The sequence below is a fragment of the Streptomyces radiopugnans genome, assembly GCF_900110735.1.
Taxonomy (GTDB): Bacteria; Actinomycetota; Actinomycetes; order Streptomycetales; family Streptomycetaceae; genus Streptomyces; species Streptomyces radiopugnans.
Genome location: NZ_FOET01000004.1, coordinates 1 through 115,343, shown reverse-complemented (window position 1 = coordinate 115,343; position 115,343 = coordinate 1). Strand labels below are relative to the sequence as shown.

Here is a 115,343-nt window from a genome sequence, read left to right as displayed (position 1 = left end):
GGCGCCCCCGGAGCACGCTCATCTCCCGGCACAGCGCCCGGCACAGCGACTCGGCGTCCGTGGGCACCTCCAGTCCGGGATCGCGGCTGAGGCCGTCCATGAGCCGGCGGGCGAGTCCGTCCATGGCCTTCCGGGTGCTCCTGCCGATGCCCCTGTGTCCTCTGCCCTCCTTCATCATCGCCCGGGCTCCGAGTCCGCGACGAAGTCGGCGACGAACCTGGCGATGGCCTCCCGCTGGGCACGGGTGAGGGCACGCCCGCCGCCGCGGGCGGCGATCGCCCTGGTGCCGTGCTCCCCGACGAGAGCGGTCAGGGGGTCGGGCTCCCCCCTGACCGGATCCGACTCCAGCCGGCCCACGACCGGCCGGAGTTCACGGGTCAGCGCGTCGCGGGGGGAGTCGGTGAAGAACGTCAGCGGCACCCCGAAGTAGTCGGCCAGCGCGGCGAGGTGCGGCACGTTGGGGCACTTCTCGCCATGGAGGAGACTGCGAGCCCAGACACCGGTCACCCCCAGGCCGGCCGCCACCTCGCCGACGATGTCGGCCGGCCGCCTTCCGCTCTCCCTCAGACGCCGCTCGTACAGGAAGTTCACCCGCCGGGGTGCGATCTCCCCCACCTTGCGCTCCCGCACCCTTCCGCCCCTCAGCAGGGTGCGGATCTCCCTCGTGCCGAGGCCGGTGGCGGCGGACAGCTCACCGAGGTCCAGGACGTCGTCGCGGGTGAGCCCTCTGTCCTCGGACAGAGCGTCCAGTCGCTCCAGGACCTCGTCCAGGGAGTCGTGAGAGGCCTCGGCCACCGTGCCCTCCGAACGGTCGTCACCTGATGATAGGTCGAGACTACGGCCTGTGCCGTGGGCAGGGCCATTCCGTGGAACGACCGTTGCCGGACGGATAACTTCCGTTGGCTCCGCGCCGCCGCGGCCACGGGCCCGCGGACGCTCCGTCAGCCCGGCGCGAGCACCGGTCCGTCCGCGCCGCGGTGGGCGGTGAGGGTGACCCCGCTGCGGTCGCACCGCACGGACTGCCTGCCCGGGGTGTTCGACAGCACGGTGACACCGGGGGTGCGAGCCCGCTCGGCGGTGGACGCCCGGTCCGCGCCGGGCAGCACCAGACACGCGTAGGCGGCGCCGTCCGGACGCGGCCCGTGGTCGAAGCCGATGTGGAACACCCATGCCGACAGCCGCTCGGGGGAGCCGGTCGCGGTGACGTCCGCCCAGCTGCCGGTGCGGTGTTCCACCCGCGAGCACAGCGAGCCGTGACCGGACAGCGGCACATAGCCGGTGCGGCCGTGGTGCACCCAGCGTGGCCCGTCCGGGTGGGAGGCGACGACCGGCGGGCCCTCCGCGAGCCGCTGGTCGACGGTGGTCAGCACCCGGTGCCCCGCCGACGGGGCGGTGATGCCGGTGCCGAGCGCGACGAAGAGGTCGTCGAAGCAGAACCAGGCCTTCCAGCCGTCCGTGAAGCGGTCCGTGCCCGCCAGCCGCATCACGGCGATGCCGTGCCGGCCGTCCGACCAGACACCGGTGTCCGGCGAGGCGCCGCGCTCACCGTCGGGACGGGGGGACAGGGCCGCCGGATCGGGGCACTGCTCGGCCGTGACGCCCGGGAGCCGGGCCCAGTCCCACAGAGGCAGAACGGCGCGGTAACCGTCCTCGGAACCACCGCCGACCCGGATCGCGGCCACGCCGTCACCCAGGTGCCGGCCCCGCAGGTTCTCTCCGTTGAGGCTTTCGGTGGGGACGGTGCGGGTGGAGGACATACGCACCGACACCGACCAGGCGGGCCGGCGGTGCACCAGGTAGTCCGAGCGGGGGTAGGCGCGGCAGCCGACCGGACCGGCCGCTCCGGCGGGAGAGCCGCCTGCCCGCACCGCGGCCAGACGCGCGTCGAACGCTGCCAGCTCCTCCAGCCGGGGCGCGCCGGCGGCCGACAGCCTGCGGATCACGGTGCGCAGTGCGCCGCCCGCCCGGTGCGCCTCGGCACGGGTGATCTCGCGGCCCATGGCGGTGAAGTCGAAGCCGTCCCCGTGCACCGCCCACTGCTGGCCGTCCAGGAGGAAGTCGGTGAACAGGCCGACCTCACGCGCGCCGAAGGCCCACGGGGTGCCGTGCACCGCGTGGATCCACAGGGACAGGTCGGCCGTCAGGGAGGCGCCGTAGCCGCCGGAGTACAGCTGCGGTCCGTGCTGGTGGAAGCTGAAGTCCTCTTGAATGCCCTCGCCGTCGGTCGTCCGCAGCACCGCCGACATACGGCGGACGGCCGAAGCGGTCAGCTCGCCGTCGCCCAGCAGGAGGCCGCGGCGCAGCACGATCCCCTGGGCCCAGACGAGGTTCTGCCCGGTCATCTCCACCGGACCCGCGCGATCGGCGAGCCACCGCCCCCAGCGGGCGCGCTGCCGGGAGCCCAGCCGGTCGGCCAGTGCCAGGAGGATGTCACCGACCAGGCACGGCACGCCGATCTCGTTGTACCACCAGTTGCCGCTGCGGGGGTCGGCGCGGTACCACGCCTCCAGGGCGTTCAGGGCGGCGGCCCGGTGCTCCGGCGAGGGCGAGAGCGCCAGTGCCAGGGTCCGCGGCAGATGGTCCAGCGGTGGGAAGTCCGAGCCGTCCGCGCGGTGGGCGTAGTCGACGTCCGGCCAGGTGGCGTCGGGGGCGAGCGAGCCGGCGAGCGCCTCGGCCGCCTCCGGAGCGGCGCCTGCGCCGGTGCCGGTGCCGGCGAGTTCTCGCAGCAGACGGGTCCGGACGGTCTCCACGGGATCCATTCCGTCACGATGCCCTGCCGCCGCGGGGCGGGGAAAAGGGTTTTCGGTTCGGGAGCCGCCCGTCCGGATCCGGGAGCACCGGTCCGGACGGGCGGCGGGGTGTGCCGTTATCCGGCGTAGGTCTCGTACTCGGCGACCCTGGGCGTGCCGGACGAGCCGGTGATCTCGAAGGTGATCTTGCGCAGGGAGGTCTGGGGGAAGGTGATGACGCCCGCCCCGCTGCCGGAGGTCAGAACGGCGCCGGTGTCGTGGTTGACGACCCGCCAGGACCTGATGCTGCCCTCGGAGCCCGCCGCCTCCCGGATGTTGATCTTGGAGACCGTGGTGGCCGAGCCCCACTTGATCGAGACGGAACCGGTCGAGCCGCTCGGCGACCAGTAGGTGCTCATGTCACCGTCCCGCACGTTGCCGTAGCTCGTCCCGTCGGCCTTGCCGGAGCCGTCGGAGCCGGCCCCGATGCTGAGGTTGGTCCCGCCGGGCTGGGTCGGCGTCGGCGCGGGGTCGGTCGGGGTCGGGGTCGGCGTGGGGTCGGTCGGCGTCGGGGTCGGGGTCGGCGCAGGTGTCTGCGGCGAGCAGCTGCCGTCGGACACCTTCAGGCCCTTGCCCGCCCCCGCCGTCTGGCTCACGACGCTCGGCACGCAGTCGGCGCGGTCGAGGCTGTAGGAGTAGGGGATGCCGACGGTGGTGTTGGACTGCGGGTCCGGCCCGGCCGGGTTGTTGTCGCCGCTGCGGCTGGACCAGGTCACGTTGTCGAAGATGTTGCCGCTGACCTGCCAGTAGCCGGCCGCGTCGGTGTAGAAGGTGCCCAGGACGTCCTTGGAGTCCTCGAAGTAGTTGTTGTCCACCTTGGCGCGTGCTCCGGCGCGGGAGTTGATGCCGGACTTGCCGATGCCCACGTAGTGGTTGTTGTAGATGTGGGCCGTGCCGCCGCGCAGCAGGGGGGTGCGGGAGTCGATGTTCTGGTACAGGTTGTGGTGGTAGGTGATGAAGCTGTTGGAGAGGTCGCTCTCGCTGGACCCGACGAGGCCGCCGCGGCCGGAGTTCCGCAGGATGCTGTAGGACAGGGTCACGTACTTGGTGTCGTCCTTCATGTCGAAGAGGCCGTCGAAGCCCTCCGACTCCCCGCCCGACGCCTCCAGGGTGACGTGGTCGACCCAGACGTTGCGGACGCCGCTCTCCATGCCGATGGCGTCACCGCCGTTGGATGTGGGCGAGCCCGACTTCTTGACGTTCTTGACCGTCACGTTCTGGATGATGATGTTGCTGGCCTCGCGGATGTGGATGCCCAGCTGGTCGAAGACGGCTCCACTGCCGACTCCGACGATCGTGACGTTGCTGATCTGCTTGAGCTCGATCCTGTCGTCGGCGGTGTTGCAGCTGCCGCCCGACACCTTGCTGGTGTTGCCGTGGTTGATGGTCCCCTCGACCTGGATGGTGATCGGGGTGCTGCTGCCGGCCCGGTTGCACAGGGCCTGGTGGATCGCGGTTCCCGTGGTGGCCCGGACCGTCTGCCCGCCCTCGCCGCCGGTGGTCCCGCCGTTCTGGGTCGCGTAGCCGGTTGCGCCGCCGGGCGCCGCCGATGCCTCGGGCATCGACAGGACCACGCCCGTCGCGGCCGCGAGTGCCATCGTGGCCAGCCCCGCGTAGAGCCGCAGTGCGACTGTCCGTCTCATTCCGCCTCCCATGTCGTCTTCGAGTGCTCGATACCGCTACTGAATGTCATGCCCATGTCATAAAGATGCCGAAGGTCGCCGCCGGTCCGGCGGTTCGCCGTGGTCTTGAAGTCCCCGGGGTGGTCGGCGGTGGCCACGGGGTCGCCGCGGCCGTGCTCCCGTCCGCTTCGCCGTCCGGCGGTGCGGCCGCCTAAGCCGGCGGCGTGGTCGGCCATTACGGGAGGTCGTCGCCGTCGAAGCCGGGGCAGGTGGCGCGATACGTCTTCATCAGGCGTATGCCCTTTCATTCCGTGGCGCGTCGACATTCCCGGTGGAACCCCCGTGCCGGATCGAAGGCGCTCATGTGCGAGGTCGTGACGGGTGTCGGGGTGGTCGTCCCCGCCGGAGTGGTCCTCGCGGATGGAGAAAGCGCTTTCTTTCGGTGAGGATAGGGTGGCGTCTGTCGGAAAGGCAAGGCTCCGTATGGTTGCGGAATACACTCTTCCGTCTCATGCTGCGGCTGCCGCTCGCGACCACTGCCGGTCTCCGGGCCCGAGGCGCCGTACGCGGCGGGCCCCGCGGGCATGGTGCCGTCATCCGCCTTCCGGGCAGCGGGGCCCGGCACTCGGCCGCGCACCGGGCTCGGAGACCGGACCCGACGGCCTGTCTCGGCGCGGGTGAGGGATCACCGCGAGGCGGTGGGGGCGGCCATGCCGTCATGCTGCCACGCGGCTGCCGCGTACCCCTTCCGGAAAGCGGGACTTGACCCGCTCGTTCCGGACGGGAGGTGTCCCGCGAGCGGGTATCGGCGCGGAACCCGCGGGTGGTGACGGCATGTCAGCGGCGGGACGCGGCCAAAGGACCGTGGCATCCGGCGCGGGACCGCCCGGGCGCGGACCGACGGGATCCGGCGGGACCGGGGAGGCCGGCGCGACCGGTTCCGGGCCAGGGGTGGCGGTGCCGCGGGGCCGCACCCCGTTCAGGCGGAGCCGCACCCCGTTCAGAGGGAGGCGCCCGGCAGGGGGCCGCCGTCCGGTAGGCCCGCGCCGGTAAGGAGCCCGGCCGGCACGGCAGGGCCGAGGCGCACCGCCGGCCGTGCGGCGCGAGGCGCGCGCCCCCGGCGCCCGGCGGGACGTACGGGTGGCGGGGCGGGACCGTGGGGGACCGGCCGCGGGAGAGCCCACCGGCGGTGGAGGACGTCGTCCGGATCCCGCCGGGCGGGCTTCCGGCAAGCGTGCGGCGGGGCGGGGCGCCTCACGCCCCGCCCCGCCGCACGACCCTCAGACTCCGGCCGCCCGCCGCAGGCTCAGGGGCCGCATGTCCGTCCACACGCGGTCGATGTGGTCCAGGCACTGCTGCCTGGTTCCGCCGGTGCCCTCGGCGGACCACCCCGCGGGCAGCTCGCGGTCCGCCCGCCAGATGGAGTACTGCTCCTCGTGGTTGCGGACGACCAGGTAGCCGGCCTCGTGGCTGTCGCTCATCGCGTCACGTCCTCTCGCACTCGCTCGGTCCACGGGCACAGCGTGCCCGGACCCGCCGGGCCGCCACAGGGACGAACGCGCGGCGGTGTCCGCACGCGTCGCCGCCGGTTCTTCTCTGGTGCCCCCGCGGTGCGCCCCGGCAGTGTGCTGGACGGCCGGACAGGGCCGAACCCTCCCGAGCCCGCCGAACCCCCTGGAAGGAGCTCCGCCATGTCGGACGTCCCGGAGAACGTGCGTCTCCCCGCCGGGGGATGGCGGCTGTGGGAGCACTTCGCGCTGCGCGGCCCCGGATTCCCCGCCGAGGGGGTGCTGCGGCTGGCGCCGCCCGGACTGGCCCTGGCGGCCGACAAGTTCGGCCCCGGCCAGGACCGCGGCGGCCCGGAGTGGGAGGCCTTCACCGAGGCCTTCTCCGCCGCCGCCGTGCACACCGCCGAACTGCTCCAGCGGATCGCCGCCACGCCCCGCTTCAGAGCGGCGGTGGCCTGGCAGAACCCGGCCGTGCTGCGCACCGGCATCGCGCCGTTCCTGAACTGGACGCCGACCGCGGCCGGGCGCACCAGCATGCCGCGCCAGCGCGAGGAGCTGGTGGCGCACTACTGGCAGCGCTTCTGCGTCAAGAACGACACCATCGGCTTCTTCGGCCCCGTCGGCTGGGGCCGCTGGGACCTGTCGGCACGGGGCGTCACCGTCGACCCCGGCGAGGGGTTCCTGGCCGGCTCGCGGGTGTACTTCGCCAGCTGGGCCGTCGACGCACTGGCCAGGTCGCTCGGGGAGGACCCGGCCCTGATGGCGTGGATACCCCCGTGCCGGGTGTCGTTCGTACGCGTCGCCGACGGGGCCGTGCGGCTGCCGGGCCGGCCGCCCCAGCGGCTCACCGGGACCGAGCGCACCGTACTGGGCCTGTGCGACGGCAGGCGGACGGTCGCCGAGATCGCCGCGGAGGCGGGGATCGGCCGGCAGGAGGCGGCCGACACCGTGCGCCTGCTCGCCGGGAAGCGGTGGGTGCACTGGCGGCTGGACGTGCCATCGAGCACCCACCCGGAGCGTGCGCTGCGCGCCGTGCTCGAGCGCGTCGGGGACCGGCGGGCGCGCGAGCGGGCCCTGGAGAAGCTGGCCGTGCTGGAGCGTGGACGCGACGCGGTGCAGGCCGCGGGGACGGACGCCGACGCGCTCACCGCCGCCATCGGAGCCCTGGAGGCCGACTTCGCCGCGCTGACCGCCACCGCCGCCCAGCGCGCCAAGGGCGAGCGGACCGCGCCCTGCCGGGGCCTGGTCTACTCCGACGCCCGGCGTGCGGCCACCGCCACCGCCGGTGCGGCCCTGCTGGCGGAACTGGCGCCGCTGGAGCTGTGCCTGACCGCGGCGCGCTGGATGACCAACCGCTTCGCCGAGGCCGTCGGCGCCCGTATCCGCGGGGTGTACGACCGGCTGAGGGCGCAGGCGGCGGACGGCGGGACCGGCGGGACCGGGGGAGTGGTGGACCTGGGCACGCTGTGGCTGGAGTGCCTGCCCTCGCCGCATCCGAAGGCGGCCGACGACATCGCCGCGATCCAGGCCGAGCTGCGGGCGAAGTGGGCCCGTGTCCTGGACGTGCCGCAGGGCGCGCGCCGGGTGCGGCTGGCCGGCGACGACATCGCCGCGCGGGTGCGCGAGGAGTTCGGCGAGCCGGGCGCGGGGTGGTCGCTGGCCCGCTACGTCAGTCCCGACGTACTGATCCTGGCCGAGGACCGCGAGGCGGTCGAGCGCGGGGACTTCGAACTGGTCCTGGGCGAGATGCACTGCGCCCTCAACACGATGGGCGCCTCGCTCTTCGTGCACCAGCACCCCGACCCGGCCGAACTGGTGGCCGAGACCACGCGCGACTTCCCCGGGCCGAGACTGCTGCCGATGCTGGCCAAGGAGCTGCCGCTGAAGTGGTCCGCGCGCAGCAGGCCCTCCCTGGAACGGCCCGAGGACTACTGCGTGGCCCTGGTCGACCAGACCGGCGACCCGCACCGGCCGCGCACGGTCCTCGGCGCCGACGTCGCGGTCGAGGAGCGCGGCGGCCGGCTGGTCGCCGTACTGCCGGACGGCGCCGAGTTCCCCCTCCTGGACGTCTTCGCCAACACCCTCACCCAGCGCGTGATGGACCGCTTCACCCTGCGTCCCGAGGGGGACCACACCCCGCGGATCACCGTCGACAGGATGGTCGTGGCCCGCGAGACGTGGACCTTCCCGGTGGCCTCCCTCGCCTTCGCCGAGGAGAAGACCGAGGCCGGGCGCTTCGTACGGGCCAGGCAGTGGCGGCGCGAACACGACCTGCCGCGCTTCGTGTTCGTGGTCTCCCCGGCCGAACCCCGTCCGTTCTACGTCGACTTCGACAGCCCGGTCTACGTGACCATCCTGGCCAAGGCGCTGCGCCGGCTGGCCCGCAAGGATCCCGGGGCCCGGGTGAGGGTGAGCGAGATGCTGCCCACCCCCGAGCAGGCCTGGCTGACCGACGACGAGGGCAACACCTACACCTCCGAACTGCGCTTCGTCGCCGTCGACCGCACGGTCACCGACCCGGCGGCCGGCCGAGTGGGCGAGGAGGAGGCGTGATGCGCACCTTCGTCGACGACATCGCCGAGCACGCCGCCCGCGCCCCCCGCCGGATCGCGCTCACCACCCCCGGCGGTGATCTGACCTACACCGAACTCGTTCACCGCATCGACGCGCTGGCCTCCGTCCTGCTGGAGCGGGGCGCCGGTGCGGAGACGGTCTGCGCGGTGGCAGTGCCGCGCGGCGCGGACGCCGTGGTGGCCGTGGCCGCCGCCGTGCGCTGCGGGGCGGCCTTCCTCACCCTCGACGTCGAACAGCCCCCCGCACGGCTGGCCGCGCTCGTCCGCAGCGGTGGCGCCGACCTGCTGCTGACCACCTCCGGCCTGGCCCGCCGCCTCGACCTGCCCGTGCCCGGCCGGCCGGTGCTGACGGACCGCCCCGACGCCGCCGCTGCCGCCCCCGCTTCTGCCGCCGCCCGGGTGGCCCCGCCCGATCCCCGCGCGCTCGCCTACGTCAGCCACACCTCCGGAACCACCGGCGAGCCCGCCGCCGTGCTGGTCGAGCACGGGAGCCTGGACTCCTATCTGCGCTTCGTCGCCCGCGACTACGGGCTGGGACCCGCAACCGTGGCGCTCCAGATCGCGCCGCCGGGCTACGACGCCTCCATCCGCGACACCTTCGCGCCGCTGCTGGCCGGCGGCCGGCTGGTCCTGCTGCCCCGCGCGGAGCTGCTGCGGCCCGAGTCGTTCGGCGCCGCCGTACGGGCCCACTCGGTGACCGCGCTGCTGAGCGTGACCCCCTCCTTCCTGACCTTCCTGGCCGGGAGGCCCGACGCGCGGCGGTTGTTCGCCGGGCTCGAACTGGTCGTCTCCAGCGGCGAGTCGCTGCGGCCGTTCCTCACCGCCGGCGGGCGCGACCTGATCCGGGGCGCCCTGGTCAACCAGTACGGCCCGACGGAGTGCACCATGACCTCCACCCGCCACGTCGTGCCCGCCGAGCCCGACACCGCCGCCGACATCGTGGGCACGCCCATCGACGGCGTCGTGGTGCGGCTGCTCGACGACGCTCTGGAGCCGGTGCCCCAGGGGAGCGTGGGGGAGGTGTGCATCGGCGGCGTCGGCGTGGCCCGCGGTTACCGCGGCCTGCCCGCCCGCACCGCCGAACGCTTCGTCCCCGACCCCTTCGGCCCGCCCGGCGCCCGGCTGTACCGCACCGGAGACCTGGCCGAGGCGGGCCCCGGCGGACTGCGCTACCTCGGCCGGAACGACCGCCAGGTCAAGATCCGCGGTCACCGCGTCGACCCCGCCGAGGTCGAGGGCGCCCTGCTGGCCCATGCCCGGGTGGCGCAGGCGGTGGTCACCGCCGGCACCGACGACCTCGGACGCGGCCATCTCATCGCCCACGTCACGGGCGATCTGGCGGACGTCACCGACGCGGCGCTGCGCGTGCACCTGGGGCGCACCCTGCCGCCGCACCTGATGCCCCGCCGGTTCGTACGGCTCGACGAGATGCCCACCACCCGCGGCGGCAAGGCCGACCGCCGCACCCTGGCGGGCGCGGGGACGGCCGGGGAGCCGGTCGCGGGGACGGTCGCGGGAGCCCGTGCGGGAGGCACCCTGTGACCACCGCCGTCGAACCGGGCCCCGTCGACCTGCACCTCGCCGCCCGCCGTATCGCCGCGCACGTCCTGCGCACCCCGCTGCTGCGGATACCGGCCGCGGCGCCGGAGCTGCTGCTGAAGGCCGAACACCTCCAGCGCGGCGGCTCGTTCAAGATGCGCGGGGCCGCCAACGCAGTCCTCGCGCTGAAGGCCCGCCACATCGTCACCGGTTCCTCCGGCAACCACGGGATCGCGCTGGCCGGGCTCGCCGCGGAGCTGGGCATCCGGTTGACCGTGGTGCTCGCGGCAGGCGCGAACCAGGCCAAGGCCGCCCTGATCCGCACCCTGGGCGCCGACACGATCGGTGTGGCGGGAGGGGTCGGCGAACGGGACGCGGCGGCCCGCGCGCTGGCCGCGGAGACCGGCGCGGTGTTCGTGCCCTCCTCCGACCATCCGCTCGTTGTCGCGGGCCAGGGCACGGTCGGGGCCGAGATCCTCGCCGACGCGCCCGACGCCGGCGCCGTCTACGTCCCCACCGGCGGCGGCGGACTGCTGGCCGGGGTCTGCCTGGCCGCCCGGGACCACCCGGTACGGGTGGTCGGCGTCGAACCCGCCACCATGCCCCGCTACGCCCGCTCCCTGGCGGCCGGCCGGCCGCTGTGCCTGCCCTCCCGCGACACCGTCGCCGACGGGCTGCGCTGCCAGCGGCCGGGCACGGTGCCCTATCCGATCGTCCGTGACCGCGTCGACGACATGGTCACGGTGTCCGACACCGACGTCCTGGCCGCGATGGACCTGCTGCACCGCTGCGGGATCAGGGCCGAGCCCAGCGGAGCCGTCGCACTGGCCGGCGCGCTGCGCGAGCGCGGGCGCGGCAGGTCCGTCGCCGGATCCGTCGCCGTCGTCTCCGGCGGCAACACCACCGCGGCCCTGAGGGCCGCCACCGCCCGACACCACCTGGAGGAGATCCCATGACCGCCACCGACCACGCCGACACCGACACCAGCACCGCCACCGCCGACGCCACCGCCACCGTCGATCTGCTGGTCGCCGTCTACCGGGAGACCCTCGGCACGGCCGGCCTCGACCGCGACAGCGACTTCTACGAGGTCGGCGGCGACTCCCTGACCGCCTTCCAGATCACCGGCAGGATCCAGGAGGCCCTGGGGGTGGAGGTGCCGGTCTCGCTCGTCTTCGCCTACCCCACGCCCGCCGACCTCGCCTCCGTCGTCGACTCCGACTTCGTCCGGGTGTGAGGAGCAGACCGTGACCGACACCCGTCTGCCCGGCGGACGCTGGCGGCTGTGGGAGCAGTTCGCGCTGCGCGGCCCGGGGTTCCCCGCCGAGGGGGTGCTGCGGCTGGCACCGCCCGGACTGGCCGCCGCCGCCGACAAGTTCGCCCCCGGCGAGCGACCGGCCGGTGAGCGGTGGGACGACTTCGCCCGCCTGTACGCCGACGCCGCCGTGGAGACCGCCCACATCCTCCAGGACATCGCCCGCACCCCCGCCTTCCGCGAGGCCGTGGCCTGGCAGAACCGGCCGGTGCTCGACTCGGGCCTCAAACCGTTCCTGAACTGGACGCCGACCGCGGCCGGGCGCACCAGCATGCCGCGCCAGCGCGAGGAGCTGGTGGCGCACTACTGGCAGCGCTTCTGCGTCAAGAACGACACCATCGGCTTCTTCGGCCCCGTCGGCTGGGGCCGCTGGGACCCGCGCACCGACGGGGTGGAGGTGGACGCCGGCCGCGGTCTGGTCGCCGACTCCGAGGTCTACTGGGCCGGCTGGGCCGTCGACGCCCTCGCCTCGACGATCGGCGCCGACCCCGCGCTGCGGGAGTGGACGGCCCCCCGGCGCGTCCCGTTCGTCCGCCTGGACGGCGCCCGGGTCACGGTGCCGGGCCGGCCGCCGCAGACCGTCGACGAGGCGACCGCCGCCGTCCTGGCGCGGTGCGACGGCGTGCGGACCGCGCGGGAGATCGCCGCCGCCCTGCCCCGCACCGACGTGCCCGCCGTGCTGGAGGACCTGGTGGCGCGGCGCTGGGCGGTGTGGCGCCTGGAGGTGCCCGCCGGCACCCACCCCGAACGCTCCCTGCGGGCCTGGCTGGAACGGGTGGGCGACGCGCAGGCGCGAAGGCGCGGACTGGACGCGCTGGAGGCCCTGGAGCGGCGCCGCGCCCGGGTACGGGACGCGAGGGGCGCGGACGCGCTGGTGACCGCCCTGACCGAGCTGGAGGAGGAGTTCACCGCACTGACCGAGACCGCCGCCGTGCGGGAGAAGTCGGCCGGGACGGCACCGTGCCGCGCCCTGGTCTACTCCGACTGCCGGCGTGCCGCCACCGCACGCCTCGGCCCCGCCGTGCGCGACGCCCTCGCTCCGCTGGAGCCGCTGCTGACCAGCGCCGGCTGGCTCACCGCCCGGCTGGCCGACGCGGTGATGGACCGGGCGAAGGAGGTCTACCGCGGCCTGGCCGCGCGCGGGCCGGTCGACCTGGCCGCGTTCTGGTTCGCCTGCATGCCCGTCCTGCACGGTGACGCCCGTACGGCGGCGCCCGGGCTCCAGCGCGACTTCCAGGACCGCTGGGAGGGGATCCTGGCGCCCCCGCCGGGAGCCCGCCGGGTGCGGCTGTCGCTGGAGGACGTCGCGGGACCGGTGCGCGAGCGGTTCGGCGGGCCGGGCGGCGGCTGGACGGCGGCCCGCTACATCAGCCCCGACATCATGATCGCCGCCGAGGGGGCGGAGGCCGTCGCACGCGGCGACTTCGAACTCGTCCTGGGGGAACTGCACCTGGCGGCCAACACCCTGGGCGCCTCGCTCTTCGTCCACCAGCACCCCGACCCCGGCGAACTGACCGCGCTCACCGACCGCGACCATCCCGGTCCGCGCCTGATGCCGCTGCTGCCCAAGGAACACCGCTCCCGCCTGTCGGCCCGCATCCGGCACGCCCTGGTCCGGCCGCGGGACCACCAGGTGGCCCTGCTCGACTTCACCGCCGACCCCGCCCGGCCGCGCACCGTGAACAGCGCGGACGTCACGGTGCGCGAGCGGGAGGACGGGGAACTGGCGGTCGTCCTGCCCGACGGCGCCGAGTTCGCGGCCGTGGACGTGTTCTCGCACGTCCTGACCACCCTGGCGATGGATCTGTTCCAGGTCCTGCCCGAGGCCGCCCACTCGCCGCGGATCACGGTCGACCGGCTCGTGGTGGCCAGGGAGACCTGGCGGATCCCCGCGGGCTCGACGGACTTCGCCGCCGAGAAGGACGAGGCACGCAGATTCGTGCGGGCCCGCCAGTGGCGGGAGGAGACCGGTCTGCCGCGTTTCGTGTTCGTCGCCTCCCCGGCCGAACCCCGCCCGTTCTACGTCGACTTCGACAGCCCGGTCTACGTGACCGTCCTGGCCAAGGCGCTGCGCCGGCTGGCCCGCAGGGACCCGGACGGGCAGGTCGTCGTCACCGAGATGCTGCCCACCCCCGAGCAGACCTGGCTGACCGACGACGAGGGCCGCTCCTACACCTCCGAACTGCGCTTCGTCGCCGTGGCCGACACGGGGGAGGTGTAGCACCGGCCCCGGCCCCGCCCCCTGCTCCGAGCCCCCGGGCGCGCGGCGGTCCCTCCGGCTCCACCCGGAGGGGCCGCCGCGCGCCCGTGTCCGCGCGAAGGGACGGACGCGCAGGCCGCACTGCGCACGGGGCTGCGCCTTCTTCCCTGTCGGCAGGCCTCCCGGCGGCGGCAGTCTTCGGGAAAACACCGCATGGAGGCCACAGTGACAACAGGAGCCGCCCCCCACGGGGCGAGGCACGGTGACGACGACCGCACGGCATCCTTCGCTCAGCGGCGGCTGTGGTTCCTGGACCAGCTCGCCGAAGACTCCTCCGACTCCCTGCTCCCCCTGGCGCTGCGCATCCGCGGTCCGCTCGACGTGCCGGCGCTGGAGAGGGCGCTGACGGGCGTCGTGGACCGGCACGAGGTGCTGCGCACCCGGTTCGCCGCCGTCGACGGTGAGCCCGTCCCCCGGGTGGACGGCCCGGGCGGCGCGGTGCTGGAGCGGACCGAGGCCGGCAGCGCCGAGGAACTGTTCGCCCGCGAGCTGGGCCGTCCGCTGGACCTGGCGACGCAGCACCCGATGCGCGCGGTCCTCGCCCGTCTGGCACCCGACGACCACCTGCTGCTCCTGGTGGTGCACCACATCGCCGTCGACGGCTGGTCGTGGGACGTGCTGCTGCGCGAGCTGGCCGCGGGCTACCGGGGCGAGGCCGTGGCCCCGCCGGCCCTGCGGTACGCCGACTTCGCCCGTGCCCAGGCCGAACGGCTGAGCGGCCCGCGCATGGAACGCCTGCTCGGCTACTGGCGCGACCGGCTGCGCGGCACCGCCCCCCTGGACCTGCCGACCGACCGGCCGCGCCCCCGGTTCTGGGACGGTTCCGGCGACGTCGTCCGCTTCACCCTGCCCGCCGACCTGGTGGCCGACGTCGACAGGGTCGCCCGCGAGCACCGCGCGACCCGCTACATGCTGCTGCTCGCCGTCTACCAGGCACTGCTGGCCCGCTGCACGGGCCGTACCGACATCGCGGTGTGCACCACGATGGCCGACCGCGGCCACGCGGGAACGGCGGAGCTGATCGGCCCGTTCGTCAACACCGTCGTCCTGCGCACCGACCTGTCCGGCGAACCCGCCTTCGGCGCCCTCCTGGAGCGGGTCCGCACCGGCGTCCTGAAGGACCTCTCGCACGCCGACGCGCCCTTCGACCACGTGGTACGCGCGGTGGGCGGCGAACGCGACCTGTCCCGCCACCCGCTGGCCCAGGCGTCGTTCACCCTGCTCAACACCGCCCAGCGGCCCGTCGTCCTGCCGGGACTGGAGGCGGAGCTGGTGGCGCCGCCGCTCACCGGCACCACGATGGACGTCTTCCTCGACCTCAGCCTGCGCGCGGACGGCGGCATCGCAGCCCGGCTGCAGTACGCCACCGCCCTGTTCGACGCCGGGACCATGCACCGGTTCGCCTCCGCCTACACCGGGCTGCTGCGCGCGGTCCTGGACGACCCGCGGACCCCGGTGGGGGAACTCGCCCGGCGCCTGGAGCCCCTGCGGGGCGAGTCCCCGCACGGCGGGCCCCTGCCGGACGGTCCCGCGCCGCACGCGGCGGGCGTCCGGCCCGAGGCGCGTTGGAGCACCGCCCCCGACCGCCCGGCCGGTCCCGCGCCCGCCGTGGCCGCGGCGGGCGAGCCGGGTGCGCCGGCGCTGGTGTGCGGGCGGCGGTCGGTGACCTACGGCGAGCTCGACGGGCTGACCGGCGGGCTGGCGGCGGCGCTGGCCGCCGCGGGGGTGGGCCGGGGGAGCGCGGTGGGGGTCCTGCTGCGGCGCGGGATCGGGTCGGTGGTGGCGATGCTGGCGGTGTGGCGGGCCGGCGGGGTGTACGTGCCGCTGGACCCCGACCTGCCGCCCGAGCGGCTGCGGTTCATGGTCGCCGAGGCCGAGGTGGGCTGCGTCGTCGCCGACGCGGCGACCGCGAGGACGGCCGCCGGACTGGAAGCGGTCGCCGTACGTGCCGACACCGCCGGCTTCGACCCCGGCGGCCCCCGCCGCACCCCCGGTCCGCACGACCTGGCGCATGTCATCTTCACCTCCGGTTCCACCGGCCGGCCCAAGGCCGTCGGCGTGGAGCACCAGGCCCTGGCCGCCCATGTCGCCGCCGCCCGCGACCGCTACGGCATCACCGCCGGGGACCGGGTGCTGGCCTTCGCCTCCTTCTCCTTCGATGCCTCCCTGGACCAGGTGCTGCCCGCGCTGACGTGCGGCGCGCAGGTGATCGTCCGCCCCGACGAGCCGTGGCTGCCGACCCAGGTGCCCGAGGTGGTCGAGCGGCACGGCGTCACCGTCGTGAACCTCCCGCCCACCTACTGGACCGAGCTGGCGTTCTCCCTCGACCGCCGTGCCGCCGCGAGACTGGCCGGCCTGCGGCTGCTGATCCTGGGCGGGGAGTCCGTACCGGCCGAGGCGCTGGCCGCCTGGCGGGCCGCGGCGCCCCACGTGCGGGTCTGCAACGCCTACGGACCGACCGAGACGACCGTCACCTCCACCACGTACGAGGTCACCGGGCCGGTCGGCGGCCGGGTGCCGATCGGCCGCCCGCTGGGCTCGCGCCGGGTGTACGTGGTGGACGCGCACGACCGGCCCGTGGACGTCGGCGTCCCCGGCGAACTGCTCATCGGCGGGCCGGAGCTGGCGCGCGGCTACCTGGGACGGCCGGCGCTGACCGCGGAGCGGTTCGTGCCCGATCCCTTCGTCCCCGGCGGCGGCCGGCTCTACCGCACCGGCGACATCGTCCGGTGGCTGCCCTCGGGCGACCTGGAGTTCCTCGGCAGGAGCGACGACCAGGTCAAGATCCGCGGCTTCCGCGTCGAGCTCGGCGAGGTCGAGGCGGCCCTGCGCGAGTGCCCCGGGGTGGCCGCCGCCGCCGTGCGGCCCGACACCGGGACCGGCCAGACCCTGATCGGCTACGTCGTGACCGGCGGCACCGGCGGCACCGGCGGCACCGGCGGCACCGTCGAGCCGGCCGCGCTGCGGTCCTGGTGCGCCGAGCGGCTGCCGCACTACGCGGTGCCCTCCGACTTCGTGCTCCTCGACGCGCTCCCCGTGAACGCCTCGGGCAAGCTCGACCGCGCCGCGCTGCCCGACGCCCGCCCCGACCGCGCCACCGGCCGCGTCGCCCACACCCCGCCCCGCGACGAGAGCGAGCGGATCATCGCGGCCGTCTGGGCGGACGTCCTCGGCGTCGAACGGGTCGGCATCGACGACGGCTTCTTCGACCTGGGCGGGCACTCCCTGCTCGCCACGATGGCGGTCTCCCGCGTCGCCGAGCGCCTGGGCCGCGACATCGAGCTGCGCACCCTGTTCGAGAACCCCCGCATCCGCGAGTTCGGCCCGGCCGTGGCCGCCGCGCGCCGGGCCGCCGGGACCGCGGTCACCCCCGTGGACCGCTCCGGCCCGCTGCCGATGTCCTTCGCCCAGGAGCGGCTGTGGTTCCTGGACCGCACCTCCGAGGCGGGCGACGAGTACGTCCTGTGGTTCTCCTGGCGTCTGCGCGGCGGCCTGGACCGCGACGCCTGGCAGGCCGCGCTGGACGACATGACGGCCCGGCACGAGGTGCTGCGCACCGCCCTGGTCGAGGTGGACGGCCGCCCCGCACAGCAGGTCTGCGACCCGACGGGCGTACCGCTGGAGTGGCGGCACGCCCCGGACGGCGAGGACGAGGCGGCCCGGCTGGAAGCGGTGCGGGAGCAGGCCCACGCGCTCGCCACCCGCCGCTTCGACCTGGACCGCCCGCCGATGCTGCGCGCCGGGGTGTGGGAGCTGGGACCGCGCGACCACGTCGCCGTCCTCGCCTTCCACCACGTGGCCACCGACGGCTGGTCCAAGGACGTCTTCACCGAGGAGCTGGCGGCCTGCTACCGGGCGCGCCTGGCGGGCCGGGCCCCGACGCTGCCCGAACCACCCGTGCAGTACGGCGACTTCGCGGTGTGGCAGCGCGAGCGGGCCGGAGACGGGACGCTGGAGGGCCGGCTGGACTACTGGGAGGAGGAGCTGAAGGACCTCCCGGTGCTGCGGCTGCCCACCGACCGCCCCCGCCCCACGGCCTGGTCGGGCCGTGGCGGTGCGGTCGAGGTGGGACTGCCGTCCGAACTGGCCGCCCGGCTGGACGTCTTCGCCCGCGAGCAGGGGGCGACGCGCTTCATGGTCCTCCTGGCCGCGGTGCAGACGGTGCTGGCCCGCTGGTCCGGGCAGGACGACGTCCCCGTGGGCACCCCCGTCGCCGGCCGCGGCCGGACGGAGCTGGAGCGGCTGGTCGGGTTCTTCGTCAACACCGTCGTCCTGCGCGGCGACCTGTCCGGCTCCCCCACCTTCGCCGAACTGCTCGGAAGGGTCCGGGCGACCGTGCTGGGCGCCTTCGACCACCAGGACGTGCCCTTCGAGAAGCTGGTGGAGCGGCTGCGGCCCGAGCGCGACCTGTCCCGCAACCCGCTGTTCCAGGTGATGGTCGACGTCCAGGAGAGCCCCGCGGCGGGGCCGGACATCGAGGGGCTGGAGGCGAACGGATTCGACCTGCCGTGGGCGTCGGCCAAGTTCGACCTGACCACCACCTTCCTCCTCTATCCCGACCGGTTCGCCCTCAACGTCGAGTACGCGGCCGACCTCTTCGACGCCGCCACCGCCACCCGGCTGGCCGAGCACGTGGGACGGGTGCTGGCCGCCGTCACGGCCGACCCGGACGTCCCCGTCCACCGGGTGGACCTGCTGTCGCCCGCCGAACGCGCACACCTGGTCGCCACCGCGGGGGCGGACCGGCCCGCCCCCGGGCCCGAGGCGTTCACCGCCGTGGCCGCGGCGGGCGAGCCGGGTGCGCCGGCGCTGGTGTGCGGGCGGCGGTCGGTGACCTACGGCGAGCTCGACGGGCTGACCGGCGGGCTGGCGGCGGCGCTGGCCGCCGCGGGAGTGGGCCGGGGGAGCGCCGTGGGCGTCTGCGTACGGCGCGGGATCGGGTCGGTGGTGGCGATGCTGGCGGTGTGGCGGGCCGGCGGGGTGTACGTACCGCTCGACCCCCGCCTCCCCGCCGAGCGGCTGCGGTTCATGGTCGCCGAGGCCGAGGTGGGATGCGTGGTGGGCGACGCGTCCACCGCGGAAGCGCTCGCCGCGCTCGCGGTCCCCGTCGTACCGGCCGACGAGGTGCGCCCCGACCCCGGCGCGCCCCGCCATACGCCTGACCCGCACGATCTGGCCTACACCATCTTCACCTCCGGTTCCACCGGCCGGCCCAAGGCCGTCGGCGTGGAGCACCACGCCCTGGCCGCCCATGTCGCCGCAGCCCGCGAGCTGTTCGCGATCACCGCCCGGGACCGGGTGCTGACCTTCGCCTCCTTCTCCTTCGACGCCTCGCTGGAGCAGATCCTGCCCGCGCTCGGGGCGGGCGCGACCGTGGTCGTCCGCCCCGACGAGGTGTGGTCGGTGGAGGAACTGGCCGAACGGGTGCGCGCCGAGGGGATCACCGTCATGGAACTCACCCCCTCCTACTGGGAGGAGGTGGTCGCCCGGCTGGAGACGGTCGCCGGCGACCTGGCGAGCCTGCGCCTGCTGGTCACCGGGGGAGAGGAGCTGCCCTCGGGGCCGCTGGAGCGGTGGTTCGCCCACCTGCCCGGCGTTCCCGTCGTCAACACCTACGGGCCCACCGAGTCGGTCGTCTCCGCCACGGCCCACCCGGTCACCGCACCGGTCGGCGGTCGGGTGCCGATCGGCCGCCCGCTGGGCTCGCGCCGGGCCTACGTGGTGGACCCTCACGGCAACCTCGCCCCGCTCGGCGTCCCCGGCGAACTGCTGGTCGGCGGGCCGGAGCTGGCGCGCGGCTATCTGGGACGGCCGGCGCTGACCGCGGAGCGGTTCGTGCCCGACTCCTTCGTCCCCGGCGGCGGCCGGCTCTACCGCACCGGCGACATGGTGCGCCGACTGCCCTCGGGCGACCTGGAGTTCACCGGCAGGAGCGACGACCAGGTCAAGATCCGCGGCTTCCGCGTCGAACCGGGCGAGACCGAGGCCGTGCTGCGCCGCCACCCCGGCGTCCACTCGGCCGCCGTCGTGGTCCGCGAGCTGCGCGGCGAACGCTCCCTGGTGGGCTATGCCGCAGGCCGGGGCCTCACCGCCGAGTCCCTGGCCGCCCACTGCCGCGCCCATCTGCCCGCCTACCAGGTCCCGGCCGCCTTCGCCGTACTCGACGCGCTACCGCTGACCGTGCAGGGCAAGCTCGACACCGCCGCCCTGCCCGAGCCCGAACCCCCCGCCCCCGCCGAGTTCACACCGCCGAGGACCCCCACCGAGACGGTGACGGCGCAGATCTGGGCCGAGGTGCTGGGGGTGCCCCGGGTCGGCGTGCACGACGACTTCTTCGCACTGGGCGGGCACTCGCTGCGCGCCGTGGCCGCCGCCTCCCGCCTGCGGGCCGCCTTCGACTGCCCCCTCCAGGTCCGCGACCTGTTCGAGCACCCCACCGTCGAGCTGCTCGCCGCCGAGGTGGAGCGGCAGCTCGTCGAACTGATCTCCGCGATGAGCGACGACGAGATCGACCTGTCCCTGACGGTGGACCACCAAGACTGAGATTGGACGGAACGCGCCATGACCACTTCGGAGATCCAGCCCGAGATCCGGCCCGACGCCCGGACCGGGGCCCGTCCCGAGTCCCGGCCCCGGACAGCGCGCGCCGCACTCTCGCCGGCCGCCCGGCGGCTGCTGGAGCAGCGGCTGCGCGGGCTGGCCGGCACCGCCCCGGCCGCCATACCCCGGCTCTCCCCGCGCCCCGACCGCGCGCCCCTGTCCGCCGCGCAGCAGCGCCTGTACTTCCTCGACCAGCTCGACCCCGGCGCCGCCACCTATCTGATGCCCGCCGCCTGGCGGCTGACCGGTCCGGTGGACACCGCCGCGCTCGGCGGGGCCGTCCGCGACCTCGTCGCCCGCCACGAGCAGCTGCGGGTGACCTTCCCCGCCCACGACGGCGTCCCGCACCAGCGCGTCCACCCCGCGGGCCGGTCGCGTCTGGAGACGGCGGACCTGGCGGCCCTGTCCGGACGGACCCTGGAGGAGGCCGTACGCGAGCTGGCGATGCGCCCCTTCGACCTGGCCGCCGAGACGCCCTTCCGGGCCACCCTGCTCAGGGCCGCCGAAGACGACCACGTCCTGATCCTCGCCATGCACCACATCGTCTCCGACGGCTGGTCGCTGGAGATCCTGGTGCGCGACCTGCGCGAGCTGTACCGCGCCAGGACCGGGGGCGGCCCGGCCGGGCTGCCCGAACTGCCGATCGACTACACCGACTACGCCGTCTGGCAGCGCGGCGCCGACGAGGCCGCCGACCTCGGCTACTGGCGCGCCCGGCTGGCCGGTCTGACCCCGCTGGAGCTGCCCACCGACCACCCGCGCACCGACACCCCCCGCCACACCGGCGCCGTGCACACCACTGAACTGCCCGGAAGGCTGTCGGCGGCGCTGACCGAGCTGGCACGGCGCACCGACACCACCTCGTACATGGCGGTGATGGCGGCGTTCCAGGCGGCACTGGCCCTGCACAGCGGCCAGGACGACATCGCCATCGGCACGGTCGTCGCCAACCGGGAGCGGCCCGAGACCGAGCAGCTGGCCGGGTTCTTCGTCAACACCCTCGTCATGCGCGCCGACCTCTCCGACGACCCCACCCCGGCACGGCTGCTGGCCCGGACCAGGGAGAGCGTCCTGGGCGCCCTGTCCCACCAGGGCCTGCCGTTCGAGCGGGTCGTCGACGAGCTGAGCCCGGAGCGCGACCTGTCCCGCAATCCGCTGTTCCAGGTGCTGTTCACCCAGGCCCCGGCGGGGCAGGGCGCCTTCGCCCTCGGCGGTGCCACGGGCACGCCCTTCCGCATCGACCACACCACCGCCAAGTTCGACCTCGCCCTGGAGCTGCGCGAGGACGGCGACCGCCGGGAGCTGGTCTTCGTCTACCGTCCCGACCTGTTCGAGCGGGAGTCCGTGGCCCGGCTGGCCGCGCACACCACCGCACTGCTGCGCGCCTTCACCGAGACCCCCGACGCCCCGCTGAGCACCGTCGATCCGCTCACCGGCGCCGAGCGCGCCGCCCTGCTCGGCTCCGGCGGCCCGGCCGGTCCCGTACGGCGGGGCGGGCCCGCGCCGCGCACCGCGCCCGAGCGCCTGGCCGAGCACGTCGCGCGCACCCCGGACGCGTCGGCCGTCGTCGGCGGCGACCGGACGCTGACCTACGCGCGGCTGGACGCCGCGGCCTCCGCCCTGGCCCGCCGGCTGCGCGCGGCCGGCGTCGGACGCGAGTCGCTGGTCGGTGTCTGCCTGGACCGCTCGGCCGACCTGGCCGTGGCACTGCTCGGGGTGTGGCGGGCGGGTGCGGCCTATCTGCCGCTGGATCCCTCCCATCCGCGCGCCCGCCGAGAGTTCACCCTCACCGACGCCGGCGTCTCCTTCGTCGTCGCCGACGACACCGGCCGCGCGGCGGTCCAGGGACTGCCGGTCGATGTGATACCCCTCGCCGAAGCCGAAGCCGGTACCGCTGCATCTGCCGCCGCCGGGCCGGCCGCCGACGCCGGTGACGTCCGCCCCGCGCCGGAGGACCTCGCCTACGTCATCTACACCTCCGGCTCCACCGGCCGCCCCAAGGGCGTGGAGGTCACCCACGCCAACCTCGCCTGGCTGCTCGGCGCCGCCGACCACCACTTCGACTTCGGCCCGAGCGACGTGTGGACCCTGGCCCACTCACCGGCCTTCGACTTCTCCGTGTGGGAACTGTGGGGGCCGCTCACCAGCGGCGGCCGCGTCGTGGTGCTCACCGAGGAGCAGGTCCGCGACCCCGCCGCGGTCCTGGCCGTCCTGCGCGACCGGAAGGTCACCGTCCTCAACCAGACGCCCGCCGCCTTCAAGGGACTGCGCGCCCACCTGGCCCACAGCGGGCAGGACTTCACCGGCCTCGCGCTGCGCACCGTCGTCTTCGGCGGCGACGCCCTCGACGTGCGCGACTACCGCGACTGGTTCGACACCCCCGCCGACCGCCGGCCCGCGCTGGTGAACATGTACGGCATCACCGAGACCACCGTGCACGTCACCCACCGGACGCTGACCGCCGACGACGTCCACGCCCCGGCGCGGTCGCCGATCGGCCGGCCGCTGACCGGCCAGCACGGCTACGTGCTGGACCGGTACGGGCGCCTGGTGCCGCAGGGCACGGTCGGCGAGCTGTACGTCGCCGGCGGCGGCGTCGCGCGCGGCTACCGCAACCGTCCCGAACTGACCGCCGAACGCTTCCCCACAGACCCCTTCGGCCCGCCCGGCACCCGGATGTACCGCACCGGCGACCTGGTACGCGTCCTGCCCGACGGGCAGCTGGCCTACGTCGGCCGCGCCGACCACCAGGTCAAGATCCGCGGCTACCGCATCGAACCCGGCGAGATCGAGACCGCCCTGCGGGCCCTGTCCGGAGTGACCGACGCCGCGGTGGTGGCCCGCCCCGGACCGCACGGCGGCGCCCGCCTGGTCGCCCACGTCGTCATGACCGAGGGCCGCCCGCTGGACGCGGCGGCGCTGCGCGAGAGGCTGCGCCTGACCCTGCCCGACTACATGGTGCCGGCGCTGTTCGTACGCCACCCCCGGCTGCCGATCACCGCCAACGGCAAGGTCGACCGCGCCGCCCTGACGGCGGCCGCGGACGAGGGGGCACCGGCCCCGGCCGGGTACGTCCCGCCCTCCGGCGCGACCGAGGTGACCCTGGCCCGCATCTGGGCGGAGGTCCTGGGCGTCGAACGCGTCGGCCGCACGGCCGGCTTCTTCGACCTGGGAGGCGACTCCATCCTGGCCCTGCGGGTGATCGGCCTGGCCCGCTCGGCGGGCCTCGCCCTGACCGTGGCCGACCTCTTCCGGGCCCGCACCCTGGCCGACCTCGCCCGCCGCGCCGGCAGGGCCGGCCGGGCGCCCGCCCCCGTCGAGCCGTTCTCCCAGCTGGACGCGGCCGACGCGGCCCGGCTGCCCGACGGGCTGGAGGACGCCTACCCGCTGACCATGCTCCAGGCCGGCATGCTCCACGAGATGCTCGCCGACCCGCGGCGCGGCGCGTACCACAACGTCACCGACCTGAAGATCACCGTTCCGGAGGGCTTCGACCTCGGCGCCTTCCAGGCCGCCGTGGACACCGTGGTGCGCGGCCACGGCATCCTGCGCTCCTCCATCGACCTGACCTCCTACCGCGAACCCCTCCAACTGGTGCACCGCACCGCAAAGCTTCCGGTCGGCTACACCGATCTGCGCACACTGTCCCGCCAGGAGCAGCGCGCCGCCGTACGCCGGTTCGTGGCCGAGGAGTTCGAGCGCCGCTTCGACCTGACCGCCGCGCCGCTGGTCCGCATCCACCTGCACCACACGGGCGACCACGAACTGCGGCTGGTCCTCACCGACTGCCATGTCGTCCTGGACGGCTGGAGCCTGACCTCCCTGGTGGCGGACCTGCTCGACCTGCACCGGCGCGCGGTGGCCGAGGGCCGGCGCCCCGAACTGCCGCCCGCGCCCGCCTTCGCCGAGTACGTGGCCCTGGAACGGGCCGCGCTGCACGGCGAGGAGGCGCTGGAGTACTGGCGCTCGGCGCTGGCCGGACTCCGCCCCGTCCGCTTCCCCCGGCGCGGCGACGGCGGCGGGCACGGGGAGCGGCCCGTCCACGAGGTGCGGCGCTCCTGGGCGGCACTGGCCGAGCCGATCGGGCGGCTGGCCCAGGCGGCCGGAGTGCCCCGGCGCACCGTCCTGATCACCGCCTTCCACCACACCATGAGCCTGTTCGCCGAACGGGACGAGGCCGCCGAGGGACACTCGATCGGCCTGGTCACCAACGGCCGGCCCGAGGTGCCCGGCGCGGACCGGATGCGGGGGCTGTTCCTCAACACCGTGCCCTTCGGCGTCGAACGTCCGCGGGGGAGCTGGCTGGAGTACCTGCGCGCGGTGTTCGCCGCCGAACAGGAGATGCTGCCCCACCGCCGGATGCCGCTGGCGAGGATGGCGCAGCTGCGGCCCGGGGAGCCGAACCCGGTCGAGGCGGTCTTCAACTACGTCAACTTCCACCGGCTCTCCCACGACACCTGGGACGAGTCCCTGGAGATCGCCAGGACCATGTTCCCGCTGCTGGTCAACGCGAGCGTGAACGGCTTCACCCTCGACGCCGACTCCGAGCACGTCGCACCGGCCACCGCCGAGCAGCTCGCCGACGTGCTGTGCGAGCGGATCGAGACGATGATCGCCGACCCGCACGCCCCGGTGACCCGCCCGGCGCTGACCGGAGCCGCCCGCGACAGGGCCCTGAAGGAGTGGGGAAGCGGACCGGACCGGGACAACGGCCCCCTGATGTTCCACGAACTGGTCGCCGCGCACGCCCGGCGGACCCCGGACGCGGTCGCCGTCGTCCACGGCGGGCAGGAGGTCACCTACGGCGAACTGGACGCGGACGCGGCCCGGATCGCAGCCCGGCTGCACGCGCTGGGCGTCGGACCCGAGACGGTCGTCGGCATCTGCGTCGACCGGGGCCCGGACATGGTGCGCGCCGCCCTCGGCGTCCTGCGGGCCGGAGGCGCGTTCCTCCCCCTGGACCCCCAGCACCCCACCGCACGACTGGAGTTCATGGCCTCCGACAGCGGCATGCGGGTGCTGCTGACCCAGACCGCGCTCGCCTCGGCGGTGCCCTTCGACGGCCCGGTCCTGGCCCTGGACGAGCCCGGGGCCCTGGACGGACCCGCCGCCCCGCGGACGCCGCCGGGCGGCGGGGTGAGCGCCGGCAACCTGGCGTACATCATCTACACCTCCGGCTCCACCGGCACCCCCAAGGGCGTCGCGATCCCCCACGACGGCCTGATCAACATGCTGGAAGGGCAGCGCGACCTGATCCGCCCGACCCCCGGCGACCGGATCCTCCAGTTCGCCTCCTTCGGCTTCGACGCCTCCGTCCTGGAACTCACCTGGTCGCTGGCGAACGGCGGACGGCTGGTCACCGCGCCCCGGGAGGCGCTGCGTCCGGGCCCCGACCTGGCCCGCACCCTGCTCACCCACCGCGTCACCGGCGCCATGCTGCCGCCCAGCGCCCTGGCGGTCCTGGGCGAGGACCGCTTCCCCGAGCTGAGGGTGCTCCAGGTGGCCGGGGAGGCGTGCCCCGCCGAACTGGCCGACACCTGGTCGCGCGGGCGCCGCTTCCACAACGTCTACGGCCTGACCGAGACATCGGTGTGGTCCGTCGCCGCCGAACTGGGGCCCGAAGCGGGACGCCCGCCGATCGGCGCCCCGATGCGCAACACCAGCGCCCGGGTGCTCGACGAGGACATGCAGCCCGTGCCCACCGGAGTGCCCGGCGAGATCCACCTGGGCGGTCGGGCCGTCGGCCGCTGCTACCTGAACCGGCCCGCGCTGACCGCCGCCACCTTCGTCCCCGACCCGTACGGCCCGCCCGGCTCCCGCACCTGCCGCACCGGCGACCTGGGCACGCACCGGCCCGACGGCGCTCTGGAGTGGCTGGGCCGCCGCGACACCCAGGTCAAGCTGCGCGGCTTCCGGATCGAGCTGGGCGAGGTCGAGCACGCCCTGCGCGCGCTGCCCGAGGTGCGGCAGGCGGTGGTGCTGCACCGCACCGACCTGCCGGGCGAGCCGGCGCTGGTCGCCTACCTGGTCCTGCGCGACGGCGCCGAAGCCTCCGCCGGGGAACTGGCGAGGGCGTTGCGCGCCGGCATGCCCGCCTACATGGTGCCCGCCCGTTTCGTCTTCCTCGACGAGATGCCCGTCAACCGCAGCGGGAAGATCGACAAACGGGCGCTGCCGCTGCCGTCGGCCGAACGCGCCGAGAGCGGCGCCGACTACGTCGCGCCCGCCACCGACGCCGAGAGGCTGCTGGCCGAGGTGTGGCGCGAGGTACTGGGCCTGTCCCTGATCGGAGTGCACGACGACTTCTTCCGCATCGGCGGCAGCTCGCTGTCCACCGTGCGGGTGGCCGCCCTGGCCGCCGAGCGCGGTCTGCCGGTCTCGGTGCGCGACCTGATCGAGCGGCCCACCCTCGCCCAACTCGCCGTTCGCGCCGAGGAGTCGGCCGGGAAGACGGGCGCGGTGGCCGCCGCCGTCCGCTCCGAGGTCACGCTCCGGGAGGGCGGGGGAGCCCCGCTGTGGTGCGTGCACCCCACCGGCGGCAGCGCCGCGTGGTTCGTCCCGCTCGCCCGCCACCTGCCGCCGGGCCGCCCGGTGCGCGCCTTCCAGGCCCGCGGCCTGCTGGGAGGCGTGGACCCCGGCACGGTGGGCGGCATCGCGGCCAACTACGTCGCCGAGATCGCAGGCCACGGCGGGCGCGGCCCCCACGACCTGCTGGGCTGGTCCATGGGCGCCAACATCGCCCTGGAGATGGCCACCCAGCTCCACGAGGCCGGCCACACCGTCGAACCCCTGGTGCTGATCGAGCCCTACCTGCCCAACCCGGCGGCGCGCGACCGGCTCGCCGGAGTCGGCCGGGACATGCGCCGTGCGCTGCGGATGCGCGACCGCCTCCGCGCCCTGCCGCCGTCGCCCGAGCGCGAGAAGGCGGCGGCCGAACTCACCGCACTGCTGCTGGGCGCGGGGATGAGCCCCGGCGAGGCCGCCCTGGTCGACAAGGCGCCGATCGAGGTGTGGCACTCGCTGCTCACCGCCCTGGCCGGCTACCGGGTGCGCCCCTACCCGGGCCATGTCCACCTCGTGGTCGGAACCCTGGCCGCCGGGCTGCCCGACGGCGAGCCCATGCCCGGCCTCGACGTCGACTACCGCGCCTACGTGGCCCGTTGGCGCGAGGTGGCCCTGGGCGGCCTGACCGTCCACGTCGCCGAGGGAGACCACATGTCCATGCTCGCCGAGCCGCTGGTCGCGGGCATCGCGGACCTGCTCGGCACGATCGGTACGGAGGCCCGGAGATGACTCCCACCGCGACCACCACGGCGGCATCCACCACCCCCGCCACCCCCGCCGCCACGACCGCGACCACCGCGTCCGGCCCGGCCCCGGCGGCCCGCTTCACCGAGCGGTACCTGCTCGACCCCGCCGTCAACGCCGACCCCTACGGCTACCTCAACGCCCTGCGCGACCACGCCCCGGTCCACTGGAGCCCCATGCACCGGGCCTGGCTGGTCACCGGCCACGAGCAGGTCATGCGCTGCCTGCGCGACCCGGCGGTCTCCGCCGACCGGGTCCGCCCCCTGATGGACGCGGTCCCGCAGGGCGCCCGCGACGACGCCGAGCGCGCCTTCGCGATCCTCTCGCGCTGGATGGTCTTCAACGACCCGCCGCAGCACCGCCGGCTGCGCCAGGTCTTCCAGGAGCAGTTCGCCGCCCGCGCCGTCGCCCGCTACGGCGCCTTCACCGAGCGGGCGACCCGCGCGATGCTCAACCGCCGCGCTGCCCCCGGCCGGAGCGGCGACATCGCCGCGGACATCGCCAGACCGCTGCCCGCCCTGGTCTTCGCCCGCTGGCTGGGCGTCCCCCAGGCGCACGCCCCCTCCTTCTGGTACTGGAACGCCCGCGTGGGCGACCTCGTCCTGGGCGCGGCCCAGGAGGAACGCGAGTACCGCACCTCGCTGCAGTCGCTGGTCAGCCTGGAGGACTACCTCGCCGGGCTGGTCGCCGAGCGCCGCGCCGAGCCGAAGGACGACCTGATCAGCTCCGTCCTGGCCGGCGGCCGGATCGGCGACGGCGTCAGCGAGGAGGAGTTCGTCGGGATGCTCACCCAGATGGCGTTCGCCGGGGGCGAGACCACGAGCAACCTCATCGCCAACACCCTGCTGGCCCTGCTCCGCCGCCCGGACCAGCTCCGGGCGGTGCGCGAGGAGCCGGAACTGGTCGCCGCGGCCGTCGAGGAGACCCTGCGCCTGGACGGGCCCTCGAAGATGTCGATCAGGACCGCCGCCCGCGACACCGGGCTGGACGGCCACACCCTCCGCGCCGGCGACCGGATCTTCCTGGTCACCGCCGCCGCCAACCGCGACCCCGCCCGCTTCCCGGACCCGGACGCCTTCGACCTGCGGCGCACCGGCGGCACCCACCTGGGCTTCGGCTTCGGCGCCCACTTCTGCATCGGCGCGGCGCTCGCCCGGCTGGTGGCCTGCGCGGTCGTCGGTGTCCTCGTCCGCGACTACCCGGAGCTGCGCCTGGACGGGACGCGGCACACCTGGCAGCTCTCGCTGCTCAACCGCAGCCTGACCGCCCTGCCCGTCCGCTACTGACACGTCCGCACCCCACCGGCCCTCCCCGGACCGCCCTCACCCGGCGGTCCGGGGAGGGCCCGACGAAAGGCAGAGGTCCCACGATGGCGACCACCCTCACGGGCGCCGGCCCACGGCTGTGGGCCCCCGCCCGGCAGCGCTCCTTCCGCCTGCTGTGGCTGGGCCAGTCCCTGTCGCTGCTCGGCGACGGATTCAGCTACATCGCGTTCTCCTGGATGACCCTCACCCTGACCGGCTCCACCCTCGCGCTCGGCTACGTGCTGACCTTCCAGGCGGTGCCCCGGGCCCTGCTGACCCTGGTGGGCGGCTCACTCGGCGACACCTGGTCGCCCAGAGCCCTGATGGTCTGCTCGAGCTGGGCCAGAGCCGTCCTGATGGCGGCGGTCGGACTGGGCGGCCTGACCGGCACGCTCCAGCTGTGGATGCTGTGCGCGGCCGCCGCGGCCTTCGGCGCGGTCGACGCCTTCTTCCAGCCCGCCCGGGTCTCGATCCTGCCCTCGGTGGTGGACAAGGAGACGCTCACCTCCGCCAACGCCCTGCTCGGCGCGGGCGCCCGGGTCTCCGCCGTGCTGGGCCCGGCCACCGGCGGCCTCGTGGTCGCCCTCTCCCAGGCCCCCGTCGCCTTCCTCGTCGACGCGGTGTGCTTCGCGCTGTGCGGGCTGTGCGTCGCCCGCATCCGCACCGCCCCCCGCGAGAAGGAGGAGGCCGGCCCGGACGCCGGTGCCACCTCGGACTCCGGTGCCCCCGCGCCGGAGCCCGGCGCCGGGGAGACGCTGGCCGCCCGGATACGGGCAGGGGTGCGCTACGCGTGGCGGGACCCGCGCATCCGCACCATGCTGGTCGTCGACACGGCCGTCAACTTCTGCTACGCCGGGCCGTTCACCATCGGCTTCGCCACCCTGGCCAGGACCTCCCTGGAGGGCGGCTCGGCGACCCTGGGCGTGCTCAACGGGGCGCTGGCGGGAGGAGCCATCCTGGGGACCCTCGCGGGCGGAGCCGTCGGGGGCCGGCCCCGGGTGGGCCTGCTGATCGCGGGGCTGGCCGGATGGCTGGCCGCGGGCATGGCCCTGCTCGGCATCCTGGACCACCCGGCGGCGGCGGTCGCGACGGTGCTGGTGATGGGGTTCGCCATCGGCTTCCAGGGGGTCTTCGGACTGAGCTGGATCCAGCGGAACATCCCGCAGTCGGTCCTCGGCCGGGTGATCTCGGTCGACATGGTCCTCGGGTACGCCGTCGCGCCCGTCTCGCTGATCGCCTGCGGCGCCCTGGCCCAGGCGGGCACCGGCGTGATGTTCGCCGGCGTCGCCCTGGTCCTGGCGCTGACCGCGCTGGGCGTGCTCGCGTCCGGCGCCGTGCGCGCGATGCGGTGACCGGAGCGCCCTGGCGGGCCGGACCGGAGGAGGCGGCCGGAGGAGGCGGCCGGGGCGGGGCGGCCGGGGCAGGCGCTGCCGGGGTCGGAGGGGCCGGTTCGGAGGAGCCGGGTCAGAAGGAGGCCGAGAGGGCGCACAGAGCGGCCCGGTTGGACCGGCCGGTCTTGGCGATGAGGCTGGCGATGTGCTTCTCGACGGTGCGCGGCGAGATGTAGAGGTGGTCGGCGATGTCCTTGTTGCCCAGCCGCTCGGCCAGCAGCACGAACACCTCGTACTCGCGGACCGTCACGCCCAGGGCCCGAAGCTCCTCGGGGATGCGGCTGGTCCCGCTGCGGTGCTGGTGGACGGGGGCGCCCAGACGCCGCAGCGCCGCACGGCAGGCGTTGGCGACGGCGGGCACGCCGTTCTGGTGGAAGTGGTGCTCGGCGCGGCGCAGCCAGGCCACCGGCTCGCCCCACCCGTTCTCGTGGGCCGCCTCGGCCACGAGCCGCATGCCCAGGTGGAGGGCGGTGGGATAAGGCTCGGCGGCGCGCAGCGCCTCGGCGGCTGCGGCCGACGCCTCCTCCGTCCGGCCCTCCCGGCCCAGCAGCACGGCGTCGGCCAGGAGGACGAACTGCCGGTTCCACCGCAGACGGCCGGGCGCGGTGGCGGCGGCCTCCTCCTGCCCGGGGCGGCCGACGTCCCCCGCCAGCACGTCCAGCAGCAGCCCGACACCGCTGCGCCCGCTGAGGTAGTAGGTGCTGGGGTTGTCGCGCTCCAGCTCGCGGACGGCCCGCAGTTCGCGCCGGGCCAACTCCCCGTCCTCTTCCAGCAGCGCGCAGAACGTCCTTGCCAGGCCGACGGTGAGCGGTTCCTCCTGGGAGCCTGCGCCGTCCCACTCGGCGAACGCGGCCAGCGCCTCTTCCATCGCCGCTCTCTCGCCCCGGTGGGCCGCCAGGGCCCCCTTGGCCATCAGCACGTAGCGGACGGCCGGGGCCAGCCGCAGGCGCCGCACGACGGCCAGGCACTCCTCGGCGGCGTCCCGCGCGGCGCCGAACTCCCCGCGCAGCACGGAGTCCAGGATGAGGATGCCGTCGATGGTGTAGACGATGGTGGCCGACCCCAGCCGCAGCGCCTCGTTCCGGGCGGCGGTCAGGCCGGCGGTGTCCCCGTCGGACAGCCAGGCGTTGCCGCCGATCCGGGTCAGCGCGTACATGCGCCGCAGCGGGAGGCCGTGCCGTTCCGCCGTGGTCAGGGCGCGTTCCAGCATGGCCTGGGACTCGGTGGGGTCGCGCTCGCGGGCCACGGTGGCCAGCAGCTCCCACCCCTGGCAGGCGACCGTGGGCAGGCCGTGCCGCTGCGCGGCCTCCACCGCCGAGCGGGCCAGCTTCTCGGCCTGGTGGGTGCGGTCCGTGCCCGGTGTGTCCAGGGCGAGGTAGGCCGCGGCCACGTCGACGGACGCGGCGGCGGCCTCGTCGGGTGCGGGGCCCAGGACGGCACGGGCTTGTGCGATCTGCCGGTTGCCGTCGGCCCAGCGGCCCGCGGTGTGGGCCACCTTGGCGAGCCGGGTGTGCAGCGCGGCCAGCCGCGGCGCGCTCAGGCCGGCCCCGCCCAGGGCGTGCAGCTGGTCGGCCAGGTCGAAGGCGCGGGCGAAGTCGCCCGCCTCGGCGAGCGCGGGCAGCAGGCACTCCAGGACCTCGGCCCGGCGCAGGGTGTCCCGGGTGTCCGACAGCAGCCGTTCGGCCCGGTCGAGCAGGGTGACGGCGGAACCGATCGCGCCGTCGGCCAGCGCCCGCCGCCCCGCCTCCGCGAACAGGCGTCCCGCCTCGGCCCGGTCGCCCGCCTGGGAGCGCAGCTCGGCGACCAGCGGGCACCACTGGCCGGCCAGCTCCGGGTGGAGTTCCGAGGCCGCGTCCGCGGCCCGCCGCGCCAGCTCGGCCCGCCTGTCGGGGGTGAGCTGGGTGAGCAGCGCCTCCACGGTCAGCGGGTGGCGGAAGGCGTACCAGTCGGGGGAGGGCTCGTCGGGGACGACGAGCTGGGCCGCCACCCCGGCGTGCAGATGGCCGAGCAGGCCCCGGTCGTCGATGCCGGTCATCCGCTGGAGCACCGTCAGGGGGAAGCGCCGCCCGACCACGGCCGCCGCGGACAGCAGGGTCAGCCCCTGGGGCCCCAGCCGGTCGATGCGCCGCAGGATGCCCCGCGCGAGGGCGGTGGGCACGTCGCCGCGCGGATCGCCCACGACCCGCCAGCCGTCGCCGCCCCGCACCAGCGCCCCGGCGCCGATCATGGACTGCAGCAGTTCCTCGACCAGGAAGGGACTTCCGGCGCTGTCGTCCCACAGGCGCTCCAGGGCCGCCGCCGGCACCCGGTCGGGTTCGGTGCCGAGCTGGGCGGCGACCATGTCCCGGACCTGGGACCGGCTGAGCGCGGGCAGTTCGAGGACGGTGCCCGTGCCGCGTCTGCGGGCCGAGGACGCCAGGTCCAGCGCGTCGCAGAACTCGGTGCGTATGGTGGCCAGGAGCAGCACGGGCGTGTACTCCAGGTTGTCCACCAGGTACTCGACCACCGCGAGGGTCTCCGGGTCGGCGTCGTGCAGGTCCTCCAGCAGCAGGAGCTGGCCCCGGTCCTTTCCGGCGGCTATGAGCAGCCGCAGCACCGCCTCGCCGAGGATGACCATCGAACTGCTCTCGTGGTCACCGGTGTTCCAGTCCGGCACGAGCCGCCCGAGCACCGGCCGGTAGGGGCCGAGGGCGGAGTCGTCCACCGGTTCGCCGCCGCGGAACAGGGACATCAGGGCCTCGGTCAGCGGCCGGAACGGCACGGTGGGTCCCGTCGTGCTGCTGCGGCCGCGAAGCACGCGCATCCCGGACTCGAAGGCCATGCCCACGGCCTCCGCCGCGAGCCGGGACTTGCCGATGCCCGCCTCCCCGGTCAGGAAGACGACACCGCCGCGCCGGTCCCGCGCGTCGGACAACGCCTCTTCCAGATCGCGTAGTTGGGGGTCACGCCCAACCACATACGGCGTATGCGAACGCATGAACGCAGATGCTAGTTCATACGTGCTGGTGGCGGCAGACCACGCGGCGCACATCCTGCCGCACGCCGCGTGACGCACCGGTGCGGGCCCGCCGGGGGAGCGGACCCGCAACCGGGGCGGTCTCGTCAGTGCGGGGCCGAGACGGAGGTGTCCATCGAACTGAGGGTGACCACGATGCCGCTGGTCAGCACCATGCCGGCCAGCGCGCGGGTACGGGCGCACGCTCTGTTCCGCCCCGACAGGCTGATCCGGCCCGCCGCGTCCTGCTCGCGGCCGTCCTGCTCCCGGTCCGGGTGGGCGGCGAGGTCGGCGTCGGAGGAGAGCGGCGACTGGGCGTCGACGGACGGCTTGTTCATGGGGACGGTCTCCTTCTGGTCGCTGTGCACGGGCTGACGCGGAACGAGGTGAAGCCGGCGGGTCACGGGGCGGTGTGCGGACGGCCCTGAGCCCCGGGGGAGTGGTCGAGCAGGAGGACGGAGGGGACCGTCTCCGGGAAACCCAGCCTGAGCAGCGCGTATCCGATGCCGGACAGGCCGGTGAGCAGACCGGGGGACGGTACGTGGTCGGGGGTGCCGCAGCGGTGGCCCTGCTGCTCGATGAGGCCGAGGACCTCCCCGGCGCGGTGGCCGAGCGCTTCCTTGGCGCCGGCGTGGTGCCGTCCGGCGAGCACGGCCAGTGCCTCCAGACGGCCCAGGGTGCCGTGGCGCAGACTCAGGTCGCCGGTGCGCGCCGGGCCGGCCAGCAGTTCCACACAGCGGTCGAGGACCTCGTCGGGGGCCGCCGGGCCGGCGGTGCCCAGCGCGTCGGCGGCGGACGACGCCACGCCGGCCAGCCCCGAGTGCCAGGACAGGTCGCGGGCCCCGCCGCCTTCGCCGGCCGAGGCCTCCAGGGCCGACCGCAGCAGACCGGCCCCGGCGCGGGCGTAGGGCAGGGGTGCGGCCGCCCCGGCTTCCGGCAGTGCGGCGGCGTACCGCAGCAGGGCCCAGCCGATGCCGGCGTCACCGTGGGCGAAGCCCGGCCCTCCGGCCCGGTCCTCCCCGGCCTGTTCCTCCGCGGTCAGGGTGAGCAGCCGGTCCGCGACGCGCCGGGCCAGCCCGGCCGCCTGGGGAGCGCCGGCCACCCGGTGCGCCAGGACGGCGGCGGGCAGCGCTCCGGCGAGGCCGCCGGCGAGCGAGGCGTGGCCGGGAAGGGCCGGACCGGAGGGCCGGGCGTCCACGGCGTGCCCGAGGGCGGTCAGGGCGGCGGGCAGACAGTCGCCGACACCGTCGAGCAGGGCGGTCAGCCGCACCAGCGTGTAGACGATGCCGCCGAGCCCCTCGAGGGCGCCCGGACCGGCCGCGGCGCTCAGCTCGGGGTCCGCCGCCAGCGCCGCCAGCAGGGGCGGCAGCGGCCGTACGGCCTCCCGGGCCAGTGCCGTGTACCGGTCGGCTCCGGCGAGCGAGCCGATCTGGGCCAGGAAGAGGGCGACTCCGCAGTACCCCTGGGCCAGTGAGCCGCCCATCGGCAGCACCGCCCAGTGCGCGCCGGTGACCTGCTCCAGACCCAGCCAGTTGGCCCGGCCGCCGCCGCGGACCGCACGGGCCGCGATCTCGTCGGCGATCCCGCACGCGGCGGTCAGCAGCCGGGACGGCTCGGGCACCACGGCCGGGGCCGGACGTACGGCCAGCGCCGAACGCGGCCCGCGCAGCGGCGCGTTGGCACCGGTGACGGCGAGCGCCGCCGAGATGACCCACTCCTGGTCGTAGCGGTCCACCTCGCTCATCGCGGCGATCTTCTCCCGGACGGTCGCCAGGGCCGCGGCGGGCAGCACCCGGTCCAGACGCGCCCCGTGCGACGTCCACACCGCCGTGCGGTCCGGCCGGTGGAAGAACAGCGGTACGTCACCGCGCCACAGGTCGTCGATCTCGTACTCGATCAGCCGCTGCCGGGCCGGGTCGCAGACCGACTCCGTCCACAGCACCGCGAACACCGCTTCCCGGGCCAGCGCGTCACCCAGCAGATCGGGGTGGGTGGACTCCTCCAGGAGGGTCGCGTAGAGCCGGGTGGAGCGCACGATCAGCCGGGCGGGGCAGTGCGCCCAGCGGGTCAGCGGGCCCTGGGCGCCCAGGAGTTCGTCCCGGTGCCCGGCGATCGCGTCGTACCCGATCCGGAACCCCTCCAGCAGCGCGGCCCGGTGGTCGGCCCGTCCGGCGCCCCCGCCGGGCGGCAGCGGCTGGTTCTGGCCCGCGGGGCTCTCCACCGGGCCGCGCACCACGCGCATCCCGTCCGTCCCCGCGTCCTCCCAGCGCAGCCCGTCGCCGGGGTACGTGCCGGCTCCGTCCCGGCCGAGGACGGAGATGTCCAGCGCGCCGTCCTCCCCGATCAGCAGGTGCGGCAGCAGGCAGGTGCGGTGCACCGACGCGTACAGGGCCCGCGCGGCGGGGTCGTGCCCCGCGGTCTCCGCCTGCGGCAGCCCGGAGTGGAGGAGGGTCTCGGCGTCCACCGGGACCGGCTGGTCGCCGCAGGCGATGACGTTCTCGTAGTGCATGTCCGCGCCGTCCACCGCGTACAGCAGGGCCAGCAGCGCGCCCTGCCGGCGGTAGAACCGGTCGGCTTCGGTGACCGAGGCGCACCACCGGTGCTCGACGAACTCCAGCCAGCCGTATCCCTCGCCGCGCACCGACCGGGGGGTGCGCAGGCCCAGGCCGGGCACCTTGCCGTTGAGCCAGTCCGCCGCCTCGTCCAGCAGGGAGTGCTGGTCCAGGGGGCGGGGCTTGTAGACGACGGCGGCGCCGGAGGCGAAGTGCAGCAGTGCCACGGAGCGGCCGCCCTGGTGGGCGTCACCGCGGCCGAGGTCCATCCGCACCAGGGGACCGGGATCGGTGCCCGCGAAGAGCTCGGACACCAGGACGGAGTAGTCGGCACCGAACCTGTCGAGCAACTCGGCCATGGCGTCGGCGGCGTCCACGCAGCTCTGGCCGAGCATCCGGGCCAGGACCGGGTAGCGGGTGAACAGCCGGGCCAGCCCCCGCCGGGTGCCCAGCTCCGAGGCGAAGGAGGCGAAGCGGTCCCGCGGGGTCGCCCCCGGGAGCCGTCCCGCGACGCGGGCCCGGTGCAACTCCCTCACCAGCGTCCGGCCGGCCTGACGGGTGATCCGGTCCCCGAGCCGTTCCTCGAACGCCGCCCGCACCGGGGAGCGTTCGGCCGCGGACCGGCCGGTGCGGGCGGCCACCCGGGACCAGGCGAGCGAGAGCAGGGGGCGCAGCGCGGGCAGGAACACCGCGGGCCCCTCCGTGCCGAAGCCGGCCGAGCCGTCCGGCTCCACGGGGGCCGCGGTGACCGCGCGCTCGATGTAGCCGGCCCACTCCGGTTCCGCGGCCCGTGCTCCCAGCCGCTCGGGAAGCTCGTCCCCGAGGGCGTGTGCGAGGCCGGCGTCCAGGCCCAGGTCCGCCAGCCGGGCGGCGAATCCCGCGTCGTCCCCCACGGCCCACGGCGCCCGGCGGCCCCGGCCGTCCGCGGCCCGCCCGCCCGCCGGCGGCCCCGGGGCGGCGAGCCGCTCGCGCAGGGTCAGCCCCCGTGCCCACCACCAGCGCGGCAGGGACGTGGTCCGGGTTTCTCGCAGAGCGGCGGAATCAGTCACAGGACCAACGTCCCAGAGCCTCGGAACCCCCACATGGGGGCAGCGCCCCCATATTCTTCGCGGCCGCCCCCACCGGGCCCGGTCCCAGGGCCGCGGGGCGCGCCGCCGCCCCTCCCGGCCCCGTCCGCGAACCCCGCCGGGCCCCGCCGCCCGGGGCCCGGCGGTACCGGTTGCGCACGGTGGGCGGGCACCGGAGGCAAAGGTGGGGGACAGGACCCGATGCCGCTCCCGCCGCACCGGAGCAGCCTGTTGTGCACTGCCCCTGCTCGCCCGCCCGCCGCGGACCCGGCGGGCGGATGACCTTCGGAGGATCCGGTGGGAGAACCCGTACCTGTCAGCGTCGTCGCACTCGACCCGGTGCTGGAGGCCGGCACCGTGAGCGCCCTGTCCCTGTGCCCGGAGGTCTCCGTGGCGGTGCCGGGGGAGGAGCCGCGGGTCGTGGTCATGACCGTCGACCGGTTCGCCCGTGCCGAGCTGGACGTGCTGCGCACCGTCCGCGACACCCGGGCCCGGCCCGCGGTGGTCCTGGTCGCCGGTGACCTCGACCGGGGCGAGGCCCTGCACGCCCTCGCCTCCGGCGCCCGCTGCCTGCTGCGCCGCCGGGAGGCCGACGCGCCCCGGCTGGCACGCGCCGTCCTCGCCGCGGTCCGGGGCGACTGCACCCTTCCTCCTGACCTGCTCGACAGTTTGCTGGACCGTTCCGCCGACGGCGGCCTGTCCTCCGGCGGGGCATCGGCCCCCTGGGCCGCCGCGGGCCTGTCGGACCGGGAGCGCTCGGTGCTGCGCATGGTCGCCGACGGCCACGAGACCGGCGAGATCGCCCGGTGCCTGGCCTACTCGCAGCGCACGGTGACGACCATCGTGCACGACATCACGCAGAGGTTCCGGGTCCGCAACCGCGCCCACGCGGTCGCCTACGCGCTGCGGGCGGGCCTGCTGTGAGCGTCGCGCGCGCGGCCGCCGGGCCGCGGACGACGACGATGCCCGCGCCGCTGTGCCGTGTGGGCGGAGAAGCTCACGGAGGGGACGCTGTGAGCGTCGCGCGCGCGGCCGCCGGGCCGCGGACGACGACGATGCCCGCGCCGCTGTGCCGTGTGGGCGGAGAAGCTCACGGGAGAACACTGTGAGCGCCGCCGCCCGGCTCGTGACCAGGACGGCCGGCCTGCGGGTCCATGTCGTCGCCGCCCGCAGGGGCCCGGCCCCGGCCCGGCTCACCGCGATGCTGCACCAGGCCGGTGTCGCCCTCGCGCCGCCGACCGAGGCGTCCGCCCGGGACACCGTGGTGGTGGCCGTCGCCGCGACCGTGGAGGACGCCCTGGCCGCCGCTCCGCCGACCGCCCACCGGCTGCTGACCGTGTGCGACACCGTCTCGCCCACCGCGCTGCGCCGTGCCATCGGCGCGGGCGCCCTGGCCGTCCTGCGTTCGGCCGACCTCACCCCCGACCAGCTCCTCGCCGCCGTGCACGACGCCCACCACGGGATCGGCCGCATCCCCTACACGGCCCTCGTGCAGCTGCTCGGCGGGGCCGACGGGCAGCGGCGGGGAGGAGCGCCGCCCGCTCCTCCCGCCCTCACCGCGCGCCAGACGGCGGTGCTCGGCCTGATGGCCGAGGGGCACGGCAACGCGGTCATCGCCCGCAAGCTGTCCTGCTCCGAGCACACCGTCAAGAACGTCATCTACGAGCTGATGGCCCGTCTGCAGGTCCGCAACCGTGCCCACGCGGTCGCCCACGCGGTGCGGCACGGGCTGGTCTGACCGCTGGGCCTTCCGCCCGATCCGGGTGCGTCACCGCAGGCCGGGCCCGTTCTCCGCGTACGAGCCCCGTTCCCCGCGCACGAGGGCCGTTTCAGCGGGGGACGGGGGGCAGGCGGCGGGGCTGGAGGCGCTCCTCGACGGCCGTGTCCCCCTGGCGGGTGACGAGGTAGGCGCTCTTGCCGGGTGCTTCCGCGACGGCCTCGGCCAGTTCGGTGCCGCGGTAGACCAGGCCCACCCCGTCGTCGGTGCAGTGGGTGGTGGGCAGGGTGCCGTCGGCGACCAGGCGGTGTACCAGGGGACGGCGGCCGGGGTCGGTGTCGTAGTGCACGCCGTTGCCGTAGGGCAGCAGGCCCAGGGCGTTGGTGACCGGTCGCAGTTCGGGGCCGAAGGAGTCGGTGGTGCCGCCCCGGAACCAGCAGATCGATCCGGCGCTGACGCCGCTGAGGACGACGCCGGCCTGCCAGGCCCGGCGCAGGATGCGGTCGAGCCCGTGGACGCGCCAGACCGCCAGCAGGTTGGCCACCGAGCCGCCCATGACCCAGACGACGTCCTGCTCCAGGACCGTGCCCTCGACGTCGTCGTGGTTGGGCATGGGGAACAGGTGCAGGGGGGTCAGGTCGAACCCGGCGACGCGGGCGGCCTCGGTCATGCGCGCGGTGAAGTGCTCGGCGTCGCCGATGGCGGTGCCGATGTAGAGGACGCGGGGGCGACGGCCGTGAGCGCCGGAGAGTTCCACGGCGTGGTGGACCAGGGAGTCGAAGGCGACCACGGTCCGGCCTCCGGGCCGGTGTCCGCCGGAGGTGGCGACGATGGTGGGCTCCGGAGCGCTCATGGCCCGCGATCCTAACAACCGCCCCCGGCCCCGGTGCGGGCCCCGGAGGGGGCCGGTGGCCGGAACCCGTCCCGCGCCGCGGACGCGTGAGGCGGCCGGGGGATCTTTTCGAAGGCGTGAACTGCGTCTCACCCGGGCGGCCCGCGCTTGCCTATGCAACAAGTTGCATATCAGGATCGCGGTATGGCGCTCGAACACGCGATCCTCGTCTCCCTCCTGGAGAAGCCGGGCTCCGGCTATGAGCTGGCCCGTCGGTTCGAGCGGTCCATCGGGTACTTCTGGACCGCCACCCACCAGCAGATCTACCGCGTCCTCAAGCGCATGGAGGCCGACGGCTGGGTCGATGTGCGCGACGTGCGGCAGCAGAGCCGGCCGGACAAGAAGGAGTACTCCGTCTCGGCCTCCGGCCTGTCCGCCCTGACCGGATGGCTTCACGAGCCGGTCCAGCCGGAGAGCGTCCGGCACGAACTGGCCGTGAAGGTCCGCGGAGCGGCCTTCGGCGACCCGGCCGCCCTGATCGACGAGGTCGAGCGGCATCAGCGGATGCACCGGGACCGGCTCGCGCACTACCTGGCGGGAGAACGGCGGGATTTCGGCGGGAGCGGCACCGCCGGGGAGCCCGGTGCCGAAGCGTTCGGTCCCGGAGACCCCGATGCCGGACGGGAGCTCCGGCACGCGGTCCTCCGGGGAGGGATCGCCTACGAGCGGATGATGATCGCCTGGCTCGACGACGTGCTCGCCACCCTCCACCGGCTCGCCTCCCGCCGGCGCACCGGCCCCGCCTCCGACCCAGCCTCCTGATTCCCGCACCCAGAACCGGAAAGAGCACCCATGGCCGACCCGCTGCTGTTCAACCCCCGCACCTACGATCCGGAGCACTTCGACCCCGAGACCCGCAGGCTGCTGCGCGCCACCGTCGACTGGTTCGAGTCCCGCGGCAAGCGCAGGCTGATCGAGGACTACCGCACCCGCGCCTGGCTTGCGGACTTCCTCTCCTTCGCCGCCCGGGAAGGGCTGTTCGCGACCTTCCTCACCCCCGCCTCCGAGAACGGCGGCCGGCAGGACGCGCGCTGGGACACCGCGCGGATCGCCGCGCTCAACGAGATCCTCGGGTTCTACGGCCTGGACTACTGGTACGCCTGGCAGGTCACCATCCTCGGTCTCGGGCCGGTCTGGCAGAGCGGCAACGCCGCGGCCCGCGCCCGCGCCGCCGAACTGCTCTCGCAGGGCGAGGTGTTCGCGTTCGGCCTGTCGGAGAAGGCCCACGGCGCCGACATCTACTCCACCGACATGCTGCTGGAGCCCGACGGCGAGGGCGGCTTCAGGGCGAACGGTTCCAAGTACTACATCGGCAACGGGAACGCCGCCGGCCTCGTCTCCGTCTTCGGCCGCCGCACCGATGTCGAGGGCGCGGACGGCTATGTCTTCTTCGCGGCCGACAGCCGCCACCCGGCCTACCACGTCGTGAAGAACGTCGTCGACTCGTCGAAGTACGTCAGCGAGTTCCGCCTCGAGGACTACCCGGTCGGTCCCCGGGACGTCCTGCACACCGGACGGGCCGCCTTCGACGCCGCGCTCAACACCGTCAACATCGGCAAGTTCAACCTCTGCACCGCCTCGGTCGGCATCTGCGAGCACGCGATGTACGAGGCGGTCACCCACGCCCGCAACCGGATCCTCTACGGCCGCCCCGTCACAGCCTTCCCGCACGTACGGCGGGCGCTGACGGACGCGTACGTCCGCCTGGCGGGAATGAAGCTGTTCAGCGACCGCGCCGCCGACTACTTCCGCTCCGCGGGCCCCGACGACCGCCGTTACCTGCTCTTCAACCCGATGACGAAGATGAAGGTGACCACCGAGGGCGAGAAGGTCGTCGACCTGATGTGGGACGTCATCGCGGCCAAGGGCTTCGAGAAGGACACCTACTTCGCCCAGGCCGCCGTCGAGATCCGGAGCCTGCCGAAGCTGGAGGGCACGGTCCACGTCAATCTCGCGCTGATCCTCAAGTTCATGCGCAACCACCTGCTGGACCCGGCCGCGTACGAGCCCGTGCCCACCCGCCTCGACGCCGCCGACGACGCCTTCCTCTTCCGGCAGGGACCGGCCCGGGGCCTGGGCTCCGTCCGCTTCCACGACTGGCGTCCCGCCTTCGACGCCTACGCCCACCTGCCCAACATCGGCCGCTTCCGCGAGCAGGCGGACGCCCTGTGCGAGTTCGTCGCCACCGGCGCCCCCGACGAGGAGCAGAGCCGCGACCTCGATCTCCTCCTCGCCGTCGGCCGGCTGTTCGCCCTGGTCGTGCACGGCCAGCTGATCCTGGAGCAGGCCGGACTGACGGGTCTGGACGAGGACGTGCTCGACGAGCTGTTCGCCGTCCTCGTCCGCGACTTCTCCGCGCACGCGGTCGAGCTGCACGGCAAGGACTCCGCGACGCCGCGGCAGCAGGCCTGGGCCCTGGACGCGGTCCGGCGCCCCGTCGCCGACGACGCCCGCTCGGCGCGTGTGTGGGAGCGGGTCGAGGCCCTCTCCGGGGCTTACGAGATGGCTCCGTGAGCAGTACGGAGACGTGATCCGCGCCCCGGGCGGACGGCGCCCTGCCGCCCGCCCGGGGCGCGGGGGCCTCACCGCGGGGGCCGGCCCCCTCGGTCACGCGCGCCCGCCTCCGCGCACGGCTTCGTCCGCGTCTACCTCGGCGTCATCGGCGTCATCGGCATCCCCGGGCTCCCAGCGCAGCAGATCTCCCGGCTGGCACTCGAGCACCTCGCAGAGCGCGGCAAGCGTGGTGAAGCGCACGGCCTTGGCGCGGCCGTTCTTGAGCACCGCCAGATTGGCGGGCGTGATCCCGATACGGCTCGCGAGTTCGCCCACGGACATCTTCCGTCTGGCCAGCATCACGTCGATGTCGACGGCGATCGGCATCAGATCACCTCCTCCAGCTCGGCCCGCATCCGCGCCGCCTCGACGTCGCGCGCCACGGCCTGGGCGAGCAGCATCCGCAGCACGAGTACGACGAGCGCCACTCCGAAGACCGCCAGGGAGACCCCGCCCAGCAGGAGAACGACGCCCGGCGCCACGGCTTCCCCCGGCGCGAGGACCACGCCGAGGGCGAACACCAGGAGTGCGGCCGCGACGAAGGCACCGATCACGATGTGCACGTGGCGGAAGGCGGCGTGGGAGAACACGGTCCCGCGCCGCACCATCGTCACCAGCCGCCATACGCAGACCAGGACGACCTGGACCGTCACGATGCCCAGGACCGTGATCACGAGGAACGGAGCGCGCAGGTGCGCGAATTCCGGGTCGAGCCCCTCCAGATCGGCGGCCAGCAGCGGCACCATCACCGCCTGCACGAACACCGAGCCGGCGAGCAGAGCCGCGAGCACGGCACGCAGTGCAAGCACCGTCAGTCTTCCCATCACATCTCCCTCTATCGAGCAGCGATGGAAAGCTATCGAAAAACGATAGCTTGAGCAAGGGGGTGCCCTATCCGCAGAGTGGCGCCGGCTCCTCCGGAGTGCCGCGCGGGCGGCGGACGGTGGGCAGCGGGGGAGGCGCAGATCACACAGGGCCGTGTCGCGGTCGTCGGCTCGGCGCCCTCCGTGCCGCCCTTCGCGGCGGCCCGGACGAAGGAGTGTCCCGCGGTCATCCGGTCGCCGGCTTCGGCGGCTGTGCGCCCCTCCCCCGGATGCATGCGGGAACCCTGCGGCGCCGCCCGGTGGAGAGCGCCCCGAGCCGGAGGCGGGCCGGGGTGGTGGGACCCGCCGTGCCGGTGCGCCGCCGTCGGCGGCCGGAAAGCGGCTTGTGCGGGCCGGGAAGAGGTCGGCGCCTCAAGGGTCAGAGCCTCGAACGCGCTCCCTCAGAGGCAAAGGCTTTTGCCTAATACCTATAGGCTGTTGCATAATTCCTTCAGTCCCATGAAAGGAAGACCATGGCGAGGGCAGGGCTGACCAGGGAGCGTCTGGTCCGGGCGGGAGCGGAGCTGGCCGACGAGGTCGGCTTCGAGCATGTGACCGTCTCGGAGCTCGCCAGGCGATTCGACGTCAAGGTCGCGAGCCTGTACTCGCACCTGAGGAACTCCCGGGAGCTCAAGACCGGGATCGCCCTGCTGGCTCTGGAGGAACTCGCCGACCGGGCCGCCGACGCCCTGGCCGGGCGGGCCGGCAAGGACGCACTGGACGCCTTCGCCAACGTCTACCGCGACTACGCCCGGGAGCATCCCGGCCGCTACACCGCGGCGCGGCTGCGGCTCGACCCGGACACGGCGGCCGCGAGCGCCGGAGGCAGACACGCGCAGATGATGCGGGCGATCCTGCGCGGCTACGACCTGGCGGAACCGGAGCAGACGCACGCCGTCCGGCTGCTGGGCAGCGTCTTCCACGGTTACGTCAGCCTGGAGGCGGCCGGCGGCTTCAGCCACAGCGCCCCCGACGCGCAGGAGAGCTGGGCCTGGATCCTGGACCGCCTCGACGCCCTGCTGCGGGGCCGGCCCGCCGGCTGAACACCCGCCGTCAGACCCTCACAGGGCCGCCGATGCGCGGCCGCGGGACGCCCCGTGCGGGCGCACCCGAAGATCTGGACACCTCGACCGACAGGCTGGGCCATGGACACCGGACACGAGTGGATCACCACACCCGTCACCGCGGACCTCCTGCGCGGCGCCCTCGATCTGGAGCGCACCGCGCACGGCGTGCTGCCGCACCGGCTGCCCGCATGGGCCCGGGCCCAGTGCGCCGACGGGCAACTGGCCACGGCCGAGTCCCAGCCCTCCGGCGTCCGGCTGGCCCTCCGCACCCGGGCCACCGCCGTCGAGCTGGACGTGCTGCCCACCAAGCGGGTCTACACCGGCGCCCCGCCCCGCCCCGACGGCGTCTACGACCTGCTCGTGGACGGCCGCCCGGCCGGGCGGGCCAGTGTTGCCGGCGGCAGCACCCTGACCATCGACATGGCCACCGGGACCGCCGAGCACCGGCCCGGCCCGGTCGGCACGATCCGCTTCAGCGGCCTGCCCGGCAGGGCCAAGGACGTCGAGATCTGGCTCCCGCACAACGAGACCACCGAACTGGTCGCCCTGCGCGCCGACGCCCCCGTCGAGCCCGCACCGGACCGGGGCCGCGCGGTGTGGCTGCACCACGGCAGTTCCATCAGCCACGGCTCGGACGCCGCGAGCCCGACCACCACCTGGCCCGCGCTCGCCGCCGCCCGCGCCGGTGTGGAACTGGTCAACCTGGGCTTCGGCGGCGGCGCCCTGCTCGACCCGTTCACCGCCCGCACCCTGCGCGACACCCCCGCCGACCTGATCAGCATCAAGATCGGCATCAATCTGGTCAACAACGACCTGATGCGCCTGCGGGCCTTCGCCCCCGCCGTCCACGGCTTCCTCGACACCATCCGCGAGGGCCGCCCCACCACACCGCTGCTGGTCGTCTCGCCCATCTGGTGCCCCATCCACGAGGACACCCCCGGCCCCAGCGTCCCGGACCTCGACGCCCTCGGCGCCGGACGGCTGAGCTTCCGGGCCGCGGGCGATCCCGCGGAGCGCGCGCAGGGGAAGCTGACCCTGGGCGTCATACGGGACGAGCTGGCCCGGATCGTGGAGCAGCGGGCGGCCGAGGACCCGAACCTGCACCACCTCGACGGCCGCGACCTCTACGGCGAGGCCGACTCCGCCGAACTGCCGCTGCCCGACCGGCTCCACCCCGACGCCGCCGCCCACCGCCGCATCGGCGAACGCTTCGCGGAGCTGGCCTTCACCACCGGGGGCCCCTTCGCGCACCACAGCGCCGGGAAGCCCGGCACACCGGATACCGCCCCCGGCCGCGGCGCCGGCTCCGCCAGGCCGTGACCGACGCGGTCGCGGCCCGGCAGGGCCGGACGCGGGCCTCGCCCGGCACCGCAAAGTGAGCACCGGCGTACACCCGGCAGACCACCGTGCCCTCGCCCGGCCACCCGAAGAAACCGGCCACCCGTCAGTCCGCCGGGCCCGGGACCCGCACGGTCCCGGCCCTCGCGACGGGGGGGGAGCCACGGCGAGCCCGCCGCCCCGTCACCCGGCGGCTTCCGGGGTCAGCGCCACTCCGCCTCCAGCAGGGCCCGCGCCGCCCGCACCACGGCGGCGTTGTCCGCGGCGGGCGAGCCGTCCGGCAGGTTCAGGACGTCCTCCAGACCGATCCGGGTGTCCAGGCCCAGCCGGGCCGCCAGCCGCAGCACGGGCCAGGCACCGCCGTCCTCCCCGTGGAGCAGGACCGGCGCGGACAGATCCCCGGGCAGCTCCGCCAGCAGGGCCGAGGCGGTGCCGGACGCCGTCGCCGGATCGGTGTCGGTGACCTCGGCGAGCACCCGCAGCACCCGGCCCGCCAGCGGCGAGGCGTGAAAGCGCCGGGCCCCGTCCGTCCCCGACCAGATGCCCGCCTCCACCCCGATGCCGCGCTCCAGCAGCGCGCCGGCCACCTCCTCGGCGCCTTCCTCGTGCCAGTTCACCGAGGCGTGGTCGGGCCGCACCGGCCAGGAGCGGACGAGTGCGGCGCGCCGGACGGGATCCGGGGCGGCCCACGCGCCGGTGGTGACCCCGATCCGCACCCGGGCCGGTACGGCCCGGCGCACCGCCGTGACCGCCCGCGCCACCGCCGACGGCTCCAGAGTGTCCGCGCCTTCGGCGTCCTTGGGATGGAGGTGGACGTCCTCCGCTCCGGCGGCCACCGCGCGAGCGGCCTCGGCCGCCAGCTCCGCGGGGGACAGGGGAAGGGAAGGGCACTCGGCGCGGGTCCGCGCTCCGTTCGGGCACACCTGCAGCATGCCGACGACTATGCCGGACGCGGCGCGCGGCCGTCCGGACCCTGCCTTACCCGGCCGGGTTCCGGCACCGGCGGCCCCGCCGCCCGGCGGGGCGGGCCCACCGCCGATATTCGCTTGCGCGCCCCCGCCGCCCGGGCCAGCCTCGCCTGGTACCCGGCGAAGGCGGAGAAGATGACCACGCGGACCCACCCCCTCGACCATGAACTCGTCGACACCGCGGCCCGAGTGGCCCGCACCCGCTGCCGGGGCGACAACCACACCGTGGCCGCCGCGGCCCGCGCCCGCGACGGCCGGATCGTCACCGCGGTGAACGCCTGCCACTTCACCGGAGGACCGTGTGCCGAACTGGTCCTCGTCGGCGCGGCAGCCGCCCAGGGGGTCTACGAGCTGGACACCATCGTCGCCGTGGGCGACCGCGACCGGGGGGTGGTCCCTCCGTGCGGCCGGTGCCGCCAGGCCCTTCTCGACTACTTCCCGGCCCTGAAGGTCATCGTCGGCGCCGGCGACCGCCTCCGGACCGTTCCCGTCGCCGATCTGCTGCCCGAGAGCTACGTATGGGCCGACCACCAGCTCGACGCCGGGTAGCACCGTGCCGCTCGGCACGGCCCGTTCCCGCCGGTGGCGCCCGGAGGCCGCTGTACGGCACCGGCTCACATGTCGTACCGCGTGGCCAGCAGCGCGAACACGGCCACCAGGAGCACCGTGCACAGGAAGCCGGTGATCCAGGCCACCGCGAGCCGATCAGGCCTGACCGTGGTGCCGGGGTTCCGCTGCTGGGCGATGTAGTCCCTGAGTACCCGGGCACGGACCGGGAAGAGGGCGATCGGGACGGAGGCGAACGCGACGCTGTACAGGAACAGGAGCTCCGGTGCCGGTTCTGGCCGGAGCAGGTTGATCGCCAGGACGGTGGCGGCGAACACGGGAGTCACGAGGTAGAACGCCTGCCTCCTCCGCCTGCTCTGCCGTTCCCACGCGCTTCGTGGTTCACCCGGGAGCCTCATGCCGTGGACCAGAGCTCGCACGCCGATCATGAAGAACGCCGTCGCCGCGAGCGCGATCAGCCACCAACCGGACTCGGGGACCGAGAACAGCATCCTCTCCAACCAATCCTTGATCACACGGCGGCTGCCCGCCCGACGGACGACGCGGCCCCGCCGTGTCGCCGTATCCGTTCCGTCCGGCCCGTCCTCACTCCGCCGCACATCCGTGCGGCGTCCGCGGCCAGGGGCATCGTCGCACTTGCCCACGCCGGAGCTCATTGCCGGAACCGGGCAGCCTTCTCAGCTCGGCGTTGCCGCCCCCGGACTCGGCAGGCCGCCCGTCCGCGCAACCGGTCCGCGACCGGTGGAAGGTAAATGCGTCGACAACGCCCCTCCGCGCCCGGCAAAGTGGCCGCCCGTGACGAGCAGTGAGCTGTGGACCCGTGAGACCGCCGAGCGCTACGACGCCGGGGAGGCCGAGATGTCCTCGGCCGCCGTTCTCGGACCGACCCTCGCCTTCCTCGCCGAACTCGCCGGCGACGGCCGGGCGCTGGAGTTCGCCATCGGAACCGGGCGGGTGGGCGTTCCGCTCCGGGAACGCGGCGTGCCGGTGGCGGGCGTCGAACTGTCCGAGCACATGGCGGCCGTCCTGCGGCGCAAGATCGACGAGGACACGCTGCCGGTCGTCATCGGGGACATGGCCACGACCGTCGTCCCCGGCGAGTTCGCACTGGTCTACCTCGTCTACAACACCATCACGAACCTGCTCACGCAGGACGAGCAGGTCGAGTGCTTTCGCAACGCCGCACGCCATCTGAGGCCCGGCGGCCGGTTCGTCATCGAGCTGGGCGTGCCGCAGCTGCGGTTCCTTCCGCCCGGCCAGGTCGCGGTGCCGTTCGACGTCTCCGAGCGGCATCTCGGCTTCGACACCTTCGACCTGGTGGAGCAAATTCTCGTCTCGCACCACTTCACCCACGACGGCGACGACGGCCGCTACCGCCGCGCCACCTCCCGGCACCGGTACGCCTGGCCCGCCGAGCTCGACCTGATGGCACGGATCGCGGGGCTGGAGCTGGAGCGGCGCGTCGCGGACTGGGACGGGGCGCCGTTCACCCAGGACTCCGCGAAGCACATCTCCGTGTGGCGCAAGCCGGCCTGAGGCAGTCCACCGCCCGGCCCGGCCACCGGTCGGGGCGGTGGTGCGGGCGCGGCCGGAACGGGCCCCGTGATCACAGGCCCGCGACCACAGGCCCGCGATCACGGCCCCGCGACCGCAGGCGGAGGCGGGCTCGGCGCTGCGGCTCCACATGGACGCGGAGAGCCGGTGCGGTGGGCTTCGGACTTCGGCGGCGCCCCATCTTCGTCACCGTCTCGCCCGGGCCGCCGCCTGGCCGTCGACGGGGATGCCCAGCCGGCCGGCCACGGCGGTGAGAGTTGCTCCCAGGGGAAGCGCGACCCGGGTGAGGGCATGCCCGTCGCCCCGGGTCGGATCCCGGTTGACGATCAGCACCGGCTTCCCTTCCCGGGCCGCCTGGCGGACGAACCGGAGCCCGGACATCACCGTCAGTGACGATCCCAGGACCAGTAGCGAGGACGCCTCACCGACCAGCCTGCGGCAGTGCTCGACCCGCGGGGGCGGAACGGCTTCGCCGAAGAACACCACGTCCGGTTTGAGGACGCCGCCGCAGACCGCGCAGGGCACCACGCGGAAGTCCCCGACCTGTTCGTCGGTGAGATCGGCGTCACCGTCCGGGTTGATTCCCGCGGCCACCGGCTCGAATCCCGCGTTGGCCTCCTCCAGCCGCCGGGCGAGTTCACGGCGCGGGCTGGAGGCGCCGCAGGAGAGGCAGACGACCCGGGACAGGCTTCCGTGGAGTTCCACGACGCCCTCGCTGCCGGCGGCCTGGTGCAGGCCGTCGACGTTCTGGGTGATCACGCCCGAGAGCAGGCCGCGCCGCCCGAACGCGGCCACGGCCCGGTGCCCGGCGTTGGGGAGGGCACGGCCGAAGGTGCGCCAGCCCAGGTGACTGCGCGCCCAGTACCGGCGCCGGGCCCGGGCGCAGGCGGTGAAGTCCTGGTAGGTCATCGGGGTGTGCCGGCTCAGGCTCCCGCCCACGCCCCGGTAGTCGGGGATGCCCGACTCCGTGGAGATGCCCGCCCCGCTGAGCACCAGCACACCACCGGCGCTCAGCGCATCGGCGACCGGTTTCGGGTCCGTGGTGCCCGGCGGCAGGTCCTCGGTGGGGGTCCAGCTCAGGGTGGGGCGCATGCGCATGCCGCCAGGGTACGGAACGGGCCGCGGCCAGTCGTTCCCACCGACCGGCGGGACGGCCCGCCGTGCCGCGGCGTTCCGGGCTCAGCCGGCCAGCGAGCCGGCGAAGATCTGCCAGGCCAGCAGTGACTTCGCCACGAGGCTGAGGACCAGGTAGGCCTTCTCGCCGTACGCGTAGTCGGACCACCGTCCGACTTCGCGGTACTGGAGCCACTGGTTGAGGCCGAAGCTGAAGAAGAGGGCGGCCTGGACGAGAACGATCCCGTACACGAAGCCGGGGACGGTCCCGGCCGCGACGATGTTGTACGCGATCGAGATCCACGGCGTCACGCCGACCAGCGTTCCGAACCAGAACGGGAGCATCGTGGTCGCCGCCCGTCCCGGCGGGTTCATCATCTCCTCGACCCAGCCGAAGAGGATCATCCCGACGTTGGCGCCGGCGACGGTGATGACGGCGTTGACGCTGGTGATGCCCGAGTAGAACCCGATGAGGAGCACCATCAGGGTCGCGCTCAGCGCGTACTCCAGCCACCGGAACCGGTTGATGCCGCGCCTGAGGTCGCGTTCGTAGGTGCCGCGGAACACCGTCGCCGTCAGCAGGTGGTCCAGTGCCGCCAGGGCGAGGAAGACGGCGACCGCCCAGCCGATCGGCACGTCGAACAGCGCTTCGGGAGCGGGCGCTTCCGTTCCGGGCGGCCCCTCGGGGACGGAGGAGGTGACGGTGATCGAGAAGTCTCCGGCGAGGAGGACGATTGCCGCGGCCTGCACCAGGTGCAGCAGTGTGAGCCCCAGGTTCCATGCGCGGAGCCCGGCAAGGCGTTCGGGGGTGACCCCCGCGGCCACCGGTGTGCCGTCCTGTCTCCTCACGGTTCCTCCCGGGTCCGACGCCGCCGCACGTCTGCATGGTCGTACCGGCCGGGCGGGGACCGCGGCAGTCGCGGCGCCGCCCCGCCGGAAGTCACCGGAGTGGCCCAGGCCTCGGCCCGCGGACCGGGCAGGCGCGTGCCGGGGAGTGTTCACCGGGCGGGAGCCCGCCGGGACCCCGAAGTGCTCTTCCCCGCACTTCCCGGGCCCGGTCGTCGGCATCCCGTCAGTCGCCGGCCCTGCCCCGGCTGATCCGCGAGCCGGGTCTGCCGACCACCGCCGACCACCGCCGACCAGCACTGCGCCGCCCTGCGCGACGCCCTGCCCCGGATGCGTGGCCGACCGGCCGCCCGCCACCTCGCCGACCGGCACGGCATGTTCCGCACCGCCGAGCCCGGCACCCGACGGCCGCGGCGGCACCCCGCGCCGTCGCCGGGCGCGGCCCGCGGTTCCGCGCTCAGGCGGCCGGCGCGTGGTGGGCCAGCACCAGGTGCGGGTCCGCCTGGCCCGGGGTGGGCGCCGGGTCGGCGTGCACCAGGGCGGCGTTCAGCTTCGGCACCGCGTGCAGCAGCGCGTGCTCGGCCTCCACGGCGACCTGGTGGGCCTGACGCACGCAGAGGCCCCCGTCGACGACGATGGCGACCTCGGCGCGCAGCCGGTGGCCGATCCAGCGCAGCCGCAACTCACTCACCCCGCGCACACCGCCGGTACCCAGCAGGGCCTTCTCCGCGGCGTCGACCAGGCCGGGGTCGACGGCGTCCATGAGCCGGTGGAACACCTCCCGGGCCGCGTCGCGCAGTACCAGCAGGATCGCCGAGGTGATCGCCAGGCCCACGATCGGGTCGGCCGGTCGCCAGCCCAGTGCCGCGCCGCCCGCGCCGAGCAGCACCGCGAGCGAGGTGAAGCCGTCGGTGCGGGCGTGCAGGCCGTCGGCGACCAGGGCGGCCGACCCGATCTGCCGGCCGACGCGGATGCGGTAGCGGGCCACCCACTCGTTGCCGGCGAAACCGGTGACCGCGGCGGCGGCCACGGCCGGGATGTGCCGCATCTCCCGGGGATCGGCCAGCCGGTCGATCGCGGTCCACGCGGCCAGTGCGGCGGAGGCCGCGATGGCCAGCACGATGACGATGCCGGCCAGGTCCTCGGCCCGGCCGTAGCCGTAGGTGAAGCGGCGGGTCGCCGCCCGGCGTCCGAGCAGGAAGGCGATCCCCAGCGGCACCGCGGTCAGCGCGTCGGCGAAGTTGTGCACGGTGTCGCCGAGCAGGGCCACCGACCCCGACATCGCCACCACGGCCGACTGGACCAGGGCGGTGGCGCCCAGCACGGCCAGGGAGACCCACAGCGCGCGCAGCCCGCGCGCCGAGGACTCCAGCGCGCGGTCGGTCTTGTCGGCCGACTCGTGCGAGTGAGGGGTGAACAGGTGCGCCAACCGGTGGCGTGCCCGGGGCCACCGGCCGTCCGGCCCGTGAGTGTGGCGATGCCCGCCGTGCTCCTGCCCGTGCCTGTGCTCCTGCCCGTGCCCGTGCCGGTGGGCGGAGCCGTGGCCGTGAGTGTGCTCAGTCCCCTCCATGGGGCCTACCGTGGCACACGGAACCCATTGCGGCTACTGCCGACATACAGGCTGTGACCAGGTGCGACACACTCGCAGCTGCGCTCTGGAAGCCCTTGCGGACAAGGGGCGGTGTCACAGGTCACCGGCAGGATCACGGCCATGACCGACACCTCCTCGGCGATCGCCGGCTACTGGAACGCGGCCGAACCCTCCTTCGACGACGAACCCGACCACGGCCTGCGCGCCGGGCGCACCCGCCGGGCCTGGGCCCGCCGGCTCCGGGCGTGGGCGCCTCCCGCCCCCGCCGAGGTCCTGGACGTGGGCTGCGGCACCGGATCGCTGTCCCTGCTGCTGGCCGAGGCCGGACACCGGGTCACCGGCGTGGACCTCGCACCGGCCATGATCGGACAAGCCCGCGCCAAACTGGCGGCCGCCGGGCACGCGGCGACGTTCACGGTCGGCGACGCCGCAGCGCCGCCCACCGGGGAGCGGACCTTCGGCATGGTCCTGGCCCGCCACCTGCTGTGGATCCTGCCCGATCCGCACACCGCGCTGCGCCGGTGGACCGGCCGCCTGCGCCCCGGCGGCCGTCTGGTCCTCGTCGAAGGACGCTGGCGGGAATCCGGGCGGAGCGACACCCCCTACGTCGCCGGAGCCGGGACACTGCCCCGGCACGGCGGCATCGGCGCCGACGACCTGGCCGGCGCCCTGCGCCCCCTCGTCGCCGATCCGCGCGTCGAACATCTCGGCAACGACCCCGACCTGTGGGGCCGCACGGTGGACGACGAGCGGTACGCGCTGGTCGCCCGCGTGTGACGAACGGCCCGCCCGCGCCCCGGCCCGCGGGGACGGCCCGGGAACCCGTCCGGGGATTCCCGGGGGTTCCCGTGTCAGGGCAGGTCCAGGGCCCAGGTCTGCAGGACGTAGGGCCGCCCCTTCTCCTCGCCCTCGATCAGCGGCACGTCGAGGAGGCTGAAGCCCGCCTTGGTCGCCACGGCGACGCTGGCGGCGTTCTCCGCCTCCAGTTCCAGGATCACGCGTTCCGCACCCAGTCGCTCGAAGGCGTACGCGGCCATCACCCGCACCGCCCGCGCGGCCAGTCCCCGGCCGCGGTGCGCCGGGCCGACCGCGTAGCCGATCTCCGTGCCCTCGGGAGCGCGCCGCAGCATCACCTCGCCCAGCGGCGCACGGCCGTCGACGGTGATGGCGAGCAGGACGGCCGTGCCCTCCGCCCGCAGTCGCCGGGCCCGGTCCAGCCGCGTACGGGCGGCCGCTTCGTCGAAGGGCGAGGCGATCGGCGTCCAGTACGCGATGTCGGGGTGGTCGAACAGGTCCGGCATCGCGGCCAGGTCCGCTTCCGTCCAGTCCCGCAGGACGAGCCCTTCTCCCGCGAGTTCGATCCGGTCGGGAAAGGGCGACGTGGTGCTGCTCATGGCGGAGGACCTCCCTGGCCTGCTCAGGACGAGGCAGCATAACCAGGGGCGGACACCGGCTCACCGGAGTTTCCGGGGGTGCCTGCCGAGCCGGCACGGAGCGCGGCGCCGGGGTCGGGTCGGGGTCGAACCCCCTGACCCGCCCGCCGGGGCGCGGGGGCGCCGGATCAGCCTCTCCGGAAGAACTCCACCTCCGCCAGGGCCAGATGACGGTCCGTGGTGAGATCGACGGCCGAGCGCAGGACCAGACGTACCGTCTTCACGTCGCCGATCCCGACGTGGAACGTCTGGGGGCCCGGTTTGTCGCCGAGGGTGAGTTCCTCGTGGTGCCTCGTGCCGTCCTGCCTCGTCACCTCCAGGTCCAGGCGGAGCGCGCGTGCCTGGCGGGCGTACTCCTGGGGGGAGGTGGACGCGCCGTTGGTGATGATCAGATCGACCAGCCGGAACGGCGTGCGGAACGTGTAGGTCACCCGGGCGCCCGGTGCGGGTGCGCCCCAGTAGCGGTTGCTCAGCCCGTCCGTGGTGTTCGCCGCCGGGTGCCGGGGGACCTCGGCGCTCGCCCCTATGTCCACCGGGGTCACGGGCCTGGGTCTGCTCATCTTGTCCCGGGCGTCCTCGAACACGGCGCGTCCGGCCGGCAGCAGCAGGAGTCCGCCCGCGCACAGGGCCGCCACCACGGCCAGGATCACCAGGAACCGCACCGCCCGGCCCGATCCCGCCCGCACCCGGCGGCGGAGCGGCCACACGGTCCGCCACCACGGCAGCGGGGCGGGCCCGGCGGCGGGGTTCAGCACGGCCGCGCAGCGCCGGCAGAACCGGCGGTCAGGCGGGTTGGGCGTGCCGCAGGAGGGGCAGGGCGTCCCCGCCACCTCGTCCGGCACCGCCGCGGGGCGTACGACGGGGCGCGGGGCCACCGGCTTCGCCGGGCGTACGGGCTGTACGGGCTCCGGCGCCGGCGCCGGAGCCCCGGGGACGGGGGTTTCCCCGGCGCGGGCAGGGCCGGGGCCGGTCCGCGGGGGAGGGCTCGTGCTCTCCTCCCGGCCGTGCCCGGGGCCGGCGTCGTCGTCGGAGCGTGAGCCCGCAGCGCGCGCAGAGCCCGTTCCCATCGCCTCGTCGCGGTCGCGGCCCGCCGGCCGGGTGCGCGGCGGTGAGGTGCGCAGGGGCGCGGCGGACGCGGGCCGGTCCGCGGGCGGTGCGGGGTCCGGATCGGGTTCCGGATCGGGTTCCGGATCGGGGTCCGGATCCGGAGCAGGGCCCGGCGGGGCCGAGGGCTCCGGGCGTGTGCCCGGGTCCGGCGGGGTGTGCGACCAGCCCAGGTACGTACCGCAGTTGCCGCAGAAGTCGTCGTCCGGGCCGTTGGACGTCCCGCACGCGGGGCACGCGCGCACGACGTCACCTCCCCTCGTCGGTGGGCGGACCGGGCAGGACCTCCACCCGGCAGACGGTGTGCACCGGGCACATGGCCCGGACGATCGCGCGGACCCGGTCCGGGTCCACCCGCGCTCCGGGGCCCGGCCACACCCGGACCAGGGGCTCGGAGGAGGGTTTCGGCGGAAGGTCGGCGCCGGCGGTGCGCGACCACGCCGCTCCGCCGTCCCCGGTCACCTCGGCGTGCACGCCGAGCGCCAGCCGCAGGCCCTCGACCAGGCCGCGCCGGGTGCCGCGCCACCGGTGCAGCTCCACCGCGCGGGCGACCGCCTCCCGGCGCGCCGCCAGGGGCCACCGCGGGTCGTCGGCGGCGCCCACCCACGACGCCAGCCAGGCCAGGAAGTCGGCCGGGGCCACCCGGGGGTCGAAGTAGGAGGGCAGGTTGTCGAGGGTCGCGAAGACCGGTGCGAGGACGGTGTCGAGACCGGCGGTGAACCGCTGCGCGAGGTCGTCGTCGGCGTACAGGGCGGGCAGTTGCCCGCCGATCGGGTACCTGCTCGGCAGCCCGGGCACGGCGGCTCGGCTCATCCCCGTGCCTCCGGTCCGGCGGCCGTGACGGCCACCTGGTGCTGGTGGGAGAAGACCAGCGCGCCCGCGGCCACGTCGATGCGGTCCGCCGGCGCGCCGCGCCGCCCGGTGACCGGGTCGGCGGGGAACAGCCGGATGTCCTCCACCAGCGCGTCGCCGCAGGCGCGTTGCAGCACGCCGAAGACCTCCCCGTACTGCACCGGCCGCCCGAACGGCCACCCGGTGCCGTCGGGGCCGCCGTGCAGCGGGTCGAGGTACCGGAACAGCGCGGCGAGCGCCGCGTCGCGCACCCGGTCGGCCTCGTCCGGCGCCGCCGCGAGCCTGGCCACCACGGTGACGCCCTGGTAGACCGGCGGCTCCACGACGAGGCGGGTGCCGATCAGACGCCGTTCGTCCAGGCTCGCGGTGATCGCCCGGAGCACCTGGTCGGAGGGGATGAGCTGCTCGAAGCGGAGCCGGCCGTCCTCGTCGGCGACGGCGTCCGGGACCACCAGGACCCGTACCGCGCCCGCGTCGCCGCCCGCGGGCAGGCAGCGGACCCGGCGCACCGAGGGCGCCGCGAGGCGGCTGACGACCTCGTAGTCCTCGGCGGTCACGGCGCGCTCCTGCGTCCGCAGCACCTCCGGCGCCCGCAGCCTGGCGTTGGCGACGGTCTCGCCGGCGACGCCGCCGCGCGCCGCCTCCCGGTTGACGACCCGCGCGACGTACGGGACGGAACTGCGCAGCACGCGGATCGCGCCGCGGGCGACGTTGCCCGCCGGACCACCGCCGGTGCGGTAGCGGGCCACCCGCACCCGGGCGCCCTTGGGCGGCACGGCGCCGCACTGCCGCAGCGTGCCGTCCGGCTCGCGCAGCACCGGGGGGAAGCCGAACTCGCCGGTGGTGGCGTCCACGCGGACGTGCCGGTCACCGGGCCCGGAGCGGCCGAAGTGCTCCACCACCTCCCAGCGCTGCCACCCCTCGGCCGAGGAGACCTCCACCACGGGGGGCTCGCCGTCGAGGAGGACCGGTGGGCGGTCGAGCCGGAACGTCTGCCCGGCGACCCCCTCGGAGACGCCCAGCGGCACGTCGGTCACGGTCTCGGCGTGCTCGACGGACATGGTGCCGCCCACGGTGAACACCGCCGCCTCGCGCACCGTCGGGGACTGCGAGTAGAACGGCTGCCCCGGCTCCGCCTCGGTGACGCGGCAGCGCAGCCAGCCGGCCCGCGTCCCGCCGATCACCGACGCCGTGTGCCCGGCCGGCACGTACACGATGACCTCGCCGGGCCGGTTCAGCCCGCCGGTGGTGTCCTCGCCGGTCTCGCACACCCGCCAGCCGCCGCCGTCCCACGCCTCCCACACCAGCGGGGGCTGGCGCGGGTCCACGCCGACACCTTCCACACGGCTGTCCAGGCGCACCGCGACGATGCAGCGCGGCACCGCCGCCGGCAGGCCGAACAGCAGCGCGTCGCCCGGCTCCGGCGCCGCCTGGAAGCAGAGCACGTCGCGGCCCTCGGCGAGCGCCCCGGTGCGGTCGGTCTGCTCACCGTTGCGGGGTGCGGTCACCAGGCGCGTCAACTCGCTGGGAACGACGCGCAGTTCGTCCGTGGTCGCGAACACCACGGCGTCCCCGGTCTCGCCGGTCTCCCCGGTCTCGCCCGGCGCGGCGGGCGCGGCGGTCACCTCCGTGCCCGCGGGCAGCACCACCGTGTCGGGCTGCGGCGCCGACAGGTGGAAGTCGACCTCGGCCACGGCCGCGGCCGGTGGGAACAGGCGGATGCCAAGCAGGTCCAGGAACGCGGTGTAGTTCTTGTCCGGAACCCGGTTCAGCCGGTACAGCAACTGGTCCACGAGGTAGGCGAACGTCTCGATCAGGGTGACGCCCGGGTCGGAGACGTTGTGGTCGGTCCACTCCGGGGCGCGCTGCTGCACGTACCGCTTGGCCTCGTCGACCAGTTGCTGGAACCGCCGGTCGTCCAGGTTGGGGGAGGGCAGGGCCATCAGTCGGCGCCCCGTTCCCCGGCCCCCTCCTCGGAGGGGATCGTGTAGAAGGGAAAGACCAGGTTGCGCCGGTCGTTGGTGGAACGCACGGTGTAGTGCACGTCGATGTAGAGGGTGCCGGCCTCCACGGCGTCGAAGGCGACCACCACCTCCTCCACCGCGATGCGCGGCTCCCAGCGCTCCAGGGCCTCGCGCACCTGCTGCGCGACGCGTCCGGCGGTGGCGCCGTCGCCGGGGGCGAAGACGTGGTCGTGGATGCCGCAGCCGAACTCGGGGCGCATGGGGCGCTCGCCGGGCGCGGTGCCGAGCACCAGGCGGATCGCCTCCTCGATCTCCCGCTCCCTGTCGACCATGCCGATCCCGCCGGTCGGCCCGACCCGCAGCGGGAACGCCCAGCCGCGGCCGATGAACCGCTCGCTCATCACGCGCCTCCGATCAGGACGTTCGCGGCGCCGGTCAGGACGGTCGCGCCGCACGCGCTCCGGTCGCGTGCCCGCGCGGCGGGCAGGCCGCCGATGAGGACGGCGCCCGCGACGGCCGCCGCCGGGCCGGGCGTGATCACGTTGGCCGGTCCCAGGGCCGCGTGCTGGGGGACGGGGCAGACGGTCAGGCTGCCCGTGACGGCTGCGGGACGGCCGCCGATCAGCACGCGCGCCACCGCCGTGGCGGCGCCGGGCGGCGGGGTGGTGACCCGGCCGCCGTGGTCGGTCGGGTCACCGGTACGGGCTGCGGCTGGCATGCGGTGCTCCTCGGGATGTCGGGGACAGCGGGCAGATGCGGGGGGCGGCGGGCGGGGTCAGTTGATCCGGATGAGCCTGGCCTTGAGGACGCCGAGCAGACCGCCGTCGACGGTGACGTCCGAGCTGCCGGTGACGCTCACCGAACGGCCGCCGATCCGCACTCCGACCCGGCCGTCGATGTTCACGTTCCGGCCCGACACGCTCACGTCGCCCCGTCCCGCGTCCAGGGTGATGCCCCGGCCGTCGAGCAGGACGGAGGTGAGGGGCTGCCGGCCCCTGGCGTACACCGTCAGCTCGATCCGGTCCCGCCGGTCGTCGAGGAACACCTCGAGGCGCTCGTCGCCGGTGGTGAGCCGCACCCCGGACGGGCCCGGGGCGCGTGCGTCCAGCAGCTCCACCCGGTGTCCCGAACGCGACACCACGGAGCGGCGGTTGACCCTCCCGCTGGTCGGGTCGACCAGCGGCACGTCGTGGGGCGAGGGCTTGTCCACGCCGTTGTAGAGCCCGCCGATGACGTACGGGCTGTCCAGCAGGCCCTGCTCGAAGCCGACCAGGACCTCGTCGTTGACCTCCGGGCTGACCACGCCTCCGCCGCCCCTGCCGCCCCACTGCACGGTGCGCACCCAGTCGGTGACGTAGGTGTCGTCCAGCCAGGGGAACTTCAGCCGCACTCCGCCGCGTTCGGCGCCGTCCGGCTCGCGCACGTCCGTCACCACGCCGATCGCCAGGCCCGGCATGCGCGGGCCGCGGGACGGCGCGTTGGCGCCGGTCACCAGGCCGGTCAGGGAGCGGTCCGGGCTGGCGCCGACCCACACCGTCGTCCGGTACCCGCCGTGCGGCTCCAGGACGTGCTGCACCGCCGTGGCCGTGTAGCGGCCCGAGAACGCCTGCCCGACGTTGCCGAGCGCCACGGGTCTGCCCGCCCGCAGCCGGGGGTTGCCCTCGGCCACCGCCTCCAGCTCGGCGAAGCCCGCGCCGACCCGGGCCGCCGTGGCGTCCGCGACCGCGGTCGTCTCGGCCTGGGTGCGGTACGGGGTGTCGGTGACGGCCAGTTTCGCCGACGTGCCGAACCGGGCGGCGGACGCCGGGCTCAGGCCCGGGACCGCCGTGTCGCTGTCCACCGACGGCTGCCGGGCCACCAGCGGCCGCTTCGTGGTGACGTCCCAGCCGCGCACCTCCACCGACGACGCCCCGTCCGCCGCCGACAGCGAGGCCCGCAGCGCCAGCAGGTTCCGGCCGTACTCCAGCACCATCGGGTTCCGCGTGGCCGGCGTCGACGGCGCGGGCGCGCCGGACGCCTTCCGCGGCCTGGTGAACTGGAGCAGCCCCTGGTCGTCGACGCGTACCTGCGCGCCGCTCTCCGCCGCCAGGAACTGCAGGAACTCCCAGTCGGACACGTTCGCCTGGGAGAGCTGCCGGTAGGTGACCGGCGCGGTCTGCACGGTTCCGCAGGCCAGCCCGGCCCCGGCGGCCACCTTGCGGACGATCGCCGCGGCCGTCATGTTCCGGTAGGCCACCACCTTCCGGCCCCGCTGGAGGCGGTGCGCCCTGGAGTAGGCGCGCACCACCGTGAACGAGCCCGTGCGGTCGCGGTCCACCTCCAGGGCCGTCACCTCGCCGTCGAACAGCCGCTCGCGCGCCTGCCCGGACACGGTCACCACCGACACCCGCAGCGGGGTGCCGATGGTGATGCCGGTCGCCTTCAGGAACTCGTGGTCGGGGTCGCGGAAGGTGAGCACCGCCGCGTCGGGCAGGCCCACGTTCTCGTCCACCACGCAGCTCACGAGCTGGGCGGCCCAGACGGGCGGGAGTTCGGCCGGAGTCTCCACGATGGGGTCCGCCGCGAACGACCGGCCGCCCCGCGCCTCGGATGTGGTCACCGCTCCTCCTCACCGCCCGCGTCCCGCAGTCCCGGCACCACCAGTTCGGTGCCGGGCGCGAGCGCCATCGGGTCGTCGATTCCGTTCGCCTCCGCGATGACCCGCCAGGCCGTCGCGTCGCCGTACTCCCGCCAGGCCAGCAGGGCCAGGCTGTCGCCCGCCACCACGGTGTGCGTGCTGCGGGCGGTGCGCGCGCCGGACGTCGGGTTCTGGCCCGGCGGGTCGACGCTCGCCTCCTCGATCGACAGCGCGCAGGTGGCCCGCAGCGGCCTGCCGTCCACGTCGAACAGCGTGTACGTCACCGACAGGCTGGAGAGCACCCCGTCGAACGAGGTCGTCCGCGCTGTGCCCCACTCGAACCGCACCCACGGGCTGGCCGGCTTCCTGCGGCCCAGGCTGGCCGGGGTCGGCACGCACGCCTTCATCAGCTTCTCCACCGCCTGCTCCACGGAGTCGTCGTGGGTGGCGGTGGCGTCCAGGAACACCTCCAGGCTCAGCGTGCGCGGGCCGCTGCCGACGAACTCCGGCAGCGCCGACTGGCCCGCCATCCGCGACGGGGAGCGGCGCCACTCGGTGGTCTTGCGCAGCTCCAGGGTGGAGGGGTTGAACTGGAGGTCCAGCCGCGCGATCGTTCCGCCGGGCTTCGCGCCGACCGAGGCGGGGGGCTCCTTCAGGGTCAGCTGGGCCCTGGCCCGGCTCGAGCGGACCGCTGGGGACATGCCGGGACTTCCTTTCCGGGGACGGAGACGGGGGTGGCGGGCGGAGGGACGGGGCCGGGTCAGGAGGGGCGCAGCCCCTCGTGGGCGATCTCCAGGGTCTCCACCGCGGCCTGGGAGCTGGAGGGGTCGAAGGACGGGCCCTGCCAGCGCACCGGGACGATCCCGAACACCTGCCAGCCGATGATCCGGGTCAGGTCCGGCTTCAGCGCCACGATCTCGCCGTCCTTGGGCTCCACCCGCCGCAGCGTCTGGTCGAGCCAGCGGCCGATCTTCGCCGTGTCGGCGGTGACCGGCCGGGTGAGCGTGATGTTCGACCAGGTCACGCGGCCGGGCAGGTGCCAGGTGAAGCCGTTGTTGCCGCCCTCGGCGTAGGTCTCCATCTCGACCTCGGCGCCCATGCCGGAGCAGGTGTGGAAGGCGCCCAGGTCGTTGCCGCCGATCGCGAGCCGGAAGAACACGCTCGTCGCGAAGATGCTGTCCGTCATCCGTCCGTCATCCGTTCCTTGCCTTCGGGCCCTCAGCGGCGTCCGTCGTGGGGGCGGCCCATGCGCTCCCGGCCGCGCCGCAGCTCGGTGCGGAGCAGCCGTGCCACCGGGTCGAGCAGGCGGCGCGCCAGGTCGTCCAGGTCCAGGCCGGGGTCCTGCGGTGTTCCGGCGTGCCCGGCCGCGTCCACATCGGAGGCGGCCGACGCAGGCGACCAGGACGGCGCGGAGGCCGGTCGGGGCCGACCGCGCGTCCGCGCCGCTCCGGCCGGTGCGCCCGCGGCGGCGCCACCGGTGCCGGTGGCCGCGCGCTGCACCGGGGCCGCCGCCCGGCCGGTCCCGCCCGCCGCGGGCCGGGGGCCCGGCGGAGCGGCCCTCCACCGGACCACGGGGACGGCCCCCGCCGGTTCCGGCGGGGCTGCCGGGCCGGACGTGGACACCGGAAGTGCGGGCGCCGACGTCTGAGGGGCGGCCACCGGAAGGGACCGCGCCGGCGGGGCGGCGGCCTCCGCGGGCGCCTCCGGGCGGGGCGGCGCGGGCCGGACGACCGGGACGCGCTGGACGGCGTCCGGGGAGCCGGCCCCCCGCGCGCCCGCCGGGGTGGCCGCGGGCGGAACCGGTGCCGGCCGCGCGGCCGACACCCCGAGGCCGTCCTGGCCGGCCACCGGTGCGGCGGGCCGCCGCACCGCCACCACGGGACGGCCGCCCGAACGGGACGGGGCGGGCGGAGCCACTCCTTCCGGGATCCGGGTGTTCAGGGAGAGCCGGCGCGCGGCGAGCAGCGAGAGGATGCGGGGCTCCTGCGGGGCGGAACGCCCCCCGGAGCGGGTCACGGGGAGGGGGCGCGGGCCGTCCGCGCCGGAGGTTCGGGCGATCTCCGCGCCCCCGGTTCCTCCGGCCGCGGCCCGGGCGACGACGACCGGGACCCGGGCGGCGGGGCTGTGGGGCCGCGGCCCGCCGGGACCCGGCCCGCCGGGCACCGTGCCGTGGCGTCGCGCGCTTCCCGCCGGGTCCGCCGCTCCCGCGGTGCCCGGCGTGTCCGACGTGCCCGGTCTGCCAGTCGCGCTCGAACCGCCCGGCGCGCCCGCGGCGTTCTCGAGTGCCGGGCGGTGGGGCGGGGCGGCCGGGGACGGCGCCACCAGCGGTGTGGCGGGCCCGTCCCCGTGGAGCGCGGGGCCGGGCTCCACGGGGGCGGCGGTGGAGGAGTGGCCCGCGAGGCGGCGCTGTACATCGCCCGTCCCCAGCAGCGGCGCGTCCGCTCCGCCTCCCCCCGGCGCACGGGGCGCGGGCGCGGTACGCGGTGCGGCCCCGGCAGGCGTCCGGCCGCCCTCCGCCGCGGGCGGCACCGGGGCGGCGCCGGCCGTCCGCTCCCGGTGTGGGTCGTCCGAGCCGGACGCCGCGCGGGAGGCGCGGGCGCCGGGCGCGGTGGAACCGGGCAGGCCGGCGCTCGGCGGCAGCGCGGGCAGCGGCTCGCCCAGGCCGCCGCGCGCGCGGGCACCGGTGCGTTTGCCGGGGCCGGGGGATCGGCGCGGTACGCCGGCCGGTGCGGCGGGGCCCTGCGGTACGTCGCGGGCCGCTTCCTTCGCGCCGCCGTCGTACGGGTCCGGGGTGCTGGCCGCGCCCTCCGCGCGGCGCTGGACGACGGGCAGCGCCGGACCGGGTGCGGGTCCGGTGCCGGGCGCGGTACGCGGGGCGGGCCCTTCCGCCAACGGCGTGGCCGTGGAGGGCAGTTCGCCCAGCGGAGCGCCGAGGGGCGCGCGGCTCCGCCCGGGCGCGGCGGTGCGTTGCGCGGGGGCTGTGGGGCCCGCCTTCGTCCCGGCCGGTGCGGCCGTGGCGGGTGCGGGGCCGGGTGCGCCGGACGCGGTGCGATCGCCGGGCGCAGGGGTGGCGGGCCGCAGCGCGGGGACGCGGCGCACGGGCCCGGCCGGGTACCGGGCGGTGGTCAGGCTCGGCCCCACGGGGCGGAGCCCGACCGCCGGGCCGGAGGGCGTACGTTCCCCGGAACCGGCCGGCGGCCGGGACGCGCGCCCGGATTCCGCCCCCGGCGGGCCGGACCGTGCCCTTGGCGCGGGCCCGCCGGGAGCGGACCGGGCCATGGATCCGTCGGCTGCCGGGCCCGGGACCACCGACACACGCCGTACCAGCGGAATCTGCGGAGCAGCCGGCCGGGGGCCGGTGCCGGCGGGGGCCACGACCGGGCCGGTGCCCGGCCGCACGGCCCGCTGGAGGGGGGAGGAGGGCGGGGAGAGCGCGGCGGGGGAGTCCGCGGACACCGGACCGCGGTTCCGAGGAGTGCCGCCCGGACCGCCGGCGCCCTCGGCACCGCCGCCGTGCCGCGCCGCCGCGGGCTCCCGCCCCGCGCCCGCGTGCGCCGCTCCGGAACCCGATCCGGACCGGCCGCGGGAAGACCGCGCACCCGAGGACGCCGAGCCGGACGGGGCCGGAGCGCCCGGTGCCGCGCCGCCCGGGGGCGCGGTGTCCGGGGCCGTGGTGCCCGGCGTACCCTCCTGCGGGCCGTCCGCCTCCTGCGGGCCGTCCGCCTCCGGCGGACGCAGCGTCCGGAGCAGCAGCGGACCCCCGCCGGTGTGGACGGGCCGCGGGGCGGCCGGACCGGTGACGCCGTGCACCAGGCCGGTCGGGGCCGTGGGCAGCAGGGCGTGGCCCAGGCCGGTGTCGAACGACGGGTTCCGCCAGGCGGCCAGGCCCGCGCGGAAGGCGAGGCCGTCGCTGACGCCGAGCGGGGCGCGCGCCAGGGTGAGCTCCGGCGCAGCGGTGCGCTGCCACCCCCCGTCCCAGTCGCCGGGCACGGAGGGACCCGGAACGCCGGGCTCGCTCCGGCCCGGCCCCTCGCCGGACCGGCCGTCCGCTCCGGCACCGGGCCGCCCCGTACGCCGCGGACGGTGCGCGGCGCCCGGCCCGGCGGCCCGGCGGCGCAGCCTGTCCCGCCATGCCATGTACTCAACCGCCTTCGTTCACGCGGGTGTTGATACGGGCGATCTCGGCCACCCACTGCCGGCGCTCACCGTGGGTCAGGCCGAGGATCTCCTCGCGCCGCCAGTGGAAGTGGTAGGCGATGTACGCGATCTCCTCCAGGAGCCGGGGGAGGGCGTACGTCACGATTCCCCCAGGCGCCCACCCGAGAGGTCGACCTCGAAACCGCCCTCGCAGTGGGGGCAGGTCACCGCCGCACGGGTGTGGCCCTCGCTGTTGACGCGGCGGTAGAAGTCCTGGAGGAAGGCGACGTCGGTGGCGTACATCCGCTCCACGATCCCGGCGTGCACGTCGGTGATCGTGCCGATCCGGGTGATCACCTGGCTCAGCAGCACCACGCTCAGGTACGCGGGGTTCTCCTTGACCCGCAGGTCGATCTGGGGCCGCAGCTCGTCGCGGGCGGTGGCCAGGCGCATCGCGCCGTGGCGGTGCACCGTGCCCGCCTCGTCGACGTACCCGCGCGGCAGCTCGAACTCGAACTCGGTGCGCAGCCCGTGGTCCTCCCGGGGGGCAGGGGCGGGGGGCGCCGCCGCCTGCTCCGTCGCCGGGGCGGGCGCCGTCACCTGGAGGATCTCCTCCAGGTTGCCCGCCGTCACCGTACGGCGTCTCATTCGACGATGATCTCCTCGAACACGATCGTGACGGACTCGGTGGCCGGGGACGACTCGCCCGCCTTCAGGGACGGGCCCTCCCACCTGGAGGCCCAGCCCTGCATCAGCTGGATGCGGCGGACCGTGGTGCCCTCGGAGTCCTTGATCTCGATGGTGAGGTTCTGCCGCGCGGCGTTCACGGCGCCGTTGTTCAGGGTCTCCTTGATCCAGTTGGTGAACTCGCTGCTCTGGTCGAGCCCGCGGGTGATCGTGATCTCGCCCGCCTGGCGGGCGCCGGGCTGCTTGCGGATGATCTGCTTGCCCTCCGCGCTGACCTGCTTGACCTCGACCACCTCCTCCTCGACGGTCAGCCCGCTGATCTCCTGGACCGACTCGACCAGGTAGCCCCCGAGCTGCACGCCGAAGACATGGGTGGAAAGAGCGTCGCCCACTGCCATGACTGTTCGTCACCTTTCCTTGCGGACCCTGGGGTCACTCGTCGATGAGGCTGGTGCTGTCGGAGAACTGGGCCAGCCGGAACACCACGAACTCCGCGGGCTTGACCGGTGAGACGCCGATCTCGCAGACCACCCGGCCCTGGTCGATGGACTCCTGCGGGTTGTTGTCGCGGTCGCACTTGACGTAGAACGCCTCCTCGGCCGTACGGCCGAACAGCGCGCCCCGGCGCCATTCCTCGGTGAGGAACGCGGTGACGTTGCGCCGGATGCTCGACCACAGCCGGTCGTCGTTCGGCTCGAAGACCACCCACTGGGTGCCCAGGAGGATCGACTCCTCCAGGTAGTTGAACAGACGACGCACGTTCAGGTAGCGCCAGGCCGGGTCGGAGGAGAGGGTGCGGGCGCCCCACACCCTCACGCCCCGGCCCGGGAAGGCCCGTACGCAGTTCACACCGATCGGGTTCAGCAGGTCCTGCTCGCCCTTGCTGAGCCGGAACTCCAGGTCCACCGCGCCGCGGACCACCTCGTTGGCGGGCGCCTTGTGCACACCGCGCTCGGCGTCGCTGCGCGCCCACACGCCGGCGATGTGGCCGCTGGGCGGGACGGTGGTGTTGCGTCCGGTGGCCGGATCGAAGACCCGCACCCACGGGTAGTAGAGGGTGGCGTACCGGGAGTCGTAGCCCGCCTCGTCGTTGCGCCAGGAGCGCACCTGCTGGGCGGAGAGCCCGGGCGGGGTGTCCAGGACGGCCACCCGGTCGCCCATCTGCTCGCAGTGCGCGATCACGGCGAGCTGCACGGTGCGCACGCCCTCGGCGTCGATGTCGCCGCGCCGGTGGGCGCTCATCAGGTCCGGCACCGCGACCATGGTGATCTCGTCGATGGTCTCCAGGCCGCCGAATCCGGTGCGGGCCGCGGCGTCGCCGACGTACTCGGACGCGTCGAGGCGGGACACCTCGCCGGAGCCGGGCGCGGCGGGCGCGTCCGGGGGGCCGGGCAGTACCACGGTCTGGTTGGCGGGCCTGCTCTGGCCGGCGCCCTGCTGCTCGGTGACCTCGATCAGCTTGGAGGCGCGGGCCTGGTTGACCAGGTACCCCTTGACGTTCCTGCGGCTGGAGGCCTCGTACGTCTCCGCCACCTGGTCGCCCTGGCGGACCAGGACCTTGAAGCGGTCCTGCGGCGGGTTCTCGCCGTCCGCGTCGGCGACCTCCACCGACACACCCGAGACGCCCGGCCGGGCCGCGACCAGGAAACCGCCGAGCTCCACCGGCTCCGCCGCCCCGCCCTCCCCGCGGCCGCCGCCGGCCGCGGGGGCGGAGGCGTCCTCGGCGGAGCCGCCGATCCGCACGACGTACGCGGCGCCGCCGCCGTTGGCGAAGTACCCGTAGACCGCGTGGGCCAGATAGGCGTCCTCGGTGAAGCCGCCGAAGATCTGGGTGTACTGATCCCAGCCGGTGACCAGCGTCGGCGTGTGGAACGGGCCGCTCCGGGCGAACCCGACGAACGCGGCGACGGCGGTGCCGACCCCTTCGATCGGGCGGGCACCGGACTGCACCTCCTCCACGTACACACCCGGGGTGAGGTACGTCGGCATGCTCGCTCCTTAGCGTCCTTGCGGGTCGGTCACCTGTGTCCAGGCCGAGTCTTCGCCACGGCTCCGGCCCGGCGACAGGGACCCGCGGACCTGGTCGGGGGCAAGAGCGCTGCCTTTCCGGGCTCCCCGCGCCGACCGCCCGGCCGTCGCCCACTCCTGCCCTCGCGCTGCCCGTGCGGGCATGGACACCCCGCCCGTCCGCGCGGTCCACTGGGGCCGCAGCAGGCGTGCGCCGACGAGGAGGCAGCAGGTGCAGAGGTCCAGGCAGCGCACCGAGTGGAGCGAGGACCGGCAGCCGGCACGCGACCGGGCCGCCGCCCGGCGGGAGGAGTCCGGAGGCGCCGCCGTACCGCCCCCGCTCACCGCCGACGCGCTGCGCGCGGCGCAGCGCGGCGCGGGCAACGCCGCGGTGACCGGCATGATCGCCCGCCGCGCCCGCACCGCACCCGCCCCGGAACAGCCGGACGTCGAGGTGCGCGAGGTCCTGCGCTCGGCCGGCAAACCGCTCGCCGCGCCGGTACGCCAGGAGATGGAGGCCAGGCTCGGCACCGACTTCTCCGACGTGCGGTTGCACACCGGGGCCGCCGCCGCCCGCTCGGCCCGCGCCATCGGGGCACGCGCCTACACCTCCGGCAGCCATGTCGTCATCGGCGACGGCGGCGGCGACAAGCACACCCTCGCCCACGAGCTCACTCACGTCGTCCAGCAGCGCCAGGGCCCGGTCTCCGGTACCGACAACGGGGCGGGACTGAGAATCTCCGACCCCTCGGACCGGTTCGAGCGCGAGGCCGAGACGAACGCCACCCGCGCGCTCGCGGGCCCGGTGCCGTCCGCCGAACACGCCTCGGAAGACCCGGTGGGGCCGTACCACGCCGCTGGTGGGTCCGTGCTGCAGCGCCGTGTCGTCGAGCTCAAGAAGGGCCCACCGGACGCGGCGGAGACGCGGCTTTTTGAAGAGTTCTCCGCCGCCGTGGACAGGGCGGTCCAGTGGGCCTACAACTATGTCACCACTGCGCCCCAGTTGGGTCCGCTCGCCGACTACGACGGCCACACGAAGCACTGGGTCGACGTCTGGCAGGACTTCCACGCCAACGGCAGGAGCGGCGGCATCTCCAAGGAATTCGGCTACGCGATCGAATCCGTCGCCCATGCCCACCTGAAAGGCGCGGGAAGGCCCTCTCTCCCCGCAGAGACGCACTTCGGCACGCAGGTGACGTTCGGCTCCACCCGGCCGGACTACGTCCTGTACATGCGGGGGAACCCCATCGGGGCCGTGGACATCACCGCCGAGGCCAGCATCGGTCACGTCCGGGACAAGACCGGCTGGGACGCATTGTTCCCGCAGTTCGGCGAGTCCCTCTACACCTCGCTCGACGCCACCGTCATCGCCGCCATGAAACTGGCCCACGGCAACGCCGCACCCCTCACGCAGCAGCAGGCCGACCAGCTGAAGCAGCAGGCCGCGGCGAACCGCGCCATGTGGGAGGAGAACTGGCGGCTGATGGCCACCTCCTTCAAGGAGGACATGCGGAACGAGGGCATCGTGGACGACATGGGCAGGGTGAAGGGCGGCGGCGATCCGGTCGTCCGCGAAGGACAGCGGCGCGGCGCGGTCTTCTCCTGGATGACCGAGAACCTGGGTGTGGACCGGGCCGCCGCCGAGCGCAACGCCACGGTCATGCTGCTCAAGTTCAACCCGAGTTGGCCCGGCTCGTTCTCCTGCAACGACTCCACGGCGAGCGTGTCCCGTGGTGAGGCGTTCCTGACCTCGGTGTTCCCGGAGTGGGAACGGTCGAGGTCCTGACACCGCGCGGAGGAAGGCCCCGGCAGCTCCACCCCGGTCCGCCTGATGCCCCGACTCCACACGGCCGGTGGTGCGCGGAGCACCGCCGGACGGCCGTGCGGGCAAGCCGGGAACGCGAGGAGGGGACTCCGGCCGGCCGCCCCGCCTCGGCCCCGGCGAGCGGCGCCCCGCCCTTCGGAGGACGCTTCCGACCCGTCGATGACGTACGGGCCGTGCTGCGGCACCGCACGAATGTGGCCTTCCTCGCCCGGGCGGCGGACGGCGCGGCGGGCGGTGCCGTGTGCGGCGCCGTACCGCCGCATCGGGCTCGCTCGGGGCCCGGCGGCCGGAGGCGGGTTCCCACGCCGTCGATGTCCGCGGCGATCCCGGCGGCGATCCGCCGGTGCGGCGGTGGCTCCGCCGGCCACGGCCCGCCCCTCACGCGTCGGCGGCCTCCGCCAGCCACGGCCCGAACTCGCCCGCCAGGACCAGCCGTCCCAGCTTGCGGTACTCCTGCGCGACCGCTCTGACCACCTGCCGCATCGTCAGCGGCCCGCCGGCCTCCGCCGCGAGGTAGGCGGCCGTCACCGCGCAGGCCCGGATCGAGCCGCCGGCCATCTCGAAGCGGTCCGCGCAGAAGGCGAGGTCCAGATCTCCGGCCCGGGGCAGCCTCCCGCCCAGGCACCGCTGCCACAGGGCCAGGCGCTGCCCGGCGTCGGGGACGGGGAAGTCGGCCACCACGTCCAGGCGGCGGGTGAACGCCTCGTCCAGGTTGGCCCGCAGGTTGGTGGTGAGCACCGCGATCCCGTCGAACGACTCCATGCGCTGGAGCAGGTAGGCCGACTCGATGTTGGCGTGCCGGTCGTGCGCGTCCCTCACCTCCGAGCGCTTGCCGAAGATCGCGTCGGCCTCGTCGAAGAGCAGCACCGCGTTGACCGCCGACGCCTCGGTGAAGATCCGCTCCAGGTTCTTCTCGGTCTCCCCGACGTACTTGTCGACGACCGTGGACAGGTCCACCACGTACAGGTCCATGCCCAGGTCCGCCGCGACGACCTCGGCGGACATGGTCTTGCCGGTGCCCGACTCGCCGGCGAACAGCGCGATCACACCGCGCCCCCGGCCGCCGCCGGGCCGCATCCCCCACTGCCCGAGCACCTGCTCGCGGTGGCGGGCGCGCAGCGCGAGTTCGCGCAGCCGCCGGTGGGTGGCCGGCGGGAGCACCAGGTCGTCCCAGCCGACGGCCGGTTCGATCCGGCGGGCGAGCCGGTCGAGTCCCGCGCCGTTCTGGGCCCGCACGGCGGCCCGCAGGTCGTCGGGGCCCACCGGGCGGCCCTCCAGGGCGGCCGTGCGGGTCGCCACGTCGGCGGCGCGGCGCAGCTGCCCGGAGTCCAGCCGGTGCGCGGCGACAGCCCGGGCGAGCGCCTCGGCGCCCCCGGCCGTGGAGTCGGCCGTGGAACCGGCCACGGGGCCGCCGCCGGCGGCCCGTTCCAGGGCGTGCCGCCAGCGCTCGGCCTGCCGCTCGGGGGAGGGCGCGGGCACGGTCACGGTGACGGGGGTGTCGGCCGCCCACGCCGGGTCCCAGCCGGTGGTGCCGTGTGTCAGCAGGGGGATCCCCCGCAGGGCCGCGCACAGCGCCCCCAGCGCGCGGGTCCGTTCCGCGGGATCGGCGGGCAGCGCCTCCAACGGGCCGACGACGACCCCGGCACCGGTCAGGCGGGCTTCGAGCGCGGCCACCCGGGCGAGGTGCGGTACGTCGCAGGGGCGCCGGGCGAGTGCCGCCGCGTCCAGGGCGAGCGCGCGCAGCCCGGCCGCGCGCAGGGCGGTGACGGCCAGACCCGTTGCGTCGCCGCCCAGGCCGCGCAGGTGGACGAGGCCGACCCCGGCCCGGGCCGCGGCCGCCACCCGGCGTGCCCGGGCCGCCTCGGCGGCCGGGTCCTCGTGCACCTCGCCGAGCAGCCCGGCGAGCCGGGCGTCGGGCCGGGTGTCCCCCAGCAGGTGTGCGGTGACCCGGTCGGGCACGGTCAGGACGCGGGACAGCGGCGGCCGCTCCGGCTCGGTGACCTCCACCAGCCCGCCCTCGACCAGCGGAGCTCCGGGGGCGAGCCGGAAGCGGGCGGGCGCCGCCGCGGCGAGCCCGCACAGCTCCAGGGCGAGCCCGACGGTGGGGCGGCGGCGCGTCAGGTCGTCGTTGAGGTAGCCGTAGAGCCGCTCGAACCGCGCGTCCAGATCGGGTGCCACCGCGACCAGCAGCAGGTCCAGGTCCAGCGGGGACAGGCCGAAGCGACGGGAGAGGCCGTCCAGGACGGAACCGGCAGGCGGGTGCCAGGGGCCGCGGGGCGGCAGGTCGAGGCCGCCCGGCTCGTGGAGGAGGCGGGCCGCCGCCTCGGGGGTGAGGTACTGGCCCCGGTAGGGGTCGTCGGGGTCGGGATCGGCGGCGCGGCGGGACGCCACCGCGTGCCGCACCCGCTCCTCGACGGCGCGGAGCCGCGTCCACACGTACTCCACACCGTCGGCGCCGTCGGGGACGGCCTCGGCGCCGGGCGGCCCGGGGGCGGCCAGGGAAGCTGCTCCGGCGACGGATCCGGCAACGGATCCGGCGGTGGTCTCGGCGGTGGGGCCCGCGGTGTGCGTCACGGCCGGCGGTCCCCCCTGCGCCGCCGCCGGGCGGGGGCGGGCGGCCGCTCGCGCGGACCGGCGAAGCCCTCCGGTCCCGGATCGCCCACCTCCGTGTAGCGCAGCCGGCGTCCCGCCGCATCCCCGTCCCCGTGCCGGGGGGCGGAGCGCACGGCGAGCCCTTCGGTGACCGGTGGCGCGACGGCCTCGCTCACCCCGGCGAGCGGCGCCCTCACCAGCACTCCGAGCGACGCCTTCAGCTCCCCGCCGAGCGCCGACCACACGTCCGAGGCGGCCGGCGCGTCGAGCCCGGCCCCGGCGGTGTCCAGACCGACGGTCAGGCCGAGTTCGGCGAGCGTGCCGGTGAGCAGCCGCGCGGGCAGGGTGTCGGTGGCCACCAGGCAGGCGAGCACCTGCGAGAGCAGCCGGTGCTCGTCCTGCGGGCGGCTCGCCCACGCCGTGACCAGATACGTCAGTTCGAACCAGCGCGGCGGGGTGCGCCGCGCCACGAGCCGCCCGTTCTCGTCGTACACCTCCCCGGCGCCGCTGCCGCGCCGGGTGGCGTCCTCGCGGATGTCGTACAGGAAGACGCAGACCGTCGGGGCGCTGCGGCGCGCCGCCCAGTCCCGGGTGGGGGCGTCGAAGACGATCTCGACGCCCGACGCCTCCAGCCCGGACTCGCCCAGCAGGCGGCGCAGCCCCTCGTCGACCTCGTGGATCACCGGCGGGCCACCGCGTCGGGCGGCTGCACACTGCCGCTGACCACCAGGAAGTCGGTCTTCACCGCCGAGAACCCGGGGCCTGTGGCGGTGATGGTGCGCGGTCCGCTCTGGTCCTTGGCGAGGACGAGCAGCTGGCCGATGAACGTGCCGTCGGGTTCCGGCACGGTCGGCGCCGCCGCCGCGGTGATGCCCGGCTTCCAGGTGAACCGCACCGGCACCCCCGGCGGGAAGTCCCTGCCCCGCACCGAGGTGACGAAGCCGGGCTTGCCGATCTCCGGCACCGCGACGATGCGCGGCCGGAGGATGCGCAGCCGCTGCCGGGCGGTGTTGTCGCGCCGGTCGGCGTCCGTCCCGGTGGTGGTGAGCTCGCCGGTGACGCGGCCGGTCAGCGCCTTGTCGGGACTGAGGACGACCCGGACGACGGTGCTCGCGCCCGGGGCCAGGTCCGGCAGAGCACACACCCAGGAGCGGTCGCAGCCTGGTGGCGGCCCGTTGTGCGGGACGCCCCGGGGCAGGCCGATGCGCAGCCGCAGCCCGGTCGCCAGGGCGTTGCGGCCGTTGCGGACGGTGTACGTCACCACGACGCGCCCGCCGACGTAGCCGGGGTTCGGCTGGGCCGTGACGCGCACACCGGGCCCGGCCTCGGGCTCGTCCGGTGCCGGGGGCGCGGCGGGCGGCGGGCCGGCGGGCGGGGAGGGAACGGGTGGGGAAGGGGCGGGCGGGGGATCGGTGGGCGGGGCCTCGCGCACCGGCACCACGGTCCGGCCCGCGTTGTCGCCGGGCCGCGGGTCCAGGACGGAGCCGGTGACCGACCAGTCCACCGGCGCCTCGCCGGGGACGGTCCCGGTGAGGGTGACGTCCACCGGGACGGTGGTGCCGGGCGGCACCACGCCGATGTCGCACTGGAGGGACGCGGCGTCGCAGACGCCCCCCGGCCGGCTCAGCCGGGTGATCCGCACGCCGGGCGGCGGCGCGACGGTCAGCCTGGTGCCGGGGGAGGCGGCGGGGCCGTTGTTCACGACGTCGACGCGGACCGTGGCGGAACGGCCCACTGTGACCTCGGGCACGGTGCCGGGCGCGCGGACCGCGAGGTCCACGGACTGCTGGACGGCGGGTTCCTTCTGCCGGCCCGGCAGACCGGCGGTGAGCGGGGTGAGACGGCCGGACGCGATGTCCACCAGGTGCAGCTTCTCGGGGCTGTTGGCCGGGAGGGCGGCGCGCGAGCTGAGCACCAGCCCCTTGCCGTCGGCCGTCCAGGCGGCGTCGCGCGGCTGGAACGGGCCGGTGGCCGAGGTGTCCGGCAGCTCCCGGTGGCAGGCGCCGGGGAGATCGCGGGCGGCGCCGGGCAGCAGCACCCGGCAGTTCCCGCCCGACGGGGACGTCAGCAGGATGCCGTTGCGCTCGTCGGTCCGGCCGCCGCCGCTCTTGCGGTTGAAGGCGATGCCGCGTCCGTCCGGTGAGAACGCCGGGCTGTCGTCGATGACCTCGCAGTCGCCCGGGCAGACCGCGGCGCTCAGGTCGCGCTGCCGGTCCAGGTCGTCCACGGGCACGGTCCAGACGTGCTTGTTGCCGCCCCTCCCGCCGATCACGTGGTTGCGCGTGAAGGCCAGGGTGGTGCCGTCGGGGGACCAGGAAGGCTGGGCGTCGCCGCCTGTGCCCTGCCCGTCCGGCGGGGTGATCTCGCCGCGGATCGCGCCGGTCGCCGCGTCCGCGATCAGGATGCGGCCGGGGCCGGCGCCTTCCCCGACGCCGCCCGGCGAGGTCCGGGTGAAGGCGAGGCGCCTGCCGTCCGGGGAGAGCGTCGGGTCGGTGTCCCAGTCCCGCGGGCCGCGTCCCGCGAGCGGCAGGGGCGCCGCGCCGGTCCCGTCGGCGTCCGCCGTCCAGATCCGCTGGATGCGGCCGTCGGGGGTGTCCTCGAAGCGGGTCACCACGATCCGGCGGCCGTCGGGCGTGTAGTTCTGCCGCTCGGTCCACGGGTCGTACCCGGGGTCGGGCCGGAACAGCGGGTCCTTGGCCGGATCGGTCTCGGTGTCGGCCCTCGGGTCCTCCCTGAGGATCGTCAGCCCCAGGTCGCGGGGGTCGGCCCCGTCCAGCCGGACGTCCTGCAGCGTCACCGTGTGCGGGCCGGACGCCGAGGTGCGCTCCACCACCGCGCCGCCGCCGTCGAGCGAGCCGAGCCAGGTGGGCGAGCGCACCTCCCGGTTCTCGCTGAGCACCAGCGAGGGGACCCGGTCGGAGCGCGCGGGCACCCGGAACACGTGGTCCCAGTCGCCCTCGCACTCGCAGGTGATCTCGGGGCTCAGGAACAGCACCTCGTCCCCGCCGGGCAGCCACGCTGCCCCGTGGGCACGCCATCCTGCCTGCGCGCCCCCGAGCAGCGGCCCGTCGGTGCGCCCGTCCGTCACGCGCAGCCGGGGGCCGTTCTGCCCGGCGGCGGTGGCGGTGTACGCGATCAGGTCCCGGTGGGCGGGGTCGTCGGCCGGGTTCCACACCGGTTCGGTGGCCGTGCCGTCGGCGGGGTCGGTGATCCGGGAGGCGGGGCCGCCGGCCAGGGGCCGTACGTAGATCTGCCGCCCGGCCGCCGGGCCGCCGTCGCCGGAGTACGCCAGGCGCCGCCCGTCCGGGGAGACCGTCGGGTGCTCCTCGTCCGAGGCCGTGTCGGTCAGCCGCGTCAGGCCGGTGCCGTCGGTGCGCACCAGCCACAGGTCGCGCTGCTTCCGGCCGCCCGGGCCGCCGGGTTCGGCCGAGTCGAACACCACGGCCCGGCCGTCCGGCGTCAGTCGGGGGTGCGCGGCGTCCCGGCCGCTGGTGAGACGGCGTACCGAGCCGTCGGCGGACCGCAGGTAGATCTGCGGGTCCTTCTCGTCGCGGCGGCCGGCGAACACCATCGTGTCGCCGAGGGCGGAGGGCTGGACGTCGAAGTGGGCCGGGCCCGCACCGAACAGCGGTGTGCTGGAGGTGTCGCCGGCGACCCGGCCGAGGCTGCGGTGCCGGGTGCCGGCGTACGCGACCCGGGTGCCCGCGCTGTCGGCCGACCGCGGCCGGGCCCCGGCGCCGTCCTGCCCGGAGCCCTGCCCCAAGTCCTGCTCGGAGGCCGCCGTGACCGTGAGCAGCGGGATCATCAGCAGCAACGACGTGCCGAGCCCGGCCAGGCGCCTCCGCCCGCCGGAGGCGGCGGTTCCCATCACAGTCCCCCTCGCAGTCCGATGCGGCATCCGGGTGTGCCCCCGCCACCCTGCGGCGGCCGTGTGCGGCGCGGCAGGGCGGCGGGGCCGTGGCCGGGGGAAGCGTGCGGTGCGCTTTCGGGCAGTGCCGTGGCCCCCGGACGCCGTCAGATCAGCCCGTTGCGCAGCGCGTAGCCGACGGCGTGGGCCCGGTTGCGCAGCTGCAGCCGCGTGATGATCTCGTGCAGCACGTTCTTGACGGTCCGTTCGGAGTACGCGGTCTTGCGGGCGATCTCCGCGGTGTCCAGGCCCTCCGCGACCAGGCGCAGCATGTCCGCCTCACGTGTGGTCAGCGTGGACAGCGACAGGCCCCGCGGGTCGAGCGCCGAGCGCTGGAGGCCGCCCACGTGCGTGAGCAGCTTGCCGAGCAGGTCGCCGGGCAGCACGCCTTCGCCGTTGGCCATCGCCAGGACCAGGTGGAGGAGGCGGTCCTGGTCGGCGTCGGTACGCCGCAGCACGGCCGCCACGCCGCACTCGATGACGCGTTGCAGCGCGCCGGGCCCGAGAGTGCCGACCACGAGGCCGGCGCGGGTTGCGGTGTTGTGCCGCAGCCGGTGCAGCAGGGCGGCCACATCGTCGTCGACGCTGTCCACGACCACCAGCGACGTCTGGGCCCGCTCCGCGTCGGCGTCGTCGAGCAGGTCCACCTCCGGGCGCGAGCGTAACTGCTGGACGACGCCGACGCGCAGGACGGGATCGGCGGCGTAGACGGCCACGGTCACCCGGCCCGGGAGATCGGAGCGGGAGGAGCGGTGCACGGACCGGGGCTGGGCGGGCACATACGGCGTGGCGGTGTTCATGGGCGGGCTGCTTTTCTCTGAGCGGTGCATGGCAAGCTACCTGTTTCGTGAGTCCTGGGTCCGTGGGGAAGACGCGGGAACGGCACGACCGCCCGTGCGCTGCCGGCACGGGGCGGCGGGATGCCGCGGGCCTCGCCCTCCTCCGGAGGAATCGGTCGTCGTCCCCCGGGCACGACCATTGCCCGGGTGTTGCCCTCGCGCTCCTCGTTGAGCCCTCGGGAACGGTCCTACCGTGGCGGCGTGACGCCTTCCGAAGCCTCTTCCGGCCCCGGCGCGCCCGGCCTCGACATCCCGGCGGTGACGGTGGCACCGGGCGACACCGCCACTACCAGTGTGACGGTCCGCAACGACAGCGACATCGTCGAGGCGTACAGCCTGGAGGTCGTCGGGGACTGCGCTTCCTGGTCCACCGCCGACCCCCCGCGGGTCTCCCTCTATCCCGGCACCTCGCAGACGGTGACGATCCGTCTGGAGCCGCCCCGCTCCCCGGATGTCCGGGCCGGTGAGACACCCCTTGGAGTGCGCGTCCTGCCGGCCGAGCACCCCGAGGCGGTGCGGGTCCTCGAAACCACCGTGCACGTCGAGGAGTTCCGGGAACTGCACACGGAGCTGGCTCCGAGCCGCCGACGCGGCTGGCTGCGGGGCCGTTACCGGCTGGCGGTGCGCAACCGGGGCAACACCCCCGTGCGGGTGGGGTTCACCCCCGGCCAGCCGGGCGAGGAACTGGGGTTCGCCTTCAGCCCGGCGGAGCCGGAGCTTCAGCCCGGCGAGTCGGTGGAGGCCGGGCTGCGGGTCCGTACGGGCAAGCCGGTGTGGTTCGGCGCCCCGGTGGTGTGGCCGTTCACCGTGGACACCGCCGAAGCCGGCGACCGGGAGACGGCGCGGGAGGACGCGACCGCCGTCCGAACGCCGCTGGAGGCGGAGTTCGTCCAGATCCCGGTCTTCCCCAGGTGGCTTCTCGTGGTGCTCGCGGCCCTGCTGGCGCTGTTGCTCGCCTGGTTCGCGCTGGTCCGTCCGGTGGTGCGCAGCGCCGCCCAGGAGGCGGCCGAGGAAGCGGCCGGAGAGGTGGTCCAGCCGCGTCCCACGCACGTCGGGGAGCAGGGCGGGCAGGCTCCGGGCACCGGCGGCGGCACCGGCGGTGGTTCGGACGCCCGCCCCGGCGGCCGGGACGCGCAGGCTCCGCCCGGGCCGGGCGGCGACGGGCCGGCGGCCGGCGAGGGCACCTCGGGCGGCGCCGGCCGGCAGAGTTCGGCGACCATCGATCTGCAGACGTCCGCGGGGGAGACCAGGACCGGTACCTACCGGGTGCCGGCGAACAGCGTCTTCGGGGTCACGGACATCGTTGTCGCCAACTTCCAGGGGGACGAGGGGGTGCTGACGATCATGTTCGGCGACCGCAAGATCACCACGATCGCGCTGGAGACCTTCCGCAACCAGGACTACCACTGGGTGACCCCAATCGAGATTCCCGAGAACGAAACCGTGACCGTGGAAGTGACCTGCGAGAAGCCGGGCACACCGGCCACAGGCCGCCGGGCGCGGGGATGCCATGAGGTTCTGAACGTGAGCGGTGTGCTCAGCCGTACCACGCGGTGAACACACTTCACGAGACTATCGACCGGTGGCGGCCCAGCTGAACATCCGGATCTTGCCCTGTCTGGAAAACGATGAGGCAGGACCGAAAACCGGCTACGCCCGGGCGGACACGTTCCACCGCGGCGCCGGCGCTTCGCCCGGCGGCCGGGCCGGGTGCCGGGGACCGCACTCGCGGATGTGCGGGACCTCGGCCGGCCGGTTCAGACGCCCGCCCGGGTGAACGTCATGTGCGTGACGCCGCTGGAGGAGGAGACGGTCTCGATCTCGTAGTCCTTCTCCAGTCCTTCGAGCCCGTCCCACAGGCGTACGCCGCGGCCGAGCAGGACCGGAACCACCACCGTGTGCATGTGGTCGACGAGGCCGGCGGCAAGGAACTCGCGGAGCATCGTGGGGCCCCCGCCGATGCGTACGTCCTGGCCTCCCGCGGCCTCACGGGCCGTCTCGAGTGCCTCCGCCGGCGAAGCCTCGATGAAGTGGAACGTGGTGCCGCCCTCCATCTCGGCCGGCGGACGCCGGTGGTGGGTGAGGACGAAGACCGGTGTGTGGAAGGGCGGGTTGGGGCCCCACGGGCCCATCCACCGCGGGTCCTCCTGCCAGCCGGGCGGCCCGAACTTCCCGGCGCCCATGATCTCGGCGCCGATCCCGTCGGTGAACAGCCGGGCGAAGGCGTCGTCGACGCCGCCGGTCCCACCCGTCCGGCCGAGCATCGCGCGACCCCACCGCGTGGCGAACATCCACGTGTGCAGCCTTTCGCCGGCGTGGCCGAACGGTGCCTCGGGGGTCTGTCCTTCGCCGGTGGCGAAGCCGTCGAGCGAGACGGTGAAGTTCTGGACACGGGCGAGTGACATGACCTGTACTCCCTGCTGGTCGTCCGGGTGAGGGATGGTCGCCGGAGTGCCTGCCGTTCCGGCGCCGCGCTGTACGGACACTCACGGCCGGGCGGACTCATCTCGCCCATCGTCGCGCGGGCCGCGCGGCCGCCGCCGGATTGACCGGGCATGTCGCCTGCCGGTACAGCGTGTTCACTGCGTCGTCGACGGGGCGGGGCCGCGGATTCCCCGACGGGTCCGGCTCGCTCCACCTCGCCAGGCTGACTGCCGGGGACAGCCGGTGCTTGCCGTCGGTCCGGGTCGGCGAGATCGTCCCAGCGCCCCCGGACCGTACCGGCTTGTTGCCCGGCCGGGCCGTCCGTGGACTTCCCGCGGACGTCCGGGGGCTTGCGCCCGCTGCCGAAGACGGCCGAGCCGATCGACGACGGCGGAGTCCGGAAGGCCCGGGGTGGTCCGCGCTCCGCACCGGGATCAGTCGGTGTCCAGGCGGTCGGCCTCTCGGGCCGCACGCTCCAGTCGGCTCCGATACTCCTCCCACCACGCGGAGTCGCCCGGCGCCATGCTGCCGTTGCCCTTGTTCATCCCCACGGCGCCGTCCAGGAGTTCCCGGACGATGTCGGCGTGTCCTGCATGCCGGTGCGTGTCGGCGATCACGCGGACCACGGCATGGTGCAACGTCACTTCGTCCTTGCCGTCGGGCCACCACGGCACCTTGCCGGTCGTGTCCAGGGCGAGTGCGTCGATCGTCGCGTCCGCGTGCGCCCATGCCCGGCGGTAGAGGGCGACGATGCGGTCGCGTGACTCGTCGGCAGCGGCCCACATGTCCGCGTTGGGCTCGGCACCGTCCCCGAGCCAGGGCAGCGGTTCACCGGAGGGCCGTCCGAAGGTGTCGCCGAGGTAGCCCAGCTCCACACCGGCTGCGTGTTCCACCAGGCCGAGGAGGTTGGTGCCGGTCGGCGTCAGCGGACGGCGGATGTCGTACTCCGAGAGGCCTTCCAGTTTCCACAGCAGGGCGTCGCGGGCGGACTGCAGACAGAACGCGAGGTCGGCCTTGGGATCCGGTGCGGTCATGCGGGCATTCTGCCGCTCACGTGCTCTTTCGGCACCGTCCACCGCGAACACCGTGCGCAGTGTTTCCACCCGCCTCGAAGACGGCCGGGACACGGAAGCCCGGTAGCCCTCCGCGCCCGAGGTGAAGGGGACCGGCCCGGTGCAGGCAGGCCTCGGCCCCGAGGGCGGACCGTGCGGGCAGTCCTGCGGCAAGGCGGCCCCGCCCGTACGACAGGACGCCGAAGAGGGGTGGCAGTCGGCGGCTCGGACGGCAGAGGGCGCGCCCCCGGGGGCTTCTCCGCTTCTCGCGCTGATCGGGTCGTCTCCCGGAGGTTGACGGAAGACGACATTCAGTATGCAATATATCGCATGCCAGTTCCGCAGAGCCGAGGACTCGTCTCCCGGCCCCTTCTGAGAGAGCGCGCCTACCGGGCGATCCGCGACGCCATCGTCGACGGCACCCTCGCACCCGGAGAGCGCCTCCACGACGCCGACCTGGTGGAGTGGCTGGGCGTCAGCCGCACTCCCGTCCGGGAGGCCCTGGCCCGGCTCGAACAGGCCGGACTGGTGCGGACCAAACCCGGCAGCCACACCCTCGTCAGCCCGCTGGACGCCCGCGCCGTCCGCGACGCCCAGTCGGTGGTGGCCGCCATGCACGAAGTGGCCGTCCGCGAGGCGGTGCCGAACCTGGCCACAGCCGAACTGGACGCCATGCGCGAGGCGAACGCCCGCTTCGCCGAAGCACTGCGCCGGGGCGATGTCGAAGGCGCGCTCGCCGCCGACGACGACTTCCACGCCGTCACCGTCACCGCCTGCGCCAACCAGGCGGTGCGAAGCGTCCTGGAGCAGTACACGCCTGTGCTGCGCCGTGTGGAACGGCTGCGCTTCTCCTCGCTGAGCGGACGGGGCTCGGTGGCGCAGCACGAACGGATCACCGAGCTGTGCGCGGCGGGGGATGCCGAGGGCGCGGCCGCCGCGGCACGCGCCAACTGGCACACGCTCGTCCCCCTGCTGGACACCCTGCCCTCCGAGGAGTAGCGGCAGGGCGGCGGACCGGGCCGGCCTCGGCCCGCGACGACGGCAGCCCGGCCGCACCGGGCCGATCACGACAAGGAGCCCACCGTGTCCCTCGACGACTTCGAGCGGTACCCGCTGCTGTTCGGCCCCAGCCCGGTCCACCCGCTGGACCGGCTCAGCGGCCTCCTGGGCGGAGCCCGCATATGGGCCAAACGCGAGGACTGCAACAGCGGACTCGCCTACGGAGGCAACAAGACCCGCAAGCTTGAGTACCTGGTGCCCGACGCCCTGAGGCAGGGCGCGGACACCCTGGTGACCATCGGCGGCGTGCAGTCCAACCACACACGGCAGGTCGCCGCCGTGGCCGCCCGGCTGGGACTCAGGGCCCGCCTGGTGCAGGAGCACTGGGTGGACTGGCCGGACCCGGTCAACGACAAGGTGGGCAACATCCTGCTGTCCCGTGTGATGGGCGCCGACGTCGAACTCGTCGACGCGGGCTTCGACATCGGCTTCCGGGACAGCTGGCACCGGGCCATGGAGGACGTACGGGCCGCGGGCGGCACACCGTACGCCATCCCCGCCGGGGCCTCCGATCACCCGCTGGGCGGCCTGGGCTTCGCCAACTGGGCCTACGAGGTGCAGGCGCAGGAGCGAGAACTCGGCGTCTTCTTCGACACGGTGGTGGTGTGCAGCGTCACCGGCAGCACCCAGGCGGGGATGATCGCCGGATTCGCCGGCCAGGACCGCCCGCGCCGGGTACTGGGCGTCGACGCCTCAGCCGAACCGGCCAGGACGCGGGCGCAGGTGGAGCGCATCGCCCGCGGCACCGCCGAACTCATCGGACTGGGGCGGGACCTGAAGGACGAGGAGATCACCCTCCTGGAGGGGTGGGCGGGCGAGAAGTACGGCGTTCCCGTCCAGTCGACCCTGGACGCCATCCGCCTGGCCGGCCGCACCGAGGGGATGATCCTCGACCCGGTCTACGAGGGCAAGTCGATGGCCGCACTCATCGACCTGGTGCGTGACGGCGACATCCCCAGGGACTCCGACGTCCTGTACGTCCACCTCGGCGGCCAGCCGGCGCTCAACGCCTACAGCGGCCTGTTCCACTGACGAACCGGCCCTCCCGTGCCGTGGTGTCCCCACCTCCCACCGGAGGTGGGGACACCACGGCGGCGGACCACGGTTTGCGGTCCATGCCGCGGTGGAGGGTGCCGGGGGTGCCGGGGGCAGTGGTGCCGGCGTCCGGGGCCGTGCTGTCAGGCGGGGACGATCCGCCCGTTCTCGATCCGGAAGTTCTCGGTCGGAGAGCAGCCGATCGATGGCGTGACCAGCAGGCTGACGGCAACCGGTGCGGACTCCGTGCCGGCGGTGGAGAACCGGCACACCGCGTGGCGGCCGGTCAGGGGGAACCAGAACCAGGCGTCCGCCTCGCCGACCAGAGCACGGTCCGATTCCCTCCACGCACCACCCTCGAAGGTGAAGACCTGGAGGCGCACGGACGCCGCGAACGGATCGGCCTGCGACCTCACGGCGGTGAGTGTGAACTTCAGGTCCCTGCCCAGGACCGACGCGGCGATCTGTCGCCGTTCTGCCGCCTGGGGCCCGGTCTGCGGTTCCTTCCCCTGGCCGGCCGCCGGGCGGGTCTGCGAGTCGGCCGGCAGCGGGTTCGGCGGGCCACCGGCGGTTGCGCCGATCGTGACGGTGGCGGCCGTGGCGGTGGCCAGGACGACACCCCGGCTCATGCGTGTGCGGAGTTTCCTGATCACGACATCTCCATGTGTGGTGATTGCCGCAGTGCGCGGAGGCACTTCGCGTTGTCTCCGGTTCCCCGGGCCTCACGGCCGACCGGCTGCTGTGCCGGCACCGGCCCGGAGCGCCGGCCCTTCGCCCGGCCCGGTGCGGCGCGGGCGTCGTCGACACCGCCGGGCTCGGCTACTTGCCGGTGAGGGACGGAGGCTTGGGCGCCGACACCTCGGGCAGGCTGTGGCCGCCTCCGGCCCGATGAGGCCGCACGTCGGAGATTTCGAACGTCAGTCGCCAGGTCGCCGGAGTCAGCACCCGCTGTGTCACCTGGCCGCGCGCCTTGCGGAACTCCCCGGTGCCTCCGGTGATCGCGTTGGTGACCGGGCCCGGCGCCGGAATTCCGGTCTGCTCGCCCTGAACGGTGATCTGTCCTTCCGGCAGCACCGCGGTCGACGAGCACTGTCCCGCGTTGCGTTCGAGGTCGGTGATGACGCAGAATCCGCCGAAGCGCCCGACCGGGCGTTCTTCCGGTCCCTCGGTCGACACCAGGTTTCCGCTGAAGACGAACTGGTCGCCGACGCTGCGGCCTGTCGTGCCCAGATCCAGTTCCTCGCCGACCTGCAGCCGGGCCTCCACGCGGATGGTGCGGCTTTTCGCCGGGGAGGCGTCGGCAGGGCGGGTTGCCGCGTTCACGGTCGCCTTCTGCGGGTCTGCGCCGGCCGACGCGGGTCCGACGAGAGTGAGGCCGGCGGAGCCGCCGAGAACCGCAGCGGCGAGGAATGCCAAGGGCCTGGCACTGAATCCCATGGTCGCCTCCGTTTTCGAGGGAACGAGCGGAATCGGGAATTTCCGTAATTTTCCGATGTCGATGTCGACGGCGACGCCGATCCGGCGCCGGACGGCGACGCATCGGCCGGCTCCGGAGAAGTGCGCACGAGTCGATATGGGGCCGTGGGTGAGAACGCGTGAAAGAGCCCGCGGCGTTACGGGGAGAGTTCGCCGTGTCGGCTCTGCTCGTGTGAGGGGTTCCGCCCGAATCGACCTGCGGCGGATCTCCTGTGAAGGCTTCTCCGTGCCTCCTGAACGGTCCGAGCGGTGATCGGTCGGGGGTGGTTCGGCGATTCGCTGTCGCTGCCGCGGTCCATGCCGGAGTCGGATATTCCGGTCCGGTGGCGGAGGAGCCACCGGACTTCTCGTCGAGTCAGGGGGCACCTCTTCAGCGGTAACGCTAACGGCAGTGGCGGCGGCTCGCTCAGCAGAGGTTCGGGTTCGGGGCCGTTGGGATGCATTCGCCGAGGGCGGGAGACGACAGGGCATCGGCGTGGCCTGCCCCGCCCTTCTGGCCGGGGCGGGCCTGGAGGGCGGTCCACGGGAGCCCGGCTCAGCCGCACGGGAACCCACGAGCTTTTGCGCCGCTGAAGTGCCGGGACCCTACCGTTTCGCGGCGGCGGATCTGTGATGGGTGAAGCCCTACCGCTCCTCGCGTCGGCGCGCGAGGTGGACGGTGATGTCGGCGACGATCTCGACCGTCTCGGGCAGTGCCCGCGCGATCCGGTCGAACACCTGCTCGCGCTTCGCGTCCGGCAGCACGAGATACGCCGAGATGGTCGAGAGTTGGCCGACGTAGTCGGAGGCACTCACCGTCAGACGCCGTTCGACGACCGACTGCCGGACATCGGTGAACCACGGGGACCGCCGGAGTTCCGTGCCCGGCCACTGCATGTCACATCCCGATGGCGTCCCGTCGGGGGAGGGGACCTCGTCGCTCTCCAGGAACGGTGCCCGTGCCGTGCGAACGGCCTCTTCCACAGCCGGGTCGGCCGGTCGGGTCGGTCCGCCGAACGAGGCGAACACTCCGCCCGGTTCCAGCAGCGCGGCCATGCGTGACCACCGGCCCCGCGGATTCGTCCAGTGCAGCGACGCCGCCGCGTAGACCAGCCCGTACCTCTGGCCCGGTCGCAGGTCCTCGAACGCGGCCCGCACCGTCCTGACGTCCGGCGGTACGTGCTTGCGCAGTTCGGCCAGCATGGCCCCGTCCGGCTCGGTCGCGGTCACCGTGATCCCCTGTCGAGCGAACAGGCGGGTCGCCTTGCCCGTCCCCGCGCCGATCTCGAGGGCGGTCCGGACGGGCCGGCCCGCGTACGCCGTCACCGTGTCGACGAGTTCCACGGGATACCCCGGGCGGAACCGCTCGTATGCTTCCGCGACCTCTCCGAAGCTCAGTGCGCGATCGGACATGCCGAGCATCCTCGCAGACCCGCGCTGCCGGCATCCGGCCTTTCCGTGCCGTTCCGGCTGCCGGGCACGTCGGCGCCGCGGCACGGCCGGCCCACGCCCCGTGGAACCGTGGCTCCCTTCGGGGCGGGGCCCGCCCCCGTGAGAGGAGGAGCGGGCCCCTTTCACCCGGCTGGCAGGCTGCCGCCGGCCCCAACGCCGCCGCAACGCCGCCGCGGAGGCGCAGCCGACCGTTTCACGGCCTTCGCCGGCGCTGCCCGCGCTCCCGTCTGCCGCCGCCGGCTCGCCGGAACGAGGCGACCTGCCGTCCGGTCCGGTCCCCGGTGGTCAGGCCGCCAGGAGGCGCACCGGATCGACACCGGCCGTGGTGTGCCGCTCGGCCCAGTTCTCCAGCGCCGAGCGGCAGGCATGGTCCAGATGGTGCAGTCCGGACAGGTCCAGCTCGATCGGGCGGTCCTGGGGCAGGGCCTCCAGAGTGTCGAGGATCTTCGGCAGCCGCAGGAAGGTCGCGTTGCCCGACAGGTGCGCCTGGATGGGACCGGCGCCCTTGTCGACGACCTCCAGCTTGACGTGCGAGGCGTCCCAGGCTGTCTTGACGACCGACAGCACCAGACCGATCAGCACGCCCTCGAACATGTTCACGGCGACGATCGAGACGGCCGTGACCACGAGGATCAGAGCCTCGCCCCGGTTCCCCCGCCACAGGGCGGCGACCCGGCGGAACGGGATCAGTTTCCAGCCCGCGTGCACCAGGATGCCGGCGAGGGCGGGGATCGGGATCAGCGCCAGTGCCGAGGGCAGCAGTGCCGCGAAGACCAGCAGCCACACGCCGTGGAGCACCCGTGAGGCCTTGGTCCTCGCACCCGCCCGGACGTTGGCCGAACTGCGCACGATCACCGCGGTCATCGGCAGTGCGCCGAGCACGCCGCACACGGTGTTGCCGGCGCCCTGGGCGATCAGTTCCTTGTCGTACCTGGTCTGCGGGCCGTCGTGCAGCCGGTCCACGGCCGCCGCGCTGAACAGGCTCTCCGCCGAGGCGATCAGGGCGAAGGCGAGGATGGTGCCGATGAACGCCGGGTTGGCAAGCTCGGCGAAGGCGCCCGTCCCGGGCGGCTGGATCACGCCGAGCAGGCCCTGGACCTCCACCGTGGCGACCGGCAGGGAGAAGACCGCCGAGACGGCGGTGGCCAGCAGAACCGCCGCGAGCGCGCCGGGCACGGCCCGCGCCTTCCCGGGCATCCGCTGCCACAGCACGACGACGGCGACGGTGCCCGCGCCGACCGCGAGCGAGGTGAGCGTCGTGGCGCTGCCGAGGGCGTCGGCCAGCGCCTCCGGCATGCCCAGGATCTTGCCGATGCCGCTCTCCGGGGCGGTGGTGCCCGCGGCCGCGTACAGCTGGCCGGCGATGATGACCAGGCCGATGCCGGCGAGCATGCCCTCGACCACGGACAGGGAGATCGCCCGGAACCAGCGGCCGAGGTTGAGTGCGCCCATGCCCAGTTGGAGCAGTCCGGTCGCCAGCACGATCACGCCGAGCGCGGGCAGCCCGAACTGGCCGACGGCTCCGAGGACCAGCACGGTCAGACCCGCGGCGGGGCCGGACACCTGAAGACTGCTGCCCGGCATGAGACCGGTGACGATGCCGCCGACGATCCCGGTGACCAGGCCGAGTTCGGCCGGGACGCCTGATGCGACCGCCACGCCGACGCACAGCGGGAGTGCCACCAGGAAGACCACCAGGGAGGCGGCGAAGTCCTGCTTCAGGTGCGGGAACCGGGTTGTGGCGCGCGTCCCGCCTGCCGCGCCCGTACCCGCCCTCACAGCGCCTCGAAGGTGTCGGTCTGCGGACGGTGGGCCAGGACCGTGCCGGTGTGCACTTCGTAGTACCAGGCGTGCAGGTTCAGTTCGCCGCTGCCGAGCCTCGCGGCCACGCACGGGTAGGACCGCAGGCGCAGCAGCTGGGTCAGGACGTGGTTCTGCACACCTTCGGAGACGGTCGGGTCCTGGGGCTCTCCCTTGGGGCAGGGAGTGGCGTGGTGGAGCCAGTCGCGCACGGCCGGCACGGCGTCCAGGTCGTCGCCGCGGACCAGAGCGCCCACCGCGCCGCAGTGCGAGTGACCGCAGACGACGACGTCCTTCACGCCGAGCACCTCCACGGCGTACTCGATGGTGGCCGCCTCGCCGGTGGGACGCTCGAACGTGTGGGGCGGCACGATGTTGCCCGCGGTGCGCAGCTCGAAGAGCTCGCCGGGGTGGGCGCCCGTGATCAGGGCCGGTACGACCCGGGAGTCGGCGCAGGTGATGAAGAGCACCTGCGGTGTCTGGCCTTCGGCGTGTGCGGCGAATTCCTTCGGACGCCGTCCGAACATGCGGGCGTGGTCGATGAAGGGTTGCATGTGGTGAGTCCTCCTGGCGCGTCATGGGGGCGCGTCGGGCACGCACGGTAGGGGTGCGGGATTGCCTCTCGCCTGTGTCAGCGGCGGAAGGCCTGAAGGGCCGCCGGTTGTCCGGAGAGGCGGGAGCGTGAGGCATCGGACACGGCCGGCTCGTGGCCGGCCACCGGGCTCCGGGTGGGGAGCGCGTGTTCGAGTGCCGGGGGTGCGGGGGCGGAGACGCGGTGCCGGCCGCGGGGGTGGGGCGGCTCGGCCGGCGCTCCGGAACTGTCGCGGAAACGAGGAGTCGCGTTCTCGTTGCGTGAGGCCTTTCCGCTCACCGCGATCTCCGGCTGCGAGGCCTTGGCCTCGGCATGACCGACAGTATGTGCGGACGCGAACGGCTCGAAGAGGGAAGGAGGGGGTAAAGGGAGAACAGGGCGGCGGTGGTGAACGCGACCGCACCCCATGGCTCCACACCTCGCAACATGCGCTCCTCTCCAAGCAGTGCGCACTTCCCGACCAGGCCAAGTGTTGGTCAAAGACCAGTCAAGAAAAACCTTATCCCGGTAAAGCGGCTTGCATGAGCAAGTCGACACTTCCGGCCCAAGAGAGCCCGAAAACCGAGGGTCCGATGACGTGAATCCGCCCTACCGCCCGCCGTGCCCGCCCGCGGGACGCCCCCGGGTCCGGCCGGTCACACGGCGGGCGCCGGGCCGTGGTCGCCCGCGCCGTCTCCCACGCGGGCGCACGAACCACCGGGCCGGGCCCCGCCCGTGGCCGCATGCGGGAGGCCGCGGTGGTCCCGGAACATCCGCACACGGTTCGCGCATGAGCGATGAGTTCGGGCAGCGGACCGGGTCTGCCCAGGCATGACCCGAATCATCGCCGACATCTCGATCTCTCTCGACGGCTTCGTCACCGGGCCCGACCCCGGCCCGGACAACGGCCTGGGCACCGGCGGCGAGGCCCTGCACACCTGGGCGTTCTCCGAGGACCCGGACGACCGCCGGATCCTGCGCGAGGCCACTGCCCGCTCGGGCGCCGTCGTCCTCGGCCGCCGTCTCTTCGACGTCGTCGACGGGCCGAACGGCTGGGACGACACCTCCGGTTACGGCGCCGGCGAGGTCGGCAAGCCCTCGTTCGTCGTCGTGACGAGCTCACCGCCGAAGTCGGTGCGGCTCACCGGCCTGGACTGGACGTTCGTCACCAGCGGCCTGCCCGACGCCGTCACCGCCGCGCGCGAGCGCGCCGAGGCGGCGTCCTCGGACAGCGGCAAGGACCTCGACGTCGTCCTCATGGGCGGCGGCGCCACGATCGGCTCGGCGTTCGCCGCCGGGCTGGTCGACGCGCTGACGCTGCACCTCGCGCCCGTCGTGCTGGGGGCCGGGACGCCGCTGTTCACCGGCGGAGCGCCACGCACGCTGGTGCAGCGCGGCGTGACCGTGACATCGACCGTGACACACCTGACCTACGACGTCCTCCGGTGATCCGATGACCACCGTCGACGTCCACGGAATCAGCCTGGGCATCGAGTCGTTCGGCGACGACGACGCCCCACTCGTCCTGCTCGCGGGCGGGACCACGATGCTCTCCTGGCCCGACGCGCTCTGCGAGCGCCTCGCCGCCGGCGGACGCCGTGCGGTGCGCTACGACCTGCGCGACAGCGGGGAGTCGACGACGGCGGACCCGCAGGCGCCCTCCTATACCCTGCGTGACCTCGCCGCCGACGCGGCGGCCCTCGCCGGCGTGCTCGGCGGCGGGCCCGCGCACCTGGCGGGGATCGGCGTCGGCGGAATGGTCGCCCAGGTGGCCGCGCTCGACCATCCGGGCGCGTTCTCGGCGCTCACCCTGGCCGGCACCCGCGCCGTCGCGCCCGGCCCGGTCGACGACGACCTCCCCGACCACGACCGGGCAACGATGGGCAGGCTGTTCGCCCGTCCGATGCCCGACTGGGCCGACCGCGAGGCGGTGGCGGAGTTCGCCGCCGGCAGCGCGGAGATCCTCGGCGACGACCCCGCCGCCGCGCGTGCGACCGCCGCGCGCGTCTGGGACCGCACGCCCGGCACCGCACCCTCGGTCCAGATGGCCAACCAGATGGGCATGGTGTTCTCCAGGCTCGACTGCGGACCACGCTGGCGCGAGCGCCTGCCCGGGATCAGGGTTCCCACGCTCGTCGTCCACGGCCGCCACGACCGGTTCTTCCCCGTCGGAAACGGCGAGGCGATCGCACGAGAGGTTCCCGGGGCGCGGCTGCTGGTCCTCAAGACGGCCGCCACCGCGATCCCCGAGGCGGCGGCCGGCGAGGTCGCCGAGGCGATGCTCGCGCTCGGGTAGGGGGCGGCGCGTGCCGCGCAGACGGTGGTGGTGGTCACCGCGGGCGACCTGCTTCCCGCGGTCGCGCACCTCGGCCGCTCCCGAGCCCACCAGGCTCCCCAGACCACGTCGACACCGTCACGCTCGGCCGACACCCCTGGTCTGCCGGGGATCCCCTCGACCCGGAGCAGGCCGCCGGCCTCGGGCGGCACGGTGCCCGGCGCGCACCGCGCCGTAGACCGCGACCGGATACGAGACGGCGAGCACCTCGACCCCGGCCCCCGGATGGCCCACCGCGCGCAGCCCGGTGACGGCCGGGACCACGAGCGGCGCCCGGCAACGCGCGCGTCGGCGGGATGTCGGCCATCACCGCAGGGGCGGCCGGCACGGCCCTCGCGGTACTGCATGCGGCCACCGCCGGCGGCCGCAGCCGGTTTCCGCCGGACGGCGACCGGTGGAGCACGCACGGCCTGCCCGCCCCCCAAGCCGGTGAACGCCGTTCGGCGGAGCCCGCGCTGTCGTGGGTGGCGACCGTCATGACGCTGTCGCCGGCGGACCGTCCGCCCCTACGGCTCGGCGACAGCAGCGGTGCCTTCACCGGAGACGTCCGGGAACGAGTGGTGCTCGTGCGCCACGACCCAGCGGCCCTGTTCCCTGCGCAGCCCGAGGGTGAGCCGCAGGCGGTTCTCCGGTCGCGCGGCCAGTTCCCGCGGGGTGCCGCAGCGCACCAGGGCGTAACCGAAGGCGACGTCTCCTCCGACGGTGACGTCGAGGGATTCGATCTCGAAGGAGGCGCCCTGTGCCTGCCAGGCGAAGAAGGGCGGCCACGTCTCGCGGTAGGCGTCGATGCCGCGGACGCCCTCGTAGGGCGGTGGCACGTCGAACATCACGATGTCCTCCGCGTGATCGGCCAGGACACCGTCCAGGTCACCCTGGTGCACCGCCACGGCCCACCGTTCGATCAGCGTGCGGATCTGCTTCTCGTCGTCGGACACGGCTCAACTCCTCGTGGTCTCGGCGCACTGCTGCGCGATGTGCTCTTGGAGGTGTGTCTGGTCGTAAAAGACTGCCGTCGGTGCCGAAACTCATCGCGAGCAGCCGGGACCGAGCCCCGTGGGCCCGCCGGTCCGGCACCGCGACCGCCCACCGGCCTCTGCGACGGACCGCGTCTGTTCCCGGGGCAGGCGCCCGGCGGAGCCGGGATGCCGCGCTCACCCCTTCAGGGAGGGAGCGCGAGCCCTTGGCTCGGGCCACCGGGCGTTCCAGCGAACCGGGCCGTGCTCGTCGGCTGTCGCATCAGGCTCCGACGGGAAGACATCCCGGTCGGCGTGGGGCCGTAGGCGATGGTGAACGTGTCGAGCCAGTACGACCAGTCCCGCATGCCGGCGGCGCTGGTGAACCGCTAGTTCAACCGCCATCGCACTCACGGCCGGGTCCAGCCGCCCCGCCGACGGGAACTCCCGTGCGGCACCGGGGATCTTCCACGCCCCTATTGCAACGTTGTAACAGTCGATGCAGCATAAGACGCACCACCAACGGCGAGGAGGCGCACCATGGGGGCGCACGTGTTCCCCGGAATCAGCACGAGCGAGCTGGACGTCGACGTCGCGGCCGACGTGTCCGCCCTGTACGAGGACGGCATCACCGCCCGCAAGGGGGCCTTCCCCGTATCGTGGGTGGACCGGCTGCACGAGGACGTCGAAGCCGCTTTCGAGGAGGCTCTGGCCCGCCCCGGCGGCGCGGTCGGGCGCGGGCCGAACCGCTACTACGTCGAGATCCACCCCGAACAGATCGACGGCTTCGTCGAACTCGTCGACCACCCCTGGGTGCGGTCCGTGTGCACCGCGGTCCTCGGGCCCGACTACCGCATCGTGGAACTGGGTTTCGACGTCCCGCTGGCGGGCGCCGTGCACCAGCCCTGGCACCGGGACTTCCCCATACCCGAGGAGACCCGGCGCGAGCGCCGCCTCACCTCGCTCGCCTTCAACGTGACCACCGTCGACACCGCACCGGACATGGGGCCTTTCGAGATCGCGCCGGGCACCCAGTGGGACGACGGCCCCGACTTCGAGCACGGCATGTTCCCGCCCAGGTCGCGCTACGGCCGCTACCAGGAGCGCGCGGTGCGCAAGTATCCGCAGCGCGGCGACATTTCCGCCCGGACCGCTCTGACGATCCACCGGGGCACGGCCAACGAGTCCGCCAGGGCCCGTCCCGTCCTCGTCCTCGGTGTGGACGGACCCGAGGCGGCCAACGGTGAGCGGCACGACATGGCGATCACCCGCGGATACCGTGACACGCTGCCCGACCGGGTGCGCCGGCACCTCGACTGCCCCGTGGTGGAGGAGCTGACCCCGGTGACACAGAAGCACACCATCGAAGGCCTGGTCATGGGGGACGCCTGAGCCGCGCCTCGCTCCCGAACCCCGGGTACGGGCCGTGCGGTTGGGCCCACTGTGACCGATCCTGACGTCCAACCGCCGGAACGGCCGATCGGCGGCCCCTCCCGGTGGACAGGCAGACGGGGCCGGCCGCCCCCGCGCGGCGGGCCGTCCGCGAAGGAGCCGATTCCGGCGGGCAGTTCGCCCGGGGTCACAGGGCCAGCCACACCGTCGTGTCGCCGGGCAGGCGGCCCCCCTCCAACTCCTCGCTGGCCAGGAGCACCTCGCTGTGGGCGGGCAGCGTCACCGGATCGCCGGAGAGGTTCGCCACGCACCGGAAGCCGGGGGTGCGGACGAACGACAGCACCGGGTCGTCCGGAGCGCTGTCCCAGGTGAGCGTGCCGTCCCCGAGCGCCGGGTGGCTGCGGCGCAGGGCCAGCGCCGACCGGTACAGGTTCAGCATCGACGACGGATCGCGGTCCTGGGCCTCGGCCGTCAGCGGCTTCCACGCGTCGGGCTGCGGGAGCCAGGGCGGCGTCCCGGCGCCGTCGGAGCTGAATCCGAACGGCGGGCCGTCCCCGCTCCAGGGCAGCGGGACGCGGCAGCCGTCACGCCCCCGGTCGGTGTGCCCGGAGCGCTGCCAGGTGGGGTCCTGGAGCAGTTCCTCGGGAAGGTCCTCGACCTCCCACAGGCCCAGTTCCTCTCCCTGGTACAGGTACGCGCCGCCGGGCAGGGCGAGGGTGAGCAGGGCGGCGGCCCTGGCCCGGCGGGTGCCGAGCCGCAGGTCCGCGGGCCCCCGCAGGTCCGCCAGGGAGCGCACCGGCCCGTCCGGCTGCGGCCTGGCGTAGCGGGACACGTGCCGGGCGACGTCGTGGTTGGACAGCACCCAGGTGGCCGGTGCGCCGACCGCGCCGAGCGCGGTGAGAGACTCGTCGACGACGCGGCGCAGGTGGTCGGCGCGCCAGGGCGCCATCAGGTAGTCGAAGTTGAACGCGGTGTGCAGTTCGTCGGGGCGGACGTAGCGGGCCAGCCGCTCGGGGAAGCCCGCCCACGCCTCCGCGACGAACGCGCGGGGATCGTCGTACGCGTCGGCGACGGTCCGCCAGCCCTGGAAGATCTCGTGCACCTCCTCGCGGTCCCAGTGCGGATGGTCCGAGTCGCCCGCTCCTTCGAGGAGCTTGCCGTCGAGGGAGCCGATGTCGGGCAGACCGGGCGCCTTCACCAGGCCGTGCGCCACGTCGATGCGCACCCCGTCGACGCTGCGGTCGAACCAGAAGCGCAGGATCGACTCGAACTCGGCCCGCACCTCGGCGTCGTCCCAGTTCAGGTCCGGCTGCTCGGGGGCGAACAGGTGCAGGTACCACGGGCCCGGCGAGCCGTCGGGCTCGGTGATCCGCGTCCAGGCGGGGCCGCCGAAGACGCTTTTCCAGTCGTTGGGCGGCAGTTCGCCTCCGGGGCCGCGTCCCGGCCGGAAGATGTAACGCTTCCTGGCGGGGGAACCGGGCCCACCGGACAGCGCCTCACGGAACCACGGGTGCGCGGACGAGGTGTGGTTCGGCACGATGTCGACGAGGACGCGCAGCCCGTGCCCGTGCGCCTCCTCCACCAGTGCCCGCGCGTCCTCCAGCGTGCCGAAGACCGGGTCGATGTCCCGGTAGTCCGCGACGTCGTAGCCGCCGTCGGCCATGGGGGACGGGTACCAGGGGGTCAGCCACAGCGCGTCGACGCCGAGTCCGGCGAGGTACGGAAGGCGCTGCCGCACCCCGGCGATGTCGCCGATGCCGTCGCCGTCACCGTCGGCGAAGCTGCGGATGTACACCTCGTAGATGACGGCGTCGCGCCACCAGTCGGCGGTGGTCCGGGCGAATGCCACGTCTCTCCTCAGGGCGTGATCGGGATGTCGGACGAGGGGTCGGTTGCCTGACGGCGCCCGCGACGGATCCCGCCCGCACCGGAGGACCGGCACCGAGATCACCGCGCAGGCGGTGCCGGGCCCGCAAGAGGCCCGTCAGCGGAAGGCGTTCCACAACTGTCTGCCCGCCCCACCGCCGAAGATGTCCGCGGAGGGCACCGGCGGGGTGGGGGAGGGGCTGGAACCGGCCGATGCTCTCATCCGGCTCAGGACCACGCGGGAGTCCCGCGGCGGCTACGAGCGGGAGAAGTCCCGCCACCGGAGCGACACCGACGGCGACGGGGTGGCGTGCCGCAGGGCGGTTCGGGTGGTGGTCCGGGTGCGCAGCCGGCAAGCCCCGCCGACTGCGGGCCGTCTACGGCCGGTATGGCGGCGTGATGCACACGCTCGCCGCCCTCGACCTGGTCACCGGCAGGATTCACCACCGGATCCGGCAGCGCAGACGGTGGCGAGAACTCCTCGGTCCGCCCAGGACCCCGCGCTGCCGCCGGCCTGGGGAGAAGCCGTACGTCGCCCTGGACGACTTCTCCCCGCACAAGCATGCCGAGGTCCGCAGCCGGACCGCTGACAACGACGTCGAGCTCGTCTTCCTGCCGACCTACGGATCCTGGCCGAACCGGATCGAACCGGAGTTCACGGCCCTGCGCCACTTCGCCCCCAACGGCACCGACCACCGCACCCACGGGGATCGGAACGCCGCCACCGCCGCCTGCATCCGCCGGCGCAACGCCCACGCCGAGCCCAGGACCGGCTTCGCCCCGACTCACCCGTCCGCGCCTGGGGCCGGTACCCGGCGAAGGTGGCCTGAGGAGGCTTTCACCGGCCCAGCGGAGGCCGAGGGCCACGCCTCGGCGGCCTCGACGACCTCCGCCGGCCCACCCTCGAAGGTCGCCGTATCGACACGGCCGTGCCCGTACGCCTGCCACAGCCCAACGAGCCGACCTCCAGTTCACCGCGGCTGATCAGCCTGTCAGCCGGCGTGGAGCCGTCCAGCTGCGGTCTCCCCGCCTATCGAGGCGTTGGCGAAGGACCGGCCGGCGGGGCGTGTGTCATCTGCCGTCGGAGAACGCGCGGGCGAAGTGGTCGGCAGCCTGCCGCTGGGCCTGTTCGGCCTTGTCCAGGACGGCCGAGGCGCCGAAGAACTCGTGCATGACCCCGTCGTAGCGGGCGAGGGTCGTGGCCACTCCGGCGTCCTGCAGGCGCCGTGCGAACTCCTCGCCCTGGCTGCGCAGGACATCGCGCTCGGCGGTGATCACCAGGGTCGGGGGCATGACCGCCAGCCGGTCGGCCGGCAGCCCGAGCAGATCGACTCTCGGGTCCTTCGCGGCATCGGGCCTGCCGTCGAAGGCATGCGCCGCCATCCAGCTCAGCAGCGCGCGGTTGAGGGGCCTGCCGTCCGCGGCGTCCTCCATCGACTCCCCGTACTGCTCGGCGGTCGTCAGGGGGTAGACGCAGACCTGCGCCGCGGGGACCGGCTCCCCGGCGGCGGCGAGCTGCAGGATCGTCGCGGGCGCCATGTTCCCGCCGACGGACTCCCCGCCGATGCCGATGCGGTCCGGGTCGCCGCCGATGCGGGAGGCGTTGGCGACGGTCCAGCGGTAGGCGGCCAGGACGTCGTCGTGGGCGGCGGGGAAGACCGCCTCCGGCGCGCGCCGGTAGCCGGGTGACACCACGATCGCGCCGGTCTTGTTCGCCAGCCCGCGGCAGGAGGCGTCGTAGGTGTCGATGTCGAACAGCACCCAGCCGCCACCGTGGATCCACATGATGACGGGCAGCGGACCGGAGGCGGGGGCGGCGGGGGTGTAGACGCGCAGGGTCTGCTCGCCGCCGGCCGCGTCGGGGATCGTCAGGTCCTCCACGGACCCCACCGGCTCGGGCCCGTCGATCCCCCGCTCCTCCATCACCTTCCGCACGGCGGCGTCGGGGCCGGGCTGCTTGCGGGCCTGGTCCGGGGCGAGGGTCTCGAAGGGGAGGGGCTCCAGGGCCGAGTGGGCGTCGACGATGGCCTGTGCCTGGGGGTCGAGCAGCCCGGACGCGTCGGTGGCCAGCCGCTTCTTCTTGCCCGTGGCCGAGGCCCTGCCCTCGTCGACGGGCTTGGCGAGCTTGCCGGCGGCCTTCTCGGCGGCGCCGCCGCCGTCGGGCGCGTGCGGGTGCGGGGCGGGCGGTGCCTGCCGCTTGGCGGCGATGAACTGCCGGCCCAGATCGGCCATCCGCTCCGGGCCCACCTTGGCGCGGAAGGACGGGAGTTCCTCGCCCTCCTCGTCGGAGACGTGGTGGCGCACCAGGGCGATGAGTTCGGTCAGGGCCCGCTCGAACTCGGCCTCGCCCGGTTCGCCGCCGTCGAGGGTCACCAGCAGTTCCTTCATGCCGTGGTGCTCGTCGCGGGCGTCGTGGTTGGCGTCCTCCATGCCCAGTTCGGGCCAAAGCGGGTAGAGCACGACTTCCTCGGCGAAGGCGTGCAGCGAGAGCTCGAAGCCGATCTGGTCGACGAGGGTGCGGCGGTCGCCGCGGCCGGCCTCCAGGTGCTGGAACTGCCTCTCCACGATCGCGTGGTCGTCGGCGATCAGATGGTCGATGTCGCCGGGCTGGGTGGGGTAGGACAGGGCCACGTCGTCAACTCCTGAAGGGGGCGGGCGTCCGGTCGCCGGAGTGCGGTGCCCAAGAGGTACCTCCTCGATCGGGAAACATGCTTCCTTCCCACCGTTGGCCCACCGCTGTGGGAGTGTTTCCCGGGCGCCCGGGAGTGCGGCCCCTCCGGTCCCCGCCCCCTCACCGGCGGTTCCCTCGGGCCCTGCTTCCCCTCCGCCTGCCGAGGCCGGGCGATGCCGGGCGAGGCCGGAGCCGGGCTCCGGGGATGGTTTCGCGGGAGGGTGTGGCTCCTCCCGGCGGGGTCAGCAGATGCTGGAGTCGGGGCTGAGGATGTTGACCGGGAGCACCATGATGGACACGTCCGCCTGGCAGCGGGTGGCGGCCTTGTCCTCCGCGGCCTGCGCGGTCTGTGCCGCTTCGGCGGTCCGAGGGGTTGCGGGGTCGGTGGGCTGGGCCGCGGCCAGGCCGGGCAGGCCGAGCACCGCGATCGTGGTCAGAGCGACTGCTGTCACCGGGCGCAGGGCACGCTGGAGCATTGGGGTCCTCCAAGGGGAGAGTCGGGCAGCCCGGGGTGGGCCACGGGGCTGATCGGGACTCGTTCAGCTCACCACTGCGAGGCCGGGCGGGCCACCGCAGTGCGGCAGACGGACCAATCGCCCTGCGGGTACGGCGGGTGTGGGTGAGAGCGGGGGCAGGCGATCTCGTCCTTTCGCCGCCGGCGGGAAGGCGGCGAGTGAGAGGAAACCCCGTGTACGCGAAGGTCCGCCGGTCACACCCCACCCCGGAGCGGCGGCGGTGCTTCTCGGCCCGGGCTCCGCGACGGCCGCGTACGCGGGGGGGACCCTTGTACACGCGACACCCTCGCAACACGATGGGCGGCAGAAAGGTCACGCCGCCGATTCGGGTGTGCTCCCCGAGCGGTTCGGCGGACCAGGCGGGTGATTCTCCCGTCCGGACGCGGGCGAATGCGCGGCGGGGAGTGCGCATCGGCGGTGACAGGGGGTACCCGCCCCGGCATGACGGAACAGAATCCGGACAAGGACGTTGAGGACTGGGCCACCGGAGAGGAGCCCGCGACCGGGCCGCAGCTGAGTTACCTGCGGACTCTTGCCCGGGAGGCGGGGGAGGAGGTCCCTGAGAACCTCACGAAGGCCCAGGCGTCGCAGATGATCGACCGCCTGCAGGGAAGGTCGCCCAGAACGGCCGGGCGGAAGGACGGGGACGGCGAGGGACCGGAAGAGGGGCGCGCCCCCTGAGCACTGAGCGTCCTCCCGGCCCGTGTGCTTGCCGGCCGCGCACAGAGGGCCGAGCGGCACCGCCGCCGGGGACGCGGCCGCCGCGCCCGCGTTGAGGCATGCGGCATCGATCCCGCCGCAGCGCTCCACGGCGGACTCCATCAGCGCGCGGTGGGCGCCGAGGCCGGAGACGCCACGGGCACGGCAGGGCCGCCGGCCGGTTCGGCCATCTCCCCGCCGCCCCCGTACGCCGAGGCCCTGTACGCCGAGGTCGGTGACGCCCCGTCCGGGCACCCGCCGCGCCGGTGCCGGCGTCGTTGTCCGGTCCGCCGGGCGTGACGGACCCCGGGGCCGGTCACAGTGCTGCGGTGCCGGGGGTTCGCGCCCGCTGCCGCGTGGGTGGATGTGGTCGCTCGGATGGTTCTGGGGAGGGTGTACGGGGGCATGCCGGGGAGCCGGCTCGGGTACTCCCGGCACGGCCCGGCGGCACGCGCCGCCGGGCCGTGCCGCACACCGCTTCCGGAGGAACCGATGGCCCAGCAGGTCAGCGAGATCATGACGGCCGATCCGACCACTGTCACGCCCCGGACCCCGATCGTCGAGGTCGCCCGTTTGATGCGGGAGGAGGACATCGGGGAGGTGCTGGTCGCCGAGGAGGACCATCTGCGAGGTCTGGTCACCGACCGTGATCTGGTGGTGCGTGCCATGGCCGATGCCCGTGACATCAACGCCACCGCGGCGCAGGAGGTGTGCAGCAGCGATCTGGTCACCTGCACGCCGGACGACGAGGTGGGGGAGGCCGTGCGTCTGATGCGCGAGCACGCACTGCGCCGGTTGCCGGTGGTGCACCAGGACGTGCTGGTGGGGGTGGTCAGCATCGGTGACATCGCCGTCGGGCAGGACCGGGACTCCGCGCTCGCCGACATCAGCGCCGCCGAACCGAACCGCTGACCCCCTGCCGCGCCGGCCGGACGCCGACGCCTCCGCATCCGGTGGCACGGGAACGCACGTCCGGCGGCCGGTCGCCGGCACCCACCGCCCGCTGCCGCGGCCGGGAGCAGGGCCTCACCTGACGCCCGCTCCGGTCCTCCCGGACCCTGGAGTTCATCGCATCCCCTGAGCCGGGGTGTTGTGACGGCCACCGGAACGGAACTGATCAGGGTGGGGCCGGTCTCATGTGCGCGGCAGACGGTCATGCCGGGGCGATGAGGGTGCCGGGAAGCTCACCGGCCTCCACGGCGTCCCGGTCGATGGCCACGCCCGTGTAGGCGCCCGCGGCGGTGAACACCAGCTCGGGCAGGCGCTCGCCATGCTCCTCGAAGTACGCGACGACTTCGGCCTCATCGGCCTCGGGCATCGACGGGAACACCGCGCCCGCGGCGCCGAGGGCGGCGTCGAGGGCCGAGCCCTGCCCGGTGTCGGTGCCGAAGCAGGCCCGGTACGCGCGGGCACCGGGCGTGTGGACGATCTGGGCCGGGGGGCTGAAACGGTTGGCGGTCAGGCAGAGGATCTCCTCGCCCTCGCGGGGAAGCATCGACTCGGCCTTGCCCTGGTAGCCGGTCGCCCAGGTCGCCATGCCCCAGTCCTCCAGCACGTACGTCCACTCACCGCACGTGCCGTACATGGCGCGGTTGAGGTGGGGGGAGGGCCGGTCCGGCTGCCCGGCCGGTGCGCGTAACTCCCTGTATGGGGTGCGCGCGGCCAGCTCGTCGGGGTCGGCGCCCAGGTTGATGAGGAACTCGTCCGTCTCCACGCCTCGGGCCAGGGTCAGCGAGATGCCGCCGAGCATGCCGGGCACGGCCGACGAAGGGGTGTGGTGGGGTGCGCCCATCCACGCGATGCCGCCACTCATGCCGGTCAGGCTATCGGCCGGTACCGGCGACGGGCCCGGGCGGCACAGCCTGAGACGCAGCCTCCCCGGGAAGCACGAAAGGCGAGGAGAGCACTCTCCTCGCCACACTCAACTTATAGCGCACCGGGGGGCTTGCCACAAGGCCCCCGCCGGGACGGAGAATCGGCGGCCGATGCCCGACAACCTGCGGAAATGAGGGGCGCGACGTGTGCGTGCGGGGGAGCGGCGGTGCGGTGGTCCCGGAAGGCGGCGCGATGAGCGAGCAGTACGTGGTGGACCTCGGAGAGGTCGCCGGGACCCGGGTCGCGGCCGTCGGCGGCAAGGCGGCGCACCTGGGTGAGTTGTCACGGATCGAGGGGATCCGGGTGCCGGCCGGCTTCTGCGTGACGACGGACGCCTTCCGGCGGGTCGTGGCGCGCATGCCGTCGATCGACGAGCAGCTCGACGAGCTGGCGCGGGCCGACCCGGACGACCGGGAGACGATCCGCACGCTCGGCGCGCGGCTCCGCCGTGCCGTCGAGGGAGCCGCCGTTCCGGGCGACGTCGCGGAGGCCATCACCCGCGCCCTCGCCCGGTTCGGCGAGCGGGCCGCCTACGCCGTCCGCTCCAGCGCGACGGCGGAGGACCTGCCGACGGCCTCCTTCGCCGGCCAGCAGGACACCTACCTGAACGTCGTGGGGCCGGCGGCGGTCCTGGAGCACGTGAGCCGGTGCTGGGCCTCGCTGTTCACCGAACGGGCCGTCACCTACCGGCTCAGGAAAGGCATCGACCACCGCACCGCCCGCATGGCCGTGGTCGTGCAGCGGATGGTCTTCCCGGATGCGTCCGGCATCCTGTTCACGGCCGACCCCGTCACGGGGCACCGGAAGACCGCCACCGTGGACGCCGGGTTCGGCCTCGGCGAGGCCCTGGTCTCCGGACTGGTGAACCCGGACGTCTTCAAGGTGCGGGACGGCGAGATCGTCGACAAGACGATCGTCGCCAAACAGCGCGCCGTCCACGCCCTGCCGACCGGCGGCACGCGGGACGTCGCCGTCGACGCCCGGCGGCAGGAGCAGCCGGCGCTGACGGATGCCCGGGCAGTACGGCTCGTACAGCTCGGGCGGCGGATCGAAGCGCACTTCGGCCGCCCCCAGGACATCGAATGGTGCCTGGACGGCGACGACTTCCACATCGTGCAGAGCCGGCCCATCACCACGCTGTTCCCCGTCCCCGAGGCCGACGACCGGGAGAACCACGTCTACGTCTCCGTCGGGCACCAGCAGATGATGACCGACGCCATGAGGCCCCTCGGCCTCTCACTGTGGCGGATGACGGCCATGGCCCCCATGCGGGAGGCCGGCGGGCGGCTGTTCGTGGACGTCACCCCGCACCTGGCCGCACCCGCGAGCCGCGCCGCCCTCCTGGACATGATGGGGCGGGAAGACCCGCTGATCACGGACGCGCTGCAGACGCTCCTCGGCCGCGGCGACTTCGTCCCGTCGCTTCCCGACACGAAACCCGGCGGGCCACCGGCCGGCGGCGCCCCCGCCCCGGTCGACACCGATCCGGCCCTCGTCACCGAACTGGTCGGGCGTAACCAGGCGTCCGTCGCCGCGCTGGAGCGCGACATCCGCACGAAGACCGGACCGGAGCTGTTCGACTTCCTGCTGGAGGCCTTCGAGGACCACAAACGCGTCCTCGGTGATCCGCTGAGCATGCAGGTGATCATGGCGGGCATGGAGGCCACCTGGTGGCTCAACGACCGCTTGCGGGACTGGCTGGGGGAGAAGAACGCGGCCGACACGCTCACGCTGTCCGCCCCCGGCAACGTCACCTCGGAGATGGGACTGGCGCTGATGGACGTCGCGGACGCCGTCCGCCCGCATCCGGAGGTGGTGGCGTTCCTGCAGGGCGTCGAGGACGACGACTTCCTCGATGACCTGGCGAAACTCCCGGGCGGACCCGGAGCGCGCGACGCCGTCGAGGCCTACCTCGAACGCTACGGGATGCGCTGTGTCGGTGAGATCGACATCACCAGGCCGCGCTGGCGGGAACAGCCCGCCGCCCTCGTGCCCGCGATCCTCGACAACGTCCGCAACTTCCCGCCGGGCGCCGCCGCACGGCGTTTCGAGGAAGGCCGGCAGAAGGCGCTGCGGAAGGAACAGGACGTACTGTCCCGCCTGCGGGCCCTGCCGGACGGGGAGCGGAAGGCCGGCGAGACCAAGCGGATGATCGACCGGATGCGCACCTTCATCGGGTACCGGGAGTACCCGAAGTACGGCATCGTCAGCCGCTACCTCGTCTACAAGCGGGCCCTGCTCGCCGAGGCCGAACGGCTCGTGCGGGCCGGCGTGCTCGCCGGGAAGGAGGACGCCTTCCACCTCACCTTCGAGGAACTGCACGAGGCCGCGCGCTCGCACCGGGTGGACGCCGGGCTGATCCGGCAGCGCAAGGACGCGTTCCGTGCATACCAGGCGCTGACCCCGCCCCGGGTGCTCACCTCGGACGGTGAAGCCGTCAACGGGGCGTACCGGCGCGACGGCGCACCGGCCGGTGCCCTGCCGGGCCTGCCGGTCTCCGCCGGGACCGTCGAAGGGCGGGCCCGCGTGGTCCTGGACATGGCGCAGGCCGTTCTCGAAGAGGACGACATCCTGGTCACGGTCTGTACGGACCCGAGCTGGTCGCCGCTGTTCGTCGGGATCGCGGGCCTGGTGACGGAGGTGGGCGGCCTGATGACCCATGGCGCGGTCATCGCCCGGGAATACGGCCTGCCGGCGGTCGTGGGCGTGGAACGGGCCACCCGCCTGATCCAGGACGGCCGGCGGATCCGCGTCCACGGCACCGACGGCTACATCGAGCTGCTCTCCTGACCGGCGGCGCTCCGGGAGGCCGTCTCCCCGGCCGGCCCCTCGATGATCCCGGCCAGGCCCGCGCCCCCGCCACCAGGAACGCGTCACCGCCTGCCCGGCCCGCTGACCGCGAGACGTACAGCCGCCTCCACGGTGGGGTAGGACACGTCCCGCCCGCCGAACACGAAGCCCTCCACCTCCGGAACACCCAAGAAACCCAGGCCGCAGGCGCAGCCCCGAGCCTTCAACGAACCCGGAGCGGTTCAGCCGGGCTGGTCCGCCGCTCAGATCCGCGAGAGTCGGGCAGGAAGGAGCTGGACGCCCCCACCCATGGGAAGCCGCCCGTCTCGTGAGTCGCGCGAAGTGAGACCGTTCGGTGGTGTGGCCCAGCACCCCCGAGGAGGGCCGTTCTCTCCTGATTGCGCGTCGTGGGCCAAGGCGGCAGCGGGTTGGACCCGGCGGCCGCGCCCCCCGGTGCGGACGACGACGCCCCGCCCCCGCCGTGAGCGGTGGGGACGGGGCGGGTGATCGGCTCAGGCGTGGCCGGCGGTGGGGCGGACGATGATCTCGCTGACGTCGACCTCGGCGGGCTGGTCGATGGCGAACGCGATGGCCGCGCCGACGGACGAGGCCGGGATGGCGACGCTGCGGTAGGTACGCATCTCCTCGCGGCCCACCGGGTCCGAGATGGACTCCGCCAGTTCGGACTCGGTGACGCCCGGGCAGACGGTGGTGACCCGGATGTCGCCGCCGACCTCCTGCCGCAGGCCCTCCGAGACGGCCCATACGGCGTACTTGGTGGCGCAGTAGACGGCCGCGGTCGGGGAGACCTGGTGGGCTCCGATGGAGGCGACGTTGACGAACTGGCCGTGGCGCTGGGCCTGCATGACCGGCAGTGCGGCCGCGATGCCGTGCAGGACGCCGCGGACGTTCACATCGATCATGCGGTTCCACTCGTCGAGCCGGAGCGCCTCCAGCTTGGACAACGGCATCACACCGGCGTTGTTGACCAGGACGTCGACGCGGCCGTGCCCGCTGTGGGCGGCGTCGACGAAGACCCGTACCTGTTCGGCGTCGGTCACGTCCAGAGGGTGGTACTCGGCGCTGCCGCCGGCCGCCCGGATGTTCTCGGTGAGTTCTTCGAGCCGTTCGGTACGGCGGGCTCCGAGAACGACATGGTGGCCTCGCTCGGCGAGCAGTTTGGCGGTCGCCGCGCCGATGCCGCTGCTGGCGCCGGTGATGAGGACGACCTTCTGGCTGGTGGAGGGGGTCATGGACGAAGAACTCCTTCGGAGTGGAGCGGCCGACGCGGTGGGCGGGCGCTCACGAGTCGGGGGTGGCGGCTCAGGCCGCCCGCAACCGGATCCCGGTCATGGCCGGGCTCCCCGCCGGGCGCGCGGGTCGCCCTCGCGGTAGAGCACGAGGTGCTCGTGGAAGAGAACGCCGTCGCGGACGTCGCCGGTGGCGGTGAAGCCGGTGTCGTCGACGTAGTCGAGGTGGCTGCCGGTGACGGTGTAGCGGCCGGTGTAGGCGCTCCGGCGGTCGCCCCGGGCCTCGTCGTAGCGGCCGTCCGGCAGCAGTTCCTGGCGGATGAAGCCGTCCGCGGTCACCCACATCCCGACGTACTCGTGTTCATCGCGTGTCGTGTCGTTGCTGGTCATGGCTCCACCCTCGGCCCCGCGGCGGGAAGCGACCAGGCCGCCGTCCTCCTGGGTGAGGGCTTCCTGGGTGCCGCGCACCCACCGTCGCGAGCGGCAGGGCCGTACGGCAGCGGCGCGGCGGACGCACACGGCCGGCAGCGACGCGGTGGGGGCGTCCGCCTCGGCCGGAGCCCTCGCGGCACACCGCTCCGCGGATCGGACGCGGAGCTCTCGTCGTCGGCACCCGGCAGCGGTGCCGCCCCGTGCGGGCCCGGCCGCTCCCCGCGGCACGGCTGCCGTGATCACCGCCCGGTTCGCTGAACAGGCCCTTCGCAAGCGCTCCTTACGCACCACCGCAGCGGGCGGCACCCATTGTGGGTGCGGCGGACCTGGGGGCAGGGCGGCCTGGTTCCGATGACCGAACCCTTCGAAGCTGATGGAGCGGAAGCCGCCCGGCGTCATCCACCGCCCGCCCGGCTCCCGGCAGCGCACTTCGCGCATCGCACACACCGATCACCCCGAACCCACCGAGGAACGAGCAATGAGCGCTACCGACACGGACATCGCGGGCTGGAACTCCAAGGCCCTCGACGAGATCCTCTCGAACGACGCGGGACGTCCCGTCCTGTTCACCAACGCCCGCATCCTGACGATGGACCCGCTGATCGGGACCATGACCGGTGCCGACATCCTGTTCGTCGGCTCCCTGATCGTCGCGGTCGGCCCGTCCCTGTTCACCGCGGCGGAGGACGACAACGCCATCGTCGTCGACGCCACGGGCACGACCGTCGTCCCCGCCGTCGTGGACACCGTCGCGCTGGCCGGCGGCCGCGGCGAACGCTCGGAGTACGTCGCGACGCTGACCCCGGGCAACACCAGCGACCTGCTGGTGCTGCCCGACGAGCTCGCCGCCGACGTACCGAGCGCCCTGGCCACGCTCATCTCCCGGCCCGAGCAGGTCCGCGCGCTGATCGCGGCCGGCCGGCCCGTGCTGTGGGCCGGCGCCGACGCCCCCGGCCGGGCCACCGCCCCCGAAACGGGCATCCCTGCCTCACCGGACCTGACCGGCAACCCGCGGGTCGGCGTCTGGATCGACCAGGACGACTTCCTGCACCAGGAACTCACCGCCGACGGCCGCTACGACGAGACGCGGGGCGGCCGCCCGCACGCCTACCAGGGCCGGTACTGGATCGACGGCGACCGGATCGACTACCTCGACGACCTCGGTTTCTGGGCCGTGGGGTACTTCCGCGGTGACGAACTGCACCACGTCGGCTACATCATGCACCTGGGCTGATCCCTCGCGCGGCGCCGTGATCACTTTTCCTCCGGGAAGGCCGTTGTCGGCCGACCCGGGGGAAGCCTCGGCACCACCGCCGGCCCCCTCGTGCCTGCTGGACGCCCACCGACGCGGACTCGCCGAGACCGGGCCGCGACACCACGTCGCCCGCGCCGCGATCGGCCTCGCCCGCACACGCGTCTCACCTCTTCGCGGCACTGCGCCCCGCTGGACGAGATCCAGCGGGGCGCAGTCAACCGACAGCGTCCTGCCTGCCGGAGGGCGGGCGGCTGTCCGGATCCGCGGGGCAGGCGGCCTGGGCGGCGGCTTCGGCCGCACGCTGTCCACGATCATTCTCTCGTGGTGGTGCGATACGGCCGCGGCGCGCGGTCGCCGGGGGACAGCCAAGGGGCTACCAGGGCACGGGGCCGGTGGCGCCGACGAAGGCGGGGCTCGGCGTACCGGGCCCGGCGGTGGCGGCGGCGACGATCGCCGAGGCGCCTTCCGCGACGCTCTGGGTGCCCTGGTGGCCGTTGAGGTCGGTCGCGGTGAATCCGGGGTCGACCGAGACCACGCTGATCTGCGGGAAGGACTGCGCGTAGACGGCGGTGAGCATGTTCAGCGCGGCCTTGGAGGAGTTGTAGGCCAGCAGCGGCGCCCATGCGGGGAGCAGTTCGGTGTGGGCGGCCGGGTCGGCGTTGATCGCCAGGGAGCCCAGCGCGCTGGAGATGTTGACGATCGAGGGCCGGGCCGCCTGCTGGAGCAGGGGCAGGAAGGCGCGGGTGGTGCGCACCGCGCCGAAGACGTTGGTGTCGAAGACCTGCAGCAGGTCAGTGGCGGTCAGCTCGCCGGCCGGGGCGGCCGGGCCGGCGATGCCGGCGTTGTTGACCAGGACGTCCACCCGGCCCGCCTCGGCGCGCACCCGGTCGGCTGCCGCGGCGACGGACGCCTCGTCGGTGACGTCGATCAGCAGCGGACGGGCTCCCAGGGCCTTGGCCGCCGACTCGCCGCGGTGGGCGTCGCGGGCACCGGCGTAGACGGTGTGACCGGCTGCGACGAGGCGGCGGGCCGTTTCGAATCCGAGGCCCTTGTTGGCCCCTGTGATCACGGTGACTGTTGTCATGCCATTCACTCTGCGCGCCGCGACGAGGGACAGGGAGAGCCCTCCTCCGCGGGGGGCCGGCCAGTACCAGGCTGTTCCTCGGCAAGCGGCGGACAATGGATGGGTGAACGACGATCCCGCGGCCCTCGGCCAGGCCCTGCGCCACTGGCGCGACCGCACGAGCCCTGACGACCTGGGCCTGCCCCGCGGCGGGGTGCGCCGGGCGCCCGGGCTGCGCCGCGAAGAGCTCGCCCGGCTCGCCGGCCTCTCCGTGGACTACGTCGTCCGCCTGGAGCGGGGCCGGGCCACCTCGCCCTCCCCGCAGGTCCTGGCCTCCCTCGCCCGCGCCCTGCGCCTGACCGAGACCGAACGCGACCACCTCTACCTGCTGGCCGGTCAGGCTCCGCCCACCAGTGGCCAGGTCTCCCCGCACGTTCCGCCGAGCGTCCAGCGCCTGCTCGACCAGCTCAACGGCAGCCCACTCAGCGTCCACGACGCCACGTGGAACCTCATTTCGTGGAACCCCCTGTGGGCCGCCCTGATGGGGGATCCGTCCCCCTGGCGCGGCAGGGACCGCAACATCGCCTGGCGGCACTTCACCGGCCGGCCCACCCGCGTCACCCACGACCCCGACCAGCAGGACCGCTTCGAGACCGCCCTCGTCTCCGACCTGCGCTCCTCCGCCGCCCGATACCCCCGGGACACCCGGCTCACCGCGCTGATCAACGACCTGCGCGGTGTCAGCGACCGCTTCGACGACCTCTGGAACTCCCACACGGTCGGCTTCCACACCACCGACAGAAAGACCGTCCACCATCCCGGCCTCGGGCCGGTCGCCGTCGACTGCGACACCCTCACCGTCCCCGGCAACGACCTGCGCATCGCCGTCTGCTCCGCACCGGCAGGCACCGCCGCAGCCGACCGGTTCGCCCTGCTGAACACCATCGGGACTCAGGTTCTCGGCTGACGCGGCCTGCGGTCCCAGGGTGGTGTACCGCTGATTGCGCCCGAGCGGCGGACTCGCCGGACCACCGGGCGGCGGTCGCTTGTCCGAGACGACCAGGCGGCCTCACTCCGGGCCGTGCCAGGACGGAGGCCGGAACAAGCACCGGGAAACCGCTCGGCGGCCGGCGGCCAGGGCCGCGGTGCCGGTGAGCATCGCCGATCCGCCCGTGTTTCCCGCCACCACGAACGCGCGCCCGCCTCCGCCCTCGGAGACGTCATCCGTCACTGCCGTTGTCCCCTGTTCCGCCGGTGCGCGTTGCCGCCCTCGCGGTAGAGGATGTGGCCCCCGTGACGCAGCACGTCTCCGTCGAACGTCCCGTCCGCACTGAACCCGGTTTCGTCGACGTACTCGATCCGGGTACCGGAGACCTGGTGGGGACCCGTGTAGGCGTTCTCCCGGTCGCCGCGCGCCTCGTCGTAGCGGCCGTTCGCGAGCAGTTCCTGACGGATGTGCCCGTCGGCCGTCGCCCACATCCCGACGTACGGGTGCGGCGAGGCGTTGGCGACCTCGGCCGGGAGCGTTGGTGTGGGCGGTGGTGCCGCGGCCGGCGGGGGCTGCTGCGGACTGCGCTGTGCGGCCTCGCCGGAACCGGGGAGGCTCCCGCTGTCCGGTGCCGCGGTGCACGCGGTGAGACCTCCCACGATGAGGAGGGTGACGCGTGTGACGCCGGCCATGGTCGCGGAGCGGGCCCTCACGCGGCCCGCCTCGGTCAGTCGTCCTGGTGTCCTGGGTGGGTGGTCACCGCCAGCGAGCCGAGCAGGCGGAGCGCGTCCGTGGTCCCGGTGCCCTCCTGGGCGTGGTAGACGATCAGCTGCTGCCCCGGGGCGGAGCGCACGTCGAAGGTCTGCATGCGCAGGGTGAGTTCACCGACGTCGGGGTGCAGCAGCACCTTCGCGGCGTCACTCTTGCCCCGCGCGTCCCGCCTCCGCCAGAGGTCGGCGAACTCGCGGCTGCGCTCTGAGACGGTCTGCAGTACCTCCTGGACCCGCGGGTCGTTCGGCCGGGCACCCTCCAGGAAGCGAAATCCCGCGACCGCGTTGGCCGCGGCCCTCTCCCAGTCCGCGTGGAACGCGCGGACCGACGGGTCGAGGAACATCGTGAGCAGCACGTTCGCGCCGGGTTGCAGGTGAGGGAAGGCGGCCCGCCCCAGCGTGTTCGCGGCCAGGACGTCGTAGGCCCGCCCCAGCAGCAGGGCCGGCGTGCGGTCCCACAGCTCGACCAGGGCCAGCAACTGGGCGTCCGCCCGCTCGATGCCGCCTTCGTTGTGCGGGAGCGGGGTCAGGCCCGCGATCCGGTACAGGTGCAGCCGGCCGTCGTCGTCCAGCAGCAGCGCGTCGCTCAGGGCGTCCAGGACCTGCGGCGACGGGCGCCGCTCACGTCCCTGCTCCAGTCGCACGTAGTAGTCGACGCTGATGCGGGCCAGCATCGCGACCTCTTCGCGCCGCAGGCCGGGAACCCGTCGCCGCCCGTCCTCGGGCAGCCCGACGTCGGACGGCGTCACCTGCGCACGCCGGCCCCGCAGGTAGTCGCCCAGTTTCGAGGTGTTCATGTTGCTCAGGCTAGGCTCCCGAGCGGCTGGGAGCCTGGTCCCAGTACCCCCAGGACAGGTCGCGGTCCCCTGCGGTGCCCCAGTCCGTCGAGGGTGGAGGCTATGCCCGGCATCGCCCGCCTGCACAACCTCGCCCTCGCCGGATGAGGCGCAAGCCGGCAGGTCGGTCTCACGGCCGTGTCCGAATCCTCGGGACGGCCACCGCTGGGCGAGGCTCCGACCTGCGGAGCCTCACAAGTGGCCGCCACGGGCGGCCCCGCCTGCGGCGACCGTGCCGCTCCTGCAGCCCACCCCGCGCCCCGGCCCCGGGCCGGGCTCCTGCCGGGCCGGCCGCGCCGCGTCACCCGCCCGCCCTTCGACCTCTATGGCCTTCGAATCGAAGACGCCAGCCCGCGTCAAGGCCTGTGAACGCAAGGCCGAGCAGGGAAGCAGTCTTCAGAACGGCCGCGCCCCCTCGTAGTCAGAGAGTTCCTGGCGTACTGCGTGCCGATAGGGCGGCTGCCGTACGGCCCGCCGGGGCGGGAGGCCCACCCGCTGGCGGGGCCGTTCTCCTGCGGCCAAGTCGGCGGCCCGGGTGGCGTGTTCGCACGGCTCCCGCAGACCTATCGGGCGCCGGGCGCTGCACCGCCTGCGTGTCCGGTGTGTTCGGTGTGTTCGACGAGTGTCGCTTGGTGTCCGGGTCGGGCATGATCGGGCCCGGTCCCGCCGAACCGCCCCGGACCGCGACCGCTGCACCTACCACCCCCTTTCGAGGTGCCATGACCGACTACCTCCACTCCGTGATTGCCATGGTCGGCCCGCCGGAGAACCGCTGGGCCGACCCGGCCGCCTGGCAGCGCCTGGAGACCGAACTCGGGCTGAGGCTCCCGGCCGACTACAAGACGATCGTGGACGCCTACGCGCCCATCCTGCTCAACCGGCACCTGGACCTGCACCATCCGGCCTCCCCGGTGTGGAACCTCGGGCAGTGGATCGAAGAGACCGTCCGCGCCTTCTCCGAGGTCGACTGGGACGGCCTGGACCTCGACGCCGACGAGGACCCGCGGCAGCTGTTCGGCCTGCCGGAGCTCACCTTCGGCACCCCGAACGGACTGTGGCCCCTGGCGTCCACCGACCGGGGAGAGACCCTCTTCCTCGCCCCCGGGGCGAGCGGGCAAGGCGAGCGGTTCGTGATCGCCGATGGCGACGGCTGGTGGGCCGAGTACCGGATGCCCTTCGCCGAGTGGCTCCACCGGTACCTGGTCGGTGAGGACATGACCGGTGTGAACAGTTCCGTCTTCTACCCGGGCCCGGTCGAGCTTGCGTACCTGCCCATGACACCGGGGGAGAGGATCCGCGTCGCCCACGGCCCGGACCGCGGCATGTGAGCCACCGAGTCGATCAAGACGTCCTTCAGGCCCCCGGCTCTTCCGTCACCGGGGCGCGTTCGGTGGGCAGCCGGTGTCGTCGTTGGTGTTGTCTGCTGGTCCATACCCCGGGCCGGATCGGGTGCTCCCGCCCGGTCTCGTTGCGGACGGCTCGACCCGTTTCCCGACCGGTGCCGCATGCCGTGGCGAAGGCGGCCGGCGGCTGCCCGGCGGGCACCCCCCGCCGCGCCGCTGCGGGCCGTCTTCGCCACGGCCCACCGTCCCCGCGCCGGCCGCCGCCCGTCCGGTGGGTGAGGATGGGCCGGGCCGCTGTCCTGGGCGGCGCCGAGGGGAGGGGCCGGTGTGCGGTACGGCAAGTGTGGAGCGCTGAGGGCACTGGCAGTGGCCGCGGTCGTCGTCCTGGCCTCCGGCGGGTGCAATCCGCGCCAGTACGACTCGGTGCCCGCGGTGACGGGCGTAGCGGAGAGGGACGTCATCGGCGTGTGGCGGGGGGTGAACCGGACGGAGGTGTCGTTCCAGCCGGACGGGAAGGCCGCTGTGACCCGTCTGGACGGGCGGGAGTTCGACTTCGACGAGGGCTGGCGTCTGGCGGGGACGGGAACGTGGGAGCTGGCCGGTCCGGATGACCCTGTCGGCTGGGGCGAGGGGCAGCACGTCGTGCTGGACATCCCTGCCCGCAGCGACTGGGAAGCACGTGAGGAGGCGGACTTTCCCGTCTCCCCGGACAGCCGGGAGCCCGCACCACAGTCCTACACCTGGGTCTTCGAACTGGAGCGGACCGACCGGGGGCTCCGCCTGTACTTCTTCTTCGGGGATCCCGACAGCCGCAGCCGGTACTACCTGGAAAGGGCACGGCCTGCGGCGGAGAGCAGCCCCGCACCGGCACCGGGCCGCCGGTGACCGGTCTCGGCCTTCCTCGCGCGTCTGGGCACGCGTAGGTGTCCTGCCTTCCGCTGGGATGGGTGCGGTGGGGGCGGTCGGTGATACTGCCTGATGTGGCGTTGACGCAGCAGCTGGTGCGGGTGTCCGAGGCGTATCTGGCGCGGTGCCGGCGGGCCGCCGAGACCGGTCCGGACGGTGATCCGGGCTGGGACCCGCCCGAGGGCGACATGGTGGATCTCGGCTGGGGGACCTGGCACCTGGTCCGGTTCTGCCAGGAGACAGGCGTCGAGGAGGAGCACATCGCTGTTCTGCGCCGGAGCATCGACGGGGACCTGGGCGGTGACATCGCGTTCCTGGACCACCCCGGCGTCTACGACGGGTTCACCCCTCCTCCCGCGCTCCTGGCCCCGGCGGCGGTGGCCGAGACCGCCCATGCCCTGACCCGGATGAATCTCGGTGTGCTCTTGGACCGCCTGCCCGCAGACCATACCGAAGCGGCCCGGGCCTGTGGGTTGGAAGGCTTCACCGGGCACCCGCGCGCCTATCTGGCCGAGCACTTCAGGATGCTGCGGAGCTTCTACGCCACCGCAAGCCGCCGAGGCCTCGCGGTTGTGGCCTGGATCGACTGATCCGGCCTTCGTGGTTTCTGCCGCCCAGCGCGTCCTCCGGTGCCTGGTTACAGCACCCCGAGTTCTTCCAGTGCCTTGGCGCGTTCGGCGTCCAGCCGGTCCCGCCGCTGACGCTGGTTGTTGATCCATACTCCGAGTCGGATGGGGTGTTGGTGTCCGGCCTGGTCGTGGAAGGTCTCGATCCATTTGCGGGGTACTCTCACGTGTCCTTCGCGTGCCTGGTATTGGCGGAGTGCGGCGAGGGCGCGGTCCCAGGCAGAAGCACCGGCGGGTACCACCACCGTTCCCGCCGCTTGGTCTCCGGTGCTGGCCTGGCCGCCCGGCGCTGCCGCGGTGGGCTGGATGCCCAGGGCGGCCAGGCGTTCGCGCTGCCCGTCGGCCAACTGCTCCCACTGGGTGCGTTGCCTAGCGAGCCAGAGTCCGATGTCCTCTCCGCCGACGGTGACGCCGGGGCGGATCTCGGCGAGGGTGGCGCCGCTGTGGAGGCAGGCCCACAGCTTGGCGTAGTGGCGTTGCCAGTCGACGGTCCAGCCGTTTTCCGCGGGGTTCCAGTCCGGGTCGATCTCCGCCAGCCGGGCGGCCCGCTCGGCCGCCCGCTCCGGGTCCTTACCCAACCCGCCGGGGCGGCGGCAGTTGGTCAGCCACTGCCCGATGGGCCGGCCCTGCGCGACGGCGGTCCGGGGTGCGCACAGGGTGCCGTGGACGGCGTAGTAGGCCCGTGCGGCGGCGAGGTTCTCCTCGAAGGCGGCGTCCGGCACCGACCACACCATCCCGGCTTCCTCCAGCAACTCCACCCGCCATTTCGCCAGCGTTCCGGCCCGGTAGGCGCGGCGTTGTTCGCTGGTCCATGCCCCGAGGGGGAAGGTGCCGACGCGGGCGTCCAGCGGCACCGCTACCGGCCTGGCCGCACGCCCCGCACCACCGCCCTGCTCCCGCTCCTGCTCCTGGCCCTCGTGCTCGCCGCCGTGCTCGAAGTCCTCGTCCCTGTCCCCGTTCTGTTGCTGGCGCCAGGTGCGTAGGGCGTTGAGTCCTGCGAGCCAGACCTGGGATTCGGGCCGGATGACGCGGGTGCGCACGAACTGCGCGACCAGCTGCGGGTCGCGGGGAGTGGAGAACCGCAGCAGTGGCACCTCCTCCAGTGCTCCCTCATCCCCACCCTCGCCACCACCACCGCCGCCTGCGGGGTCCAGACCGGCCACCGACGCGGGCCGGCCACGGCTGGGCGCGGACGCGACCGCCAGCTGCTCCACGACCGCCTCCGAGTGACTGCGCAGCCCCTGCAGAACAGCCACCAACGGCTTGTACGAGGCGGAAGCCAGCATGTCGTCCGGCGCCTCACCCGGCTCCAAGAACACCGGCACCACCAACCGTGCCACCTTGCCCTGGCCGGGCTTCTGGCGTAGCGCCCGGCCGACGGCCTGGACGATGTCGACGGCCGAGCCGCGCACGTCGGCGAAGAGGACGCCGTCGACACCACGGCGGCCGGTGATGTCGACGCCTTCACCCAGGACGCGCACGTTGGCCAGCACGGCCAGTTCGGTCTCCCACCCCTGCTCATCAACCCCGTCGGCGAACCGGCCCAGCACCGCCCGGCGGTGGGCGGGCTCATGCTCCCCGCACAGCCAGTCGGCCCATACCCGCCGCGGATAGGTCGCCGGATCCTCCTCGTGCAGCCGGGCCGCGGTCTGTGGCAGAGCTCGCGCGAAAGACATCGCTTCCACCGTGCGGTGGTGGAAGCTGATCAGCGACCGCACCCCCGTCTCAGCGGCGTGCTTGACCAGCGCGGCCTGCAAGGCGGCCAGCCGCCGGCCGCGCCGCTCCTCCTCGCTCCCACCCACACTGAGGTCGGGTGGGCGGATCTCGAGGACATCGATCTCGAACCGGGCCAGGATGCCCCGGTCGATGGCCTCGGTGAGGGAGAACGTGAAGACGTGCGGCCCGTAGAGGCGTTCGTCGTCCATGCTTGCGACCAGCTTCCCGGGGACAGCCGGGGCGGCCTCCGAGCGGTCCTCTGCGGCTTCCTGGGCCCCGTTCTCGCCCTCTGTGGCCTCTGCCTCGCCCGTCCGTCCGGCAGGTTCCCAGATCCGCGGCGTGGCGGTCAGGTACAGCCGTCGCGCTGCCGGGATCCGGCGGTTGTCGTGGATCGCCGCCCAGGGCTTCGCCAGATCCCCACTGGTGCGGTGGGCTTCGTCGACCACCGCAAGCCCGAATGGCTCCAGTTGTTGTCCGTACGCGCCCTGGAGGGCGGCCTCCAGCGGCCCGGGCACCCCCACCATCGCCTCGTCCGGGTCGGCCGGGCCGGGCTCCTGGCGGGGCGCGAGGGAGGCGTAGGTGGCGAACACCGTCACCGGTCCCGACCCCGCCCACAAGGCGAGCCGGATCGCGTTGGTGGTGCACCGCACCCCCAACGCCTCCAGCGCCTCGTCTCCTTCCAGGGAGCACACCGCGACCGCCGGGCCGGTGTGGCCGGCCATCCGCCACGCCTCCACGGTCTGGCTCAGCAGATCCAAAGTGGGCACCATGACCAGCACCCGCCCCCGCGGCTCCAGCCTCCGTGCGGCCTCGGCGGCGATCAGCGTCTTGCCCGCGCCGGTGGCGGCCACCGCCGTGGCCCGCAGCCCCTCCGCCGGCACATCGCGTCCTGCACGATATTCCAGCGCCCGGACAATCGCATCCACCGCTTCCACCTGATGTGGCCGAAGCCTGATACTCCCCATGTTCCATCTCCCGGTTCTTTTTCTCTCAATGCCTTTTCGCAGCGCATGTATGGCCATGCTTTTCCGCGCCGCTCTCGGCGCGGAAAATGGGTGTCTGCGCTGTTTGCACGACTGCTTTTCCGCGGTGCTGCCTGTATCGGTTCCGGTCCTCTTTCCGGGATGTGTTCCGGGGACCGGACCGCCGCTGTGGTGGGGTGGCTGCTGCCGAGCTGGCACCGGCGCCCGGGGCAGCTCGGCAGCTAGGGTGGGCCGGTGTCTGGACGGAGCGGGTTGTGATCACTGGATTCGATCAGGTCGTTGTGGTGCCCGGGCCTGCGCCCGTGGTGATCGAACGCTTCCTCGGGCGCTGGCGGGTGCGCTGGCCCGGCCTCCGGGTCGCCGTTGACACCGACGAAGCAGAAGCGGATTTCTCGCCGTGGCTCCCCGGCCGGCACCGGCTCCCAGCCGGGCAAGCGGAGGTGCTGCTGTCCCGAGACGAAGACATGGAGTCGCTCTGGGACACGGAGGGGTACTCCTTGGACAGAAGAGGAGAGGGCCCTGTGGCCTTCTTCTACCAACCCGCGCGGTGGCACTCCCTGAAACTGAAGACCCTGGAGGACCCCTACCCGCATGCGGGACTCAAGCATCAGCCCTACCCCGTCACGCTGGCCGGAGCGGGATTCTCCTTGGTGACCATCGTGACACCAGATGAGGAGAGCGACTTCTCACGATCCGTTTCCGACGCTTTCCTGGAGTGCTGCGCAGCAACGAAAGACAGGGAAAACCCCTGAACCAATGCGAAACCTAGAAAACCCCTCGCTCCAACACCCGCGCCTCGTCCGTGTCGCCCGACCCGCTCCGGCGCCATACCCGTGGATCTGCGCCGCACCGCTGCGCGTGCGCGGATTTTCGGGCCCTCCCACTCGTCGTACACGGGCTGGTTCCTCGCTTCTCGGGGGTGGTGTGTTTTCCCAGACTCTACACACTGATGCATCACCACGCGTCAGGAACCCGCCAACCCGCCTCACTCCCTCGCCCCGTGACCACCCGTCACCCTCCCCACTGCCCCACACCCCCTCCCTCCTGTAGCCAGCCCGGCCCGCGCAGCGGGCCCAACCCCCACCCCCCACTCACCCGCTGACGGCCACGCACCCCAGTCACCCACGCGGGTGGTTGCCGGGGGTGGAGCGCAGCGGAACCCCCTCGGCCCGCACCGCGATCCGCTCCCGGCCGCCGGGAAGCGCAGCGGCGGCGGCCGGGAGCGAGCGCAGCGAGGGCCCCCGGCGCGCAGCGCCGGCCTTCGGCTCCCGCAGCGAAGCGGAGGGAGCCACCCGTGCGCAGCACGGGCACGGCGAGCGCAGCGCGCCGCGGTTCGCTGCTCCGCGCGCCAGCGCGGAGGTACCCGCTCCGCGGG

Annotated in this window: 88 protein-coding genes and 2 pseudogenes (1 of these 90 running past the window's edge); 35 read left to right on the top strand and 55 right to left on the bottom strand. The window is 74.4% G+C overall.

Annotation, left to right across the window (positions count from 1 at the left end):
- From BMY40_RS10645 to BMY40_RS10625, 6 genes are all read right to left on the bottom strand, one after another.
- Window positions 1-124, bottom strand: partial view of a hypothetical protein gene (locus BMY40_RS10645; protein WP_093658035.1) — the 5' end (the start) only. Its footprint begins 422 nt before the window's first position; only the first 124 of its 546 coding nucleotides appear in the window; its start codon is at window positions 122-124; its stop codon lies off the left edge, out of view.
- Between the two features lie 50 nt (window positions 125-174).
- Window positions 175-795: a hypothetical protein gene (locus BMY40_RS10640; RefSeq protein ID WP_093658033.1), complete on the bottom strand. Its 621-nt coding sequence runs from the start codon at window positions 793-795 to the stop codon at window positions 175-177.
- A gap of 146 nt (window positions 796-941) precedes the next feature.
- Entirely contained in the window at window positions 942-2,759 is a 1,818-nt protein-coding gene (locus tag BMY40_RS10635) for a polysaccharide lyase family 8 super-sandwich domain-containing protein (protein ID WP_093658031.1), read from the bottom strand.
- A 107-nt stretch (window positions 2,760-2,866) separates the two neighbouring features.
- Window positions 2,867-4,432, bottom strand: a complete 1,566-nt coding sequence (locus tag BMY40_RS10630; protein WP_093658029.1) for a pectate lyase family protein — start codon at window positions 4,430-4,432, stop codon at window positions 2,867-2,869.
- Window positions 4,429-4,647, bottom strand: coding sequence for a hypothetical protein (locus BMY40_RS27755; RefSeq protein ID WP_143071762.1), 219 nt, complete (start codon window positions 4,645-4,647; stop codon window positions 4,429-4,431). Before BMY40_RS27755 ends, BMY40_RS10630 begins: the two co-directional genes overlap by 4 nt.
- Window positions 4,648-5,691: 1,044 nt before the next feature.
- Window positions 5,692-5,892: an MbtH family protein gene (locus tag BMY40_RS10625; RefSeq protein ID WP_093658027.1), complete on the bottom strand. Its 201-nt coding sequence runs from the start codon at window positions 5,890-5,892 to the stop codon at window positions 5,692-5,694.
- Window positions 5,893-6,102: 210 nt separating this feature from the next.
- Here BMY40_RS10625 and BMY40_RS10620 point away from each other — a divergent pair, with 210 nt between their 5' ends.
- The 9 genes from BMY40_RS10620 to BMY40_RS10580 all read left to right on the top strand — a co-directional run bounded on the left by BMY40_RS10620 (window position 6,103) and on the right by BMY40_RS10580 (window position 30,170).
- Window positions 6,103-8,472 carry a lantibiotic dehydratase gene (locus BMY40_RS10620; protein WP_093658025.1) on the top strand — a complete coding sequence of 790 codons (2,370 nt, stop codon included), beginning with the start codon at window positions 6,103-6,105 and terminating at the stop codon, window positions 8,470-8,472.
- Entirely contained in the window at window positions 8,472-10,034 is a 1,563-nt protein-coding gene (locus BMY40_RS10615; RefSeq protein ID WP_093658023.1) for an amino acid adenylation domain-containing protein, read from the top strand. The genes BMY40_RS10620 and BMY40_RS10615 overlap by 1 nt, the downstream gene beginning before the upstream one ends.
- Window positions 10,031-10,987 carry a threonine ammonia-lyase gene (locus tag BMY40_RS10610; protein ID WP_093658021.1) on the top strand — a complete coding sequence of 319 codons (957 nt, stop codon included), beginning with the start codon at window positions 10,031-10,033 and terminating at the stop codon, window positions 10,985-10,987. Before BMY40_RS10615 ends, BMY40_RS10610 begins: the two co-directional genes overlap by 4 nt.
- Window positions 10,984-11,268 (top strand): acyl carrier protein, encoded by a 285-nt coding sequence (locus BMY40_RS10605; RefSeq protein ID WP_093658019.1) that lies wholly within the window; start codon window positions 10,984-10,986, stop codon window positions 11,266-11,268. Before BMY40_RS10610 ends, BMY40_RS10605 begins: the two co-directional genes overlap by 4 nt.
- A gap of 10 nt (window positions 11,269-11,278) precedes the next feature.
- A complete protein-coding gene (locus BMY40_RS10600; protein WP_093658017.1) occupies window positions 11,279-13,567 on the top strand; it encodes a lantibiotic dehydratase in 2,289 nt (762 codons plus the stop codon).
- Window positions 13,568-13,771: 204 nt separating this feature from the next.
- The gene (locus BMY40_RS10595; protein WP_245769996.1) at window positions 13,772-20,149 is read left to right on the top strand and encodes a non-ribosomal peptide synthetase; all 6,378 of its coding nucleotides are present in this window, start codon (window positions 13,772-13,774) and stop codon (window positions 20,147-20,149) included.
- Window positions 20,150-20,167: 18 nt separating this feature from the next.
- Window positions 20,168-27,499 (top strand): non-ribosomal peptide synthetase, encoded by a 7,332-nt coding sequence (locus tag BMY40_RS10590; RefSeq protein WP_093658013.1) that lies wholly within the window; start codon window positions 20,168-20,170, stop codon window positions 27,497-27,499.
- Window positions 27,496-28,800: a cytochrome P450 gene (locus tag BMY40_RS10585; RefSeq protein WP_093658011.1), complete on the top strand. Its 1,305-nt coding sequence runs from the start codon at window positions 27,496-27,498 to the stop codon at window positions 28,798-28,800. Before BMY40_RS10590 ends, BMY40_RS10585 begins: the two co-directional genes overlap by 4 nt.
- An 83-nt stretch (window positions 28,801-28,883) precedes the next feature.
- Entirely contained in the window at window positions 28,884-30,170 is a 1,287-nt protein-coding gene (locus BMY40_RS10580; RefSeq protein ID WP_093658009.1) for an MFS transporter, read from the top strand.
- A gap of 112 nt (window positions 30,171-30,282) precedes the next feature.
- Here the strand turns inward: BMY40_RS10580 and BMY40_RS10575 are convergent, their stop codons facing one another.
- The 3 genes from BMY40_RS10575 to BMY40_RS10565 all read right to left on the bottom strand — a co-directional run bounded on the left by BMY40_RS10575 (window position 30,283) and on the right by BMY40_RS10565 (window position 36,805).
- On the bottom strand, window positions 30,283-33,186 hold the full coding sequence (locus BMY40_RS10575) for a helix-turn-helix transcriptional regulator (RefSeq protein WP_093658007.1): 2,904 nt from the start codon (window positions 33,184-33,186) through the stop codon (window positions 30,283-30,285).
- Window positions 33,187-33,311: 125 nt separating this feature from the next.
- Window positions 33,312-33,542 carry a hypothetical protein gene (locus BMY40_RS10570; protein ID WP_093658005.1) on the bottom strand — a complete coding sequence of 77 codons (231 nt, stop codon included), beginning with the start codon at window positions 33,540-33,542 and terminating at the stop codon, window positions 33,312-33,314.
- Between the two features lie 62 nt (window positions 33,543-33,604).
- A complete protein-coding gene (locus tag BMY40_RS10565; RefSeq protein WP_093658004.1) occupies window positions 33,605-36,805 on the bottom strand; it encodes a type 2 lanthipeptide synthetase LanM family protein in 3,201 nt (1,066 codons plus the stop codon).
- Window positions 36,806-37,120: 315 nt separating this feature from the next.
- Here BMY40_RS10565 and BMY40_RS10560 point away from each other — a divergent pair, with 315 nt between their 5' ends.
- Both BMY40_RS10560 and BMY40_RS10555 read left to right on the top strand, forming a co-directional pair.
- Window positions 37,121-37,747 (top strand): helix-turn-helix transcriptional regulator, encoded by a 627-nt coding sequence (locus tag BMY40_RS10560; RefSeq protein ID WP_093658002.1) that lies wholly within the window; start codon window positions 37,121-37,123, stop codon window positions 37,745-37,747.
- A gap of 181 nt (window positions 37,748-37,928) precedes the next feature.
- Window positions 37,929-38,561, top strand: a complete 633-nt coding sequence (locus BMY40_RS10555) for a helix-turn-helix transcriptional regulator (protein WP_245769994.1) — start codon at window positions 37,929-37,931, stop codon at window positions 38,559-38,561.
- A gap of 91 nt (window positions 38,562-38,652) precedes the next feature.
- On the opposite strand, the gene BMY40_RS10550 is transcribed toward BMY40_RS10555, so the two are convergent.
- The gene (locus BMY40_RS10550) at window positions 38,653-39,393 is read right to left on the bottom strand and encodes a Type 1 glutamine amidotransferase-like domain-containing protein (RefSeq protein WP_093658000.1); all 741 of its coding nucleotides are present in this window, start codon (window positions 39,391-39,393) and stop codon (window positions 38,653-38,655) included.
- 183 nt (window positions 39,394-39,576) lie between these two features.
- Here BMY40_RS10550 and BMY40_RS10545 point away from each other — a divergent pair, with 183 nt between their 5' ends.
- Entirely contained in the window at window positions 39,577-40,194 is a 618-nt protein-coding gene (locus tag BMY40_RS10545; protein ID WP_093657998.1) for a PadR family transcriptional regulator, read from the top strand.
- A gap of 30 nt (window positions 40,195-40,224) precedes the next feature.
- Window positions 40,225-41,946, top strand: a complete 1,722-nt coding sequence (locus BMY40_RS10540) for an acyl-CoA dehydrogenase family protein (protein ID WP_093657996.1) — start codon at window positions 40,225-40,227, stop codon at window positions 41,944-41,946.
- A 93-nt stretch (window positions 41,947-42,039) separates the two neighbouring features.
- On the opposite strand, the gene BMY40_RS10535 is transcribed toward BMY40_RS10540, so the two are convergent.
- Window positions 42,040-42,312, bottom strand: coding sequence for a helix-turn-helix domain-containing protein (locus tag BMY40_RS10535; protein ID WP_093657994.1), 273 nt, complete (start codon window positions 42,310-42,312; stop codon window positions 42,040-42,042).
- The gene (locus tag BMY40_RS10530) at window positions 42,312-42,809 is read right to left on the bottom strand and encodes a DUF2975 domain-containing protein (RefSeq protein ID WP_093657992.1); all 498 of its coding nucleotides are present in this window, start codon (window positions 42,807-42,809) and stop codon (window positions 42,312-42,314) included. Before BMY40_RS10530 ends, BMY40_RS10535 begins: the two co-directional genes overlap by 1 nt.
- Window positions 42,810-43,321: 512 nt before the next feature.
- Between BMY40_RS10530 and BMY40_RS10525 the strand changes: the two genes are divergently transcribed.
- Both BMY40_RS10525 and BMY40_RS10520 read left to right on the top strand, forming a co-directional pair.
- Window positions 43,322-43,891 carry a TetR/AcrR family transcriptional regulator gene (locus BMY40_RS10525; protein ID WP_093657990.1) on the top strand — a complete coding sequence of 190 codons (570 nt, stop codon included), beginning with the start codon at window positions 43,322-43,324 and terminating at the stop codon, window positions 43,889-43,891.
- Between the two features lie 102 nt (window positions 43,892-43,993).
- Window positions 43,994-45,235 carry a GDSL-type esterase/lipase family protein gene (locus tag BMY40_RS10520; protein ID WP_093657988.1) on the top strand — a complete coding sequence of 414 codons (1,242 nt, stop codon included), beginning with the start codon at window positions 43,994-43,996 and terminating at the stop codon, window positions 45,233-45,235.
- Between the two features lie 221 nt (window positions 45,236-45,456).
- On the opposite strand, the gene BMY40_RS10515 is transcribed toward BMY40_RS10520, so the two are convergent.
- Window positions 45,457-46,185, bottom strand: a complete 729-nt coding sequence (locus BMY40_RS10515; protein WP_093657986.1) for a 3-keto-5-aminohexanoate cleavage protein — start codon at window positions 46,183-46,185, stop codon at window positions 45,457-45,459.
- A 171-nt stretch (window positions 46,186-46,356) separates the two neighbouring features.
- Here BMY40_RS10515 and BMY40_RS10510 point away from each other — a divergent pair, with 171 nt between their 5' ends.
- A complete protein-coding gene (locus BMY40_RS10510) occupies window positions 46,357-46,770 on the top strand; it encodes a cytidine/deoxycytidylate deaminase family protein (RefSeq protein WP_093658562.1) in 414 nt (137 codons plus the stop codon).
- A gap of 65 nt (window positions 46,771-46,835) precedes the next feature.
- On the opposite strand, the gene BMY40_RS10505 is transcribed toward BMY40_RS10510, so the two are convergent.
- A complete protein-coding gene (locus BMY40_RS10505; RefSeq protein ID WP_093657984.1) occupies window positions 46,836-47,279 on the bottom strand; it encodes a hypothetical protein in 444 nt (147 codons plus the stop codon).
- Window positions 47,280-47,583: 304 nt separating this feature from the next.
- On the opposite strand from BMY40_RS10505, the gene BMY40_RS10500 reads away from it, so the two are divergent.
- On the top strand, window positions 47,584-48,324 hold the full coding sequence (locus BMY40_RS10500; protein WP_093657982.1) for a class I SAM-dependent methyltransferase: 741 nt from the start codon (window positions 47,584-47,586) through the stop codon (window positions 48,322-48,324).
- A 204-nt stretch (window positions 48,325-48,528) separates the two neighbouring features.
- Here BMY40_RS10500 and BMY40_RS10495 read toward each other — a convergent pair whose 3' ends face one another.
- The 3 genes from BMY40_RS10495 to BMY40_RS10485 all read right to left on the bottom strand — a co-directional run bounded on the left by BMY40_RS10495 (window position 48,529) and on the right by BMY40_RS10485 (window position 51,871).
- The gene (locus BMY40_RS10495; RefSeq protein WP_093657980.1) at window positions 48,529-49,440 is read right to left on the bottom strand and encodes an NAD-dependent protein deacetylase; all 912 of its coding nucleotides are present in this window, start codon (window positions 49,438-49,440) and stop codon (window positions 48,529-48,531) included.
- Between the two features lie 81 nt (window positions 49,441-49,521).
- Window positions 49,522-50,304, bottom strand: coding sequence for a heliorhodopsin HeR (gene heR / locus BMY40_RS10490; protein WP_245769993.1), 783 nt, complete (start codon window positions 50,302-50,304; stop codon window positions 49,522-49,524).
- Window positions 50,305-50,758: 454 nt separating this feature from the next.
- Entirely contained in the window at window positions 50,759-51,871 is a 1,113-nt protein-coding gene (locus BMY40_RS10485; RefSeq protein ID WP_093657976.1) for a cation diffusion facilitator family transporter, read from the bottom strand.
- 141 nt (window positions 51,872-52,012) lie between these two features.
- Between BMY40_RS10485 and BMY40_RS10480 the strand changes: the two genes are divergently transcribed.
- Window positions 52,013-52,669 (top strand): class I SAM-dependent methyltransferase, encoded by a 657-nt coding sequence (locus BMY40_RS10480; RefSeq protein WP_093657974.1) that lies wholly within the window; start codon window positions 52,013-52,015, stop codon window positions 52,667-52,669.
- 74 nt (window positions 52,670-52,743) lie between these two features.
- Here BMY40_RS10480 and BMY40_RS10475 read toward each other — a convergent pair whose 3' ends face one another.
- From BMY40_RS10475 to BMY40_RS10415, 14 genes are all read right to left on the bottom strand, one after another.
- Window positions 52,744-53,286, bottom strand: coding sequence for a GNAT family N-acetyltransferase (locus tag BMY40_RS10475; RefSeq protein ID WP_093657972.1), 543 nt, complete (start codon window positions 53,284-53,286; stop codon window positions 52,744-52,746).
- Window positions 53,287-53,453: 167 nt separating this feature from the next.
- Window positions 53,454-54,167, bottom strand: coding sequence for a zinc ribbon domain-containing protein (locus tag BMY40_RS28545; protein ID WP_245769992.1), 714 nt, complete (start codon window positions 54,165-54,167; stop codon window positions 53,454-53,456).
- A 511-nt stretch (window positions 54,168-54,678) separates the two neighbouring features.
- A complete protein-coding gene (locus BMY40_RS10465) occupies window positions 54,679-55,242 on the bottom strand; it encodes a phage tail protein (RefSeq protein ID WP_093657970.1) in 564 nt (187 codons plus the stop codon).
- On the bottom strand, window positions 55,239-57,224 hold the full coding sequence (locus BMY40_RS10460; RefSeq protein WP_093657968.1) for a putative baseplate assembly protein: 1,986 nt from the start codon (window positions 57,222-57,224) through the stop codon (window positions 55,239-55,241). The genes BMY40_RS10465 and BMY40_RS10460 overlap by 4 nt, the downstream gene beginning before the upstream one ends.
- The gene (locus tag BMY40_RS10455; RefSeq protein WP_093657966.1) at window positions 57,224-57,646 is read right to left on the bottom strand and encodes a GPW/gp25 family protein; all 423 of its coding nucleotides are present in this window, start codon (window positions 57,644-57,646) and stop codon (window positions 57,224-57,226) included. Before BMY40_RS10455 ends, BMY40_RS10460 begins: the two co-directional genes overlap by 1 nt.
- Entirely contained in the window at window positions 57,646-57,963 is a 318-nt protein-coding gene (locus tag BMY40_RS10450) for a PAAR domain-containing protein (RefSeq protein ID WP_093657964.1), read from the bottom strand. Before BMY40_RS10450 ends, BMY40_RS10455 begins: the two co-directional genes overlap by 1 nt.
- Window positions 57,964-58,020: 57 nt before the next feature.
- Window positions 58,021-59,844, bottom strand: coding sequence for a VgrG-related protein (locus BMY40_RS10445; protein WP_093657962.1), 1,824 nt, complete (start codon window positions 59,842-59,844; stop codon window positions 58,021-58,023).
- The gene (locus tag BMY40_RS10440; protein WP_093657960.1) at window positions 59,841-60,563 is read right to left on the bottom strand and encodes a CIS tube protein; all 723 of its coding nucleotides are present in this window, start codon (window positions 60,561-60,563) and stop codon (window positions 59,841-59,843) included. Before BMY40_RS10440 ends, BMY40_RS10445 begins: the two co-directional genes overlap by 4 nt.
- A 59-nt stretch (window positions 60,564-60,622) precedes the next feature.
- Window positions 60,623-61,048, bottom strand: a complete 426-nt coding sequence (locus BMY40_RS10435; protein WP_093657958.1) for a phage tail protein — start codon at window positions 61,046-61,048, stop codon at window positions 60,623-60,625.
- 32 nt (window positions 61,049-61,080) lie between these two features.
- Entirely contained in the window at window positions 61,081-61,236 is a 156-nt protein-coding gene (locus BMY40_RS28005) for a hypothetical protein (protein ID WP_177213954.1), read from the bottom strand.
- A gap of 2,767 nt (window positions 61,237-64,003) precedes the next feature.
- Window positions 64,004-64,162, bottom strand: a complete 159-nt coding sequence (locus BMY40_RS28000; RefSeq protein ID WP_177213953.1) for a DUF6760 family protein — start codon at window positions 64,160-64,162, stop codon at window positions 64,004-64,006.
- A complete protein-coding gene (locus BMY40_RS10425; protein ID WP_093657954.1) occupies window positions 64,159-64,647 on the bottom strand; it encodes a zinc-ribbon domain-containing protein in 489 nt (162 codons plus the stop codon). The genes BMY40_RS28000 and BMY40_RS10425 overlap by 4 nt, the downstream gene beginning before the upstream one ends.
- Complete coding sequence (locus BMY40_RS10420) at window positions 64,644-65,084, bottom strand: phage tail protein (protein ID WP_093657952.1); 441 nt, start codon at window positions 65,082-65,084, stop codon at window positions 64,644-64,646. Before BMY40_RS10420 ends, BMY40_RS10425 begins: the two co-directional genes overlap by 4 nt.
- A 34-nt stretch (window positions 65,085-65,118) precedes the next feature.
- Window positions 65,119-66,675, bottom strand: coding sequence for a phage tail sheath family protein (locus BMY40_RS10415; RefSeq protein WP_093657950.1), 1,557 nt, complete (start codon window positions 66,673-66,675; stop codon window positions 65,119-65,121).
- Window positions 66,676-66,925: 250 nt separating this feature from the next.
- On the opposite strand from BMY40_RS10415, the gene BMY40_RS28275 reads away from it, so the two are divergent.
- Window positions 66,926-68,479, top strand: a complete 1,554-nt coding sequence (locus BMY40_RS28275) for an eCIS core domain-containing protein (protein WP_245769991.1) — start codon at window positions 66,926-66,928, stop codon at window positions 68,477-68,479.
- Between the two features lie 417 nt (window positions 68,480-68,896).
- Here BMY40_RS28275 and BMY40_RS10405 read toward each other — a convergent pair whose 3' ends face one another.
- The 4 genes from BMY40_RS10405 to BMY40_RS10390 all read right to left on the bottom strand — a co-directional run bounded on the left by BMY40_RS10405 (window position 68,897) and on the right by BMY40_RS10390 (window position 75,817).
- Complete coding sequence (locus BMY40_RS10405; RefSeq protein ID WP_093658558.1) at window positions 68,897-71,017, bottom strand: ATP-binding protein; 2,121 nt, start codon at window positions 71,015-71,017, stop codon at window positions 68,897-68,899.
- A gap of 71 nt (window positions 71,018-71,088) precedes the next feature.
- Window positions 71,089-71,793 carry a Pvc16 family protein gene (locus tag BMY40_RS10400; RefSeq protein ID WP_093657949.1) on the bottom strand — a complete coding sequence of 235 codons (705 nt, stop codon included), beginning with the start codon at window positions 71,791-71,793 and terminating at the stop codon, window positions 71,089-71,091.
- Entirely contained in the window at window positions 71,790-74,978 is a 3,189-nt protein-coding gene (locus tag BMY40_RS10395; protein WP_093657947.1) for a DUF11 domain-containing protein, read from the bottom strand. Before BMY40_RS10395 ends, BMY40_RS10400 begins: the two co-directional genes overlap by 4 nt.
- A 146-nt stretch (window positions 74,979-75,124) precedes the next feature.
- Complete coding sequence (locus tag BMY40_RS10390) at window positions 75,125-75,817, bottom strand: helix-turn-helix transcriptional regulator (protein WP_093657945.1); 693 nt, start codon at window positions 75,815-75,817, stop codon at window positions 75,125-75,127.
- Window positions 75,818-76,057: 240 nt separating this feature from the next.
- Between BMY40_RS10390 and BMY40_RS10385 the strand changes: the two genes are divergently transcribed.
- Window positions 76,058-77,413, top strand: coding sequence for a COG1470 family protein (locus BMY40_RS10385; RefSeq protein ID WP_245769990.1), 1,356 nt, complete (start codon window positions 76,058-76,060; stop codon window positions 77,411-77,413).
- Window positions 77,414-77,613: 200 nt separating this feature from the next.
- On the opposite strand, the gene BMY40_RS10380 is transcribed toward BMY40_RS10385, so the two are convergent.
- Together BMY40_RS10380 and BMY40_RS10375 are read right to left on the bottom strand one after the other, a co-directional pair.
- On the bottom strand, window positions 77,614-78,261 hold the full coding sequence (locus BMY40_RS10380; RefSeq protein WP_093657943.1) for a dihydrofolate reductase family protein: 648 nt from the start codon (window positions 78,259-78,261) through the stop codon (window positions 77,614-77,616).
- Window positions 78,262-78,714: 453 nt separating this feature from the next.
- Window positions 78,715-79,314, bottom strand: coding sequence for a DinB family protein (locus tag BMY40_RS10375; RefSeq protein WP_093657941.1), 600 nt, complete (start codon window positions 79,312-79,314; stop codon window positions 78,715-78,717).
- Window positions 79,315-79,662: 348 nt separating this feature from the next.
- Between BMY40_RS10375 and BMY40_RS10370 the strand changes: the two genes are divergently transcribed.
- Together BMY40_RS10370 and BMY40_RS10365 are read left to right on the top strand one after the other, a co-directional pair.
- Window positions 79,663-80,331, top strand: coding sequence for a GntR family transcriptional regulator (locus BMY40_RS10370; protein ID WP_093657939.1), 669 nt, complete (start codon window positions 79,663-79,665; stop codon window positions 80,329-80,331).
- An 84-nt stretch (window positions 80,332-80,415) separates the two neighbouring features.
- On the top strand, window positions 80,416-81,423 hold the full coding sequence (locus BMY40_RS10365; protein WP_093657937.1) for a 1-aminocyclopropane-1-carboxylate deaminase: 1,008 nt from the start codon (window positions 80,416-80,418) through the stop codon (window positions 81,421-81,423).
- Between the two features lie 146 nt (window positions 81,424-81,569).
- Here the strand turns inward: BMY40_RS10365 and BMY40_RS10360 are convergent, their stop codons facing one another.
- The 5 genes from BMY40_RS10360 to BMY40_RS10340 all read right to left on the bottom strand — a co-directional run bounded on the left by BMY40_RS10360 (window position 81,570) and on the right by BMY40_RS10340 (window position 86,687).
- Window positions 81,570-82,055: a hypothetical protein gene (locus tag BMY40_RS10360; RefSeq protein WP_425443096.1), complete on the bottom strand. Its 486-nt coding sequence runs from the start codon at window positions 82,053-82,055 to the stop codon at window positions 81,570-81,572.
- Window positions 82,056-82,245: 190 nt separating this feature from the next.
- On the bottom strand, window positions 82,246-82,863 hold the full coding sequence (locus BMY40_RS10355) for a dirigent protein (RefSeq protein WP_093657933.1): 618 nt from the start codon (window positions 82,861-82,863) through the stop codon (window positions 82,246-82,248).
- A gap of 663 nt (window positions 82,864-83,526) precedes the next feature.
- Window positions 83,527-84,294 (bottom strand): class I SAM-dependent methyltransferase, encoded by a 768-nt coding sequence (locus tag BMY40_RS10350; protein WP_093657931.1) that lies wholly within the window; start codon window positions 84,292-84,294, stop codon window positions 83,527-83,529.
- Window positions 84,295-84,618: 324 nt separating this feature from the next.
- Window positions 84,619-86,112 carry a SulP family inorganic anion transporter gene (locus BMY40_RS10345; RefSeq protein WP_093657929.1) on the bottom strand — a complete coding sequence of 498 codons (1,494 nt, stop codon included), beginning with the start codon at window positions 86,110-86,112 and terminating at the stop codon, window positions 84,619-84,621.
- Window positions 86,109-86,687: a carbonic anhydrase gene (locus BMY40_RS10340; protein WP_093657927.1), complete on the bottom strand. Its 579-nt coding sequence runs from the start codon at window positions 86,685-86,687 to the stop codon at window positions 86,109-86,111. The genes BMY40_RS10345 and BMY40_RS10340 overlap by 4 nt, the downstream gene beginning before the upstream one ends.
- Window positions 86,688-87,535: 848 nt before the next feature.
- Here BMY40_RS10340 and BMY40_RS10335 point away from each other — a divergent pair.
- Together BMY40_RS10335 and BMY40_RS10330 are read left to right on the top strand one after the other, a co-directional pair.
- The gene (locus BMY40_RS10335; protein ID WP_093657926.1) at window positions 87,536-88,153 is read left to right on the top strand and encodes a dihydrofolate reductase family protein; all 618 of its coding nucleotides are present in this window, start codon (window positions 87,536-87,538) and stop codon (window positions 88,151-88,153) included.
- 4 nt (window positions 88,154-88,157) lie between these two features.
- Entirely contained in the window at window positions 88,158-89,000 is an 843-nt protein-coding gene (locus BMY40_RS10330) for an alpha/beta fold hydrolase (RefSeq protein WP_093657924.1), read from the top strand.
- Between the two features lie 545 nt (window positions 89,001-89,545).
- Here the strand turns inward: BMY40_RS10330 and BMY40_RS10320 are convergent.
- Together BMY40_RS10320 and BMY40_RS28535 are read right to left on the bottom strand one after the other, a co-directional pair.
- A complete protein-coding gene (locus tag BMY40_RS10320) occupies window positions 89,546-89,974 on the bottom strand; it encodes a YybH family protein (RefSeq protein ID WP_093657920.1) in 429 nt (142 codons plus the stop codon).
- Between the two features lie 216 nt (window positions 89,975-90,190).
- Window positions 90,191-90,402: pseudogene (locus BMY40_RS28535) on the bottom strand (hypothetical protein); the annotation flags it as partial.
- A gap of 130 nt (window positions 90,403-90,532) precedes the next feature.
- On the opposite strand from BMY40_RS28535, the gene BMY40_RS10310 reads away from it, so the two are divergent.
- Window positions 90,533-91,384, top strand: a complete 852-nt coding sequence (locus BMY40_RS10310; protein ID WP_093657918.1) for a phytanoyl-CoA dioxygenase family protein — start codon at window positions 90,533-90,535, stop codon at window positions 91,382-91,384.
- 187 nt (window positions 91,385-91,571) lie between these two features.
- Here BMY40_RS10310 and BMY40_RS10305 read toward each other — a convergent pair whose 3' ends face one another.
- Window positions 91,572-93,233 carry a glycoside hydrolase family 13 protein gene (locus BMY40_RS10305; RefSeq protein WP_093657916.1) on the bottom strand — a complete coding sequence of 554 codons (1,662 nt, stop codon included), beginning with the start codon at window positions 93,231-93,233 and terminating at the stop codon, window positions 91,572-91,574.
- Between the two features lie 416 nt (window positions 93,234-93,649).
- Here BMY40_RS10305 and BMY40_RS10300 point away from each other — a divergent pair, with 416 nt between their 5' ends.
- Window positions 93,650-94,234: a hypothetical protein gene (locus tag BMY40_RS10300; protein WP_143071761.1), complete on the top strand. Its 585-nt coding sequence runs from the start codon at window positions 93,650-93,652 to the stop codon at window positions 94,232-94,234.
- 87 nt (window positions 94,235-94,321) lie between these two features.
- On the opposite strand, the gene BMY40_RS10295 is transcribed toward BMY40_RS10300, so the two are convergent.
- Together BMY40_RS10295 and BMY40_RS10290 are read right to left on the bottom strand one after the other, a co-directional pair.
- Window positions 94,322-95,881 (bottom strand): alpha/beta hydrolase fold domain-containing protein, encoded by a 1,560-nt coding sequence (locus tag BMY40_RS10295; protein ID WP_093657911.1) that lies wholly within the window; start codon window positions 95,879-95,881, stop codon window positions 94,322-94,324.
- A gap of 282 nt (window positions 95,882-96,163) precedes the next feature.
- A complete protein-coding gene (locus BMY40_RS10290) occupies window positions 96,164-96,373 on the bottom strand; it encodes a hypothetical protein (protein ID WP_143071760.1) in 210 nt (69 codons plus the stop codon).
- A 504-nt stretch (window positions 96,374-96,877) separates the two neighbouring features.
- On the opposite strand from BMY40_RS10290, the gene BMY40_RS10285 reads away from it, so the two are divergent.
- Together BMY40_RS10285 and BMY40_RS10280 are read left to right on the top strand one after the other, a co-directional pair.
- Complete coding sequence (locus BMY40_RS10285) at window positions 96,878-97,117, top strand: DUF3072 domain-containing protein (protein WP_093657907.1); 240 nt, start codon at window positions 96,878-96,880, stop codon at window positions 97,115-97,117.
- A 510-nt stretch (window positions 97,118-97,627) separates the two neighbouring features.
- On the top strand, window positions 97,628-98,047 hold the full coding sequence (locus tag BMY40_RS10280) for a CBS domain-containing protein (protein WP_093657905.1): 420 nt from the start codon (window positions 97,628-97,630) through the stop codon (window positions 98,045-98,047).
- 241 nt (window positions 98,048-98,288) lie between these two features.
- Here BMY40_RS10280 and BMY40_RS10275 read toward each other — a convergent pair whose 3' ends face one another.
- A complete protein-coding gene (locus BMY40_RS10275) occupies window positions 98,289-98,948 on the bottom strand; it encodes a hypothetical protein (RefSeq protein WP_143071759.1) in 660 nt (219 codons plus the stop codon).
- A gap of 254 nt (window positions 98,949-99,202) precedes the next feature.
- Between BMY40_RS10275 and rph the strand changes: the two genes are divergently transcribed.
- Window positions 99,203-101,800 carry a rifamycin-inactivating phosphotransferase gene (gene rph, locus BMY40_RS10270; protein ID WP_093657901.1) on the top strand — a complete coding sequence of 866 codons (2,598 nt, stop codon included), beginning with the start codon at window positions 99,203-99,205 and terminating at the stop codon, window positions 101,798-101,800.
- Window positions 101,801-102,312: 512 nt separating this feature from the next.
- Here rph and BMY40_RS10265 read toward each other — a convergent pair.
- Together BMY40_RS10265 and BMY40_RS10260 are read right to left on the bottom strand one after the other, a co-directional pair.
- Window positions 102,313-103,053 carry an SDR family oxidoreductase gene (locus tag BMY40_RS10265; RefSeq protein ID WP_093657899.1) on the bottom strand — a complete coding sequence of 247 codons (741 nt, stop codon included), beginning with the start codon at window positions 103,051-103,053 and terminating at the stop codon, window positions 102,313-102,315.
- Window positions 103,054-103,149: 96 nt separating this feature from the next.
- Complete coding sequence (locus BMY40_RS10260; protein WP_093658554.1) at window positions 103,150-103,440, bottom strand: Atu4866 domain-containing protein; 291 nt, start codon at window positions 103,438-103,440, stop codon at window positions 103,150-103,152.
- Between the two features lie 520 nt (window positions 103,441-103,960).
- Here BMY40_RS10260 and BMY40_RS10255 point away from each other — a divergent pair.
- Entirely contained in the window at window positions 103,961-104,716 is a 756-nt protein-coding gene (locus BMY40_RS10255; RefSeq protein ID WP_093657897.1) for an Atu4866 domain-containing protein, read from the top strand.
- A gap of 394 nt (window positions 104,717-105,110) precedes the next feature.
- Here the strand turns inward: BMY40_RS10255 and BMY40_RS10250 are convergent, their stop codons facing one another.
- Window positions 105,111-105,821, bottom strand: coding sequence for an SDR family NAD(P)-dependent oxidoreductase (locus BMY40_RS10250; protein ID WP_093657895.1), 711 nt, complete (start codon window positions 105,819-105,821; stop codon window positions 105,111-105,113).
- Between the two features lie 103 nt (window positions 105,822-105,924).
- Here BMY40_RS10250 and BMY40_RS10245 point away from each other — a divergent pair, with 103 nt between their 5' ends.
- Window positions 105,925-106,767, top strand: coding sequence for a helix-turn-helix domain-containing protein (locus tag BMY40_RS10245; RefSeq protein WP_245769989.1), 843 nt, complete (start codon window positions 105,925-105,927; stop codon window positions 106,765-106,767).
- Window positions 106,768-107,027: 260 nt separating this feature from the next.
- Here BMY40_RS10245 and BMY40_RS28270 read toward each other — a convergent pair.
- Window positions 107,028-107,297: pseudogene (locus BMY40_RS28270) on the bottom strand (Atu4866 domain-containing protein); the annotation flags it as partial.
- Between the two features lie 218 nt (window positions 107,298-107,515).
- Window positions 107,516-108,355: a helix-turn-helix transcriptional regulator gene (locus tag BMY40_RS10235; RefSeq protein WP_093657891.1), complete on the bottom strand. Its 840-nt coding sequence runs from the start codon at window positions 108,353-108,355 to the stop codon at window positions 107,516-107,518.
- A 758-nt stretch (window positions 108,356-109,113) separates the two neighbouring features.
- Between BMY40_RS10235 and BMY40_RS10230 the strand changes: the two genes are divergently transcribed.
- The 3 genes from BMY40_RS10230 to BMY40_RS10220 all read left to right on the top strand — a co-directional run bounded on the left by BMY40_RS10230 (window position 109,114) and on the right by BMY40_RS10220 (window position 111,233).
- Window positions 109,114-109,722 (top strand): SMI1/KNR4 family protein, encoded by a 609-nt coding sequence (locus tag BMY40_RS10230; RefSeq protein WP_093657889.1) that lies wholly within the window; start codon window positions 109,114-109,116, stop codon window positions 109,720-109,722.
- Between the two features lie 342 nt (window positions 109,723-110,064).
- Complete coding sequence (locus BMY40_RS10225; protein WP_143071757.1) at window positions 110,065-110,622, top strand: hypothetical protein; 558 nt, start codon at window positions 110,065-110,067, stop codon at window positions 110,620-110,622.
- A gap of 95 nt (window positions 110,623-110,717) precedes the next feature.
- Window positions 110,718-111,233, top strand: a complete 516-nt coding sequence (locus BMY40_RS10220; RefSeq protein WP_093663283.1) for a hypothetical protein — start codon at window positions 110,718-110,720, stop codon at window positions 111,231-111,233.
- 47 nt (window positions 111,234-111,280) lie between these two features.
- Here the strand turns inward: BMY40_RS10220 and BMY40_RS10215 are convergent, their stop codons facing one another.
- Window positions 111,281-113,950 carry a DEAD/DEAH box helicase gene (locus tag BMY40_RS10215; protein WP_093657881.1) on the bottom strand — a complete coding sequence of 890 codons (2,670 nt, stop codon included), beginning with the start codon at window positions 113,948-113,950 and terminating at the stop codon, window positions 111,281-111,283.
- Window positions 113,951-114,222: 272 nt separating this feature from the next.
- On the opposite strand from BMY40_RS10215, the gene BMY40_RS10210 reads away from it, so the two are divergent.
- Window positions 114,223-114,720: a hypothetical protein gene (locus tag BMY40_RS10210; protein WP_093657879.1), complete on the top strand. Its 498-nt coding sequence runs from the start codon at window positions 114,223-114,225 to the stop codon at window positions 114,718-114,720.
- A gap of 366 nt (window positions 114,721-115,086) precedes the next feature.
- Here the strand turns inward: BMY40_RS10210 and BMY40_RS28265 are convergent.
- The coding region (locus tag BMY40_RS28265; RefSeq protein WP_218158264.1) for a hypothetical protein at window positions 115,087-115,343 on the bottom strand (257 nt) is incomplete at its 5' end.

Excerpts from the sequence above, each read along its gene's own strand:
- BMY40_RS10285 (WP_093657907.1), top strand. The coding sequence starts at position 96,878 with ATGACGGAACAGAATCCGGACAAGGACGTTGAGGACTGGGCCACCGGA.
- BMY40_RS10545 (WP_093657998.1), top strand. The coding sequence starts at position 39,577 with ATGGCGCTCGAACACGCGATCCTCGTCTCCCTCCTGGAGAAGCCGGGC.
- BMY40_RS10585 (WP_093658011.1), top strand. The coding sequence starts at position 27,496 with ATGACTCCCACCGCGACCACCACGGCGGCATCCACCACCCCCGCCACC.
- BMY40_RS10255 (WP_093657897.1), top strand. The coding sequence starts at position 103,961 with ATGAGCGCTACCGACACGGACATCGCGGGCTGGAACTCCAAGGCCCTC.
- BMY40_RS10475 (WP_093657972.1), bottom strand. The coding sequence starts at position 53,286 with ATGAGCAGCACCACGTCGCCCTTTCCCGACCGGATCGAACTCGCGGGA.
- BMY40_RS10460 (WP_093657968.1), bottom strand. The coding sequence starts at position 57,224 with ATGGCCCTGCCCTCCCCCAACCTGGACGACCGGCGGTTCCAGCAACTG.
- BMY40_RS10505 (WP_093657984.1), bottom strand. The coding sequence starts at position 47,279 with ATGCTGTTCTCGGTCCCCGAGTCCGGTTGGTGGCTGATCGCGCTCGCG.
- BMY40_RS10335 (WP_093657926.1), top strand. The coding sequence starts at position 87,536 with ATGACCCGAATCATCGCCGACATCTCGATCTCTCTCGACGGCTTCGTC.
- BMY40_RS10465 (WP_093657970.1), bottom strand. The coding sequence starts at position 55,242 with ATGAGCCGAGCCGCCGTGCCCGGGCTGCCGAGCAGGTACCCGATCGGC.
- BMY40_RS10380 (WP_093657943.1), bottom strand. The coding sequence starts at position 78,261 with ATGTCACTCGCCCGTGTCCAGAACTTCACCGTCTCGCTCGACGGCTTC.
- BMY40_RS10515 (WP_093657986.1), bottom strand. The coding sequence starts at position 46,185 with ATGCTGCAGGTGTGCCCGAACGGAGCGCGGACCCGCGCCGAGTGCCCT.
- BMY40_RS10480 (WP_093657974.1), top strand. The coding sequence starts at position 52,013 with ATGACCGACACCTCCTCGGCGATCGCCGGCTACTGGAACGCGGCCGAA.
- BMY40_RS10420 (WP_093657952.1), bottom strand. The coding sequence starts at position 65,084 with ATGGCAGTGGGCGACGCTCTTTCCACCCATGTCTTCGGCGTGCAGCTC.
- BMY40_RS10435 (WP_093657958.1), bottom strand. The coding sequence starts at position 61,048 with ATGACGGACAGCATCTTCGCGACGAGCGTGTTCTTCCGGCTCGCGATC.
- BMY40_RS10580 (WP_093658009.1), top strand. The coding sequence starts at position 28,884 with ATGGCGACCACCCTCACGGGCGCCGGCCCACGGCTGTGGGCCCCCGCC.
- BMY40_RS10535 (WP_093657994.1), bottom strand. The coding sequence starts at position 42,312 with ATGCCGATCGCCGTCGACATCGACGTGATGCTGGCCAGACGGAAGATG.
- BMY40_RS10625 (WP_093658027.1), bottom strand. The coding sequence starts at position 5,892 with ATGAGCGACAGCCACGAGGCCGGCTACCTGGTCGTCCGCAACCACGAG.
- BMY40_RS10510 (WP_093658562.1), top strand. The coding sequence starts at position 46,357 with ATGACCACGCGGACCCACCCCCTCGACCATGAACTCGTCGACACCGCG.
- BMY40_RS10215 (WP_093657881.1), bottom strand. The coding sequence starts at position 113,950 with ATGGGGAGTATCAGGCTTCGGCCACATCAGGTGGAAGCGGTGGATGCG.
- BMY40_RS10265 (WP_093657899.1), bottom strand. The coding sequence starts at position 103,053 with ATGACCCCCTCCACCAGCCAGAAGGTCGTCCTCATCACCGGCGCCAGC.
- BMY40_RS10550 (WP_093658000.1), bottom strand. The coding sequence starts at position 39,393 with ATGAGCGCTCCGGAGCCCACCATCGTCGCCACCTCCGGCGGACACCGG.
- BMY40_RS10370 (WP_093657939.1), top strand. The coding sequence starts at position 79,663 with ATGCCAGTTCCGCAGAGCCGAGGACTCGTCTCCCGGCCCCTTCTGAGA.
- BMY40_RS10260 (WP_093658554.1), bottom strand. The coding sequence starts at position 103,440 with ATGACCAGCAACGACACGACACGCGATGAACACGAGTACGTCGGGATG.
- BMY40_RS10275 (WP_143071759.1), bottom strand. The coding sequence starts at position 98,948 with ATGAGTGGCGGCATCGCGTGGATGGGCGCACCCCACCACACCCCTTCG.
- BMY40_RS10635 (WP_093658031.1), bottom strand. The coding sequence starts at position 2,759 with ATGGATCCCGTGGAGACCGTCCGGACCCGTCTGCTGCGAGAACTCGCC.
- BMY40_RS10440 (WP_093657960.1), bottom strand. The coding sequence starts at position 60,563 with ATGTCCCCAGCGGTCCGCTCGAGCCGGGCCAGGGCCCAGCTGACCCTG.
- BMY40_RS10235 (WP_093657891.1), bottom strand. The coding sequence starts at position 108,355 with ATGAACACCTCGAAACTGGGCGACTACCTGCGGGGCCGGCGTGCGCAG.
- BMY40_RS10340 (WP_093657927.1), bottom strand. The coding sequence starts at position 86,687 with ATGCAACCCTTCATCGACCACGCCCGCATGTTCGGACGGCGTCCGAAG.
- BMY40_RS10520 (WP_093657988.1), top strand. The coding sequence starts at position 43,994 with ATGGACACCGGACACGAGTGGATCACCACACCCGTCACCGCGGACCTC.
- BMY40_RS10415 (WP_093657950.1), bottom strand. The coding sequence starts at position 66,675 with ATGCCGACGTACCTCACCCCGGGTGTGTACGTGGAGGAGGTGCAGTCC.
- BMY40_RS10455 (WP_093657966.1), bottom strand. The coding sequence starts at position 57,646 with ATGAGCGAGCGGTTCATCGGCCGCGGCTGGGCGTTCCCGCTGCGGGTC.
- BMY40_RS10310 (WP_093657918.1), top strand. The coding sequence starts at position 90,533 with ATGGGGGCGCACGTGTTCCCCGGAATCAGCACGAGCGAGCTGGACGTC.
- BMY40_RS27755 (WP_143071762.1), bottom strand. The coding sequence starts at position 4,647 with ATGGCCGACCACGCCGCCGGCTTAGGCGGCCGCACCGCCGGACGGCGA.
- BMY40_RS10570 (WP_093658005.1), bottom strand. The coding sequence starts at position 33,542 with ATGAACAAGCCGTCCGTCGACGCCCAGTCGCCGCTCTCCTCCGACGCC.
- rph (WP_093657901.1), top strand. The coding sequence starts at position 99,203 with ATGAGCGAGCAGTACGTGGTGGACCTCGGAGAGGTCGCCGGGACCCGG.
- BMY40_RS10395 (WP_093657947.1), bottom strand. The coding sequence starts at position 74,978 with ATGGGAACCGCCGCCTCCGGCGGGCGGAGGCGCCTGGCCGGGCTCGGC.
- BMY40_RS10250 (WP_093657895.1), bottom strand. The coding sequence starts at position 105,821 with ATGACAACAGTCACCGTGATCACAGGGGCCAACAAGGGCCTCGGATTC.
- BMY40_RS10525 (WP_093657990.1), top strand. The coding sequence starts at position 43,322 with ATGGCGAGGGCAGGGCTGACCAGGGAGCGTCTGGTCCGGGCGGGAGCG.
- BMY40_RS10280 (WP_093657905.1), top strand. The coding sequence starts at position 97,628 with ATGGCCCAGCAGGTCAGCGAGATCATGACGGCCGATCCGACCACTGTC.
- BMY40_RS10375 (WP_093657941.1), bottom strand. The coding sequence starts at position 79,314 with ATGACCGCACCGGATCCCAAGGCCGACCTCGCGTTCTGTCTGCAGTCC.
- BMY40_RS10530 (WP_093657992.1), bottom strand. The coding sequence starts at position 42,809 with ATGGGAAGACTGACGGTGCTTGCACTGCGTGCCGTGCTCGCGGCTCTG.
- BMY40_RS10390 (WP_093657945.1), bottom strand. The coding sequence starts at position 75,817 with ATGAACACCGCCACGCCGTATGTGCCCGCCCAGCCCCGGTCCGTGCAC.
- BMY40_RS10615 (WP_093658023.1), top strand. The coding sequence starts at position 8,472 with ATGCGCACCTTCGTCGACGACATCGCCGAGCACGCCGCCCGCGCCCCC.
- BMY40_RS10540 (WP_093657996.1), top strand. The coding sequence starts at position 40,225 with ATGGCCGACCCGCTGCTGTTCAACCCCCGCACCTACGATCCGGAGCAC.
- BMY40_RS10425 (WP_093657954.1), bottom strand. The coding sequence starts at position 64,647 with ATGAGACGCCGTACGGTGACGGCGGGCAACCTGGAGGAGATCCTCCAG.
- BMY40_RS10330 (WP_093657924.1), top strand. The coding sequence starts at position 88,158 with ATGACCACCGTCGACGTCCACGGAATCAGCCTGGGCATCGAGTCGTTC.
- BMY40_RS10575 (WP_093658007.1), bottom strand. The coding sequence starts at position 33,186 with ATGCGTTCGCATACGCCGTATGTGGTTGGGCGTGACCCCCAACTACGC.
- BMY40_RS10495 (WP_093657980.1), bottom strand. The coding sequence starts at position 49,440 with ATGCGCATGCGCCCCACCCTGAGCTGGACCCCCACCGAGGACCTGCCG.
- BMY40_RS10300 (WP_143071761.1), top strand. The coding sequence starts at position 93,650 with ATGCACACGCTCGCCGCCCTCGACCTGGTCACCGGCAGGATTCACCAC.
- BMY40_RS10230 (WP_093657889.1), top strand. The coding sequence starts at position 109,114 with ATGACCGACTACCTCCACTCCGTGATTGCCATGGTCGGCCCGCCGGAG.
- BMY40_RS10605 (WP_093658019.1), top strand. The coding sequence starts at position 10,984 with ATGACCGCCACCGACCACGCCGACACCGACACCAGCACCGCCACCGCC.
- BMY40_RS10355 (WP_093657933.1), bottom strand. The coding sequence starts at position 82,863 with ATGGGATTCAGTGCCAGGCCCTTGGCATTCCTCGCCGCTGCGGTTCTC.
- BMY40_RS10360 (WP_425443096.1), bottom strand. The coding sequence starts at position 82,055 with ATGAGCCGGGGTGTCGTCCTGGCCACCGCCACGGCCGCCACCGTCACG.
- BMY40_RS10620 (WP_093658025.1), top strand. The coding sequence starts at position 6,103 with ATGTCGGACGTCCCGGAGAACGTGCGTCTCCCCGCCGGGGGATGGCGG.
- BMY40_RS10630 (WP_093658029.1), bottom strand. The coding sequence starts at position 4,432 with ATGAGACGGACAGTCGCACTGCGGCTCTACGCGGGGCTGGCCACGATG.
- BMY40_RS10485 (WP_093657976.1), bottom strand. The coding sequence starts at position 51,871 with ATGGAGGGGACTGAGCACACTCACGGCCACGGCTCCGCCCACCGGCAC.
- BMY40_RS10590 (WP_093658013.1), top strand. The coding sequence starts at position 20,168 with ATGACCACTTCGGAGATCCAGCCCGAGATCCGGCCCGACGCCCGGACC.
- BMY40_RS10450 (WP_093657964.1), bottom strand. The coding sequence starts at position 57,963 with ATGCCAGCCGCAGCCCGTACCGGTGACCCGACCGACCACGGCGGCCGG.
- BMY40_RS10350 (WP_093657931.1), bottom strand. The coding sequence starts at position 84,294 with ATGTCCGATCGCGCACTGAGCTTCGGAGAGGTCGCGGAAGCATACGAG.